The sequence below is a fragment of the Arthrobacter sp. CJL-S3 genome (assembly GCF_056711635.1).
Window position 1 is genome coordinate 564338 of record NZ_CM160046.1, and the last position, 115343, is coordinate 679680.

A 115343-nucleotide genomic window follows, 5' to 3' on the forward strand; every position below is an offset into this window, starting at 1 on the left:
CGGCCTTACTGCTTCCTCGCAGTGCGACTGGATGATCCGGTGCGGTGTAACTTTTCCGTAAGACCTACTTTTCTGTACTTTCAACCGCCTTTCTAGATGAAAAGAGTGGAAAGAAATGCACTTCTTCGCGTATTCTCAATAAATGCACCCCGCCAGCTGGAATCGTCCCGCCTCCGCCGCCTCACCCGCCGTCCCGGAGGTGGACGTCATCAGCATGGGCCGCCGCGTCCGACACCTCCGCAAGGCCGCCGGACTCACACTCGATGACCTGAGCGCCACGGTGGGAACCGCCCCCAGCCAGCTGAGCCTGATCGAGAACGGCAAACGCGAGCCCAAGCTCGGATTGCTCCAGCAACTCGCGGCGGCGCTGGGCGTCAGCATCGACGAACTGCTGGGCGCGGAGCCGCCCAACCGGCGCGCGGCTCTGGAGATTGAGCTGGAGCGCTACCAGCGCAGCCCCATCTACGAATCCCTCAAGCTGCCCAAGATCCGCATCAGCTCACGGCTCCCGATGGATGTGCTGGAGTCCATGGTGGGGCTGCAGCACGAGCTGGAACGCCGGCTCAACGAGCAGATCGCGACGCCGGAAGAGGCCCGCCGCGCGAACGGGGAACTGCGCGCCATGATGCGCGAGCGGAACAACTACTTCCCGGAATACGAGGCCGAAGCGCAGAAGGTGCTGGCCTCCGTCGGGCACACGAGCGGCCCGCTGTCCCATCACGTCATCGCCGACATCGCCGGGCACCTCGGGTTCACCCTCCACCATGTGGGCGACCTGCCGCACTCCACCCGTTCGGTGACCGACCTTAAGAACCGCCGGATTTATCTCACGCAGAACGCGCGCAGCGACCACGACCCGCGTTCGGTGCTCCTGCAGGCACTGGGCCACTACGTGCTGGGGCACCAGACCCCCACCAACTACGGCGACTTCCTGATGCAGCGGGTGGCCACCAACTACTTTGCCGCCGCGCTCCTGCTGCCGGAGCAGGCCACCGTGGAGTTCCTGCAGAAAGCCAAGCAGGCCAAGGAGATCGCGGTGGAGGACATCCGGGACGCCTTCGCCGTGTCCTATGAAACCGCCGCGCACCGCTTCACCAACCTCGCCACCCAGCACCTGGACCTGCGGACGCACTTCCAGAAAACCCACAAGAGCGGCATCATCTACAAGGCCTACGAGAACGACGGCGTGACGTTCCCGCAGGACCATACCGGCGCCATCGAGGGCCAGCCGTCCTGCAAGAACTGGACCTCCCGGGTGGTCTTCGACGTCCCGGACAAGTTCTCCGCGTACAACCAGTACACCGACACCCCGGCCGGGACCTTCTGGTGCACGGCCCGGACCGAGCGCTCCGCCAACGGCGAGTTCTCGCTTTCCGTCGGTGTCCCGTACGCCCAGGTGAAGTGGTTCCGCGGCCGGGACACCACGGAGCGGTCCAAGTCGACCTGCCCGGACGAAAGCTGCTGCCGGCGCCCGCCGGCGGCCCTGACCTCGGAATGGGCGGGCAACGCCTGGCCGTCGGCGCGGGCGCATTCGCACCTGCTCGCCGCGATGCCGCCCGGCGCCTTCCCCGGCGTGGACGAGACCGAGGTCTACAGCTTCCTGCAGGCCCACTCCGGCAGCTGACCCGACGGCCCCCTCCCGTCCTGCGGTTCTTGGCGCGACGCTCCCGCAGATTCCGCCGCCAGTGCTGCACGGCGCGGACAAACGGCGTCAAATCGTGACCCGGGCGTGGTCGCTCTTTTGCCGGCCCGCTGGTTGACTGGCCCCAGGCGGATCCCCGCCATCTCTCGCTGTTGTGCGGGCCTTGGGGGCGCGATGAAGCAGAAGTCTTGGGCGCGGTGTGTTGCCGCCGCGGCGGCCGTGGCGCTGGCCTTGGCAGCCTGTTCCGCCTCGCCGCCGGCGCTGCTGAAGGCCGACGGCGTCGCACGCCTTGCGGCGGACCGGTCCGACTACCCGGCGGAGCTGGCCCAGCTCAGGGCGTCGGCGCGGACGCTGGGCGCCGCGCTCCTGGCCGACGGCGGGGATGCCGGCAACGGCAACGTGGTGGCGTCCCCGGGCAGCCTGCTGGTCGCTCTGGCCATGCTGCGGGCAGGCGCGTCCGGGGAGACGGCTGCCGAGATGGACGGCGCCCTTGGCCTGCCCGCGGCGCACCGCGACGAAGCCATGAACGCGCTGCTGGCCTCCCTGGACGCTTTCGACGGCGACCCCGGCTCGGTGGTCGAAAAGAATCCTCCGCGCCGGCCGGTCCTGCACAGCGCAAACGGCCTGTTTGTGGACAAGAGCGTGCCCACCGGCGACGGCTATCTGCAATCCCTGGCGCAGTACTTCGGGGCGGGCGTATACCCGGTGGAGTTCCAGGATGAGGACGTCACCAAGCCTGCGATCGACGCTTGGGTGAACCAGAACACCGGCGGACGAATCAAGAAGGCGCCCGCGAAGTACAGCCGCGAGAACACCTTCAGCCTGCTCAACGCGGTGTACTTCGCTGCGGCCTGGAAGGTCCCCTTTGAACCGGCCGACACCTCCGAGCTTCCCTTCGCGACAGCCGGCGGGCAGGCTACGGTCCCCACCATGTCGGCCGTGCAGGACCTTGCCTTCGCCCAGGGCGCGGGCTGGCACGCCGTGGAGCTGCCCTATGCGGAGGGCTTCGTGATGCGCCTGGTGCTGCCCGGGCCCGGGAAGTCCTGGCCCGGGGCGCAGGACCTTGCCGACGTTGCCCGGAGCCTTGAATCGGCCGCCCCGTCGTCGACGCAGCTGTTCCTGCCGAGGTGGGACCAGAAGAGCGACTTTGAGCTGCGCAGGGTCTTCACCGCCCTGGGGCTGCGGGAAATGCTCCACACCACGACCGGCTTTGACTCAATCCAGCCCGGCCTCGAGATCCGACAGGCGGGGCAGTCCGCCAACATCACAGTGGCGGAGAAGGGCACAATTGCCGCTGCCGTGACCCAGATCAACGCCCGGGCGGTAAGCGGCGTGGCTCCGCTGAACGTGGTCCGCTTCGACCGGCCGTTCCAGTACGAGATCGTGCACGTCGAGACCGGGCTGCCGCTGTTCATGGGCAGGGTGTCCGACCCCCGCTCATCATGAGACGCTCCGTCTGATTCTGCAGCCAAAAACCGGACGCCCCCTCAGCACTTGAGGGGGCGTCCGGTCCGGAGCTGCCACAAGTGAGGGAGCGGCGTGGCTGGGTACGGCTAGCGCGGGCCGCCCTGCCAGAGCGCGTCGAACGGCGCTCCCGAGGCGACCCGGTTGCGGATCCCGGCGGTCACAAAGGCCTTGCCTGTCCGGGCCGCGTCCAGCGGCGTCGCACCCTTGGCCAGCTCGGCCGTCACGGCCGCGGCCAGCGAGCAGCCGGCACCGGAGACTGCCACTTCGCCCACCTTCGGGGCGGACAGCACTTCCAGCGTCTCGCCGTCGTAGTAGACGTCGACGGCATCGGGTCCGGCCAGGCGCACCCCGCCCTTGGCGAGCACCGCGGCGCCGCTGAGCTCGTGGATCCGGACGGCGGCGGCCTTGAGCGATTCAAGGTCGGTGATTTCCAGGCCGGAGAGGGACTCGGCCTCGAAGTGGTTCGGCGTGACAAACGTCGCCAGCGGCAGGATCTGAGCCTTGAGGGCCTGGTCCGTGTCCAGCGCGTGGCCCGGCTCCTGGCCCTTGCAGATCAGCACCGGATCCAGCACCACGTTCGTGAACGCAGCGCCGGCCAGCGCCGCGGCGACCGTCGAAATCGTCGCCGGGCTGCCCAGCATGCCGATCTTCACGGTATCCAGCGCGGACGGCGCGCCGGACGCGGCACCGTAGGCCGCCGTCGTCGCCTCGAGCTGGTCGGCGATGACCTGCTGATCGATCGGAACGAAGCGGTGGTTCCAGTTGTCCTGCGGATCGAAGGACACGATGCACGTCAGGTTGGCGATGCCGAAGACGCCGAGTTCCTGGAAGGTCTTCAGGTCAGCCTGCGCGCCGGCGCCGCCGGTCGCCTCGGAGCCGGCGATGGTCAGGGCAACGGCGGGGGAGGCCGCGGCGGCGTCGGAGGCGGTATCGGAAACAGCCGGGGCGGCGGAGTTGAGGGCGGTGGAAGTCATGGACCTATCCTGCCATTCCGGGAAAACCCGCCGCATTGTGCGAATGACCAATATGGACACAACCCGGGTGTCCCGGATCACCGGGAATAGGGTGGCGGACGGTGTTGCCTCCTGCGGCGCCGGATCCAGGAAGGTTCATTGATGAGCACCCAACTGTCCGAATCGGCGCAGACGAGAAGAGCCGTCAGCAATATTCTGAAAGGCTCTGCCGGCAACCTCGTCGAGTGGTACGACCTCTACGTTTACACAGTCTTCGCGGCATATTTCCAGTCGCATTTCTTCAATTCCGAGGACGAGCTCCAGGCGGGCCTGGAGGCTATGGCCGTCTTCTCGACGTCGTTCCTGATGCGCCCGGTTGGTGCCTGGTTCTTCGGCCGCTATGCCGACCGCAAGGGACGCAAGGCGGCCCTGACGCTCAGCGTGACGATCATGTCCGCCGGTTCGTTCGCGATCGCCATCCTGCCGACGACCCAGCAGATCGGCGTCTGGGCACTGATTCTGCTGATCGTGGTGCGGCTGGTCCAGGGCTTCTCCGTGGGCGGTGAATACGGCACCAGCGCCACCTACATGTCCGAGGCCGCCACGTCCAAGCGCCGCGGATTCTTCTCCAGCTTCCAGTACGTCACCCTGATCGGCGGCCAGATGCTGGCCCTGCTGGTGCTCGTCATCCTGCAGAACACCATGGACAAGGGCGCCCTGACCGAGTGGGGCTGGCGTATCCCGTTCGCGATCGGCGGCGTGGCCGCGCTCGTGGTCCTGTGGCTGCGGCGCTCGATGGAAGAAACCGTGTCCGCCGAGCAGGTTGAGGCCGCCAAGGTTCCGGCCGTGGCCGGCGTTGCGCAGCCGGGCACCATGAAGCTGCTGTTCACCGAGCACTGGAAGCCGCTGCTGATCTGCATCGGCGTCACCCTCGGCGGCACCGTTGCGTTCTACACGTACACCAACTTCATCCTGAAGTTCATGAACGATACGTCCGGGATCGCCAAGACCGACACCTCCGTGATCAACTTCTGGGCGCTGTTCATCTTCATGCTGCTTCAGCCGGTCTACGGCATCATCTCGGACAAGGTCGGGCGCCGGCCGCTGCTGCTCTGGTTCGGCATCACCGGAGTCCTGTTCACCTGGCCGCTGCTCTCCACCCTGGCCGGCACCAAGGATCCGTTAACCGCATTCCTGCTCATGATGGGCGGCCTGCTGATCGTCGGCGGCTACACCTCGATCAACGCCCTCGTGAAGGCCGAGCTGTTCCCGGCTTCCATCCGCGCCCTCGGCGTCGGCCTCGGCTACGCCATCGCGAACTCGCTGTTCGGCGGAACGGTTCCGCTGCTGGGTGCGGCGTTCCAGAAGGCCGAGCGAGTGGACCTGTTCTTCACCTACGTCACCGTGGCCATTGCCATCTCGCTGTTGGTCTACATTTTCGCGCTGAAGAACAAGAAGTCCACACACCTGGACCACGAACAGGGACACGCATGGGAGCCCACGGCGGCCCCGGCGGTGTCCGGCGACGGCCGCAAGGATGACGACAAAGACCTCGTCGACGCCTCGCGCCGCTAGCTTTTCCGGGCCGCCGAACGGGCGGTGAGTACGACGACGGCGGGTTGCCGGCTCCGGGGCTTTGGTCCGGTAGCCGGCGGCCCGCCGTCGTCGTTCACGGGGTTGCCGGGCCGGTCTCCGGAAGGGGGCGGTTGGCGACGCGGAAGGCCGTGGACCGGTCGGACGAAGGGCGGTAGGCGACGAGGTGGGCCAGTGCGGCGACACCCAGCGCGATCCCGGTCATTTCCAGGGATTCTTCAACGAGCGTGAGCAGGAAGAACTGCCAGGGCAGGGTGTCGCCCTGGACGAATAGTCCGGACAGGGTTTCGACCCCGACGCCACCTGCCACAAAAATGATCCCGGCGGCCAGCAGGCCTGCCCGGGAGCTCCGGGGCAGGCCGAGGACCATCCGCAGCAGAGAAAGCCCGATGAGGCCGGCAATGAGAATCCCGGGGATGACCCAGGTGAAGCCCAGCTGCAGCGGAAGGTACCTGCCCAGCTCGCTGCCAATCACATCGAGGCGCTCGTGCAGTTCCAGGGTCTCGTCGATGGAAAAGACCATGCAGACAGCGCAGAACAGCGCCCAGGAGCCGCGGTGCCGGGAGGCCCGGCGGGCGAAATAGCCGGCCAGGATTCCCGCGGTTATCCAGAGCCCGGCGCTGAACCAGGTCGGCAGATTGATTTCGCGCCCGACGTCGAAAAAGTAGAACCAGAACCGGACGGTTTCGACGGACTCCGGGGATGCCCATTGCGTGGCCAACGCCAGCGAGCCGCTGAACAGGACCAAAAGGACCACCGGAATCATCAGATAGGTGAAAGACCGCCACAGGCTGATTCTCCGCCAGGCCGTGGCTTCCGCCGGACCGGCCGGTCCGTCGGCGCTGCCCTCGGAGGCGACGGTCGTGACCAGACCATCACTGTGCCGGGAGGAACCGCTGTCCTTGAAGGAATCGGAAGCCATGCCGAAATTCTAGCGGGGCGGCGTGCCTGCGGCCGGGAGGCAGGCCCCCGCGGTCCGCAACTCCCACCACAGCCCCGGGCAACGGGTGAGAGAATGGTGGACGGTTCCGCAGCCAGTTCTCCGGACCCGTCCAGTGCTAATACAGCCGGCTGCCCAGCGTGGTCCTCCCCGAGGACCCGGGCGCCGAGCGAACCACTATGAATGGAACACCCATGACTTCCGCCCAGACGTTCCCGGCCCCGGCGCCGCCCAAGTTCGCCTCAATAGGTTCCTCCTACTTCGGCATCCTGCTGGCCGTCATGGCCGTGGTGCTGATTCTGTCCAACATCGGGGCGTCGAAGGGCGTGGCGATCGGCCCGGTCATCACCGACGGCGGCTTCTTCCTCTTCCCGCTGGCGTACATCCTCGGGGACGTCATCAGCGAGGTCTACGGCTTCAGGGTGGCCCGCAAGGCCATCATCACCGCCTTCGCGCTGTCCGTCTTTGCGTCGCTCTGCTACTGGATCATCATCGCCTTGCCGGGCTTCGACGACGACTTCGGTGCCGCCAAGCAGGCCGCGCTGGAAGGCGCGCTCGGCCCGGTTCCGCAGATTGTGCTGGCCTCCCTGCTGGCGTTCCTGGCCGGGCAGACCATCAACGCGTGGATCCTCGTGAAGATGAAGGCACGCACGGGGGAGAAGTCCCTCTGGGCGCGCATCATGGGCTCCTCGGTCGCCGGCGAGTTCGTGGACACCCTGATCTTCTGCAGCATCGCCGCCTCCGTGATCGGCATTACCGACGTCGGCACGTTCGTGAACTACGTCGTCGTGGGCTTCCTCTACAAGACCCTCGTGGAGTTCCTCTTCGTCCCGGTCACCGCGGCCGCGATCGGCTGGATCAAGAAGCGCGAGCCGAGCTACGGGGCGTAGGGCTTCGCCGGGTCCCGCCGGCCGCGGCCGCGGCCGGCCGTTCGGCCGGCGGCGGTCCAGTCAGCCGGAGACCCGGGCTGTGGTGCCGCGGACGATGAGGGCCGGCTCAATCAGCTTGCGCTCGGGCTCGAGGGCGGGGTCCTGGATCCGGGCCAGCAGCGTGTGGGCGACATCGACGCCGACGAGGTCGCTGCGGTTGTCCACGGACGACATGTCCAGGTACCGCGACTTGGCCAGCTGGGAGTTGTCGTAGCCGATCACGGAGAGGTCCGCCGGGACGGACAGGCCTCGTGCCTTGGCGGCGGCGAGGGCGCCCAGGGCCATGGTGTCATTGGCCGCGAACAGGGCTGTGGTGTCGGTGTGGTGGTCGAGAATCCAGCAGGCGGCCGCGTAGCCGTCCTCCTCGGAGGTCCCCTGGGATTCGCCGGCAATCCGGACCTCGACGCCGGCCTCCGCGATGCGGCTGCGGAACCCTTCGCGCCGGTGGGCGGCGGCGCCGCCGGAGCCGGAGAGGTGCCCGATCCGAGTGTGGCCAAGCTCCAGCAGGTGGCCCGCAGCCAAGCGGCCGCCCTCGTCGTCGTCATTCGTGATGAGGCTTGCCCCGGCGGGGACCCCGCCCCGCCAGCCCGCGACGACGGCGGGAACCCACGTTCCGGCCATCATCGACTCACTAGGCTCGGCGGCGATCACGAGGCCCTCCACGTGCATGGACAGCAGGCCGTCCGTGGCCTCCGTGATGCGGTTCTCGCCCGGGCGCGAATCCGCGAGGGTGACCTGGTAGCCGTGGGGGGAGAGCGCGGACTCCAGGCCGCGAAGCAGGTCCACGAACCAGAGGTTCCGGAAGTCGTCAATGACCAGCCCGATGCTTTTGGTCTGGCTGCTGGCGAGTGTCGTGGCCGCGCGGCTGGGCCGGTAACCGAGCTCCGACATGGCCGCCCGGACTGCGGCCCGGCGCTTCTCGCTGACCTTCGAAGGGTTCTGCAGCACCAGCGACACCAGCGACGGGGAGACGCCGGCGCTCTTGGCGACGTCGTAGATCGTCGGGCGCCGGGTTCGGGAGGGGTTCAGCGTCATCTGCAGAGCCTTTCATGTCTCATCCGAGGATAACCGGCCAACCATTGACAGGACATATTCACATAGCTACGCTTTTGTTCAGCGCCAGTTTTTGTAGCGCTCCAATTTTAGCGGACCGGGCCGGTGGCCTGGCCGAATTTCAAAGGAGAAATCGATGGCTGACAGTTTAGGAGTCGCCGTAATCGGCGCCGGCATGGCAGGCAAGGCCCACGCTGCCGCATACCGCACGGCGTCGGCACTCTACAGCCCGGTCCTTCCGCCCATCCGGCTGGTTTCCATCGGCGATGTGAACGCCGAGTTCGGCTCCCTGGCGGCGAAGCGTTTTGGTTACGAACGCAATGACACCTCATGGCAGGCGATCGCCGAGGCCGAGGACATCGATGTCGTCAGCGTCGTGATCGCCAACTCCCTCCACCGGGAAGTCGTGGAAGGACTGCTGGCGGCCGGGAAGCACGTGCTGTGTGAAAAGCCGCTCAGCGACTCAATCGAGGACGCCCGTGCCATGGCGGTGGCCGCCAACAACGCGAGCTCAATCGCCCGCATCGGGTTCACCTTCCGCCGCACGCCGGGCATCGCCTACATCCGCGACCTCATCCGGTCCGGTGTCCTGGGCAACGTCCTCCACTTCAGCGGGCGCTACTGGACCGACTACGGGTTCAGCCCCTCAGCCCCCATGAGCTGGCGCTACAAGGGCGGCCCCGGCTCGGGCGCGCTGGCCGACGTCGGAAGCCACCTGACGTACGTCGCCGAATTCCTCTGCGGCGACATCAAGTCCATCAGTGGAGGCCGACTCAGCACCGTGATCGGCAAGCGCCCACTGCCGCTCGGCGCCGTCATGGGCCATGACCACGCCGCGGTCAGCGACACCTTCGAGACCGTCGAAAACGACGACTACGCCGTCTTCTCCGCCGAATTCGAGAATGGTGCCGGCGGCTTCGAGGTCTCGCGCGTCGCGGCCGGGCACGCCAACAGCCTCATCTTCGAGGTCTTCTGCGAGAACGGCGCCGCGAGGTTCGACCAGCGCCGCCCCGCGGAGATCGAACTGTTCCTCAACGACGGACCGGCCAATGAAAACGGCTACCGCCAGGTCATCCTCGGCCCCGGACATCCCTACATCGCCGGTGGCCTGGCCATGGACGCGCCCAGCGTCGGCTTCGGCCAGAACGACGCCTTCGGCTACCAGGCCCGCGCATTCCTCGAGGAAGTCGCCGGCCTCAGCGAGGAATCCTCGCTGCCGCGCTGCGCCACCTTCGACGAGGGCGTGCGCAACATGGAACTCCTCGGTGCGGTCACCGAATCGGCGCTCAACAACGGAAAGAAAGTCACGCTATGAAACTCGGTGTCTACAACGCCATCCTCCACGACCGGCCCCTTCCCGAGGCCCTCAAGGTCATTGCCGACCTGGGGCTGACCGGCATCGAAATCAACACGGGAGGATTCCTGCCGGCCGTCCACGTCCCCAACATGGACCAGATCCTTGAAAGCGACGCGGCCCGCGATGACTACCTCGCCCTCTTCGAAGGGACCGGGGTCTCGATCGCCGGCCTGAACTGCAACGGCAACCCGCTGCACCCCAAGCGTGAGATCGGCGAGAAGCATGCCGAGGACATCCGCCGCTCCATCCGGCTGGCGCAGCGGCTGGGACAGGACCGCGTGGTGACCATGTCCGGCCTGCCCGGCGGGGAGCCCGGAGCCACCACGGTCAACTGGGTCGTCAACGCCTGGAACTCGGCGGCCCTGGACGTGCTCGACTACCAGTGGGGCATCGCGGCCGACTTCTGGAAGGAAACCGACCGGCTCGCGGCCGACCACGGTGTGAAGGTGGCCCTCGAGCTGCACCCGCAGAACGTCGTGTTCAACACCGCCGATGTCCGCAAGCTCATCGAGCTCACCGGCGCGACCCACGTCGGCGTCGAGCTGGACGCCTCGCACCTCTTCTGGCAGCAGATGGATCCGGTCGCGGTGATCCGTGAACTCGGCCCGCTGGTCTTCCAGGCGGCGGCAAAGGACGTGCGCATTAACACCGGGAACGCCGCGCTCTACGGTGTCCTCGACAACAGCTTCCGCCGGCTCTCCCCAGAGGAAAACCGCACCAATCTCGGCGGCGACGAATGGGCGAACGAATGGCCCAAGGACTCGGCGTGGGACTTCGTGGCCCTAGGGCGCGGGCACGACACCGCGTACTGGACCGAGTTCCTGCGCGCGCTGTACGAGGTGGACCCGGACATGCTCGTCAACATCGAGCACGAGGACGTGTCCCTGGGCCGGATCGAGGGCCTGCAGGTGGCGGCCAAGGTCCTGCGCGACGCCGACGCGGCGCTCTCGGCATCGCTGCACCTCACGAACTGACCGCGAGTGCGAATCGGAATTGTCGGCTACGGAGCCGGCGGCAGGTACTTCCATGCCCCCTTCATCGAGGCGGCCGACGGCGTCGAACTCGCCGGAGTAGTAGCCCGTTCGCCGGACAAGCGCGCGGCGGCCGCCGCGGATTATCCCGGCCTTCCGGTCTACGGGAGCCTGGCGGAGATGCTCGACGCCGGGGTGGACGCCGTCACCATCACGACGCCCCTGCACACACGCCGCGAACTGGTGCTCGAGGCCGTCGCGGCCGGCGTCCACGTCGTGGCGGACAAACCGTTCGCCCCCGATGCCGCCTCTGCCCGGGAGCTTGCCGACGCCGCCCAACGGGCGGGCGTGGTCCTGAACGTCTACCACAACCGCCGCCGCGACGCGGATATCCTCACCCTCGCCGGGGTCATCGCCTCGGGTGACTTCGGGGAGGTGTGGCGGGTTCACTCGATCATGGACCAGGACGGTGCCGCCACCCTTGAGACCGGTGCCGCGGGCGGACTCCTGCGCGACCTGGGCAGCCACCTCGTGGATCAGATGCTGTGGCTGTTGGGCCCGGCAACCCACGTCTACGGGACCCTCGACTGGACCGACCGATTCGGCGCGACCACGGACTGCGGCTTTTTCGTGACCCTGACCCACGAGTCCGGAGTCGTCTCGACGGTTTCGGCCAGCAAACTCAACCACTCCACCACGCGTGAACTGCGCGCCTACGGCAGCAATGGCAGCTACCTTGCCTCGGGCGCCGACGTCCAGGCCGAGGCCCTGGCCGCCGGCCGCCGCCCGGCCTTGGAGCCGGACACCTGGGGGATCGACGTGCCAGAAAACTGGGGGACCCTGGCGGTACCCGGCGGCCGCTCCCAGGTCGCCTCCAAACAGGGCAACTACGCCGGGTTCTACACCGAGTTCGCCCGGGCGGTCCGCGCCGGGGGACCCGGACCCGTGCCGGCCGCCGAAGGCGTGCGGACCTTGGAGGTCCTCGACGCCGCCCGGCGCAGCGCGCTGGAGAACAGGGTCGTGGAGCTGGGTAGCGCCCGGGCGGCGTGAGGTCCTAGGAGTAGTACTGCCCCAGGGTCTCGGCCTTGAACTCGAAGAAGTTGCCGGCCTCGATGGCGAGACGGGCGTCGTCGACCATTTTCACCACGAAGCGCTCGTTGTGGATCGAGATCAGTGTGGCGGAGACCATTTCCTTGGCCTTGAACAGGTGGTGGATGTAGGCCCGGGAGTAGTTCAGGCAGGCGTAGCAGTCGCAGCCTTCCTGCAGCGGGCCGAAGTCGCGCTTGTACATGGCGCCGGAGAGGTTGTACCGGCCGGTGGGGTGATAGAACGCCGAATTCCTGGCGACCCGGGTCGGGGAGACACAGTCGAAGGTGTCCGCGCCGTTCTCGATCGCGGTGAAGATGTCGTCCGGCTCGGAGATGCCGAGGAGGTGCCGGGGCTTGTTCTCCGGCAGTTCCTCGTTGCACCAGCGCACAATCGTGCCCAGATTCTCCTTCTCCAGTGCCCCGCCGATGCCGAAGCCGTCGAAGTTCATCGCACCGAGGTCGCGGCAGGCCTTGCGGCGCAGATCCTCGTACTGGGCGCCCTGGATGACCCCGAAGAGCGCCTGGTAGGGCTTGCCGGCACGCTCGGACGTGAGCCGGAAGTGTTCGGTGATGCAGCGCTCGGCCCAGCGCCGGGTGCGCTCCAGGGATTCCTCCTGGTAGCCGCGGGAGTTCTGCAGGGTGGTGAGCTCGTCGAACGCGAACATGATGTCCGCGCCGATCTGATGCTGGACGTTCATGGAGATTTCGGGGCTGAAACGGTGCCGGTCGCCGTTGAGGTGGCTCTTGAACCACACGCCTTCCTCGTCCACATGGGCCAGGCGTTCCTTGCCGGGGGCGACGGCGTCGTCGGGTCCGGAATTGTCGACCGACTTCATGTCGATGACCTTCTTGAACCCCGAACCCAGGCTCATCACCTGGAACCCGCCGGAGTCCGTGAACGTGGGCCCGTGCCAGTTCATAAAGGCACCCAGCCCCCCGGCCTCATCCAGGATGTCCGCGCCCGGCTGCAGGTACAGGTGGTAGGCGTTGGCCAGCACGGCCTGGGCACCCAGCTCGGCGACCGACTCCGGGAGAACCGACTTCACCGTGGCCTTGGTGCCGACCGCGATGAACGCCGGGGTCTGGATCTCGCCGTGCGGCGTGGTGATGGTGCCGGTCCGGCCGAGGAACTCCCCGCCGTTCGCGCTGACCTGGGCCGCCGACGGCGAGCAGCTTTCGGTCAGGCGTTTGCCCACGCGGAAGGAAAACTCCGACTGCTGGGCCGGCAGGAGCGGTGGCACGGGTGTTTCAGGATTGGCTGGCACCGTTCAAGTGTGCCAGCTAACAGCCGTCAACCCTTAGTGCAGCGGATCGGATGTGGGGTAGTTCTCAGCCCGCCACTTGTCCCAGTAGTTGCGGATGGACTCCAGCTGGTGCGCCCCGAGGTCATACGTGGAGACGATGACCAGGGCTCCGCCCTGGGGACGGATGTCCTTGATGACCGGCTGGTCCGCCACGATCACCAGGCCCTCACCGTGTTCCGCGTAGTGGTGGACCGTGAGCCCCACCTGGTGGTTGCTGCGGAACCAGACCTTGCCGGAGACTTCCTCACCCGTGGCCAGGGTGAGCGAGTACGGCTCGCCGGGCTTGGGGATGTCGGACAGGCCCAGCTTCTCGATCGCGGACCCTTCATTCCCGGGGACAGAGAAGAAGAAGGTCCGGCGCTTGCCGTGCGGATGCCGTTCGAGGGCGAAACGGAGCTGCTGGATGAAGGTCAGCCAGCCCTGCGTGATGTCCTCGTCCCAAGCGGCCCACTCGGAATTGTGGTCCACCGCGGCCCGCGTGACACTGACTTCCGTGCCGCCCGGGACCGGTTTCAAGGTGAACACGTCCCCGCCGTCGACCACCAGGGACGTGTGGTCGGCGCCTTCGATGACATTGGGGCTGAAGTAGATCGCATTGATCTCGGCCGCCTGGTCGTCGGCTTCCCAGCCGTGCCACTGGGCTACCTTGGCGGGCTCGCGCAGCATCGTCCAAACCTGCTGCGCGTCAGAGTTGATCACAACGCTCAGATTGTTCGTCATGGGGTGAATCTACAACGCCCGGCCGGAAGGGGGTAGGGGGAAAATGCCTCAGGAACGGACGGACTCGAGTTCGTTGCCGATCCGGCGGTCCAGCTCCGGGGCGCCGATGGTTTCCGAGCCGCCGTGGGCGCGCAGGAAGAGCAGCGCCTCGAGCCGCAGGAGCCGCCACTCGCGTTCCGCATCCGGGTTCGAGTTGTCCATCGAGCGGAAGATTTCCTTGTCGTACAGGTTCGGTTCGTTGAGCGAGCGCTGGCGGACCTTGGCGTTGATCCGGGCCTTGAACGGGTCCGTTTCCATGGCATCGGGGGCGCGCAGGAACTTCTCGTAGACAGCGGCGCGTTCCTCCTGGCCGAGCTGGCGGCAGATGTAGCTGGACAGGGCGAGGGAGGCCTCCACCGAAGCCCATCGGCCGCGGTTGCCGTCGAAGGGCAGCACATTGAGCAGATCCGCGACGGCGAGGGCGCTTTCGGCGTCCTTGAGGATGATGAAAAGCTCCTGCGCGAGGTCGCTGAGGTCCTTGAGGCAGCTGCCGGACTTCGTGTTGATGCCCTTGGCCAGCCGTTCACTGAGCAGCAGCACCCCCGCCGAATTCGGGTGGGCCTCGGCCACAGCCTGCACCACGGACTCCGGCGTGCCCTCAAGGGCCGGGATCAGCGCCAGGTCCTCTTCGCTGGGGCCGCTCGCCACCGGCGGAACGGGCGGCAGCGGAGGAACTACGACGGCGGGCGCGGCGGCTTCCCCGGCCCGGCCCTGCCCGCCCGCGTCGCCCTGGACGCCGGCCGGGAGGCTGCCGGCGACACTGTCCTGGCCGCCGGCCGCATCGGTGGCCGCAACGGCAGCCGGTTCGTGGGACGGCAGCGGGGAGCCGGCATCCGCGAGGGTGGGTTCCTCAGTACCGGCGGCGGCGCCGGCGATCAGGACGGTGGAGGACGCCGCGATCCGGAGTCCGCCGCCTCCCGTGAGGGTCGCCAGGACCATGGCAGGGGTGCCGAAATCGTCGGTTTCGACGTCAACGCGCAGGATTTCGGCGGAGCGGTTGCCGTCGGGCAAGAGCAGATGATCGCCGCTCTGCAGAAATCCAGCCTGCTGTTCGATGTAGTTCGGGGCGGCCGGGGGGTGGGTCATTGCAGTCCTTAAATTCTTTTGCGGTCCGCCCAACAGTCTACAAAGGCGCGCGCCGGAAGTCGGGGACGCAGCCGCCGTCGGTCAGTTCCCGACGCCGGCGAAGGCCAGCGCCTGGCGGATCAGGGCGCCGCGGCCGCCGCTGAATTCCAGCTGGACATCCGAGCTCATGACTTCCTGCGGGGTCATCCAGGTCAGTTCCAGCGCGTCCTGCCGCGGCGAGCAGTCGCCGGTGACCGGGATGATGTACGCCAGGGCGACGGCGTGCTGGCGGTCGTCGGTGAATCCGGTGTGGGATGGGGACGGGAAGTATTCGGCCACCGTGAACGGCACCGGGCTGATCGGCAGCTGGGGGAAGGCCAGCGGGCCGAGGTCCTTCTCCATGTGGCGCAGCAGGGCCGCGCGGATGGTCTCGCGGTACAGGACCCGGCCGGACACCAGGGAGCGGACCATCGTGCCGTCCTCGTCGGCCTGCAGGAGCGTGCCCACCTCGTTCACAAACCCGAGCGGATCCAGCCGGACCGGGACGGCCTCGACGTAGACCATGGGCAGCCGTCCGCGCGCCTCGAACAAATCTTCGTCGGAGAGCCAGCCGGGGTTCGGGTCAGGAGTGCGAACGTTCATGGTTAAGTTCTACCCCATCCCTGCGGCTGGGGCGTGGTCCCACTCACCCCGCGGACGGCGCCGCGGAAATCCAGAGTGGCGGGTGGGCGGCGGTGCCGTCGGCATCGGGGTTGGCCACGTGCAGGGTGGGGATGGCGGCTTCCTCGATGACGGCGGCCTCGTTCCCGGCCTCGTTCAGACGCTCGCGGAGTGCGGCCAGGTCGCCGGCGTATTCGAAGCCCAGACCGGCAATCCCGGTTCCGGAGCCTGCTCCGACCATCAGGATCCCGCCGTTCTTCGCCATGAAGGCCTCGGATTCGGCGGTGTTCATGTCGGCGTTGCCGCCGCCTCCGCTGCCCGGCAGCGGGCGGGGCTGGGCGCCGATGTCTCGCAGGGTCCGGGCCGCCGCCACGGCGTCCTCGGAGAACCAGACCCCGACGACGGCGATGCCCGGGTCCGCTTCCGCCGATCCGCCCCAGCTGCCGTCCGTGGCGCGGGTGGCCGGGTCGGCGAGGAAGCTGAAGCCGTCCGCGGCCGTGATGCGGCAGGACTGGCCGTGCTCCGCGTCGAAGAGTTCCGCGGTGGTGCCACCTTCTGCCGCCCCGGCCTCCTTGGTCCGCCGCGCGAATTCCTTCAGGTCGCCGACCTCGACGCCGAGGGATGTGGTGCCGTCCTGGGCCGAGCCCTGCTCGACAAAATGGAGGGCGAGCCGGCCGAGCCGGCGTCGAACTCCCGCCAGGTGGGCTCGTCGACGGTCTTGACCATGCCAAGTCCGGTGAGCAGCCGCTCCCATTCATCAAGGCGGGAGGTGAAGTGGATCGGGCGGACACGCAGCATCTTTGCTCCTCAGGGTCGTGACGGTTTTCGGCTCTCAGGGATATAGTCCCACCAAATCGGTGTCCGTGGTCAGTGCGGAGCAGAATGGTGCCATGGCTGGTGAACTTGAGGAACTGCTGGTGAAGGATGCCGCCGAGTGGCGCGCGTGGCTGGAGCGCCACCATGCGGAGAGCCCCGGTGTGTGGCTGGTGCTGCACAAGAAAGGCGGCTCGGTGACGGAGCTGGACTACGAGGCCGCCCTGCAGGAGGCCCTGTGCTTCGGCTGGATCGACGGCCAGGGCCGGCGGCGCGATGAGGCGAGCTCGTTCCAGCGGATGACCCGCCGGGGCCCGAAGAGTATGTGGTCGGCCCGGAATGTGGAGCGGATCGGTCGCCTCGAGGCCGCCGGGAGGATGGCGCCTGCCGGCCGCGCCGCCGTCGAGAGCGCCAAGGCGGACGGCCGCTGGGAAGCCGCGTACTCCGGCGCGGCGACGGCGGAAGTGCCCGAGGACCTGGCCGCGGCCATCGCCGCAGAGCCCCGGGCGCAGGCGATGTTCGATGTCCTGACGTCGGTGAACAGGTTCGCCCTGATTTACCGGACCAACGCCGTCAAGCAGGCCGCCACGAGGGCCCGGAAGATCGCGGGATTCGTCGAGATGCTCGCCCGTTACGAAACGCCCTACCCGCAGAACAAGCGGCCGCCGGCCCCCTGACCGGCCAGGCCCCTGCCCTCCGGTCTGTCCTTAGAACCCGACGCCCATGGCCTGGGCAACCACCACGGCGGACGCCGAGGACCACGCCTGAGGATGGCACGACGCCGGATAGGGCACCGCGAGGCCGGACTCCTCGGCACTAATGCCGGCGAACAGTTCGGGGAGGCGGTGTCCGAAGGAGCCGGACGCGGCCAGCAGGCCCTCGGCGATGGTCCGGGCTTCGGCGAGGAATCCCTCGGCGACCAGCCCCCGGACCGCGATCGCGGTGTCGTGGCTCCAGACCGAACCGCAGTGGTAGCTGAACGGCCAGAAACCGGCGGCGCGCCGGGAAAGCGTGTGCACCCCGTAACCGGAGAACAGCTCGGGGCTGAGCAGCCGGTCCGCCACCAGCCGGGCCTCCGATGCGTCCAGGATTCCGGTGCCGAGCAGGTGCCCCATGTTGGAACCCGGGATGTCCAGCGGCTCGCCGTGCCCGTCGAGGGCCATCGCGGGGAAGGGGCCGTCGTCGTCCTCGACCCAGAAGCGCTCGCGGAAGTTCTGTTGCAGCACCTCGGCAAAGTCCCGCAGCGCCTGGGCGCCGGGCTCGCCGTAGGCGTCAAAGAGATCGGCGGTGTCCACGGCGGCCTGGTAGGCGTAGCCCTGCACCTCGGAGAGCGCGATCGGGCCGTCGGCCTGCCGGCCGTCGCGGAACTGCATGGCGTCCCCGGAGTCCTTCCAGCCCTGGTTGCTGAGCCCGTGGCCGGTGGCGTCCTGGTAGCTGAGGAACCCGCCGTTCGTGGTTCCGAGCGCACCGGCGGCGCCCATCAGCCATTCCACCGCCCGGGCCGCATTGGGCAGCAGCGAACGGACCGCGGCGTCGTCCAGGCCGGCCTGGCCGAGCTCCGCCAGCAGGCACAGCCACAGCGGGGTGGAATCCACGGCGCCGTAGTAGACCGGGGGCAGGCGCAGGCCCTGGCTCTCCAGGACGAGTTCCTTGGCCCGGAGTTCGTGCAGGATCTTGCCGGGTTCCTCGGCGGCACCCGGATCGTTCTTCGTGCCCTGGAACGCCGCCAGGGCGCGCAGTGTGCCGGCGGCGAGCCCGGCATCGAGCGGCAGGAGCAGGCGTGCGGCCCAGAGTGAATCGCGGCCGAACAGGGTGAAGTACCAGGGCGCCCCGGCGGCGGCGAACGGCGCGTCCGGCAGGGCCCGGGTGGCCAGGCGGAGGCCGGCGAGCTCGTCGAGCGCATTGTCCAGCAGCAGGCCCAGGGCGCCGGACGGTTCGGCGCGGACCCGGCGCGAGGCGGGCGGCGGGGCTGCCACCACGGCGTCCTCGCTGTCGGCCAGGACGGCCTGCCATTCCACCTCGAACGGGCGGCCGCGTCCTGCCTTGCCGCGCCAGAGGAGCCGTTCGCCGGACACGACGCTGCCGGGGGCGGCGACGGTCAGGGTCCGGGCGCCGTCGCGCCAGCGCAGCGTGGAATCGTCCGCGGAGAACGGTGCGGAGGGCTCCCGGAAGCGGCTGAGCCGGATGGCTGCCATGTCGGTGAAGTCCGCGGCGAGCTGGATTTCAATTTCCACGTCGAGCGCCTCGAGGGAGGTGCTCAGCTGGAGGGAGTGCCGGACGACGCCGGGCGTGACCGTCCAGGTCTGGAGAAGTTCGACGGCGGGGTCCTCGGTGGGTCCCGGGATGCCGCGGACCAGACCCCGCACGCGCATTACACCGCCGGCCTCGGCCTCCACCGTGGCGGGCTCCGGTTCCAGGCCGTTCACCCGCACCTCGGCCCGGGACAGCATCCGGGTGTCCCCGTGCAGCAGGCCGGTGAACCAGCCGCCGCCCGCGGCGCCGGAGGAGCCGGCGGCGTCGGCGGCGTCGGCGGAGCCGTGGCCGCTGGCGAGCCGCCCGTCGGCGTCGAGCCACAGCTGGGTGGGGGCGGCAACGGAGCAGTGCTGGCGGTGGAGCGCTGGCTGAACAGTCATGCGCCCCACCCTATGCCGGGAGCCGGACCGGCTCAACGACGGGCCGGCCCGCGGCGGTTACGCCGGGGGCAGGTCTTCCATCGGGAAGGCCACCGCTTCGCCGACGACACGGAGGCACAGTTCGGTGCCCGGGCGGGCGATCGAGGCGTTCCAGTGCCGGATGGTGATGATTTCGCCGCCGCCGGGGTAGCGGTGATCCGCCACGGCCCCTTCGGCGAGGACCGGAGGGACGGCGAGCTTGAGCCGCACGGTGGTTTCGGGCCCGAAGTAATCGGTGTCCACCACAACGCCGCGGATGGGCCCGTCCTCGGCGATCCGGATCTGTTCCGGCCGGAGCATGAGCTGGACCCGCCCCTGCGCCGGGGGCCGGCGCACCGGGATGCCGCCCAGGGAACAGGTGGCGAGGGAGCCTTCCATCCAGGCGTCGAGGATGACGGCGTCGCCCAGGAATTCCGCGGTGGCGCGGTCCGCGGGGCGCGTGTAGACGATGAACGGGTTGCCGATCTGCGCGAGCCGTCCGCCGCGCATCACCGCGACCTGGTCCGCAAACGACAGCGCCTCGCCCTGGTCATGGGTGACCAGGATGGTGGTGACACCGGCGTCCTGGAGGACCTTGCCCACCGCGCGGCGGGTCGCCACGCGCAGGCCCGCGTCCAGGGCGGAGAACGGCTCGTCCAGCAGCATCAGTTCCGGCTCGCGGGCGAGGGCGCGGGCGAGGGCCACCCGCTGCTGCTGCCCGCCGGAGAGCTCGTGCGGGCGCCGCTTGGCCATGGCGGCGTCCAGGGAAACCATCTCCAGCAGCTCCGCGACGCGGGCCTTCACGCCGCGGTGCCCGCCGGGGAGCTTGCCGGCGTCGAGGCCGAAGGAGATGTTCTGCCCGACGCTCAAATGCGGGAACAGCGCGCCGTCCTGCGCCACATAACCCACGTGGCGCTTGTGCGCGGGCACCCAGACGCCGTCGCCGGCCACCTTGGCGCCGTTGAGCAGGATGCTGCCGGTGTCCGGGTGCTCAAACCCGGCGATCAGCCGCAGCAGCGTGGTCTTGCCGGAACCGGAGGGCCCCACGATCGCGGTTGTGCCGCCTTTGGCCACCGACAGGTTGACACCCATGAGGACGGCCTGCGAGCCGAAGTTCTTGGTGACGGCGTTGATTTCCAGGTGGTTGTTGGTGCTGGTGGCCACGGAGGCGGCGACCCGCGGTTGCGGGAGCCGGGAAGGGCTGTACTGGGTCACTGTCCCGCTGCTTTCTTGGACTGCTGGAAGAGGAGGTAGGTCATCGGCGCCGAAATCAGGATCATGAGCAGGGCGTACGGGGCGGCGCCGGCGTAGTCGATTTCGCTGCTTTTGCTCCAGAACTCGGTGGCGAGCGTGGTGGTGCCGTTGGGGGAGAGCAGCAGCGTCGCGGTCAGTTCGTTCACGATTGCCAGGAACACCAGCGCGGCGCCGCCCGCGGCGGCCGGGGCGGTGAGCCGCAGGGTGACCCGGAGGAAGGCCAGCAGCGGCGGCTTGCCGAGCGCCTGGGCGGCCTCGTCGAGTTCCTTCGGCGCCTGGGACAGGCCGGAACGGATGTTGACCAGGGCGCGCGGCAGGAACAGCAGCACGTAGGCCGCGATCAGCAGCGCGGAGGTCTGGTAGAGGCTGGGTGCCGCCTTGATGCTGACGGTCACGAAGGCCAGGCCCACCACGATGCCGGGCATGGAGCTGGTGATGTAGTTGGACAGCTCCAGGGCCTTGCTGAACCAGCTGGGGTGCCGCACGGCCAGGTACGCCATCGGGAACGCCACGACGGTGGTGGCCAGGGCGCCGGCGAGGCCGTACACCAGGGTCTGCAGCAGGGCCGGCAGGAACTCGTCGGCGGCCCAGATGTCCGGGCCGCCGGCGATGATCCAGCGCAGCACGAAGGTCAGCGGCAGACCGAAGGCCAGCGCCGTGAGCGCGGTGAGGAACAGCTGGGCCGGGAGCTGGTAGGCGTGCAGCGGAAGGCGCAGGGCGCGGGCCTGGGCGCCGGAGCCGATCTTGGCGTACCGGGCGCTGCCGCGGCTGCGCACCTCAACCAGCAGCAGGATCAGGCACAGGAACACGAGCACACTGGCCAGCATGTTCCCGGCGGTGCCGTTGAAGGTGGACTGGTACTGCACCATGATCGCGGTGGTGAAGGTGTCGAACCGGATCATCGCGAAGGCGCCGTATTCGGCCAGCAGGTGCAGGGAGACGAGCAGCGCCCCGCCGGTCATCGCGACGCGCAGCTGCGGCAGCACCACACGGAAGAAGGTGCGCCACGAGCCGAGGCCCAGGGACGCGGCGGACTGCTCGATGGCAGGGTCCAGCCGGCTGAGCGTGGCGGCGGCGGGGATGTAGACGAGCGGGAAATAGGACAGCGTGGCGATCAGCACGCCGGACCACAGGCCCTCGAGCGACGGGACCGCGGAGACCCAGGCGTAGCTGTTGACGAAGGCGGGGATGGCCAGCGGGGCCGCGAGCAGCACGGCCCACCATTTGTGCCCCCTGAGCTGGGTGCGTTCCACCAGCCAGGCGCCGCCCACACCGAGGATCAGGCACAGCGGCACGGTGGCCAGCATCAGCAGCACGGTGTTGAGCAGCAGCTCGCCGACGCGGGCCCGGAAGATCAGGTCCACGGCGGTGTCCCAGCCGGTGGCGGCCGTCATGACGATGACGTAGCCCAGCGGTATCAGTGCGAACAGGGCGATCAGGACCGCCAGCACGGAAACAATGGAAACGCCGAAAGGCGGGCGGGGGCGCTTGCCCCTGCCCGCCGTCGTCGTGCCCCCGGGTGTTCCGGGAGCCGCCAGCTTGGTTGTCACGTGGTTAGAGCAGTCCTGCCTTGGTCATCAGCTCGGAGACCTTCTCGGAATTCAGCTTGGCCGGGTCCACCGTCGGTGCCTGAAGTTCCGCCAGCGGGACGAGCTTTTCGTTGGCCGGGACGTCGGAGGCGATGGCGTACTCGAAGGAGGTGCCCTTCTGCAGGACTTCCTGGCCCTTCTTGCCGGTGATGAACTTGACGAAGGCCTGGGCCGCCGCCGCGTTCTTCGAGGAATTCAGCACGCCGCCGCCGGAGACGGACACGAACGCGCCCGGGTCCTGGTTCTTGAAGTAGTACGGGGTGACGTTCTTGGAGTTCTCGCCGGTCTTGGCCTGGTCGCCGTAGTAGTAGTAGTGGTAGATCAGGGCGGCGTCGACCTCACCGGCGTTGACGGCCTTCATGGCCGTGCTGTTGCCCTTGTAGGCCTTGGAGTTCGCCTTCATGCCCTGGAGCCATTCCTCGGTGGCGGCTTCGCCCTTGAGTTCCAGCAGGGCGGAGACGATCGCCTGGAAGTCGGCACCGGACGGCGAGGCCGCCCACTTGCCCTGCCACTCCGGCTTGGCCAGGTCCAGCATGGACGTGGGCAGCTGGTCTTCGGTCAGCTTGGTCTTGTCATACACCAGCACGGTGGAGCGGGCCGCGATGCCGGTCCATTTGTTGGTGGAGGGACGGAATTCGGCAGGCACCTGGTCGATGGTGGCCTTGTCGACCTCGGCGAAGAGGCCGGCGTTTTCCACCTGGGCCATGGCCGGGGAGTTTTCGGTGAGGAAGACATCGGCCGGGGAAGCCTGGCCTTCCTGGATGATCTGGTTGGACATCTCGGTGTCCGAGCCCTGCCGCATGGTGACCTTGACGCCGGTTTCCGCGGTGAACGCGTCCACCCATTCCTTGGTCAGGGACTCGTGCTGGGCGTTGTAGACCGTGATCTCACCGGAGATCTTCCCGTCAGCGGCGGCGCTGCTGCTGGGGGCGGTGGAGGCGCCGGAGCCGCAGGCGGCCAGGCCGAGAGTGGCGGTGGCGGCAAGTGCGATACCTGCCAGCGCGTTCTTGCGGATCTTCATGGGGCTGCTTTCTGGAGGAAGGTCGTAGGAACCCTAGCCCCCTGTGAGCGGGGGAAGTTAGGGCATGCTCACTACGAAAAACTGTAGGTTAGCCAAACCTAAGCAACCAAGCTGAGGGCGTCTTAAGTGATGAGGATCACATCAATTACGAAACTATTGCGTGACTTAATTCCCGGCGGCGATGGCGGCGGCGGCTTCCAGTACCATCCAGGCCTGCAGCTGGGTGGAGAGTTCGACGGCGGCGCCCGCCGGGTAGGTCTGCGCCGCCGGCAGCTCGGGGCGGGCGGAGAACACGATCCGGCCGCCGTTGCGGGCGAGCGGGTCCCCGGCCGGCAGCAGGCGGCGGCCCTCCCAGAAGGCGTCGGCCGTGTTGGTGACGAGCGCCGCGGCCGTCGCCCGGGTCGCGGCCGGGAGCCGCTGGTCGACCGCGGCGAGGGCCAGGTACCGGGCGAGGATGCCGGTGAACAGGCCGCCGTCGCCGCTGCCCTCGCAGCGCAGCACCGAGGCGCCGCGTCCCGCCGGGGGTCCGGGGAGGGTGAGGCTGCGCGCCACCGACGCCACGAGGGAGGCGGCGCGGGCCAGGTTGGCTGCGCCGCCGAGCTCCAGCAGTGCGCCCAGGACCGGGCCCTGGTTATAGGTGTAGATGGCGCTTTCCAGCAGCACGTCGCCGCCCGGGGTGATCCGCAGGCCGTCCCGGTACAGGCCCTGTTCGGGGTCGAAAAGCCGGGCGTCCAGCCAGTCCAGCAGGGCCTGCGCCCTGGCCGCCTCGCCGGTGCGCGCGTAGTAGAGGGCCACCGGTGCCGTGGCCGGCGTGTTCTTGAAATCCCGTTTCTTGCTCCAGAAGGTGCCGCCCCCGAGGTCGTCCGTGGACGCGGAATGGAACTGCAGGGTCAGGCTCTGCAGGACCCTGGCATTGCGGCGGCGTCCGGCCTTGGTGCGGCTGTCCCTGGCGAGGTGCTCCAGCCGCAGCGTGGACAGCGCCAGCCAGGCCATGTCGTCGTAGTAGTTGTTGACGACGGTGAGGAAGTTGCGGAGCCGGATCCCGGTGACCAGCCGGGAGGCGAGCCGGCCGGCGCTGGGCCGGTCCGCGCCGTCGAACCGCGCCCCGGGCCGCCCGCCCGTGCCGAGTTCGCGGCGCCCGGTGTCCACCAGGCAGTCCACGTAGTGCGCCTGCCACCAGTAGTGCCAGGGCCGGGCCAGGTTCTTGAGCCGGCCCGAGGGCCGGACGATCGCGGCGATGTGGGTTCCCGGCAGGAAGAAGAGCCGCTGCCCGAACAGCCTGGTCACCGAGCGGGCCGCTTCATTGGCCCGGAAAGACCGGTCGGGGGAGGTGGAAATGTCGGCCGGGGTCATGGGCCCAGCCTAGTAGCGGCAGGGTGAAGGTGCGGAAAGCCCGCATTCCAGTTAACATTCACTAACTAATGTTCGCGGTAAATGCGTGACGCTGCCCACAGTGTCGCGGCGGGCTCGGGTTCCACATCAAGGAGGATGCATGGACATCAAAGGTACTGTTGCGCTGATTACGGGCGGGGCCTCCGGTCTGGGTGCCGCGACGGCGCGTCGCCTGTTCGACGCCGGCGCCTCGGTGGTCCTGGTGGACCTGCCGGGCTCCGCCGGCGCCGCCTTCGCCGCCGAGCTGAACGCCCGGGGCAACGAGGGTGCGGCCCCCGAGGCCGGCAGCCCGATGCGGCCCGGGAACCGGGCGGTCTTCGTGCCCGCCGACGTCACCAGCGAGGAAGAGATTCAGGCCGCCGTCGACGCCGCCGTCGCCCTCGGTCCGCTGCGGATCGTGGTCAACTGTGCCGGCATCGCCACGCCCGGGAAGGTGCTGGGCCGGGAGGGCGTGCTGCCGCTGGAGAGCTTCAACCGCGTCATCCAGATCAACCTCGTGGGCACATTCAACGTCATCCGCCTGGCGGCGGCCGCGATGGCGGCCACCGAGCCGGCCGTGACCGAGCTCGGCGGGCCGGAGCGGGGCGTCATCATCAACACCGCCTCCGTCGCCGCGTTCGACGGCCAGATCGGCCAGCCGGCCTATGCCGCCTCCAAGGGTGCGGTGCACGCGATGACACTGCCGATCGCCCGCGAACTGGCGCGCTCGCTGGTCCGGGTGGTCACCATCGCGCCGGGCATCTTCGAGACGCCCATGATGGCCGGGCTGCCGCAGGAAGCCCAGGACTCCCTCGGCCAGCAGGTGCCGCACCCGTCCCGGCTGGGCCGGCCGGCCGAGTACGCACACCTCGCCGCGCACATCGTGGAGAACGCCATGCTCAACGGCGAGACCATCCGCCTCGACGGCGCCATTCGGATGGGGCCGAAATGATGCCCGCCGGGATCGCCACTTCGCCCGCCCCCGCTGAATCGGTCGCGGGGCTGCCGACCGCCGATTTCTTCGACTTCGAGTCGATGCTCAACGCCGGTGAGCAGGCAAAGCTGGCAGAACTGCGGGTGTTCCTGGCCCGCGAGGTGGCTCCCTTCGCCGGCGAGTGGTGGAACAAGGCCGAGTTCCCCGCGCACATCCTGCCCAAGCTCGCGGCCCTGGAGCTCAGCGCCCCGGCCCAGCGCGGCTACAGCAACCTGTTTGCCGGGCTGGTCATTGCCGAGATGACCCGGGTGGACACCTCGCTGGCGACGTTCTTCCTGGTCCACCACGACCTCTTCGTCGAATCGCTCTACGGCTTCGGCTCCGAGGAGCAAAAGGCGCGCCTGCTCGAGGACGCCGCCAGCCTCCGGACCACCGGCGCGTTCGCGCTGACCGAACCCGAGCACGGCTCCGACGTGGCCGGGGGCATGGAGACCGTCGCCCGGCGCGTTCCCGGCGGGGCGCCCGACGGCGGCGACAGCTGGGTGCTCAACGGCGCCAAGCGCTGGATCGGCAACGGGACGTTCTGCGACTACATGCTGGTGTGGGCACGCGACGAGGCCGACGGCGGCATCCGCGGCTTCATCGTGGACGCCACCCTGCCCGGGGTGAGCCGGAGCCGGATCGAGAACAAGATCGCGCTGCGCACGGTGCAGAACGCGGACATCGTCTTCAAGGACGTGCAGGTGGCCGAGTCCGACCGCTTCGCCGGGATCAACAGCTTCGAGGACACCAACGAACTGCTGCGCGGCTCGCGGATCATGGTCGCCTGGCAGGGTGTGGGCCAGCAGCTGGCGGCGTTCGACGTCGCCCGGCAGTACGCCGTCGAACGCCGGCAGTTCGGGCGGCCGCTGGCGAAATTCCAGCTGGTCCAGCAGCAGCTGGTCACGATGCTCGGCAACGCCGTGGCGAGCATGGGCATGATGGTCCGGATCGCGCAGCTGCAGGACCAAGGCGCCGCGGACATGGCGCAGGTGGCGCTGGCGAAGTCCTACGTCAGCGCCCGGATGCGGGAGACCGTGGGGATGGGCCGGTCCCTGCTGGGCGGCAACGGCATCGTCACCGACTATCGGATGGCCAAGATCTTCGCCGACGCGGAGGCGATCTACACCTACGAGGGCTCGTTCGAGATCAACACGCTGATCGTGGGCCGGGCCGTGACCGGGGTGTCCGCGATCGTCTAGACGAGATCTAGAACAGTGCGGGCTCTTTCTCGCCCGCCTCGATCCGGTAGTCCAGGCTGTTGTTTTTCACCGGCATGGGGCAGGTGCCGTACGGGGTGAAGGCGCTCGGGTAGTTGATCGCCCGGTTGAAGTCCAGGACCACGGTGCGGTTTCCCTGCGGGTCGACGCGCGGCCGGGCCGTGGAGACCTTCCGCCACTCGTCGGTTGATTCTCCGTTGGTCTCGTCATGGAACGTGACCGTCAGCGCGCCGAGCTTTTCCTCTTCGGCCTGCAGGTGGAACTCGTGGTCCTTGCCGGGGAGCCGGAACACCAGTTCGCCGACGGAGCGGTGGACCCCGTCGACCAGCGGGTTGGCGGTGCCGATCGGGACGTCCACCGGCTCCGGATAGGGGTGGAAGGTGGCCTCGATCACCAGATCCGGCCGGTAGTCAAAGGTGGGAACGCCGTCGAACTCCGTGAACACCGGCGACTCCGAATCCCGGGTGCGCACCGCGTACTTGTCGGCGCGCCTGGCGAGTTCCGCCACGACCCGCCGGCCGTCCGCGCCGCCGTACTGGACCCACAGCAGCGACTCCTCATTGGCCAGCGCCGCGCTGATCGTGCCGTCCACGGGCTCGCCGGTCTTCACGAGGGTCAGTCCCTCGGCCGCCGCGGCGGTGAGGAACGCCGTTGTGCCGTCCGTGGACCAGAGTCCGGGGACGAGTTCCACCTCAGCCGGCCGGTCCTCCAGCCACTGGAAGGAGGTTAGGGTCAGCCAGCCGTACTCGCTGGCCAGGGCCGTGTTGCGGCTGTTCCGGAAGCGCTGCCAGCGGGCGAGCTGGGCGTCGGGGTCGGGTTTCATGGTGTTCACGGGTTCCTCCCGAGGTATCAGTGCAACTGGCTGGCAGCAGGGGCCGTTTTGAGCCTCCAGAACGGCTCCTGCTGCGAGTCAGTTGGGGGTTGTCGGAGTTCTGAGGCTTGCGGACACAAGTTGTGCCGCGGTGTGGCGCGCGGCGGTGGCCGCCGCCGGATCGGCGTCGAGCACACCGCTGGCCAGGCCGCCGTCGAGGACCAGGGTCAGGCTGCGGGCGAGCTGGTCAGGATCCGGGGCGCCGGCCCGGACGGCCAGGTCCCGGATCCAGGCCCTGATGTGCTCCTTGTGCGCCACCGTCCGTGCGTGGACGCGGGTTCCGGAGGCGGACTCGGCGGCGGCATTGATGAAGGCGCAGCCGCGGTAGCCATCGCGGCGGCAGGCGCTGGCCAGGGCGTCGAACAGCCCCACCAACTGGGCCGCGGGATCGGGTCCTGCGGCTTCCGCCGCAGCGTGGAGCTGCCCGGTCCAGACCCCGTCGACCTTCTCCAGGTAGGCCAGGATCAGGTCATCCTTGGCCGGGAAGTACTTGTAGAACGTGGCCTTCGCGACGCCGGACTCGGCGATGATCGTATCGATGCCGGCGGCCCGAAGCCCCTGGGCGTAGAAAAGCCGGAAGGCCGTGGCCAGGATCTTGTCCCTGGCCTGCCCGGCCGGCGTGCGGACGGCCTGTGGTGCGGCGGCTGCTGGCGGCGTCATGGCTCCATGGTACCCAGACAAGTCTGTCTAGGGCAGACAACATCTGTCAGCTAAGCGACTGGTGCTGGGATTAGATGCTGCACGGCATCCTTGCCGTAGACAGGTCTGTCTGATAGCGTCGGGGCCAGATCTAGACAAACCTGTCTACTGCGCCCATCCAGAACTGAGGACGTCATGAAAATTGCTGTACTGGGAACCGGATCCGTTGGCCCCACGATTGCCGCGGCACTGTCCGCGCTCGGGCATGACGTCGTGATCGGCACGCGGGATCCGAAGGCTACGCTGGCCCGGACCGAGCCCGGCGCGACGGGCGGCCCGGCCTTTGCCGCCTGGCACGCGGCGCACAGCCGGGTCGAGGTCGCCACGTTCGCCGACGCCGCGGCCCGCGCGGAGCTGGTCGTCAACGCCACCAACGGCGCGGGTTCCCTTGAGGCGCTCACCGCGGCGGGGGCGGCAAACCTTGCCGGCAAGGTGATCATGGATGTTGCGAACCCGCTGGACTTCTCCCGCGGGTTTCCGCCGTCGCTGAACCCGGTGAACACCGACAGCCTCGGGGAGCAGATCCAGCGGGCCTTCCCGGAGGCCCGGGTGATCAAGACCCTTAACACGATGACCGCCAGCGTCATGGTGGATCCGGCGAGTGTGGCCGGGGGCGACCACTCGGTCTTCCTCTCCGGCAACGACGCGGCGGCCAAGGAGGCCGTGAGCGGGCTGCTTAAGGGGTTCGGGCACCGGGACATCATCGACCTGGGCGACATCACCACCGCCCGCGGCGCGGAAATGGTGCTGCCGATCTGGGTACGGCTCTGGGGCGCGCTGGGCACGGGAGCGTTCAACTTCAAAATCGCCCGGTAGGGAAGCGGACACTATCTGAGACGGATTCCCCGGCGGCCGTGGCTGCGGGTAGCATCTTGAGGAAGAAAGTAACCCGGCTCACAGTATCCAGCGCAGTGTACGAGCCAAGTCTCTCGAAAGATTGTCTCCATGGCTGACACTGCAACGAATCCCGGCACCGATCTCGCCTCCGAACTGCGCGCGGACGTCCGCCGGGTCTCCACCCTCCTTGGCGAATCCCTGGTCCGCCAGCACGGGCCCGAGCTCCTGGCCTTGGTGGAGCAGGTGCGCCTGCTGACCAAGGAGTCCAAGGAAGCCGCCCGCGGCGGCGCGGATGCCACCGGGCCGTGGAGCTCGTACGACGTCGTCGCCCAGGTCCGGGAACTGCTCGGCTCCCTGCCCCTGGAGCAGGCGACCGACCTGGTCCGCGCCTTCGCGTTCTACTTCCACCTGGCCAACGCCGCCGAGCAGGTGCACCGGGTCCGCGGGCTGCGCACCCGGCAGGAAAAGGACGGCTGGCTGGCCAAGGCTGTCACCGACATCGCCGGCCAGGCCGGCCCCTCGGTGCTGCAGGAGGTCGTGAACGAACTCGACGTCCGTCCCATCTTCACCGCGCACCCCACCGAGGCCTCCCGCCGCTCCGTGCTGGACAAGGTCCGTCGGCTCTCCGACATCCTCGCCGAGAGCACCGCGGAGGGCACGACCGCACGGCGCCGCCAGGACCGCCAGCTCGCCGAGGTGATCGACCAGATGTGGCAGACGGACGAACTCCGCCAGGTCCGGCCCACCCCGGTGGACGAGGCCCGCAACGCGATCTACTACCTCACCGGCATCCTCGGCGACGCCATGCCGGAGATGCTTTCGGACCTCTCCGAACTGCTCGCCGAACATGGTGTGAGCCTTCCCGTAGAGAAGGCGCCGGTCCGATTCGGCTCCTGGATCGGCGGCGACCGGGACGGCAACCCCAACGTCACCGCGGCCGTCACCCGCGAAATCCTGCAGATCCAGAACCAGCACGCCATCCGGATCAGCATCGGCCTGATCGACGGGCTGATCTCCATCCTGTCCAACTCGACCGCGCTCGCCGGGGCGGACCAGGAGCTGCTGGACTCGATCGACGTCGACCTCAAGAACCTCCCGGGCCTGGACCGCCGCGTCCTGGAACTGAACGCCCAGGAGCCGTACCGGCTCAAACTCACGTGCATCAAGGCCAAGCTGCTCAACACGGGCCTGCGCGTCGCCGCCGGGTCGACGCACGAACCGGGCCGCGACTACTCCGCCACCGCGGAGCTCCTCGCCGAGCTGGGCCTGCTGGAGCGCTCGCTGCGCAACCACCACGCCGCGCTCGCCGCCGACGGCGCCCTGGCCCGGGTCCGGCGCGCCATCGCCTCCTTTGGCCTGCACCTCGCCACCCTCGACATCCGCGAACACGCCGACCACCACCACGACGCCGTCGGGCAGCTGATGGACCGCCTCGGCGGCCCCGGCGTCCGGTACGCGGAACTCAGCCGTTCCGAGCGGCTCGAGGTGCTCGGGTCCGAGCTCGCCTCCCGCCGCCCGCTGTCCGGCCACCCGATCAAGCTCGACGGCGTCGCCGACGGCACGTACGACGTCTTCCGCGAGATCCGGCGGGCCCTGCGCACCTACGGCCCGGACGTGATCGAGACGTACATCATCTCGATGACCCGCGGCGCGGACGACGTCCTGGCAGCGGCGGTGCTGGCCCGCGAGGCCGGCCTGGTCAGCCTCTTCGGCGCGGCCCCGTATGCCCGGATCGGCTTTGCCCCGCTCCTGGAAACCGTGGAGGAGCTGCGCGCCTCGGCCGAGATCGTGGACCAGCTGCTCTCCGATTCCTCGTACCGCGAGCTGGTCCGGCTGCGCGGCGACGTCCAGGAAATCATGCTCGGATACTCGGATTCCAACAAGGAATCCGGCGTGATGACCAGCCAGTGGGAGATCCACAAGACCCAGCGCAAACTCCGGGACATCGCGGCCAAGCACGGGGTCCGGGTGCGCCTGTTCCACGGCCGCGGCGGGTCCGTGGGACGCGGCGGCGGGCCGACGTACGACGCCATCATGGCCCAGCCGAACGGGGTCTTGGAAGGCGAGATCAAGTTCACCGAGCAGGGTGAGGTCATCTCGGACAAGTACTCGCTGCCCGAACTCGCCCGCGAAAACCTGGAGCTCTCGCTTGCTGCGGTCATGCAGGGCTCCGCGCTGCACCGCACACCGCGCACCTCGGAGGACCAGCGCGAACGCTACGGCCACGTGATGGATACCATCTCCGATGCCGCGTTCGCCCGGTACCGGACGCTGATCGATGACCCGGACCTGCCGGCCTACTTCATGGCGTCTACCCCGGTGGAACAGCTGGGGTCCCTCAACATCGGTTCCCGGCCGTCCAAGCGGCCCGATTCCGGCGCGGGCCTCGAGGGCCTGCGGGCCATCCCGTGGGTGTTCGGCTGGACGCAGTCCCGGCAGATCGTCCCGGGCTGGTTCGGCGTCGGCTCCGGGCTCAAGGCCGCCCGGGAGGCCGGCCACTCGGCCCAGCTGGTGGAGATGATGGAGGGCTGGCAGTTCTTCCGCTCGGTGCTCTCCAACGTGGAAATGACGCTGGCGAAGACGGACATGGACATCGCCGGCTACTACGTCTCCACCCTGGTCCCGGAGGAACTCCACCACCTGTTCCGCACCATCCGGGCCGAATATGAGCTGACCGTGTCCGAGATTCAGAACCTGACCGGCGAGGACCTGCTGCTCGACGCGCAGCCCACCCTGAAGCGATCCCTGGAGATCCGGGACCAGTACCTCGATCCGATCAGCTACCTTCAGGTGGAGCTGCTGCGCCGGATCCGTTCCGACGCCGCCGCGGGGAGCATGCCCAACGGCGAGATCGACGAGCGGCTCCAGCGCGCCATGCTGATCACGGTCAACGGCGTGGCGGCGGGGCTGCGCAACACCGGCTAAAAAGGGTGCGGGGGGCCAGCGGCCGGTCCCGCTAGGGTTGTTCCATGCCGTCGTTCCAGACCAGACTGAAGATCACCGGGCTCAAGCCGGGCAACCCGCCGGAGTCCGTGATGGCCGCTGCCGTCGAAGCCCTGGAGACGCGGCACCACGTCGAGGCGAACCAGTTGGACCTCGCCGGCGGGGTTCCGCAACTGAACCTGCGGTTCCTGGTCGAGCCCACCTCGTACAGCAGTGAGAACCGCCAGGCGCTCGAATCGGCCGCGATGATGCGCGACGCCGTCGAACGCGTGGCGGTGACCGGCCATCTGATGGTGCTCCGCCGCAACCGCGGCCGCTGGGCGCCCGTCTAGCCGGGTTCCGCCAGCGTCAGAAGTCGAGTTCCTCGTCGGGTCCGTCCACGACGGGGGAGCGGTTGCCGCGCCTGCGCGTGACGATCACGCCCAGGATGACTCCGACCAGGACCCCGACGCCGACCCCGATCAGGGAGCTCGCCCAGAACGGCAGCCCAGTAGCGGCTCCGGTGACATAGCCGAGACCGACCGACCAGACGGCCCAGAGGAGGCCGCCGAGAGCCGCGCACAGGCTGAATCCCCGGGTGGAGACGTTGGCGATGCCGGCAGCGGCAGTTGTCGCCAGCCGTCCGCCCGGGATGAAGCGGATTCCGATGATCGCCCCGTAGGTGGTGGACCGGCCGGCTTTCGCAATGGCGGTGTGCACGGCCTGATGGAACGACCGGCCCCACCGCCAGCGGTCCAGGACATGGCTCAGGCGCCGCTTGAAGAGCTGGAACACCAGGATGTCTCCCAGCCAGGACGCTGCCGCGGCCAGGAGCACCACCAGGAAAGCGTTGGCGCGCCCGACGGCGGACAGGGCGCCGCCGGTGATGACCACCATTTCGGAGGGGAGGGGCGGGAAGAGGGCATCGCCCATAACAACCGGGATGATCCAGAAATAGATCGCGTCCCCCCAGCCGTCTGCGCTGCCGAAGTCCATGGGCACAAGTTACAGCATTTCCGGGCTGCCGCCGTCCGTGGCGGCGGGCTTAGCTTCCTCCGGCCGCTTAGCGGGCTTCGCTGAGCTCCAGCCCGCTGCGGTACTCCACCGGCTTGCCGGTGATCGGGTCGGCGAACCGGATCCCGCGCGCGAGCAGCTGGAGCGGTTTCGAGTAATCGTCCGGCGCCTTGTCCAGCAGCTCAGGGTAGAAGGCATCGTTGACGATCCCCAGTCCCAGGGAGGCCATGTGCACGCGGAGCTGGTGGGTCTTGCCCGAGTGCGGCTCGAGCCGGTACAGCGCACGGCGACCGGCGGCGCCGTCGTCCGCGGCACCCGAGACCTGCCCGGCGGGAGGCGCCGCGAGGGGGCCGTCAAAGGTCTGCAGCCGTTCGATCCGGGTTTCGGCATTGGGTTCGCCGTCGATCACCTCGGCGAGCAGGTAGCTGCGGGACTTCGTCATCCGGTTCCGGACCACCACGGGGAAGTCGACGGCGGCGTGCCCGGGCGCGGGCCGGGCCGCGGCCACACACTCGTATTCCTTCTGGACCTGGCGCTTTTCGAAGAGCACCTGGTATTTGCCCCGGGTCTCCGGATTCGTGGAGAGCAGCAGGATCCCGGCGGTCATGCGGTCCAGCCGGTGCATGGGAATGAGGTCGGGCAGGCCCAGCTGGTTCCGGAGCCGCACCAGCGCGGACTCCTGGATGTACGTGCCGCCCGGGGTGGTGGGCAGGAAGTGCGGCTTGTCCACCACAAGGAGGTGGTCGTCCTGGTGCAGGATGTTCAGTTCCACCGGGATCCGGACCTCCGGCGGCAGGGTGCGGTAGTACCAGATGAAGGTGTGGTTCCGCAGCGGGGTGGCGCGGTCCAGGGCGATGCCGGCCTCGCCCACGATCTCGCCGGCGTCGAAGCGGTCCTCGATGCCCTGGGGGTCGATATGGCCCCAGCGGTGCATCATGTAGTCCATTGCAGTGTCCCAGGGCCCCTCGTCCGGGAGGCGGAGGCGGGTCGCGTTGACGCCGTCGCGCACGGGCAGGGGGGATTGCATCACCGGTCCATTCTACTTTGCCGGCCCCGCCCCGCCGTTCGCGGGCCGCCGCCGGCGGCCCGGAACGCACCCCTCTTCCGACGGTTAAAAAGTTCTTGACAAATAAAACTGTCGGTTGCGACACTGGAAGCATGTTGGACATCGAAGTGATCGAAGACCCGGCCGCGGCGGAGGCCTCGCTGGACCCGATCCGGACCCGCATCCTGCTGGAACTCGCCGAACCCGGCTCGGCCACGCAGCTCGCCGCGAAGGTGGGCCTGCCGCGCCAGAAGGTCAACTACCACCTCAAGGCCCTGGAACGCCACGGGCTGGTGGAACTCGTGGCGGAGCGTCGCAAAGGCAACGTCACGGAGCGCATCCTGCAGGCGAGCGCCGCCTCGTACCTGATTTCCCCGGCGGCGCTGGCCTCCGTGGCCCCGGACCCGCACCGGTTCTCCGACCGCTTTTCGGCCTTCTGGCTGCTGGCGCTCGCCAGCCGCATGGTCCAGGAGATGGGCCAGCTCATCACCGGCGCCGTCGCGGCCAAACAGCGCCTCGCCACCTTTGCCATCGACGGCGAGATCACCTTCCGCACCGCCGCGGACCGGGCCGCCTTCGCCGAGGAGCTGGGCGTCGCGGTGACCCGGCTCGTGGACAAATACCACGACGGCGGACCGGGGGCCCCGGCGGAGCGCGCCACCGCGGGCGGCGGACGCAAGCACCGCCTCGTCGTCGCGCTTCACCCAACACTGAAAACGGCACCACCCAAAAACCCATCAGCTAACACACACCCATCAGCTAAGGAGCAGGACAATGACTGACAAGCGCAACTTCGAAATCGTCGTTGACACGGAACTGCCCGCCACCCCGGAGCGCGTCTGGGAGGCGGTCACGAAGAACGAGGCCGGCTGGATGTTCCCAACCGACGAGTGGCCGGCCGTGCGGCCCGTCGAGGACTACCCCCGCCACCTGGTGTCGCGGATGGAGGGTCCGGACGGCTGGTTCAACCAGCTGGAGCACGTGCTGGAACCGCTGGACGGCGGCCGCGCCCGGCTGCACTACGTCCACAGCGGCATCTTCACCGAGAACTGGGACCAGCAGTACGACGGCGCCAGCAAGCACACCGAGTTTTACCTGCACACTCTCGGCCAGTACCTGAAGTACTTTGACGGCAAGCCGGTGGTGTTCACGGACATCCAGGCACCCGCCGCCTCGGCGGCGCCGGACGGCTTCGTGCGGCTCAAGAAGGCCCTGGGCGTGGAGGGCTCGGAGCCCGGCAGTGCCGTGGAGCTGGAGCTCGACGGCGTCGGCCGGCTCGCGGGGGAGGTGGACTTCGCCAACGAGAACTTCCTCGGCCTGCGCACCGCGGACACGCTGTACCGGTTCTTCGGCCGCAATGCCTTCGGCGCCACGGTCGGCATGACCGTCCACGATTTCAGCGGCGGCGGGGATTCCGAATCCACGGCGAAGGCTTGGCGCGGGTTCCTTGAGAAGGTCTACGCATAGTTCGTCCACCCCTTCTGGCGGCCGGCGGCCTGCTCGGCGGGACCGGAAATCCCGGGCGATACGCAATCGTGCTGGCGACCCGAGGCCTGCTCGGCGACATCGGAAATCCCGGGCGACACGCCAAGGTCCTGGCGACGCCGGAGTAAGGGCGCGCCAGGACTTGTGCGCATCGTGGAGTGGTTTCCGCGTCGCCGGGCCGCACCAGGGCAGGCGCTGCGGCCCTTGAGCGGCCCGGCGGCGACGGGTGTCAGGCGATGGCTGCCGCGGGCGGGGCTCCGAGGCTGCGCCGCAGCTGCGGGGACGCCTCCAGCTTGTCCTGGGCGGACCGCAGCGCCGCCACTGCGGTCTCGAGCTGCTCTGGAGGGAGCGTAAACGGCACCCGGAGATAGTGCTCGAAGGCGCCGCCCGTGCCGAAGCGGGGTCCGGCCGCCAGCCGGATGCCGAAGTCCGGGGCCACCACAGCGAGGGCTGTGCTCATCGGGGCCGGGAGGCGGCACCACACCGACAAGCCGCCGTCGGGCCGTTCGCTCTGCCAGCCCGCCAGCCGTCCGGCGATGAGCTCCAGCAGCGCGTCCCGGTTGTCCCGCAGGGAGGCCAGGCGGGCCGGGAGCGGTTCGGCGAGTGCGTTGACCAGATGGGCCGCCGCGAGCTGTTCCACCACCGGGCCGCCCAAGTCCATGGTGGTGCGCGCGGCGGCGAACCGCTGGATCAGGGGCTCCTCGGCCCGGATCCAGCCGGTCCGCAGCCCGGCCCAGTGCGACTTGCTCAGCGAGCCGATGGAGACGACGGCGGGGCTGAAGGCGGCCAGCGGCGTGGAAGTGACGCCGTCGAGGTTCAGCTCCCGGAGCGTCTCGTCCACAACGAGGACGGTGCCGGCTGCGGCGGCGGCACGGACCAGCCGCCGCCGCTGGGAATCCGGCATCAGCCGCCCGGTGGGGTTGTGGAAGTCCGGAACGACGTAGGCCATGGCGGGCCGCTGCTGCCTCAGAGCGGTCTCGATCGCCTCCAGATCCCAGCCCGGACGGGAGCCGGAGGCCGTCCCGGACCGGGCGTGCGGGGCGGCGGCGGGCATGGCCACCGGCACCAGCCGGCAGCCCGCGGCCCGGATGGCGTCGAGCGCATTCGGGTAGCTCGGATGCTCCACCAGGACCTTGTCGGACCGGCCGGCCAGGGTGCGGAGCACGATGTTCAGCGCGTGCTGCGCGCCGGACGTCACGAGGATCTGCCGCGCGGTGGTGTGCACCCCGGCCGCGGAATAGTGCCTGGCGATGGCCTCCCTCAGCGGGATCACTCCGAGCGCGTCATAGCCGAAGCCAGGTAGCAGCGCCGGCAGTTCGGTCAGCGCGGAGGCGAATGCCCGGTGCACCACCTCGCCGCTGGCCGGCAGCGAGGCATAGGCGAGGTCGAGGATTCCGTCCGGAACGGCCAGACCGGGAGCTCCGCTGAGATGCGCCCCGCTGCCGCCGTTGCGGCCGCCCGGCGGACCGGACTGCGGGATGCACGTCCGGCCGCGGCTGCCCTGGCCGCTGCTGAGGAAGCCCTGCTCGCGCAGCAGGGAGTACGCGGCGGTGACGGTGGTGCGGCTGATGCCGAGCGTCGCGGCCAGGGCCCGTTCGCTGGGCAGCGCGACATCCAGCGGCACCCGGCCGTCGAGGACCAGCAGGCGGACGACGTCGGCGAGCTCCCGGTAGGCGGGGGCCGCGCCGAGGTTCCACTCGCCGAGCAATCGGGCGAGCGAACTGGGGTTCAGGGATCCGGACATAGAGCCAGTATTTCAAACTGGCTATGGAATGCAATGCCAGTTGTCCGGGAGGATGGGGTGCATGATGACCCGCAGGCTCCTTCAGCTCCTTATCGGCCTCGCCATGTACGGCATATCCCTGGCGATGTTTATCCGCGCCGGCCTCGGGCTGGACCCGTGGGACGTGTTCCACCAGGGCCTCGCGGTCAAGACCGGGCTGAGCATCGGCACGGTTGTGGTGATCGTGAGTTTCTTGGTGCTGCTCCTCTGGATTCCGCTGCGGCAGTGGCCCGGCTTCGGCACCCTGTGCAATGCCGTGCTGGTGGGCGTCTTCGCCGACGTCGGGCTGGCGCTGATCCCGGAGTTCTCCCACCTCGGGGGGCAGGCCGGCATGCTCGCGGGCGCCATCGTGCTCAACGGGATCGCCTCCGCCTGCTATATCGGTGCGCGGCTGGGTCCCGGTGCGCGGGACGGCCTGATGACCGGACTCGCCCGCCGGACCGGCTGGTCGGTCCGGACGTCCCGGACCGGCATAGAGATTGTGGTCCTCGCCGCGGGCTGGCTGCTCGGCGGCTCCGTGGGCATCGGGACCGTGCTCTACGCCCTGGCCATCGGCCCGCTGGTGCAGCTCCTGCTGCCGCGGTTCACCGTGCCGGAGTTGAAGGAGTCCGCGCTGCCGGCGGCGGCAGCCGATCCCGCGGTCGCCGCACCTTAGGCCGCCGCGGCACGCCGCGGAGTGGACCTAAGCCGGACCGGTTCCCGGCAGCGGCTGGCACGTCGGGCACCAGTAGATGTCCCGCTCTTCGGTGCCGGCGGCTTTGGCGAGGACTCCGCGCCGCACCGGCGTCCGGCACTTCAGGCACGGCTGGTTTTCGCGCCGGTAGACCCAGTAACCGGGCAGCCCGGAGCTCCGGCCGACCACCGCGCCGCGCTGATTCAGGACCGTGGTCCGGCGCCCGGCCCCCAGGTTGGCCTCCAGCAGCACCTTGGCGTCGGTGAGCATGGCCGCCACGTCGGGCACCGCCGAGACGGGTGCCGCCGGGTGCACGCCGGAGAGGAAGCAGGCCTCGCAGCGGTAGATGTTGCCGATCCCGGCGAGGTTCCGCTGGTCCAGCAGTGCGACGCCGATCGGGACCTCCGGCGCGGCGCGGATCCGCCGCTCCGCCTCGGCCAGGTCCCAGTCCGGACCCAGCAGGTCGGGACCGAGGTGGCCGACGACGGAATCCTCCTCGGAGGTGCGCACCACCTCAAGGATGCCCAGCGAGAACCCGACGGCGTCTGCCGCCGCGGTGCGCAGCACGCAGCGCGCGGTGAACCCCGGCTTCCGCCAGCGGCCGCCCGGCGGGTAGACCTGCCACGTCCCTTCCATCTTGAGGTGGGAATGGATCGTCAGCCGGTCCGGTACCGCCGGGCCGCCGCCGTCCCGGGCCGGGCCCTCGAGCCGCATGAGCAGGTGTTTGCCCCGGGGGACCACCTCGGTCACGGTCCAGCCGCCCAGTTTGAGGGTGGCAAAGCGCGGCACCCGGAAGTCGGAGGAGATGAGCTGCTGGCCCGCCAGCGCGGCATGCAACTGGGCGGCGGCGCGGAACACCGAATCGCCCTCAGGCACGGATCCTCAGTCCCTTCGGTGTGGAGTAGGCCCCGGCGTGGGCGAGGGCGGCGGCGATGGGCGTGTCGAGAATGCCGTGGCCGTTGACTTTTTCCATGATGAGTTTGTCCACCGCGCCCCGGGTGACCACGCCGACCAGGGCGGCGCCGGCCGCGGCCAGGACCTCGGCGTCCTCGCTGAAGGCCAGCAGGGTCTTGCCGCCGCGTTCCACATAGAGGGCCAGGGCGCCGTCGACCAGCACCACCAGGGCGCCGGCCTTCCTGCCCGGCCGGTGGCCGGTTCCGGCTTCGACGTTCAGGGCAGGCCAGGGAAGGGCGGCGCCGTAGGGGTTCGCGGGGTCCGTCGCGGCCAGCGCCAGGGCCACGGGTTCGGGTTTGTGGAGCTGGGTGTCCTCGGCGTAGGAGCGCAGCCTGTCCACGGTCGCGGGGACGGCGAACTGTGCCGCGCCCAGGTGCTCGATGAAGTAGCCGCGGCGGCACCGTCCGGCTTCCTCCAGCCGCGCCAGGACCTTGTACATCAGTCCGAAGCCGCCCAGGATGTTCTCGGCCATGACCGACCCGCGGGTGACCACGCCGTACCGGTCGAGCAGGAGCTCCGCGGTGGCCCGGGCGTGGATGGTGGCATCGAGTTCGGGGGCGGGCAACGCGGACCAGCGGCCGGCGGCCAGCGGCGGAGTGGCCGCCGCGCCGCTCGCGGAACCGTACCGGCCCCCGGTGAGCCCGGGGGATCCGAGCAGACCGGTCCCGTGGGCGCGGCCCAACCTGCTCAACCGGGGGGCCCGGGCCCGCGGGGCGCGGGCGACCTGCCGGTGCGCGGTGTGGCCGCCGGCAATCATGGCCCGGACCGGGGCGAAGGTATCGCCCGTGATCCGGCCCGCCCAGGCGAGGTCCCAGAGCGCGGAGACGACGTCCTGGTCGCTGAGCACCGAGTCCATGCCGCCGGCGACGTCCGTCAGCTGCCGGAAGAAGTAGCCGCCGCCGTTGTTGCGCAGGTGGTCCAGCAGCCGCTGCTGCGCGTCGCCGGGCTCGAATTCGATGGCCGGGTTCAGGGTCAGCTCGGCCGAATCGGCCAGGTGCAGGCTGACCCAGCCGTCGTTGCCGGGGAGCGCGCCGGCGCCGGACCAGAGCACCTCACCGGCGGCCATCAGCTCATCCAGCATGGCCGGCTGGTAATCGGACACCCGGCTGGCGAGGACCAGCGGTTCCCATGCGGAGGCCGGAATAGGCACACCGGACAACTGGTCGACCGCCGTGATGATCCCGTCCAGTCCCCGCAGCGCGGACTGCCCGCGCTTGCCCGGGACCCGGACGTTCTGCCAGGCCGGCAGGAAGCGGCCGTACGCGGCGGCATCCACGGGCTCAACCTCGGCGCGCAGTGCGGCGAGCGAGCGGCGGCGGAGCTTGCGCAGGACTTCGGCATCACACCATTCACTGACGCCCGCCAGCGACGGGGCCGCGGGCGCGGCGGTGGCCTGGGTCCCGGCGGCGCTGGAGCCCGCGTCGCCGTCGTCGGCTCGGGGGGCGAGCGCCGGGGCCGGGGGTGCGGCGTGCGGGCGGAACTCGCCTTCCACCACCCGTCCGTCCGCGGCGAGCCGCTTCAGCGCGGTGCCGACGACGGCGACACCGAGTCCCAGCCGGGCGGCGGCCTCCGCGGAGGTGAACGGCCCGTGGGTGCGGGCATAGCGCGAGACGAGGTCGCCCAGGGGATCAGCGACCGGTTCGATGAAGGCCAGCGGCACACCCATCGGCAGCGGGACGCCGAGGGCGTCGCGCAGGCGGGCGGCGTCCTCCACCGCGGCGTAGCGCTCGGCGCCGCCGATGTTGACCTTGATGGCGCGGTTGGCGCGCTGGAGCGCCACCAGATGTGTCGTGGCATCGGCGACGGGGGCCATGCTCTCGACCGCCGGCTCCGATTCGGGAGCCCCGGCAAGCCCGGCCTCAGGGCCAAGCGCTGCCTCCGGGCCGGACTCAGCCGCCGCCGTAGGTTCAGCTCCTGCGGCAAGCCCGGCCGCCGGACCCGGCTCAGCCGCCGGGCCGGGCCCGGCCGCCGGTTCGAGCCGGGCGGCGACGTCCTCCGGGGTCAGCGGGCCCAGCAGGCGCAGCAGGTCCGCGACACCCTCCAGCCCGCGCACTTTCCGGTCCGGGGCGAGCCGCTGCAGCTCCCGCTCGGTGGCGTCGATGACCTTGGCGTCGAGCAGTTCGCGCAGCTCGACGCGGCCGAGGAGCTCATTGAGCAGGGTCGAATCCAGCGCCAACGCGGCGGCCCGGCGCTCGGCGAGGGGCGAATCGCCCTCGTAGAGGAACTGCGCGACGTAGCCGAAGAGCAGGGACTTGGCGAACGGGGAGGGCTGCTGGGTGGTGGTCTGCAGGATCCGCAGCTCGCGGCGCTCGATGGACGCGGCGATGTCCTTCAGGGCCGGAAGGTCGTAGACATCCTGCAGACATTCACGGACCGTCTCGAGGACGATCGGGAAGGTGGGGTACTTCCGCGCGACGTCCAGCAGCTGGGCGGAACGCTGCCGCTGCTGCCACAGGGGCTGCCGTTTGCCCGGGTTCTGCCGGGGGAGCAGCAGGGCCCGGGCGGCGCACTCACGGAAACGGGAGGCGAAGAGGGCGCTGCCGCCGACCTCCGCCGTCACGATCTGTTCGAGTTCCTCCGGGTCGAACAGGAACAGTTCAGCCCCGGGTGGCTCGTCCTCCATCATGGGCACGCGCAGCACAATGCCGTCGTCGGCGGCCATCGCGGAGCCGTCCATCCCGTAGCGCTGGTGCAGCCGCTGCCCGACGGCGAGGGCCCACGGCGCGTGCACCGGCATGCCGAACGGGCTGTGCAGCACCACCCGCCAGTCGCCGAGTTCGTCGTGGAAGCGTTCCACCACCAGGGTGGTGTCGCTGGGGACCACCTCGGTCGCCAGCTTCTGCTCGGCGAGGTACTGGATCAGGTTGTTGGCGGCGAAATCGTCCAGGCCGCTGGCCTTGCAACGTTCCGTGGCCGGCCCGACGTCGGACGCGGACAGTTCGCGCACGAAGGCGCCCAGGGCGCGGCCGAGGTCCACCGGGCGGCCGAGGGAGTCGCCCTTCCAGAACGGAAGTTTCCCCGGCTGGCCGAACGCGGGGGTGACCAGGACCCGGTCATGGGTGATGTCCTCGATCTTCCAGCTCGTGGCACCGAGGGCGAACACGTCACCGACCCGGGATTCGTAGACCATTTCCTCGTCGAGTTCGCCGACCCGGCGGCCGCCCTTGGCTGCCGCGGCGGCCGGACTCGCCGCCCGGCCGTCGCCGCTGGCGGAGCCCGGGGACCCGGAAGAGCCGGTCCCTTCCGTCTCGGTGCCGATGATGTAGACGCCGAAGAGCCCGCGGTCCGGGATGGTGCCGCCGGAGGTGACCGCCAGCCGCTGGGCGCCGGGGCGGCCCTCGATGGTGCCCGCGTTGCGGTCCCAGATGATCCGGGGCCGCAGTTCGGCGAATTCGTCGGAGGGGTAGCGGCCGGCGAGCAGGTCCAGGGTGGCCTCGAAGGCGGAGCGGGGGAGGGAGGCGAACGGCGCCGACCGGCGCACCGTGGAGAACCATTCCTCCACATCGATGGACCCCAGCGCCGTGGCGGCGACGGTCTGCTGGGCCAGGATGTCCAGCGGGTTCGCCGGGACGTAGAGCCGTTCGATCTTGCCGGCGAGCATCCGTTCCACGGTGATGGTGGTGTGCACCAGGTCGGCGCGGTGCTTGGGGAACAGGACGCCCTGGGAGACCTCGCCGACCTGGTGACCGGCGCGGCCCACCCGCTGCAGCCCGCTGGCCACCGACGGTGGGGATTCCACCTGCACCACCAGGTCCACGGCTCCCATGTCGATGCCCAGTTCCAGGGAGGACGTGGCCACGACGCAGCGCAGCCGGCCGGATTTCAGGTCGTCCTCGATCAGGGCCCGCTGGTCCTTGGAGACCGAACCGTGGTGGGCCCGGGCCAGGACCGGATCGGCCCCGGCGGTGCTGCCGGCCTGGGCCATCATGTGCGCCGGTGTCGCGGTGGAGGTCGGTACCGCGGCGGGGGCCGGCACGGCGGCGGAGGCCGGCACGGCGGGGGAGGCCGGCACGGCGGGGGTGCCGCCGGCCGGTGCTCCCGCCGGGACGGGCGCGAAGCCGGGTGCCCCGGCGCCGAACCCGTCCGGGCCGCCGCCTGCGGCCATCAGCTGCCGCTCGACGTAGATCTCGTTGAGCCGAGCGGTCAGGCGTTCGGCGAGCCGGCGGGAATTGGCGAACACGATGGTGGACTGGTTGGCCAGCACCAGGTCCACAATCTTCTCCTCCACGTGCGGCCAGATCGACGCCTGCGGCTGCAGCCCGGACGCCGGCCCGGAGTCGAACGCTCCGGCCGCGCCCTGCAGGTCGGACATGTCCTCCACCGGGACGGAGACCGTCAGGTCCCAGGACTTCTTCGAGGGCGGGGCCACGATTTCCACCGGCGCGGAGCCGGCGAGGAACTGCGCCACCAGCTCCTTGGGCTCCACGGTGGCCGAGAGCCCGATCCGCTGGGCGGGTTTCGGGAGCAGGGCGTCGAGGCGTTCCAGGGACACGGCCAGATGGGCGCCGCGTTTGGTGCCCGCGACGGCGTGGACCTCGTCGACGATGATGGTGTCCACCTCGCTCAACGTCTCCCGCGCCTTGGAGGTGAGCATCAGGAAGAGCGACTCGGGCGTGGTGATGAGGATGTCCGGCGGGTGGCTCAGCAGCGCGCGGCGGTCCGACGCCGGCGTGTCACCGGACCGGACGCCCACGGTGATCAGCGGGGCGGGCAGGTCCAGGCGTTTGGCGGTCTGGGTGATGCCGATCAGCGGGGCGCGCAGATTGCGTTCGACGTCGACGCCGAGCGCCTTGAGCGGCGAGATGTACAGGACCCTGGTCTTGCGTTTCGGCGCCCTGCGCCGGGTGCCCTTCGCGGTGTCCAGGCCGGGCAGTTCCGCGGGTTCGGCGGGGGCTGAGACGAGCAGCCGGTCGAGCGCCCAGAGGAAGGCCGCGAGCGTTTTGCCGGAGCCGGTGGGGGCGACCACGAGCGCGTGCGCGCCGGAGGAAATCGCGTTCCAGGCACCGTTCTGGGCGGGGGTGGGCGCAGCGAACGCACCCAGGAACCAATCCCGGGTCGGCCGGCTGAACCGGTCCATGGCCTCGGCCGCAAGTGTGCCGCCGGCGAGCTCCTGCCCCTTCATTCCTCCATCATGCCTTAACCCGCCGACAGGAAATGGCGGGCGGCAATCCGGGCGACGGTGCCCCGTCGAGGTGATACTTCGCGCCCATGTTTCGGACGGGCATCGCCGCGAAATCTCACCTCGGCGGCAGCGGGGCTACGGTGCCCCTTCGAGGTGATACTTCCCGCCCATGTTTCGGACGGGCATCGGCGCGAAATCTCACCTCGGCGGCCGCGGGACTACTGGGCCTGGAAAACGCCGATGGTGAGCAGCCGGGTTTCGGCGTCGCTGCAGGCGTCCCGGGGCTGGGCGATGAACAGCGAGGCCGTGTCTTCGGGCGGGTAGACGCGGAACCCTGCGGCGGGGGCGATTGTGCAGTCGGGGTGGTTGGCAGCCTGGCTGTAACGCAGGGTGGCGGCACCAGCCTGTCCCGGCGCGAGCAGGACGTCGGCTGCCGGTGTGGACTCGTCGCGGACAGCCGCGGCGCCGATCGGGGCGCCGTTGGCGTCGGCGGTGAGGGAGACGCCGGCGAAGCCCTTGAGCAGGCACGGCTCGGTGCCGGAGTTCGTCAGGATCAGCGTCATGTAGACGCTGCCGGCGGCGCCGCCGCCGGTGGAATCGATGGTGCCCGTCAGGCCGGCGGCCTTGCACAGTCCGGGGCCGGCGGGCGTGGACGCCGCCGGCGCCGGCGCGGGGGCCGAGGAGGCCGTGGTTGCGAGGGCGGTGGCGGGCTGGCTGGCGGAGCTGGCGGGCGAGGACGCCGGGGTGCTGGAGGTCTGGGCCTGCGGCGTTCCGGTGCCGCAGCCGGCAAGGAGGAGCGCTGCCGCGGCTGCCGCCGTCGTGAATGCCAGTCTTGTGTTGGTTCGCTGAGCCGTCATGGCACAACCTTCACGTCCGTTGTGGCCTGAGTCAACGACGCCACGACGGCGGGGCCGGATTGATGCCCGGATTGTGATTTCCGGGCATCAATCGAGGTCAGCTACTCCTTGGGCCTTGAGGTGGGCCCGGACGTGGGTGCCGAAACGCGGACCGGCGCGGGCTTGTTGCCCCGGCCGCGGGCCAGGGCGAGGCCGCCGAGGGCGAGGCCGCCGACGCCGGCCACCAGCCCGGCCCAACTGCGGGCCTGGGCGCCGTCGTCGCTCACCGCAGCGGCCTGGACGGTCTCCGCGGTGGTATCCGGCGCGCTGGCGGCATGGGCGCCGTGCCCGTCGGCCGCAGCGGCCGCCGTGACCGTCACGGACGGCGCCGGGGCCTTGAGGGAGTGCGGGTCCTGACCCTCGGCCGGGAGCTCGGACCAGTCGGTCTGACCGACCTCGCAGTTCTGCAGAGTCGGGAAGTACAGGGTCTTCCCCGCGACGTCCGGCAGTTTCACCGAGAGCACCAGGGCATCGCGGAGGGCGGGTTCCAGCGGCGCCTTGGCCGTGTAGACGATCTGGCTGGTCCGCTTGGTGATGGAGGTCCCGTCCGCGAGTTTCTTCGGTTCGGCCAGCTGTTCCGTCACTTTCGCGGCGGTCCAGTTGGGGTTGACCGTGGGCTGCGCATCGTTGAGTTCGGCGGGAAGAGTGATGGTCACCTTCGTGGTGCCGGACTCCTCGCAGCCGTGCGGGATGCCGAAGGTCAGCAGGGCGTAGGAGTTCGCGGTGGTCTTGTCCGGGGTGACACCGACGTGCGCCGAGGCGCCGGTGATCCCGGCGAGCATCAGGGCCGCGGTGCCGCCGGCCGCGGCGGTGGCGGTGAGGGTGCGGCGCAGGAGGGAAGTGGATGAAGTTTTCACAGGGGTTGCCTTTCAGGCGTGCGCTGCCCAGTGGCGGGCGCACAAAAGTGGGGTGGCGCGGCGGCGGGGCCGATGGTCCGAGCCCACGGTGGGGCACAGGAGGTCAGGGCCCAGGGGGCCGCGGCCGGGAAGGAGTCAGGAAGGGACGACGGCGGCGGGCGGCCCGCGGCGGCAATCGCGCCGGAGATTCCGCCACGGCAGCGGCACGGACTCCGCCGGCCAGATGGTGGCTGCCGGCACCGCGACGGCGTCGGGCGTCACGGGGGCTGGGAGCCGGAGCAGCGGGCGCAGCCACGCCGCCATTGCCCACAGGGCAGCCTCGCCCCGGGCGAGGAGGACGGCGCAGAGGAGCGTTGCCACGGCGTGGCCGGCCAGCATCAGCAGGGAATGTCCGGGATCCAGTCCCGACGCCGCGAGCGGGCTCTCAAGACCGGCCGCGAACGGAACCGGCCCGGCATGGTGAGCGAGGTCGCCTGCCGGTCCGGACAGGGCGCCGGCCGGGGCGGGGGTAAGAGCGGGGGCGCTGAAGGCGGTGAAGGCCTCGTGCAGCACCAGTTGTCCCGCGCCGAGCAGCCCGGCCAGGGCCGGGAAGTTCAGTTTCAGGCGGGTGGCGGTGGTCGAAGCCAGCCCGGTCAGTGCCAGCAGGGCCAGCAGGATGCCGGGGGATGGCAGTTGTCCGCCGGCGAGCGTGTGTGCGCCCGCGGCGAGGGACAGGACGGTCAGTCCCACCATGGCCGAGCGGACGGCGTGGAAGGGTGCTCTGGCGGCTGTGCGCACGGAACACTCCCTTCACCCGCGGCGGTCATGGTTGCTCCCGCGGACGCGCTACCGGCTGCGGGCTGTCCCCTGATTCTACCGGCGAGTTCTACCGGGCTGCGAAAACCGTCCCGGAAGGCGTCAGTCTGTCTCGGGACCCGAGCAGAAGTGGCAGTCGTCCGGGCACGGTGCGTCGGCCGGGAAGTCCCCAAGACCGTCGCCGGTTCGTACGTCGGGCCAAAGTCCGGGGGCGCCGTTGGCCCTATCCTGCTGCAAAGTCACGTGGTGTCCTGAACGTCATTGGTGCGGAACGCTGATGGACCTTAGCTAACCGTGCGCGGGGGGCGCCGCTCAATGGACCAATTGACGGCGACGCCGGGTCCGTCTTGTGCAGGCGTCCAGCGGGCGCTCGGGACTCCAGCGGCCCGGTGGCCCGGCCGCGCGTCGTCTGGCGGCGGAGGACTGCCCGGACGAAGAGACACCCCGGTCCGTGGACCGGGGTGTCTCCGCCGACGAGGTGTCAGTTCACCGCGTCAGCTGGCAGTGCAAGTTGACCGCGTCAGCTGGCTGCCGCGCCGGCGGGGGCCGCCGCGCCGGCGAGCCGGAGCCAGGTGTCCACCACGGTGTCGGGGTTCAGCGAGACGGAGTCAATGCCCTCGTCGACCAGCCATTCGGCGAAGTCCGCGTGGTCGCTGGGCCCCTGGCCGCAGATGCCCACATACTTGCCGCGCGCCTTGCAGGCCTTGATGGCCATGCTCAGGAGCTTCTTGACGGCGGGGTCGCGCTCGTCGAAGCTGTTCGCGACGATGGCGGAGTCCCGGTCCAGGCCCAGGGTCAGCTGGGTCATGTCGTTGGAGCCGATCGAGAACCCGTCGAAGTAGTCCAGGAACTCGTCGGCCAGCAGCGCGTTGGACGGCAGTTCGCACATCATGATGACCTCGAGGCCGTTTTCGCCGCGGCGCAGTCCGTTCTCGGCGAGCAGGTCGATGACGCCGCTGGCCTCGTCCAGGGTGCGCACGAACGGGATCATCAGCTTGACGTTGGTCAGGCCCATCTCGTTGCGGACGAAGGACAGGGCCTCGCACTCCAGGTCGAAGCAGTCCCGGAAGGAGGGCTCCAGGTACCGGGAGGCGCCGCGGAAGCCGATCATCGGGTTCTCTTCGTGCGGCTCGTAGGCGGGCCCGCCGATGAGGTTGGCGTACTCGTTGGACTTGAAGTCGGACATCCGCACGATCACCGGCTCCGGCGCGAACGCCGCGGCGATGGTCGCCACGCCTTCGGCCAGGCGCTTGATGTAGTAGTCGCGCGGGCTGGCGTAGGCGGCGATCCGCTCCCGGATTTCCGCGATGACGTCGTCCGGCTGCTCGTCCAGGTTCAGCAGCGCCTTGGGGTGGATGCCGATCTGCCGGTTGATGATGAATTCCAGCCGGGCCAGGCCCACGCCGTGGTTGGGCAGCTGCGCGAACGTGAAGGCCTGCTCGGGGGTGCCGACGTTCATCATGACCTTGACCGGGGCCTCGGGCAGCTGGGTGATTTCGGTTTCCTCGACGCTGAAGTCCAGGAGGCCCTCGTAGATGACGCCGGTTTCGCCGTCGGCGCAGGAGACGGTCACCTCGAGTCCGTCGGAGAGCACGTCGGTGGCGGCACCGGTGCCGACGACGGCGGGAATCCCGAGTTCCCGGGCGATGATCGCCGCGTGGCAGGTGCGTCCGCCGCGGTTGGTCACAATGGCGGAGGCGCGCTTCATGATCGGTTCCCAGTCCGGGTCGGTCATGTCCGCGACGAGGACGTCGCCGGTCTTGAACGCGGCCATCTGGTCAATCGAAGTAAGGATGCGGACCTTGCCGGCGCCGATGCGCTGGCCGATAGCGCGGCCCTCGACCAGAACTTTGCCGGAGCCGTTGAGGCGGAACCGGCTCAGGCTGCCGGAGGCCCTGCGGGACTGCACGGTCTCCGGGCGGGCCTGCAGAATGTACAGGCCGCCGTCGATCCCGTCCTTGCCCCATTCGATGTCCATCGGGCGTCCGTAGTGGTTCTCGATGGCGACGGCGTGGCGGGCGAGCTGCTCGACGTCGTCGTCGTCAAGGCTGAAGCGGTTCCGCAGGGAGGCCTCCACCGGCACGAAGTCAATGGTGTGGCCGATTTCGCGGTTGCTGGTGTAGGTCATCTGGAGCGCTTTTTCGCCGAGTCCGCGCTTGAGGATGGCCGGGCGGCCGGCCTCCAGGGCGGGCTTGTAGACGTAGAACTCATCCGGGTTGACGGCGCCCTGGACGACGGCCTCGCCGAGGCCGTAGGAGGAAGTCACGAAAACGGCGTCCTGGAACCCGGATTCGGTGTCCATGGTGAACATAACGCCGGAGGCGCCGACGTCGGAACGGACCATGCGCTGGACGCCCGCCGAGAGCGCCACTTCGGCGTGCTCGAACTTGTGGTGCACCCGGTAGGCAATGGCCCGGTCATTGTAGAGGGACGCGAAGACGTCCTTGATGGCCACCAGGATGTTCTCGATCCCGCGGACATTCAGGAAGGTTTCCTGCTGCCCGGCGAAGGAGGCATCGGGGAGGTCCTCCGCCGTGGCGCTGGAACGCACGGCCCAGGAGAGGTCCTCCGAGCCGCCGTGCTTCTCCACCAGCGTCTGGTAGGAGGCGCGGATCTGCGCTTCGAAGTCCGGCAGGAAGGGCGTCTCGCGCATCAGCGCGCGGATTTCCTTGCCCGCGGCCGCCAGGGCCGTGACATCGTCGGTGTCCAGGCCGACCAGCCGGTCGGCGATCTTCTGGTCCAGGCCGGAATCGGCCAGGAAGGTGCGGTAGGCGTCGGCCGTCGTGGCGAAGCCGTCGGGCACCTGGACGCCGGCAGAAGTCAGGTTCTGCACCATCTCGCCGAGGGAGGCGTTTTTGCCTCCCACCCGGTCCAGGTCCTTGAGACCGAGTTCTGAGAACCACAGGATGTCTGTCGTCATGGTTGCTGCTCCTTTGCAGATGGTGGCATGGGGTATCGCTGCCCCGCGTGGGGCGATCGCCGGTTGATGGGCGCAAGTCCTGTCCACAGTGACAGGTCTAGGCCGGTGTTTCCACATGATGTGGTCCACGCAACACTTGTGGACCCGGCGACCTAGTGCTTGAGGTTCATTTTTTGGAGGATGGTGGCGGCCATTTCCTCCACGGAGACGCTGGCCGAGTTGAGGTAGGGGATCCCGTGGGACACGTACAGCCGCTCGGCGCTGCGCAGCTCAAAGCCGCACTGCCTGAGCGACGCGTAGGGCGAGCCCCGGCGGCGTTCGGTGCGGACCTGGCTCAGGCGCAGGGGATTGGTGGTGAGGCCGAAACACTTTGAAACAAACGGCCGCAGCGGCCTGGGGAGCCCTTCGCGTTCAAAGTCCTCGTCCACCAGCGGGAAGTTCGCGGCGAAGATGCCGTGCTGCAGCGCCAGGTACATCGTGGTGGGGGTTTTGCCGCAGCGGGAGGGGGCCACCAGGATGACCTGGGCCTTTTCGAGCGCGCGCAGGCTCTGGCCGTCGTCGTGCTCCATGGCGTATTCGACGGCGGCCATCCGGGACTGGTAGCGGGCGGCGTTGCCCAGTCCGTGGGCGCGGCCCGGTTCCCCGCTGGCCTCGGTTCCCAGAGCCCGTTCCAACAGCCCGACGTGGGTTCCAATGAGGTCAACGATGATCCCGTCGCAGGTGCCCAGGGTCTGGCGGATGTCGCTGCCGACGGCGGTGGAGAAGACGATCGGCTGCAGGCCGGTGGCGGCCCGGTGGTCGATCACCTTGACCACGGCCCGGGCCTGGTCGGCGGTGGTGATGAAGGGGATCGTGATGCGGTCAAACTCGGTCGCGGGGAACTGCGTCAGCAGGGTGTTGCCGAGCGTTTCAGCGGTGATGCCCGTACTGTCCGAAAGGAAGTAGACCGGGCGGGGAGCGTCATTGGTCATAAACGCATTGTGCACCAGTGCGGACCCCGGGTTCTTCCATGACGCACCCGCCAAGCGCCCCGCACGGCTCGGGCAGCGGGGAGTAGGCTGTGTCCCACGTCACCAAAGGAGCCCAAATGAGCTACAAATACCGGACCGTCAAAGTCCGCGGCACGGACCTGGTCGGAACCATTGCCCGCAGGCACGGCGGTGCGCCCGAAATCTACGAAACCTCGAAAGACCCGAGCACGTCCGTCGTTCCCGTGTTCTTTCCGGAAACCGGGGAGATCCGCTTTTTCGACCGGACGGTGCTGGAGGACGTGGTGAGCCCGGCGGGTTAAGCGCTGCCGCGAATTTCCCAGGAGCGGGCACAGAATTCGAAAAACGTCGATGCATAAACCACTAGGGCCGAATTTTCAAGTCAAATGAGCCCTATTGCCCGCTAAAGCTAAGGCGTTTAGTCTTGCGTTGGGATCTGGCCCGGGCATCTTTCTGGGGAGAGACCATTTCGGTGTTCCGATCGAGTTGGATTCCGCAAAGGCTGGCTCCATGGTCTCAAAACGATGGAGCCAGCTGCAGGAATCTTCGGGCCCGGGCGGGACCTTTATCGGAACCCTTCGATGGGGAGCTGCGCGCCGTCCCCGCCGCACTCGCATCGGTCGTCACTCGTCCAGGCGTTGCCGCGAGGGCATGACACTCATGCGGGACTGCACCACTCCAGGCCCTGCTGTGGACGGTCGCTGTTGGGGCACTGGGAGTCACTGCACTTGGCCGGGACCGTTATAAATTTCTTCGCCCGGTCACCCAATGAGGTGGATTCCACTTTTCGGTTGATTGTCTTGGCGCCGCAGTGGTCGCACGTCCATGCATCTGGCATTGTTCCCCCGGTCCTAATTAGAGGCAGCTGCCCCGGATTGAAAGCTTAGGGTCGCCATGCCTGCTAGGGAATGGCTGGGAGCGGGTAATCCCATAAAACTGCAGAACCCGCCGTCGTGAAGATAGTGCGCGAGGTGCGGGAAACCGAACATTTCCAAAATGGCAACCGAAAATTCGAGGCAACTACAACTGCTTCCAGGCGCCAGACGGACCCGGAATACGTCGAGGCAAGATCACCCAGCCCCGCCGGCGGGCGTGGCGGGGAGGGAGGGCCCGAATTGGCTGGGCGTAGGGTGGAAGGTAGACGAAAGGAAGACTTCATGAAGAAAATCCTCATGGTACTGACCAGCGTTTCCGAGATCGGCGACACCGGAGAGAAGACCGGCTACAACGTGGCCGAAGCTGCACATCCGTGGAAGGTCTTCAAGGATTCCGGGCATTTCGTCGACTTCGCCTCCATCCAGGGCGGCCAGCCCCCGCGCGACGTGGTGGACACGGAAGATCCCATCCAGGTCGCCTTCACGGAGGACGAGACCACGCGCGCCGGTCTTTACAACACTGCCCGCGTCGACGTCGTTGACCCCGACCAGTACGACGCCGTCTACCTCGTGGGCGGCCACGGCACGATGTGGGACTTCCCGGACAGCGAAGGCTTGCAAAATCTCGTGGCCAGCGTCTACAACGCCGGCGGCTTGGTGGGCGCGGTCTGCCACGGACCGGCCGGCCTGCTCAACGTGGAATTGGCAAACGGGTTCCGCCTCGTCGAGGGCCGGAAGGTGGCCGCCTTCACCAACGACGAGGAGGTTGCCGCAGGGAAGGACAAGGTCATCCCGTTCTTCCTGGCAGACCGGCTTGAGGAACAGGGCGCCACCCACGTCTTCGCTGATGTCTTTGAGGAGAAGGTCGTGGTTGACGAGCGGCTGGTCACCGGCCAGAACCCGGCCTCAGCCGCCGGTGTGGCCAAGGAGATGGAGAAGCTCTTCGCACAGGTCATTCACCAGGAAAAAGCCGAGGAACAGCACGACACGGAGGCTCTGCGCGCCGAGAAGGACGCCGAGAAAAACGCCAAGAAGGCTGCCGCGGAAGCCGAGCACTAACACCAACAGCGCACTGAAGCTGGCGGCCACCCCGACGACGGGGCGGCCGCCAGTTCTCGTCTGTGCGCCGCAGCCACACTGTCACTCTTGCCTAGAAGCGCCCGCGTCCGCGCCTGCAGCCTGCAACCAGGCGGTGAGGACCCCGCAGGCGAGCTCGAGGTTTCCCATCTGGCAGTGCTGGTCGGCCTGCTCGGCTCGGGTAAACATGCGCGTCGTGACGCTGCGGGCGGCCGTGAGCGCTTGGGTCTGCGCTCGGGTCAGTGCCGGCGGTTGGAAGGCGTCGTGCTCGCCGCACATCAGCAGCACATCCTGGTTCACCTGGCCGCTGTCCAGATGCTCAGCGTTCATGCCCAGGAACCACTCGGCGGCGTCGGCCGGATCGTCGCTGTCGAGCATATAGAGGACCTGGTTGACCACAACGCGCAGGGTCGGGAACAGCCGGGCACGGGTGCGCACGCTCCAGCGCATGAAGCGCCGGTGCCGCACCATCATGCGGACCGGGCCGCGCAGCGCGGGTGGGAGCCTGTGAAGCCAGTCGTACACCGGCGGCCAAGCCACGACACTGTGGATGCGAGGCTCGCGTCCTGCGGCACGCAACGCCCAGTACCCACCCATCGAGATGCCGACCAGGGCGGCCCGATCGAGGCGGAAGTGGTCCAACACCGCCCCGACCGGCTTTTCCCAGTCGTGGTCGAAGGTGAGTCCGTTCAACGTCCGCGCCCCACCCTGTCCCGGGCCCTCGAAGGCGATCACGTCGAAACCGGCGGCAGCGATGCGCTGACAGACGGGGAAGAACTCTTCGATCAGGGAGTCGAACCCGCCGTGCAGCAGCACCGTGTCGCGGGTTGGTGTCCCGGCCGCCGGCAGTGAATAGGCCGGCAGTGCCGCGCCGGCATAGGGGATCTCGTGACGGGTGAAGGCAGTATCGGCGAATGCGGTGTCGAAGAGCTCCCGATAGCGGCGGTAGCGATTCGATTTCTCCGCCGACTGTGGCGGTGTGAAGAATTCTGCGATCCTCGCATAACCCGCCGCCTGCCGCGGCCGGGCCTCGGCGGCCGCCCGGCTCGATAAGGCCTCGAACACGGTGACACAGTCCGCCGTCGACCGTACGTGTGCCGCGGCGTCGACTAGCTCATGGCGGTCGGCGAAGCCCAGCGCATATGCCCGGTTGAGTTGGTAGTTGATGAAGTCCCGCCGATGGAACCGTTCGAACCCCACCGGCAGAGCCACAAGCTCGCGAGCGCCCATATCGCCAGCGTACTCCCGGAGTGGCGGGCGCAGTTTCGGGGCGAAACAAAACCCCACTTCCCTTGGTTTATAAGGGAAGCAGGGAGTGCTTCAGCCTTTACACCTATGAACCAGTCTCAACTGACGCACAAGGTGACCTTTTCTCGGAGGCCGATGCCGCCGTCGTCGTCGGTTACCGACGCCAGGACAACATCACTGACGCGACCCTGATTGCCTACCGCGGCTTCTACGAGGACCCGGCCACCAGCAGGGAAGACATCTTTTACTACGTTTACGGTCTGCTGCAGCCTTCGGGCCGAGTGCAACGACAGCCGGTCAGGGGTCCAGGCCACGGAAGAGACGGTGCCCTTGTGTCAGGCGGTGATAAGCGGCAGGCCGCGAAGCAAACCCTGAAGGGCTAGGACGTTGCGTGGAATGAACTCAGCCACCGTCAGCCCGACAACGTCGGCGGCGCCTGCCACATCCGCGACGACGCGCTGGACCTGTGCCCGGCGCAAACCATCGGGGACCATCCCCAAACCAAGGACTGCCTCATTGCTGTCCACGCTGTCAACGTCCAAATGGATGGCGACCTTGCTCGCTCCGGTAGCGGCCAGCCACTGCAGAAGCGGTTCGCTCGTCGTCCGCAGGTCTCCCGGGCTGAACGCGTGCAGGCCCCAGGCGTCGATATTCGCGTAGGCGTCCTCAAACCACGAGTGCAGTCCGGCCAGCGCAACCCGGGCCGGATCGATTGTCGCCGGGAGCATGCTGACGATGCCTTGGTCACCGTGACCGGTCAGAGTCGTCACGGCCATGGCGTGATACCCGTCGTACGCGGTGTTGGGCGTGTCGACGTCGGGGTGGGAGTCGATCCACACGACCGCGAGGTCCCTCCCGTACTTATTCGCGAGCGCGGCGAACGGCGCCACACTGACAGAGCAGTCGCCTCCGAGGGTGAGGACGCGGTCCACGTCGTGCCGCCCCAGGGCCTCCAGGGCAGCGGCCAGGGAGGCAATGATCGCGGACCGCGACTCGATACCGTCCGTGGACCCCTCATCCGGGTTTCCTCCGTCGACCGGGACGATCTCGGTTGGCCCGCTATGCGCGGGCAGGATGGCTTCGAGGACGCGGTTACCGACGGTGTAGGCCCGGCGGGCCTCCTCGATGGGAACCTCGGGCAGCAACAGGGACACCACGTCCCGGCCGGCACCTTGCCACTGCGGCCATACCAGGCGGAGGGTGCGTGCACTGTTCATCGGGTCCGGCTCGGTGTCGGGCGTATCCATGGGAGTCCCCTTCCCAGCGCTTCAGTGACTTTTGACACAGGAATTCGAAAACAATCGTACTCCCCATTCGTTGCAGAATCGACGGTCCCGATCGAGAGGAGACGAATCGAGAGGAGACGAAGTATGCATCCACAGTCGTCCTGACCGCCGTGACCTGCGCTCCGACTGGATCGGCTCAGCCGGACATAGGCTGCTTCGCGCCGGCGATCCGAGAGCCATCGAGTTATGGCTTGTTCGCCGTTGTCTTCTGAGCGGTTGCCCTGGCGCCAGCTGTAATCCAGGAAATGAGCCCCTCCATGCGGCCAGGGTTACTTGGGGGACTGGCTGGTGCTGGTGCTGGTGCCGGTCCTGGCAGCGGCAGAGAACAGAGCTCCGCGAGGATTTCGTTACCGCTGCGTTACTGCGGGGCGAGTCTTGGGCAAAGCAAAACCCCCACTTCCCTTTGTTTACAAAGGGAAGCAGGGGCTTTCTCATTCGCGGTGACGGTGGGATTTGAACCCACGTTGGCTTTCACCAAACAACATTTCGAGTGTTGCACCTTCGGCCGCTCGGACACGTCACCAACCTGACTAGGGTACCGGAGCAAAGCACTCATCCACAAAACGGCGGCTCCAGGGCCCCGAACGCCACGAAGGGCAGACCGCGAGCCGCGGCGCGCCGGGGCCGCCGGCACTTCCCCGCGAATGGGCAGGGGACTAGATTCGTCAGCAAGATGACTAACGCAGACCAACAGCCAGCACAGCACGCCACAGCCACCGCATACTGGACCGTCGGCCCCGGGAAGGGGGAGCTCCGGCGCGGGGACGTACCCGCTCCCGGTCCCGGCGAGGCGCTCGTCCGCACCCTGTTTTCGGGCATCAGCAAGGGCACCGAACTCGTCGTGCACAACGCCCGCGTCCCGGAATGCGTGGCCGAGCAAATGGCCGCCCCGAACCAGGAAGGCTCCTTCCCGTCCCCGGTGAAGTTCGGCTACCTCTCCGTCGGCGTCGTCGAGGACGGCCCGGCGGACTGGCTGGGCAAGACCGTCTTCTGCCTCTACCCGCACCAGGACCGCTACGTCGTTCCGGTGGAAAAACTCACCGTGGTTCCGGACGATGTGCCTGCCCGCCGCGCCGTGCTGACCGGCACCGTCGAGACCGCGGTCAACGGGGTCTGGGAGGCCGGGCCCCGCCTCGGCGACCGCGTCGCCGTCATCGGCGCCGGCCTCGTCGGCGGCATGGTGGCCAAGCTGCTGGGCACCTTCCCGCTCGGGCGGCTGCAGCTGGTCGATGTCGACCCGGCCAAGCGGGCGTTCGCCGAAACTCTCGGCGTCGAGTTCAGCCACCCCGACGACGCCCTACCGGACTGCGACATCGTGATCCACTGCTCGGCGTCGGAGGCTGGCCTGGAGCGCGCCCTGCAGCTCGCGGGCGACGACGGCGAGGTCATCGAAATGTCCTGGTACGCCGACCGCAAAGTCACCGTGCCGCTCGGCGAAGACTTCCACGCCCGCCGGCTGTCCATCCGCGCCAGCCAGGTCGGCGTCGTGGCCCGCGCGCGCCGCCACCGGCGCACGAACGCCGACCGGCTCCGGCTCGCCGTCTCCCTGCTGAGCGATCCCGCGTTCGACGTGTTCCTCACCGGGTCGTCCCCCCTTGCCGAGCTGCCCGACGTCGTGCAGCGGCTCTCCGACGGCGCGCTGGACGCGCTCTGCCACGTCATCGAGTACCCGGCCAGTGCAGGCGCTGTCCGTGCAGACCCCGCCCGTGCAGACCCTGTCCGTAATGTCACCGCCACCGAATCCGCCCCCACAGAAGCCACGAGGTAAATCCGTGTTCAGCCTGACCGTCCGCCGCAACTTCATGATCGCCCACAGCCTCCCGCGCCCCGTCTTCGGCCCGGCCCAAGGCATGCACGGCGCCACCTTCGTCACAGAGGTCACCTTCCGCCGCCGGACCCTGAACGACGACGCGATCGTCCTGGACATCGGCGAGGCCGGCGAGGTGCTGGACGCCATCCTCGAGGGCCTGAACTTCAAGAACCTCGACGAGCACCCGGACTTCGTCGGCAAACTCAGCACCACCGAGGCCCTGGCCCAGTACGTCGCCGACGCCGTGGCGGCGAAGATCCGCACCGGCGCGGACGGCCGCGCGCTGGCGGGACTGGACGTCACGCTGCGCGAAACCCCCGATGCGTGGGCCAGCTACTCGCTCGACTTCGAGGCCAGTTAGGAGTCCGGTGCCAGCCAGGAAGACCGTGCAGCCGGACGGGCTCCGTGTCCGGCTGGTGGTGCCGGGCAATGTGCGCCACAACTCGGGCGGCAACGTCTACAACGCCTCCCTCGCCCGGGAGCTGGCCTTGCTGGGCGTGGATGTGGACATCTGCCGGCTCGACGGCGGCTGGCCGGTGGGCAGCCCGGAGGACCGGCGGCGGTTGGCGACCATCCTGTGCGACGGCGACGGCGACGGCGACGGCCACAGCGACGGCACCAACGACCATGACGCCGACGCCGACGCCGACGACGCAGCCGTCGCCGCCGCACAGCGCCAGGTCACTCTCGTCGACGGGCTCCTCGCCTGCGGCGCGCCCGAGGAAATGGCGGCCGCCGCGGCCGCCGGCCGGCCCGCCTGGATCCTGCTCCACATGCCGCTGGACGACACCGGGCACGGCGAAGCCGCGCTGGAGCGACGGGCGTTGCGGGCCGCCGCCGAGGTGATCTGCACCAGCACCTCGGCTGCGGCCGGGATCCGGGCCAGGCACGGGCTGGACGGTGTCAAAACCGCCCTGCCCGGCAGCGACGCCGCCGCCCTGGCCGCCGGGTCGGAGCCGCCGCACCTCCTGGCCGTGGCGGCCCTGCTGCCGAACAAGGACCAGTCCCTGCTTCTCGCGGCCCTCTCGGCCCTGACGGACCTGCCGTGGACCGCCTCCCTGGTCGGGTCCGACACCGCGGATCCGGCCTACGCCGCACGACTCCGGGACACGGTGGACCGGCTGGGGCTGCAGGACCGCGTCAGAATCCCGGGGGAGCTGCGGGGCTCGGCGCTGGAGGCGGAATGGGCCGCGGCCGACCTCAGCCTGCTCATCTCGCAGGCCGAAACCTTCGGGCTCGTGGTGACGGAGTCGCTTGCTCGGGGCGTGCCGGTGGTGGTCCGGGCCGGCACCGGCGCCGTGGAGGCACTCGCATTCGGCGGCGCGGCACTCCTCCCGGGAACCGCCGTCGCCCTCGGCACGGATCCGGCGCCCCTCTCGGAGGTGCTGCGGCGCTGGCTGTCCGAACCCGGCCTCCGCACCCGCTGGCGGGCGGCGGCTGTTGCGGCGCGGGACCGCCTGCCCGGCTGGGACGCCACGGCACGCGCCGTGCTGGCGGCCCTGGACCCGCAGCGCCCCGGCCCGGATCACGTGGACCCGGAGCGGTCCGCCCCGCAGCCGCCTGCCGCGCAGCCGCCGGCTGCCCCACAGGAAAAGCCGACCGCAGAAGATTCCCCTGCCGCGCAAGCTGGTGGACAATGACCCCATGACGCCGCAGCCCCTGACCACGCAGCCCCTGACAGCGAACGCGCCGCCGGCCCGGAGCCTCACCCGGGAGCGGCTCCGCGCCTGGGCCTGGCACAAACAGGGCCTGGACGGTTCGCTGGCCGGCTGCACCTCGGAGCAGGTGTTCGCCCGGGCCGGCTGGGCCCGCTCCATCGGCGGCGCCAACCCCTACCTCACGCTCTTCGCACGCGCCGGAATCCGCCGCGAACAGGTGGACACCGACGTCCTGGCACGCCGGATCCTCGAACTCCCGACGGCGCGCGGCTGCACCTACGTTCTGGGCCGGGACGACTTCGGCTGGGCGCTGCGGCTCGGGCTGGACGCCGCCGAGGCGACGTTCAAAGTGGTGGGCAGGCTCGGCGTGGACCGCGGCGAAATCACGCTCCTGGAGGAGCAAGTGCTGCACACGCTCGCCGAGGCCGGCGTCCCGATGGACCCGCGGCAGCTCAAGGAGGAACTCGGCGAATCCGTGCGGAACCTCGGCGAAGAAGGCAAGAAGAAGGGCGCCACCACCACGCTGCCCACGGCCTTGGGCATCCTGCAGTCCCAGGGGCGGATCCGCCGGGTCCCGGCCAACGGCCGGCTCGACCAGCAGCGCTACGCCTACGAACTGTGGAACCTGCCGCCCAGCCCCCTCGACGACGACCAGGCCCGCACCGAACTGGTCCGCCGCTACTTGGGCTGGACCGGCGGGGCCACGTTCAAACAGTCGCAGTGGTTCACGGGTTTCACCGTGGCGCAGAGCAAGGCGGCGCTGGCCGCCGTCGGCGCGGTGGAGGTTCTCACCGCCGCCGGGGAGACGCTGTGGATGCTGCCCGACGACGTCGAACAACTCGCCGCCTTCCAGGAGCCGGAGGAGGAGCAGATCCAACTGCTCGCCGGAACGGACTCCCTCGCGCTGCTGCGGCGCAATGCCGCCGATCTGCTGGCTGAAGAGGACCGGCACACGAATACGCTGGGCTCGCTGGCGCTGCAGGCGGACCTCCCGGACCATCCCATCGTCGACCGGGGCCGGATCATCGGGCTGTGGCAGTACGATCCCGGCCAGGAGCGGATCGTGCCCTGGGTGTTCCACGGCCCCACACCGGCCGTGACCCGGCGGATCGCCGAGGTCGAGGACTGGATCCGCGAGGACCTGGGTGACTTCCGCGCCTTCAGCCTCGACTCACCGGCCACCCGGCAGAAGCGGATCGACAACCTGGCGGCCGCCGCAACAGGCTCCGCCGCCGTCAGCTAGCGCCGGAAGCCGCAGGCACGGGGGAGCGGCGGTGGCCAGGGCTCAGACGCCGCGGTGGGCGGCGAAGAAGTCCTGCAGCAGCGCCGCGCACTCCTGCTCCCTGACGCCGCCGTACACTTCCACCCAGTGGTTGAGCCGGCGCTCGCGGAGGATGTCGAACACGGAGCCGGCAGCCCCGGCCTTCTCGTCCCAGGCGCCGAACACCACCCGCGGGATCCGGGCCAGCACGACCGCCCCGGCGCACATGGCGCAGGGCTCCAGGGTGACCACCAGGGTGCAGTCGGCCAGCCGCCAGCCGTCCCCGGCGCTCCCGTCCCGGGCGCTGAGTTCCTGCAGCCGCGCCGCGGCCTCGCGGATGGCCACCATCTCGGCGTGCGCCGTCGGGTCCCCGAGGGCCTCCCGCTCGTTGCGGCCGCTGCCGAGCACGGCGCCGTCGGGTCCGATGACGACGGCGCCGATCGGCACGTCCGCCGTGGTCAGCGCGGCACGCGCCTCGGCGAGGGCAAGACCCATCCATTCGGCATGGCGGGGCTCGGGGGAAGTCATGGCTCAATGATAGTTTCGATGCTAAGCAAGCTGTGCAGCAAAGCTGCCGACGACAACAAGCGGGAGATATTGTGAACACCGGGTCGGAGAGCTGGATAACGCATCGTTGGGGAAAATGGGTGGTGCCCTACGCCGCGCTGTGGGCCACCATGCTCATCGGCGGCGTCGTGGTGCTCGTCCTGGCGCTGCTGAGCGCCGAGGTTTATGACGACGTCGTTGACGACGCCGGGCTGGCGAACCTGGACAAGCCCACCCTGGGGATGATGGAACAGCTCCGCAGTCCCGGCCTCGATTCGTTCGTGACGGGGTTCACCAACATCGGGGGCGGGATCGGGATGCCCATTCTGGGCAGCCTCCTCACCGCGTGGCTCATCTGGAGCAGCCGGACCTGGCGGCCGCTGATTTTGATCGGGGGTGCCGCAGCCGTCTCCGTGACCGCGACCTCGCTGGGCAAGACACTGATCGGCAGGACCCGCCCGGACCACTCCGACGCCGTCCCGCCCTACGAATCCTCGCCGTCGTTTCCGAGCGGCCACACGCTCAACACCACGGTGGTGATCGGGCTCGTGGTCTACCTCGCGTGCCTGCAGGTCCACAGCACCGTCGCCCGGGTCAGCCTGATAGTGGCCGGCGGTGCCTTCATCTTCGCGATGGGCATGAGCAGGGTCTATCTGGGCCACCACTGGATGACCGACGTGATCATCGGGTGGGTACTGGGCCTGGCCTGGGTCGGGATCGTCATTCTGGCGCACCGGCTGTTCCACGTGATCCGGCACCGGGAACATGCCGGCCCCGCGCCCACGTTCGACCACCCGGCGCACCTGCACGACGGAGCCGCCGGCGGGAGTGCTCCGGAGGACAAGGACGACGTCGGCGCCCGCGGTCCCACGGGCGGGCCCCCGGCCGCCGGGTGATAGTTTTGACCCATGCGCACTCTCGTTGTGGACCACCCGCTGGTCGCCCATAAGCTCACCGTTCTGCGGGACAAGAACACCCCGTCGCCGGTTTTCCGCCAGCTCACCGAGGAACTCGTCACGCTCCTGGCGTACGAGGCCACCCGCGAAGTGCGCACCGAGCCGGTGACCATCGAGACGCCGGTCAGCACCACCATCGGCACCGCCTTCACCAAGCCCACCCCGCTGGTGGTTCCCATCCTCCGGGCCGGGCTCGGCATGCTCGAGGGCATGACCAAGCTGGTCCCCACGGCCGAGGTCGGGTTCCTGGGCATGGCCCGCGATGAAGAGACCCTGGACATCATCACCTACGCGGAGCGTCTGCCGGAGGACCTCACCGACCGCCAGATCTTCGTCCTGGACCCCATGCTGGCCACCGGCGGCACGCTGCGCGAGGCGATCAAGTTCCTCTTCAAGCGCGGCGCGTCCGACGTCACCTGCATCTGCCTGCTGGCCGCCCCGGAAGGCCTCGCGAAGCTGGAAGAAGAGCTCGCGGACGCCAATGTGACGATCGTGCTCGCCTCGATCGACGAGAAGCTCAACGAGAAGTCCTACATCGTGCCGGGCCTGGGCGACGCGGGCGACCGCCTCTACGGCGTGGCCGGCTGACCCAGCCGCCCGGCGTCGGGCCTGGCCCCTTGGCCGCTTCCTCGCCCCTGAGCCTTCGCAAGGGAGCCTGGCCTACCGGAATGCACTGCCCGGTACTAGCCTGAGCCCCATGGATTGGAAACTAGAACTCGTTTTTGTTCCCGTGTCCGATGTGGACCGCGCGAAGGATTTCTACGTCAACAAGGTGGGCTTCAATGCCGACTTCGACGAGCGGCCCACGGACGGCATCCGGTTCGTCCAGCTGACCCCGCCGGGCTCCGGCTGCTCGATCGCCATCGGCGAGGGCCTCTCGGACGCCCCGCCGGGCACCGCCCCCAGCCTGCAGCTCGTGGTCAGCGACATCCAGGCGGCCCACCGGCAGCTCAAGGACCGCGGCGTGGACGTCAGCGACGTCGACGTGCAGGACTGGGGGCATTTTGTTTACTTCGCCGACCCCGACGGCAACAAATGGGCCGTGCAGTACATCCCGAACCGTCCCAACGGCTAGGCAGCTGGCTGCCTCTGCCGAGTGTTTAGTACCAGTTGTTGGCGTAGTGGAAGTTCAGGGCGCCGCACGGTGAGCCGTAACGATCCTGGATGTACTGCAGTCCCCAGTTGATCTGGGTCCGGTAGTTTGTCCGGTAGTCCGCGCCCGCGCTGGCCATCTTCTCGGCCGGCAGCGACTGGACGACGCCGTAGGCCCCGCTGCTCGGGTTCGTGGCGGTCGTCTCCCAGTCCGATTCCTTGGTCCAGAGCTTCATCAGGCACGGCATCTGGCTCTGGGCCCAGCCATAGGAGCCCAGCTGGCCGGCCGCGTACGCCTGGGCGCCGGCAGGATCATCGATGGCAACGGGGGCCGGTGCAGGTGCCGGTGCCGGGGCAGGTTCCGGAGCGGGGGCCGGGGCCGGGGCAGCGGGCGGCGCCGGCGCCGGGGCTTCGGCAGGTGCCACCGCGGCCGGCGGGGCCGGAGCGTCGGTGCGGGTGACGGCCTGGTTTTCGACCCGGACGCGTTCAAAATCAAGGTGCGTCAGCGGATCCGCTGTGGCGGCTGCCTGCGTGGAACTGCCCGCGTCGGCATTGCGGGCGGCCGTCTCGGACGCCTGGCCGGCCGCGCCGGCCCCCACGAGCACCGCGCAGGCGGCGACAACAACGGCCGCCCGGCGGCCGGTCGAGCCGGCGTGGTGGGCAAGCCGGGCCAGGGCTGATGCGGGCTTCAGCCGGCTCGCCGCGGTGACGCGACAGCTTGGAGCTGGTGGAGTTTGCGGTGCCGTCAGGGCGCGTTTGTACCTTGGATTCAGTCATGAATGCCTCTCAACGCCTGCGGAGTTAGCTGTCGGGTTCGGGTGAGGTCACCCGGCCGCACGGAAACTCACGTGTCGGCTTCACCCCAAGGGCGTGCAGAAAATGCCCGGGAACTCTGGGTCCCCCGCCTCTGCCTGTCCAGCGGAATCCGGGAGGCGGCAGAGCTTGGCGTACATCCGGATATGCGGCCCTAGTGATGGCCGCACTCTAAAAACCGTACAGGAGTTGGGAGTCTAAGTCACATTTTGGTAACAGGAATCACGACGGCGGCGGGGCGGCTTGCGCCCTGACCAGCGTCGACATTGATTCGTCAGGCCGTGGGCGGAGCCTCCGGCAGCCGGACGGTGAACTCGGTCCGGCCGGGCATCGAGGTCACACTGACGGTCCCGCCATGGGCCTCGACAATCGACTGCACGATCGACAGTCCCAGCCCGCTGGTTCCCTCGGCGGAAGCGCTCGTCGCGGGGGCAGTGGTAGTAGCGACTCCGGCGGCCGACTCGGCCGACTCGGGCGGCCGCGGCGGGTGCAGCGGACGTCGCGGCAGGGACCCCCTGCCGGTTGCCGGCGTCGTGAGGGCCACCGGATTCTTGCGGGAAGCGTCCGCGCGCGTGAAGCGTGCAAAGACCCGGTCCACGAACCCGGGGGCAATCCCGGGGCCGTTGTCCGTTACGGTCACCACGGCATATCCGTCCGCGGACCGCTTGACCCCGGTCACCACCGTTGTGCCGGGACCCGTGTGTTTGCGCGCGTTGGAGAGCAGGTTCGCCAGCACCTGATGCAGTTGGGTCGCGTCACCGCGGACCACTACAGGCTCTTCCGGGAGCTCCAGGTGCCAGACCCGGTCCGGGGCCATGACCTTCTCGTCGCTGACCGTCTCGATGGCCAGCTGGGTGAGGTCCACCTCGCTGAGCTTGAGCGGCTGGCCCTCATCCAGCCGGGCGAGCAGGAGCAGGTCCTCCACCAGGGTGGTCATGCGTTCGGACTGGCTCTGCACCCGAGCCAGGGACTTCTGGCCGTCAGGGGTGAAGTGTTCGGTCATCCGCATCAGTTCTGTGTAGCCGCGGATGGCGGTCAGGGGGGTGCGCAGTTCATGCGAGGCATCCGCGACGAACTGGCGGACCTTCATCTCGCTCTTCTGCCGGGCCTCCAGTGCATTGGAGACGTTGTCCAGCATCATGTTCAGGGCATGGCCGACACTTCCCACCTCAGTGCCCGGATGCGCTGCGGACGCCGGCACGCGCACGGCAAGTCCCACCTCTCCGGCGTCGAGCGGCAGCCGGGAGACCTGCGTCGCCACCTCAGAGAGCTGATCGAGCGGCTTCATGGTCCTGCGGATCAGCGCCGTCCCGGCCAGCCCGATGACCAGGAGCCCGCCCGTGGACACGAGCACCATGGTCCAGACCATGGTGGCCAGCGTGTTCTGCTTCTCGGCGAGCGGCAGGCCGGTCACGATCACGTCGCCGTCCGGGGTCTTGGCGGCCACGAGCCGGTAGTCCCCGGCGGACAAGGTCCGGTCCACCGGCAGGTTCCACGGGCTAAGCTCCAGGAGCACCTCGTCGTCGTCGTCGGTGAGGGATTCCCGGGTGGCGTCCTCGGAGAGGAACCCGGCGCTGCGGACCGAGTCGTCATCGATTCGCGCGGTCAGGGTGCCGATGGCCTGTCCCCGCGCCTCCAGGGGATCGGAACGGCCGGAGCGGCCAAAGTCGCGGGCGCGGACCGCTGCCTGTTCCAGCTGGGTGTCGAGCTGTTTGGTCAGGAAGAAGTCCATTGAGGCATAGCTGACGACACCGACGGCCCCGCAGATCGCAACCAGCAGGGCCATGGCGACAAGGACGAGCCGGGTGCGCAGGTGCCAGGTGGACGGGTTACGCCAGTTGAGCCCGGAGGGGCGGCTCTTGGCGGGGCGTTCGGGCACGGATCAGTCCGCCGGTTTCAGGACGTAGCCGGCGCCGCGCACCGTGTGGATCATGGGCGGGTGGTTGGCATCAACCTTCTTGCGGAGGTAGGAAATGTAGAGCTCCACGATGTTGGCCTGCCCGCCGAAGTCGTAGTCCCAGACCCGGTCCAGGATCTGGGCCTTGCTGACGACCCGTTTCGGGTTCTCCATGAGGTAGCGCAGCAGCTCGAACTGGGTGGCCGTGAGGTGCAGTTCCTCGCTGGCGCGCCGGACCTCCCTGGTGTCGATGTTCAGGACGAGGTCCCCGACGACGAGTTCGGCGGTGTCCATCGCAGCCACTCCGGACCGCTGGACCAGCCGGTGCAGCCGCAGCAGCACCTCCTCTATGCTGAAGGGCTTGGTCACGTAGTCATCCCCGCCCGCTGCCAGCCCGGTAATGCGGTCCTGGACGGCGTCCTTTGCTGTCAGGAACAGGGCCGGTACCTCCGGCGCGAAGGCGCGGATCCTGCTGAGCAGCTCAACGCCGTCGAAGCCGGGAAGCATCACATCGAGCACTAGCACGTCGGGGCGGAACTCCTTGGCAAGTTTCACCGCTTCGGGGCCGTCAGCGGCGACGGCAACGGACCATCCCGCCATGCGCAGCCCCATGCTCATGAGCTCGGAGAGGCTGGGTTCGTCGTCCACGACCAGGGCGCGGATGGGGGAGCCATCCGGATGGGTGAGCTGGGGGAGATTATTGGTCATGGAGTGCGAAGTGGCCATGGGACAACTCTCCGATCTGCCGGTTAAGTGCGGCTTTGGGGATCCTGTGCGGCGCCTGTGAATCCCAGCCTAGCGAGCCGGACATCCCGGGGACTGCCGGCGGGCCGCGCATTTTTTCTTGGCCGGGGGTGACCACTCTGTGGAACTCTGGACTTCCAATGCTAAGTAGGCGAAGGGTTTTCGCGTTTCGGCTTACAGTGAATGATTCTGGGCATTCGGCGGTCCAGGTCGAATTAAGTGCGGCGATGGGGGTTAAAGCGGCGCCCGTTGACCAGAACGATTGTTATTTTATTGACGGCGGAGAATTGTGATCTGCACTACATTCCCGCGTTCTGTCTCATATCGTGGACTTTCGCGTCCATTGTTACTTGCAAGTTTTCATTGTTACGTTGCACACTTCAATTGTGAACAAGAACTCAACAGCACCTGCAGCCGCAGTTTTTTGGATCAGCGCACCCGCTGGTACCGAGAAGCACTGTTGTCGAATGCACGCCTAACTTTTACACCCCAAAGGTTTCTAGGCATTCGCCCCCAGCCCAGCGTCGGGCGCCCTCCCCAAGTTTTCATAGCGGGATATGTAGCATTCGAGCCGCGATGACGGCCATTCACATTGAGGTAAGCAATCCATGTCAGTTGCATCCGGATACGTCCACATCTCCGTCCGTAACGCCAGCAAGGCCGGCCAGGCCTCCGGTATCCGCCAGGGCTTCGGCGGCCGGGCATCCTTCGCCCCCGCAGGATCCGGCACCAGCTTCCCCGCCCCGGGCTATGCCCCGCAGGGCTACAACCCCAACTCCTACGGACAGCTCCGCGCCGTTCCGCCGGCACCGGCCACGGCCCCGACACCTGTGATTGCTCCGGGCGACGGCAGCGCCGTCCGTCCCGTCCCGAACGACAACGTCGCCCGCGGTTTCGTCCTCTACATGGGGATCGACGAGGAAACCGCCGCGGCGGCCGGGACCTCCATTGCCAAGCTTGCCCAGGAAATCCGGACCTACGCCCAGTCGCTGGTTTCCGGCGCCGAAAGCTACGCTGCCGTCGCCGTCGCCCCGGCCAGCGCCCCGGGCTCCGCGCTCGACGTCGTCCGTTCCACCTTTGGTGACCCCACTGTCGGCGCCCGCCAGCGGTCCGAGACCGCCCGCCTGCAGCAGCCGCAGGACCCGCGTCCTTCCGGAGTGCTGATCGATCTGGCCCGCCGCGAGGTGGCGCTCGACGGCGAATCCCTGAACCTCACGTTCAAGGAGTTCGAACTGCTCAACTACCTCGTCGAGAACGGCACCCGCACCGTGGGCCGCGACGAGCTGCTCGAGGGCCTGTGGCGCAACGCCGAAGAGGTGCCCAACGAGCGGACCATCGACGTGCACATCCGCCGCCTGCGCTCCAAGCTCGGCCGCCTCGCCAACACCGTGCGCACGGTCCGCGGCCAGGGCTACCGTTTCTACGAGCACCCGGAGGTTGTTGTCTGGGCCGCTCCGGAATACTCGATCTAGGTTTCGCCTGCGCAAAGCGCCCGTCCCTGAACCGGGGCGGGCGCTTTGCTGTCTCCGGAAGTGAAGCGGCTTTCCGCCGTGCCTTAGCGTTCGCTGGCTCCCTTGACCTCGCAAGCTCGGACAAGGAATCCGGCCAGCTCTCTTCCTCCTTCGTTCCTCAGTCGGCGATGCGGCACTACGCGGAAAGCCGCTTCGCTTCCGGGGCCCTGCGGCGGCTGTTGGACCCTGTTGTGTTTCGTCCCTTCGGCGTAGTCTCGGACCCGTTGAGCCGACTATTGGGAGGAAGACATGTCTGTTGCACGGATTACTACCCTGAGCGCGAACTCCAAGACCTCGTTTGATGCTGCCATCAAGGAGGGCATCGAACGGGCGAATAGGACCCTGCGCAATGTCACGGGCGCGTGGGTGAAGGAACAGAAGGTTGAAATCAGCGACGGCACGGTCGTGGCCTGGCACGTCGTGCTGGAAGTGACCTTTGTCCTTGACGACTGAGCGGCTGCCGGTGGGATGCGTGCTCCGGGATCAGCCGCCGCATTAGGATTGATCCATGAGCGCGCATCACATCAAACGGCTGGTGATTATGCGGCATGCCAAGTCGGACTGGCCCGGCGGCGTCGCGGACCATGACCGGCCGCTCGAAGAGCGCGGCCACCGCGATGCGCCGCAGGCCGGAAAATGGCTGTTGAAGCATGACGTGGTCCCCGATTTCATCCTCTGCTCCAGCGCCCTGCGCACCCGGCAGACGTGCACGTGGGTGTGCAGCGAACTCGGCGACAAGGCCCCGACGCCGAAACTCGAGGACGGGCTCTACGCGGCCTCGGCGAAGCGGATGCTGACCGTCATCAACCACGTCCCGGACACCGTGACCACCCTCATGGTGATCTCGCACATGCCCGGGGTGCAGGACCTCGCCATGCACCTTGCCTCCCGCGATTCCAATCACGACGCCTACATGGACGCCGCCACACGGTGGCCCACGAGCGCGCTGACCGTCATGGAGACGGAGAAGTCCTGGGACGAACTCGACGGCCAGGACGCGAGGCTCACGCACTTCAAGGTTCCCCGGGGCAAATAGCGCTGGGCAAGGCGCGCCCTGCCCATTTTCCGGATGCATGGTCATGCACGTGATTCTGCGGTTTACTGATGCTGTTTACTCGTGGACTTATGGCGATCGAGAGAAAAGGCGGAATCATCGTGGACTCAGGACAGCTCATAGGGATCATCATCGGCGTCGTTGTGGTGATCGCGATCGTCGTGGTGGTGACCATGCTCAGCCGCAAGCGCAAGGTGGAGGCGGACCGCAACAAGGCGGTTGAAATGCGTGAACAGGCCAGGACCGAAGAGATCGGCGCCAGGGAGCGCGAGGCGCAGGCTGCCCGGGCCGAAGCGGACGCCAAGCAGGCAGAGGTCGAAGCCGAACGACTCAGGGAGGAAGCCAGCGCACGGCAGCAGGAGGCCGAGAAGGTCCGCGCCGGCGCCCAGGAACAGCTGCGGAAGGCTGACGAACTGGACCCCGACGTCGTCACCACCGAACGCGATGCCCAGAGCCGGGACCAGACGCCCCGGGAAACCACCGGCACCGAGGAGCTGCGCCGGGACCGCAGTGACCGGAACCCTTCCACCGCTGGACAGACCGCCACTCCGGGCGGCACCACGGGCGGCAGCCAGGCCCCCGGCAGTCAGGTTCCCCCGGAGACTGCACCCCGCGAACCGGGCCGCACCGACGAGCCCCGCGGTGACAACCCCCGGAACCTCTGACCATTCACAAGCCACTTAATCTCCGGCACACAGGCCGGATCCGGCCCGGCGTCCGGCCGGACCCGGCATAGTGGCAGGGTGAACCCTCGTCATTCCGCCCTGGCCCTGCTCGTCGCTGTCCTGTGGGGCGTCAACTTCGTCGCGATCGACCTTGGCCTGCACCCGGACGGAGCGGAGATGCCGCCGCTGCTGTTCGTGGCCATGCGGTTTACCCTGGTGGTCCTTCCCTGCATCTTCTTCATCCGCAAGCCCGAGGTGAGCTGGAAGGCGATCATCGGCGTCGGGCTGTTCATGAGCGCCGGACAGTTCGGCCTCCTGTACCTGGCCATGGCGCTGGGCATGCCCGCGGGCCTGGCCTCGCTGGTCCTGCAGGCGCAGGTGCTGCTGACCGTGCTTCTGGCCGCCGGTTTCCTCGGCGAACGGCCGAGCCGGCGGCAGTTCGCCGGTGTGGTGCTGGGCGTGGCCGGCCTCGCCGTGGTGGCCGTCGGCCGCAGCCTCGTCGCCCCGGTGCTGCCGCTGATGATCGTGCTCGCCGCGGCGCTGTCCTGGGCCGCCGGCAACATCGTGGCCCGCAAGGCGAAGGCGGCATCCGGACTGGGACTCGTGGTGTGGTCAGGGGCTGTGGTGCCGCTGCCCCTGCTGGGGCTGTCCCTGCTGGTGGACGGGCCCGCGGCGGTGTCGACCGCCCTGCTGGACGTCCAGCCCGTCACCCTGGTGAGCGCCCTCTACACGGCCGTCTTCGGTTCCCTGGTGGGCTACGGCATCTGGAACAGGCTGCTGGGGCTGTACCCGTCCTCCGCGGTGGTGCCGTTCACCTTGCTGGTTCCGGTGGTCGGGATGACGACGGCGTGGCTCGTTCTGGGCGAGGTGCCGACTCCGGCCGAGGTAACCGGCGGGCTTCTGCTGCTCGCCGGCGTGGCGACAGCGGTGCTGCGTCCGTGGAAGTTCCGGCGGCGGGATTCGCGTCCGCGCGCTCAGCGGCGGGGCGAGGTCCTCGCCGGGGGCCGCCCGGAGGATGCGGCAGGGGACTTGGCGGGGGACTTGGCTGCGGCGGTCCCCCCGGCGGAGGACGCCGGCCTCTTGAGGCCGGAGGATGCCGCCCGCGGGGCAGGAACCCGGGCCGACTGAGGCTTGGCGGTCTGCGCCTTCGTTCCGGCCGCGGACCTGGGCGCCGGACGCGGCGTGGCGGTCCGGGACGGTGCGGTCCTGGACGGCGCGGTCCGGGACGGTGCGCGCCGGGCGGGCGCCGGCCGGGATGCCGGACCCCTCGCGCCCGACGCCGGTCGCCGCCGGGGCGCATGTCCAACGCCGCGCGGACGCCGGCCCCGGCCCGGCAGGACGGACCCGGCCACCAGCAGCAGCAGCGTGGCGGCGCCGGCCGCGGCGGCGAGGTAAAAGTAAAGGTCCGGGTGCTCGGAATCCACCGGGGTGGACATCGCGTCCGGATCGGCGTTGAAGGCCAGCCCCCACTGCCGCAGGAACGCGATGCTGAAGGCAATAAACAGGATGCTCCCGATCCCGCTGGCGGCCAGGGTCCGGTGCCGGCGGCGGATAATCACCTCGGAGACGCAGGCGATGTAGGCTGCAGCGCAGGCCGCCAGGAACCACAGGAACACCGTTTCGTGCAGGGTGATGCCGGCCAGCGCCAACAGCGCCAGCGCGGCGAAAAACGCGGCAATGGCAATCTTGGTGTTGTTACCCATGTGGCCCATGTGGTTAATCATCCCCGAGAGGGACTACTTCCTGACGTAGCCGCGCATGGACGCCATGATCGCGGTGACACTCTGCTCGCGGGTCCGCTCCGGGTTGTAGGTCTGCCGGTCCAGGCCCACGACAAAGCAGGCGCCGAAGATGGCCGTCTCCAGGCTGCCCCGGGACACCGCCGGATCCACCGGGTAGGCGGCGGCCACCGCATCGATCGCCGCGCGGACCACGGTGAGCAGCCGTTCCCGGAGCTCGGTGAAGGTGTCCTGCCACTCGCTGGGGGTCCGCCAGTTCTCGCTGACCCACAGCCGGGCAAAGGACGGGTACTCGTCCATGAAGTCCATGGCCTGGCCGATCATCTCGTCCATTGCCGCCAGCGGGTCGGCCGAATCGTCCCGGACGCTCAGCAGGCGGGCCAGGAGGATATCCACCCCGTGGCGCAGCAGCTGGGCGATCAGGTCCGACTTGCTGCCGAAGTTGTAGTAGACGGTGCCCTTGGAGACCCCGGCCGCCGCCGCGATCTCATCGACGGTCACCCCGGCCACTCCGCGTTCGCCAATCAGGTCCATCGAGGCCTCGAACAGCTTCTGCCTGGTCGCATTGGTGCGGGCCGGCCGGAGCTTCTTCGCGGTCCCCGTGCCGTCCGCGGGACCCGGCGGCGCCGCCGCGCCGCCGGAAGACGCCGTGCTGCTGTCCGTGCGGCTGCTCATACGGTGATCTCCGGTTTCAGGGTCTTCAGGGTCCAGTACTTGTGCTTCCGGACAGCCAGGGTGGACAGGGCTGTCCCCAGCAAAGTGTAGCCAAGCAGCCCCAGCATCGTGGGCAGGATGACGGCCAGGTCAGCGCCGTAGATCAGGTGCCGCATGCCGTTGACGACGTACCCCATCGGCAGCAGCTGGTGCACCACGTGGAGCGGCTGGGGCGTGGTCTGCCAGGGGAAGGTGCCCCCCGAGGAGACCAGCTGCAGCACCAGCAGGATGAGCACCACGAGCTTGCCGGGGGAGCCGAGCAGCGCCACGACGCCCTGGATGATCGCGCTGAACGCCATCGCGGCAGCCAGCATCAGGAACCACATCAGCCAGGGGTGGGCGGGGCTGAGGCCCAGCCCCACATCGACCACAAGGGTCAGCAGGCTCGCCTGGACAGCCGAGACCGCCAGGAAGGGAAGCCAGCCGCCGACGGCGATTTTCCACGCCGGGGCGTTCGACGCAAGAGCCCGCTGGGTGACCGGCCGCATCGCCTGGATCAGCATAAAGACGCCGATCCACAGGGCCAGGGTGAGGAAGAACGGTGCGAGGCCCGCGCCGTAGGAGCCGGCCTTGGCCTGCGAGACGTTGCTGACGGCGACCGGATCGGCCATCACCTTGGCGAGGCTGTCCTTCTGGCTGTCGTTGGGGTGGGGGACCTGGCCGGCGCCCCCGGCGAGTTCGGCCGCAAGGGTCCCGGCGCCGTCGGAGGCCGTGGCCGCCCCGCTTTCCAGCTGCGCCGCGCCGCCGTCGAGCTTTTCCGCGCCCTCGGCGAGCTTCGCGGCACCGTCCAGGGCGCCCTGCTGCCCGGCGGCGAGGGTGGCGGCGCCGGCGGCCAGTTGGTCCGCCCCGGTGGACGCCTGGGTGATGGCGCCGCCGAGCGCGGGAGTGGCCGCCGCCAGCTTCTCCGCCCCCGCACTGACGGCAGCGGACCCGTCCGCGAGCTGCTGGATTTGCGCTGCCGCGGCCGTGAGCGTCGCCGCGGGCCCCGCGGATGCCGGCGGCCCCGCGGATGCCGGCGGGGCCGGGTGGGCATCGAAGTCCGCGAGGATCGTCTCCGCCTGGGCCGGGCTGAGGACCCCCGCGGCGACGAGCCGGCTGTTGGACGCGGCCACCCGGCTGCGCTCTGCCTGGGCGGCTGCCTGGGCGGCTGCTTTTTCGGAGGCGGCCAGCTGGCCGGCCAGGCCCTGGACCTTGGTCCCGAGCGCGGCGTTGCCGGCCGCCACCCGGGCGGCGCCGTCCGCGAGGGCCCGGGAATCGGCGGGCAGCGTGGCGGTCTTGTCCTCGAGCTGGGACAGTCCGCCGCTGAGCTGGGCTGCCCCCGTGCTGAGGGTGGTGGCGCCGTCCCGGAGCTTGAGCTGGCCGGCTTGGAGCTCGGCGGTGCCGGTCTTGAGTTCGCCCGTGCCCCGGTGGAGGGCGACGGCCCCGTCGTGCAGGCCGGCGACGCCGCCGGCGAGCTGTCCGGCGCCGTCGGAGGCCTTGAGCATCTGGGAGTGGATGGTCCCGAAGCCGGTGAGGAGCTGGTTGGCGGTTTCCTCCCCGACCTCGGTGGCCACCGTGGTGTGCACGGCGGTGGTGAGCTTGTCCACTATGGTGCTCAGCAGGTAGTTGTTCGCGTCGTTGGTGGTGACGTTGAGCATGGCCTGGTTGGCGGCGTCGAAGCTGCCGGGGGAGACCAGGTTCGCCGAGAAGTCCCGGGGGATCTTTAGGGCAAAGGCGTACTTGCCGCTGCTCACACCGAGGTCCGCCTCCTCCGGCCCGGCGACGGTCTGCCAGTTGAAGACGCGCCCGTCCGTGAGGCTCTCGGCGACCTTCCGGCCGGCCTCGAGCCGGGTGCCGTCGGCCGACGTGGCACCGGTGTCCTCCACGACCAGGGCCGCATCGATCTGGTTCAGGTTTCCGTAGGGATCCCAGTTGGCGTAGAGGTAGACGGCGCCATAGAGCAGTGGCACCATGGTCAGCGCCAGGATGGTGAGTTTCGGCAGCAGGCCGCCGGTCATGCGCTTGAGTTCGGAGCGGGCCAGCCGCAGCACAGTCACCGTGCGTCCTCCAGTTCGAGGGTGCCGGACAGTTCGAGCGTGCCGGATGCGGCAGCGACGTCCAGGGAAGGGGCCCCGGCGGCAGCGGTACCCGCATTGCCGATCGCGGCGGCCGGACCGGTCCAGCTGCCGGGGACGCGCATGACGGTGGCGACGACGGCGAGCGGGCGTCCGGCGTCGTAGGCCAGCTCCTCCAGCCGCGGCAGCCACTCCTCCGGATCTCCGTGGCGGTCCGGGGAGTCCACCACGAGCAGATCGGTGTGCGGGTTCGCCAGCGCCAGGGCCGTGAGCAGCCCGATCCTTCGGGCCGGAGGCAGCTGCTCGGTCCACAGCCCGGCGATGTCCTCGAAGCGGTTGACCTTCAGCCAGGACTTGCTGAGCAGTGACCCGCGGTAACGGCGCGGCACCAGGGCCAGGTCCTCCGTGACGAGGTCGCGCACGCTGAGGTGCTGCTCGGGTTCGTTCACCCCGGGGGAGTCCACCACGGCGCTCGCCTGCCGCAGGGTCCTGATCCGGGCGCCGCCGTCCCACTCCGCGCCGTCCCAGTCGAAGTGGCCGCCGGAGGGCTTGAGCCGTCCGGTCAAGGCCAGGGCCAGGGCGGTGCGCTGGTCCTGGCGGGGGCCGGAAACCAGCAGGAGTTCGCCGCGCCGGACCTGAAGGGACGTGGCCGGCAGCAGCACGTCCCGTCTGCCGTTCACGGAGAGTTGTTGCACGCGGAGCAAGGGGAGCCTTTCGCAGAAGAATGTCTACGCCAAGGCTAACTAAACTGACCGGTCAGTTCAAATAAGAGGGGGTGAATGTGACCAGACAGTCGGAACCCGGCCGGGCGGCTCCGCCGAGGTCAGACTTCGCGCCCATGTCAGGGCACAACATCGGCGCGAAGTGACACCTCGGCGGCCATCGGCGCGGGCGACACCTCGGCGGCTCAGAGGCCGTATTCCTCGAGCAGCCGCAGCCAGACCTCGCTGATCGTGGGGTAGGCCGGCACGGCGTGCCACAGCCGGTCCAGCGGGACTTCACCGACGACGGCAATCGTCGCGGCGTGCAGCAGCTCGGCCACATCGGGGCCGGCAAAGGTGGCGCCCAGCAGCACCTTCCGGTCCTCGTCGACCACCAGCTGCGCCCAGCCCTCGTACCGTTCGGCGTGCAGCGAGGATCCGGCCACCTGGATGGGCAGTTCCACGGAGGAGACGCTGAAGCCGTCCCGTTCCGCCTGCTGCACGGTCCGCCCCACGCTGGCCAGTTCCGGATCGGTGAACACCACGTTGGGCACCGCATGGTCGTCCGCGGTCCGGGCGTACCGGCTCCACGGCGCGGCCTCGCCGCCGAGCTCGCCCCTGGCCCGGGCGGCGATGGCGTCGCCCGTGGCCCGCGCACCGTACTTGCCCTGATGGGTCAGCATGACCCTCCCGGCGGCGTCCCCGGCGGCGTACAGCCACGGCTCGACGTCGTTCCCGGTGCCGCCCGATACCAGGCCGGTGGTGTCCGTGCTGAGCCGAAGTTCCCTGCCGTCCGCGGCGGCGAGCCCGACGCTCTCCAGGCCGAGCCCTTCGAGGGCGGGATGCCGTCCGGTGGTGACCAGGAGCTTGTCCGCCGTCACGGCGTCGCCGCCCGCCAGCTCGAGGGTGAGGGAGCCGTCGTCGTTCTCGCGGATGCTGTCGGTTCCGGTGTGCAGGTGGAGGCTGACGCCGTCCGCCCGCAGCCCGGCGGCGACCAGCGCGGCTGCCTCTTCCGGGAAGGCGCCCAGCAGGCCGCGGCGTGCCACCAGGGTTACCGAGGCGCCCAGCCGGGCGAAGGCCTGGGCGAGTTCGACGCCGGCGACGCCGCCGCCCAGCACCGCCAGCCGGCGCGGGATCTCGTGCGCGGAGGTCGCCTCCCGGGTGGTCCAGTAGTCCACGTCGGACAAGCCTTCAACGGGCGGCACCGTGGGCGAGGACCCGGTGGCCACCACGACGGCGTGCCGTGCCGAGAGCGCGTAGCTGTTGCCGTCCAGCCCCGCGACTTCAACCTTCCGGGTGTCCGTGATCCAGCCGTGCCCGCGGATCAGCTCGATGCCGGTGTCTTGGAGCCACTTGACCTGGCCGTCGTCCTGCCAGTTGGACGTGAAGTAGTCGCGGCGTTTCAGGACGGCGGCTGTGTTCAGGGTCCGGGTGACGGCCTCCGCGGCGCCGGGCACGGTCTGGGCGCCGTGAAGGGCGGTGCCGGGGCGCAGCAGCGCCTTGGAGGGCATGCAGGCCCAGTAGGAACATTCGCCGCCCACCAGTTCGGCCTCTATGAGCACGGCGGTCAGCCCGCCCTGTACGACGCGGTCCGCGACGTTTTCGCCGACAGCGCCGGCGCCGATCACGATGACATCGAATTCCCGTTCAAGCTGTGCCGTCATGGCAGAAGCCTACGCCCGGCGCCGGTCCGGAGGCCTTCACCAACACCCTTTGCAGGACGTGGGACCACCGCTACTGTTGGGAGCATATTTGGGGGAGGGCAGGGCCATGACAGACAGCAACGTGACCGCCGGCGGCGCGAGCCGGGCCGAAGGCACTGGGACGGGCAGCCCCCGCAGCCTGGGCGGGGCAGGCGTGACCGGTGCCGGGCCCGTGCCGCCGGCAAGGTTCAGCGCGCAAGCCAGGCTCAGGGCCTTGCAGGCGGACATTATGGAACTGATCCTGGAGCGTGAGCTGGATGCCGGGGATCCGCTGCCGACCGAACACGAGCTCTCCGCCGCGCTGGGCGTTGGCCGGAACACCCTGCGGGAATCGCTGAAGGTGCTCCAGGCCCTAGGCGTGATTGAAATCCGCCACGGCTTCGGCATGTTCGTGGCGCCGAGCAATTTTGACGCCCTCACGGACGGCCTCACGTTCCGCGGCCGGTTGTCGCTGCGCCATCACGGGCAGGAGGCCCTGCAGTTGGTGGACGTCCGGCAGGCCCTCGAGGCCGGGCTGATTGCGGCCGCCATGGACCTGATGACCCCGGAGCACCTGACGGCGGTCGAGGAAGCCGTGCTCCGGATGGAGGAGCTGGCCGGCGCCGGCGCGAACTTTGTCGAAGCGGACGCTGATTTTCACCGCCGGCTGTTCGAACCGCTCAACAACGCGCTGCTGGTCAATCTGCTCGGTGTCTTCTGGCAGGTGTACCGGCGGCTCCACGTGGAGCTGGGCGGAGCCGAGGACGCCGATCTCCTCGAATCAGCGGCGCTGCACCGGGGGATCTACGACGCCGTCTCGACCGGCGACAAGGTCCTCGCGGCGCAGCGGCTCAACGGCCACTTCGATGGCATCCGGCTCCGGATCAGCCAGGCCGTCGCCCCGTAGCGGCCCGGGGGCGTCCCGCCAACCCCTATCCCGCGTCCCGCCGTCGGGCGTTAAACAAATGATCCGCACCGGCGGACCGGTGCGGATCATTTTCTCTGTGCGCCCAAAGGGATTCGAACCCCTGACCTTCTGTTCCGTAGACAGACGCTCTATCCAGCTGAGCTATGGGCGCATCTTCTGTTCTTGGAGCTTCTCGCTCCCCGAACCTCGAATTACTTTACGCGAGGAGGGGCCGTAGTGACAAATCGAAACGGGTGTAATCTACCCGACTAGACCGGTCTACGTGACCTTGGTCACAAAATAGGGCCACTTCGTACTGTCTCTTCCTTGAATTTCTGCGGATTTTGATTTCCGGGCGCCCGGACATCCCACATCTTGCCCCGATTTCGGGGGGTGATCTAGCCCTACATTTAGGACACACGACTGAACCCGAGGAAGGGAACCGTAATGGGAGATCTGGCGCGACTGCCTTTGCTTGAAAAAGCACCCACCACACATGCCGGCCTGCTGGCATGGGTTGAAGAGGTAGCTGAACTGACCCAGCCGGACCGGATCCATTGGGTCGACGGCTCCGAAGAAGAGAACACCCGGCTCACGGATGAACTCGTCGCCGCGGGCACGCTGACCCGCCTGAACGAGGAGCTGTTCCCCAAGTCTTTCGCGGCATTCTCCGACCCCGCCGATGTGGCCCGCGTCGAGGAGCAGACCTTCATCTGCTCCGAGAAGGAACGCGATGCCGGCTTCACGAACAACTGGATGGCTCCGGCGGAGATGAAGGAGAAGCTGCGCGGCCTGTTCCGCGGCTCCATGCGCGGCCGCACCCTGTACGTCATCCCGTTCGTCATGGGCCACCTTGACGCCGAGGATCCCAAATTTGGCGTGGAGATTACGGACAGCGCCTACGTTGTCGCCTCCATGCGCATCATGGCCACGATCGGCACCGAAGTCCTGGACAAGATCACCGCCACCAACGCCTTCTTCGTCCCCGCCCTGCACTCCCTGGGCGCACCGCTGGCTCCCGGCCAGGCCGACGTCGTCTGGCCCTGCAACCCGGACAAGTGGATCGTGCACTTCCCCGAAGAGCGCTCCATCTGGTCCTTCGGTTCCGGTTACGGCGGCAACGCCCTGCTGGGCAAGAAGTGCTACGCCCTGCGCATCGCGTCCGTCATGGCCCGGGACGAGGGCTGGCTCGCGGAGCACATGCTCATCCTGAAGCTGACCTCCCCGGAGAAGAAGAACTACTACATCTCCGCTGCCTTCCCGTCGGCCTGCGGCAAGACCAACCTCGCCCTGTTGGACCCGACCATCGAGGGCTGGAAGGTCGAAACCCTCGGCGACGACATCACCTGGATGCGGATCGGCAAGGAAGGCGAACTGCGCGCCACGAACCCCGAAGCCGGCCTGTTCGGTGTCGCCCCGGGCACCGGCTGGGGCACCAACCCCAACGCCATGCGCGCCATCGCCAAGGGCCACAGCATCTTCACCAACGTCGCCCTCACGGACGACGGCGGCGTCTGGTGGGAGGGCATGACCGACGAGGTCCCGGCGCACCTGACCGACTGGCAGGGCAACTCCTGGACTCCTGATTCGGATCAGCCCGCAGCCCACCCGAACTCCCGCTTCTGCACCCCGATCTCGCAGGTCGACATGCTGGCCGAGGAATACTTCAACCCGGACGGCGTGGAGCTCTCCGCGATCCTCTTTGGCGGCCGCCGCAAGACGACGGTTCCGCTGGTCACGCAGGCCCGCAGCTGGACCAATGGCATCTTCATGGGCTCCACGCTCTCCTCCGAAACCACGGCTGCTGCCGCCGGCCAGGTCGGCGTGCTGCGCCGCGACCCGATGGCCATGCTGCCGTTCATCGGGTACGACGCGGGCGACTACCTGAAGCACTGGATCAGTGTTTCCGGCAAGGCCAACCCGGAACGCCTGCCGCACATCTTCCTGGTCAACTGGTTCCGGCGCACGGCCGACGGCGACTTCGCCTGGCCCGGCTTCGGCGACAACGCACGGGTCCTGAAGTGGGCCATCGAGCGCATCGAAGGCAAGGCGGACGCCGTCGAGACCCCCATCGGTTTCGTGCCGGCCGGGCACTCGCTGGACCTTACCGGCCTGGACCTGACGCACGCCCACGTGGAAGACGCCGTCCGCGTGGACCGCGAGGAGTGGGATACCGAGCTCGCTTCCATCGAGGAGTGGTACGCCAAGTTCGGTGACTCCCTGCCCGATGCCCTGCGCGCAGAGCTTGAGGGCCTGAAGGAACGCATGGCCGAGCACTAACAGCCGGCAGACCCCCGGCTGGGCATCACGGCGGCCCCGCACCTTGCGAAAGGTGCGGGGCCGCCGTCGTCGGATCACGCCAACCTGTGCGGAGCGCCTCACAGGCCCGCGCGGGGCGCGCGCGGGCCGCGGGCGGGCAGATCAGGGCGCTTGGCGGGCCCGTGTGCGCCCTGATCTGCCCGCCGGGCGGGCTGCGAAGTGCTTTCCCCGGCGTGGGTTCTTTCCACGGGCCGGCCGTGGGGGACTTAGGTCCCTAGACCGCAGCCGGCGGGGCCCCTAGGCTCAAACGCATTCATCAGCCGGGCCGTCCGCCGACTGGAGAGGGTGCTGGGGTCATTCCACGCGTGCGCTGCCGTGCCCCCGACCTGCTCGCCGCATGCGAGCGCACAGGAGCCCACCATGCTTGTCACCGACGACATCCACGCCCTGTCCACGGCCGTCAGCGGCCCGGTCGCCTTGCCGGACAGCCCCGAATTCGAGGCCGAGACGCGCGCCTTCAACGCCGCCACAGTCCACCGGCCCGACGTCGTCCTGGGGGCCGAGAACGCACAGGACGTCGCAGCCGGGGTGAAATGGGCGGCAGAACGCCGGCTCCCGGTGGCGGTCCAGTCCACCGGGCACGGCGCTGACTCGGTGGTGGAGGGTGGCCTGCTCATCAACACGCGGCGCCTGCAGGAGCTGCAGATCGATCCAGTCGAGCGCACCGCACGCGTCGGGGCGGGCGTGAAGTGGCGCAGCGTCCTGGAAGCGAGTGTGCCGCTCGGGCTGATCGGACTGCACGGCTCAAGCACCGACGTCGGCGTCGTGGGCTACACCCTCGGCGGCGGGCTGCCCGTGCTGGGCCGCGCCCACGGGTTTGCGGCGGACCATGTCCGCAGCATGGAGGTCGTGACTGCCGACGGCGCGCTGCGGCGGATCAACGCCGAGGCCGAAGCCGAGCTGTTCGCGCTGATGTGCGGAGGAAAGGGCAATTTCGGGATCGTCACCGCACTTGAGTTCAATCTTTTCCCCTTGGGGGATTTCTACGGCGGCGCGATCTTTTATCCCGGGGTGGATGCAGACCGCATTCTGGCGGCGTTCCGCGAGTGGCTGCCCACGCTTCCTGACGAAGCGTCCCCCTCGATCTCCTTGATGCGCCTTCCGGACATGGAATTCGTTCCTCCGCCGCTCCGGAACCAGTTCGTGGTGCACCTGCGCTTCGCGTTCCCCGGGACCCGTGAGGACGGCGATGCACTGCTTGCCCCAATGCGGGCGGTCTCGCGGCCGCTGATGGACACGGCCGGGCCCATGAGCTACCTCGACGTTGACCAGATCCACATGGACCCGGCGGATCCGCTCCCGTTCACCGCCGGCGGGGCGCTCCTGAAGGATTTCGGGGAAGAGACGGTGGCAGATCTGCTCGAGCTGGCGGGCGAGGACTCGGGCTGTCCGCTGATCATGATCGAAGTCCGCCCGCTCGGAGGGGCGCTGGCCAAGGGCCGTGCCCTGGCGGACGCCGTGTCCGGGCGGGATGCCGCGTTCCTTCTGTTCCTTGTCGGGATCAACGTACAGCCCGTGGCCGAAGCGTCCATCGCATCCATCCGCGAGATCCTGGCCGCGTTGGCGCCCCACTCAACCGGATATACGCTAGTCAATTTTCATGGCGAACCGGGCGATGAGGCCGACCGGGCGAGGGCCTGGTCGCCCGCCGTCTACGAGCGGATGCGGGCCGCAAAGGCCAGCTACGACCCGGGCAACCTCCTGCGCTTCGGCCACACGATCACCGGAGTGCCGTCCGCGACCTGACACCCTGTGCTTCTGTCACGCGATCACCGGAGTGCCCTCGTCGACCTGACACCCTGGGCGGGTCGTTCCCGCACACGACACGACGGCGGCCCCGCACCTGCGAAAGGTGCGGGGCCGCCGTCGAACCCTCATCGACTGTCCCCACCGGCTCCCTTGCCTCACAAGTTCGGCCAGGGAACCCTGCCGGAGTGGGCCCACCGGAACGGCCCTTTTCACCCCTCAAAAGGGCCGTTGCGGAGCAATCGATGAGGAGGAGGTTAGCTGGCGAGCCAGATGTCCGGGCCGAAGACCTCGTAGTGGATCTTCGTGGCCGGGATGCCGGCGTTGATGGCCTCGTTGCGGATGCTCTTCATGAACGGCAGCGGACCGCACAGGTAGAGCGAGGCGTTGGCCGGGAGGTCCACTTCGCGCAGTGACATAAAGCCCTCCTTGGTTCCGGCGACCGGCTGCTCGAGCCAGAGCTGGAGGTCGGCGCCGTCGAGGCGCTCGACGTCGTCCGTCATCTGGGAGCGCAGCGCCCAGGACTCCAGATCGCTTTCCGCGTGCAGGACCAGGACCTGGCGGTCCGTGCCTGCGTCGGCCAGGGAGCGCAGGATGGACGCGGTCGGTGTGCAGCCGATGCCGGCGGAGGCCAGGATAACCGGGCCGTCGCCTTCCTTGAGGGTGATTTCACCGTAGGGGTTGGAGATCTCGAGGACGTCGCCCACCTGGACGGTGTCGTGCAGCACGGGGGAGACCTCGCCGCCGTCGTCCTTCTTGGTGGTGAAGCTGCGGCTCGTGCCGGCGTCGCCGGAGAGCGAGTACTGGCGGACCTGGCGCAGTCCGTCCGGAACGGTGACCTTGACGCTCACGTACTGGCCCGGGAGGGCGGGGGTGACGGGGGTGTCGTCGGCCGGTTCCAGGGTGAAGGTGATCGAGCCGGTGCCGGCGGGGGTCTTGGCGGCGACCCGCCACGGGCTCCACATCACGCTGTTGGCCTGGGCGGCGTAGAGGCCCTTCTCGAGCTTGATCAGCGCGTCCGCCATGAGCCAGTAGACCTCGGTCCAGGCTTCGGCGATTTCGGGGGTGATGACCTCGGCCAGGTCCTCGGCGATGGCGGCGAAGAGGTGCTCGTAGACCACCTGGTACTGCGGTTCGGTGATGCCGAGGGAGGTGTGGCGGTGGGCGATGCGGGCGAGCACGGTCTCCGGCAGGGTTCCGGGGTTGTTCACCAGGTGCGTGGCGAAAGCGGCGATGCTTCCGGCCAGGGCCTGCTGCTGGTTGCCGTTGCGCTGGTTGGAGCGGCTGAAGAGCCCGTCCAGCAGTTCCGGGTGCGCCGCGAAGAGGCGGGCGTAAAACTTGGGGGTGATTTCACCGATCCGGGAACCGACCAGCGGGAGGGTGGCCTCGATGACCGGGAAGGACTTGTCCGAGAGCATGTTGACTCCTGAGATAGTGGCCCGGGTCTGCACCGGACCGTCGAAAATACCTGTATTTGAAATGCAAGTATTTGTACCTCAGTTCTACAGGGCGTAGAAAGCATCTTCAAATCGGCGGGATTCCCGGGCGTGGCGTGGTGGCGTGTCGGGTTGGAGGACGCGGCGTGGGCGGCGCCGTTTGGACACGGCGGCTCGGCCGCGGTGCTTCGGCGGCGCAGGGCTGCGGCTTAGAGGCCGGGGCGCAGGCCGATCGCCTGGAAGACCGGCGCCATCTGCCGGGACGTTGGCAGGGATGCGACGACAAGGTCGTCCAGTTCGCGGTAAAAAGCCTCGCGGGCCCGGGAGAGGGCGCCGCGGAGGCGGCATTCGTTGATGAGCGGACATGCCCCGCCGTTGGCGACGCAGTCGGCCGGGTCGAGGCGGGTGTCCAGCCGGCGCAGCAGCTGGCCCACGGTGGCGGCGCGGCCGGCGCTGCTGAGCCGGGAGCCGCCGTGCCGGCCGCGTTCGACGTCGATCATTCCCAGCTCGCGCAGCTTCGCCATCGCCTTGCTGACATGGTTGTACGGCGTCGCGACGGCGTCGGCGATGCTCTGCGTGGTGAGCAGGGCGCCGTCGGGGGCGGCTGCGAGCACCATCATGGCGCGCAGGCTCACATCCGCGAAGGCGTTGATCTTCATAACACCAGCTTACGGGCGGTCTAGTCCACCCAGACGCCGGGCTCGTTCGTATCCGCCGAGAGCTCGCCGAATTCCAGCTCACGGGTTGCGGGGTTTGCGGCGTACGGCAGGACCGCGGCGAAGAGGGAGCCGTCCCGGTGTTCCGCGGCCACATGGATCGCGTCCGAGGCTTCCTCCAGCAGGGTGATGTCACACACGACGGCGGCGGCGCGGAACTCGTCCCGGTGCTGGCGCAGCAGTTCCGTGAGGTCACTGATCATCGAGTCCGCGTCGAAATCCGCGTCCGTTCCCTCGGCCGCGTCGGCGGGGGTGACGGCCACCAGCCGGACCTCGCCGTCGTTCTCGACCACTAGGGCGAAGGGCAGGAACCCGCCGTTGCGCTCCAGCTGCTCCTGCGCGGCGCCGACTCCGGTGCCGAGCAGGTTCTCCAGATCGGTGGCGCTGGACTCCGGGACGCTGCCGCGCCAGGACCCGGCGGTCTCAGCGGCGGGCTCAGCAGCGGTTTCGGCAGCAGCCGCAGCAGCGGTTTCCGTGGCGGGGGCCGCCGGCCGTTCCGACACGGTGCTAGCCCCGGACCAGTGCCAGGACGCGGTCGCGGACACGCTCCATGGTGGCCCGGTCCGTGGCCTCGACGTTCAGGCGGAGGAACGGCTCGGTGTTGGAGGGCCGCAGGTTGAACCAGTAGCTGCCGTCCGTGGCGATGAACGTGCTGCCGTCCAGGTAGTCCACCTCGACGTCCTCGGCATGGAAGTCGTGCCGGACCCGTTCCACGGCGCCGGCCTTGTCTTCGATTTCCGAGTTGATCTCACCGGAGGACATGTACGGCTCGTATTCGCGGCCGAGCTCGGACAGCGGGCCGTCCTGCTCGCCAAGGGCGGCCAGGACGTGCATGGCGGCGAGCATGCCGGTGTCTGCGTTCCAGAAGTCGCGGAAGTAGAAGTGGGCGGAGTGTTCGCCGCCGAAGATGGCGCCCTCTGCGGCCATCACGGCTTTGATGAAGGAGTGGCCCACCCGGGTGCGCACGGCCCGGCCGCCGTGGCGTTCCACCAGCTCGGGGACGGCGCGGGAGGTCAGCAGGTTGTGGATGACGGTGGGGTTGGCCTCGCCGAGGCCCTGCGCGCGGCCAATCTCGCGGCGGGCCACCATGCCGGTGATCGCGGAGGGCGAGACGGGTTCGCCCTTTTCGTCGATGACGAAGCAGCGGTCGGCGTCGCCGTCGAACGCCAGCCCGATGTCCGCCCCGTGCTCGACGACGGCGGCCTGCAGGTCGCGCAGGTTCTCCGGTTCCAGCGGGTTGGCGGGGTGGTTCGGGAAGGAGCCGTCGAGCTCGAAGTACAGCGGGATGATCTCGAGGGGGAGCTTGGGCAGCAGGGCGTCGCCGAGCACGGCGGGGGTGGTGAGGCCGGCCATGCCGTTGCCGGCGTCCACGACGACCTTCAGCGGGCGGGTGCCGCGGAGGTCCACGAGGCTGCGGAGGTACTCGGAGTAGCCCTTCAGGACATCGTGCACGCCGATCAGGCCGCGCACGGGGGCGGCGGGGATGGACCCGGCGTTGAGGTATTCCTCGGCGCGGGCCTGGATTTCCTTGAGCCCGGATTCGGAGGAGATCGGCTCGGCGCCGGCCTTGGCCATCTTGATGCCGTTGTACTCCGCCGGGTTGTGGCTGGCGGTGAAGGTGGCGCCGGCCGCGTTGAGCGAGCCGCAGGCGTAGTAGAGCTCATCGGTGGAGATGAGGTCGAGCAGTTGGACGTTGGCGCCGCGCCGGGCGGCACCGTTGGCAAAGGCCTTGCTGAACTCGGGCGAGGACGGGCGCATGTCGCCGCCCACCAGCACCGTCTTGCCCTCCAGCGCCAGGACGTCGACGAATGCCGCGCCCACCGCCTCGACGATTTCGGCGGTGATTGATTCGCCGACAATGCCGCGCACGTCGTAGGCCTTGAAGGAGGCCGAGAGGTCAAAAGTCTTTGTCTGGTCCATAGTCACGCGTCTTATCTTACGTTGACGGCCGAATCTTACGTGGACCGCCGGACCGTGCCGTGACGGGCGGCCGCGGGGCTTCCCGGCGCCGGACCGCGGGCGGATCCGCTGTGATTGTCCACATAGCGGCGCCCCCGGCTTCGCTGCTGTCGGAGGGGGCTGGGATACTGAGGCAATGGCCAATAACCAGAACGCTGCAGTCCTGTCCGCTTCCGCCGACCCCGCCGGAGGCGCCGGTTCCGCCGGGAGCGCCGCGGGCGCCGGGACCCGGGAGCAGGCCCAGGAAGTGCTGCGCGAGCTGGTCGGGCACCCGGCCGCGGAGTTCCACGACGGCCAGTTTGAAGCCATCGAGGCCCTCGTCGACGGCGGCCGCCGGGCCCTCGTCGTGCAGCGCACCGGCTGGGGAAAGTCGGCGGTGTACTTCGTCTCGTCCCTGCTGCTCCGGCGCCGCGGCGCCGGGCCCACCCTGATCGTCTCCCCGCTGCTGGCCCTCATGCGTGACCAGGTCGCCGCCGCGGCGCGGGCCGGGGTCCGGGCCGTGGCCATCAACTCCGCCAACCAGCTGGAATGGGACACCGTCCGCGAGCAGCTCGCGGCCGATGAGGTCGACGTCCTGCTGGTCTCGCCTGAGCGGCTCACCAATCCCTCGTTCCGGGAGAACCAGCTCCCCGAGCTGATCCGCCGCACCGGGCTGCTGGTCATCGATGAGGCCCACTGCATCTCGGACTGGGGCCATGACTTCCGTCCCGACTACCGGCGCATCGCGGACCTGATCACCCAGCTGCCGGAGTCGGTTCCGGTGCTGGCCACCACCGCCACCGCCAACTCCCGGGTGGTCCACGACATCGAGGAGCAGCTCGGCGCCGGCGTGCTGACTATCCGCGGCGCCCTAGGCCGTGAATCGCTGCGGCTTGGCGTGCTGAGGCTGCCGGATTCCCGTGACCGGCTCGGCTGGCTGCTCACGCACCTGAAAGACCTGCCCGGCAGCGGCATCATCTACACCCTGACGGTCTCCGCCGCCGAGGACACCGCACGGCTCCTCGCCGAAGCCGGGCACGAGGTGCTCGCCTACACCGGACGGACGGACCCCGCCGACCGGGAACGCGCCGAGCAGCTGCTCAAGGACAACCAGGTCAAGGCCCTCGTGGCCACATCCGCCCTCGGCATGGGCTTTGACAAGCCGGATCTCGGGTTCGTTGTGCACCTCGGGGCGCCGTCCTCGCCCGTGGCGTACTACCAGCAGGTCGGCCGTGCCGGCCGCGGGGCCGCCAACGCCGACGTGCTGCTGCTGCCCGGGTCCGAGGACCGGGACATCTGGCAGTACTTCGCCACCGCGTCCATGCCGTCGGAGGAGAAGGCCGGAGCGGTGCTGACCGCCCTCGCCGAGGCGGGGGCCGCCGTGTCCACGGTCGCGCTGGAGGCCCGCGTGGATCTGCGCCGGACCCCGCTGGAGCTGCTCTTGAAGGTGCTGGCGGTCGACGGCGCCGTGGAGCGGGTGGGCGGCGGCTGGCGCTCCACCGGCCAGCCGTGGACCTACGACGCCGAACGGTACGGCCGGATCGCGGAGGCCCGGGTGGACGAGCAGGACTCCATGGTGATCTACCAGGACACCGCCGGCTGCCGGATGGAATACATCACCTCGGTCCTGGACGACGAGACCGCCCGCGCCTGCGGCCGCTGCGACAACTGCGCCGGACAGTGGTTTCCGGCGGACATTGCCGCCGCGGCCACCGAAGCCGCGGGCCAGACGCTGAGCCGCGCCGGTGTCCCGCTGGAACCCCGACTGCAGTGGCCCGCCGGCATGGACCGGCTGGGCGTGCCCGTCAAGGGCAAGATCAAGCCGGAGGAAAGCGTCGCGGCCGGCCGTGCGCTGGCCCGGCTGACGGACCTGGGCTGGGGCGGCGCCCTGCGCGAGGCCTTCGCCGCCGGAGCCCCCGACCGCTCCGTGGACCCCGGCATGCTGCAGGCCTGCGTCCAGGTGCTGCGCGAGTGGGGCGCCGGTGACCCCCGCACGCCCGGCTGGAGCGGGGCCGGCCGCGCCGCCATCATCAGCGTTCCGTCCCGCGGCAAGCCCGCCCTGGTGGACTCGCTGGCCCGGGGCATCTCGGAGATCGGCCGGATCCCCTACCTGGGGCAGCTGCAGCTTGAACACGGCGGACCGACCGGCGGGCGGGGCGGCAACAGCGCCTACCGGCTTGCCGGGGTCTGGGACCGCCTCGTGGTGGGGCCGGAACTGGAAGCGGCCCTGGCCGGGATCCAGGGCCAGAGCGTGATGCTGATCGACGACCTGGTCGACAGCCGCTGGACCGTGACCGTCGCCGGCCGGGCCCTCAGGCTCGCCGGCGCCAGCGCGGTCCTGCCGCTGGTGCTTGGCCAGACCGGCTGACCTCGGCCCCGGCGTGGCGGGGCAGCGTCAGGCTGTCCAGGGTGCTCAGGAGCATGACCGCGGCCAGCACCAGGAACGCCGCCCGGTACGGTGCCGCCGGATCCCCGGCGCCCGCCCCCGCCCCGCCCAGCAGCGGGCCGCCGGCCTCGTACACCCGGATCAGCAGGGCCCCGATGGCGATCCCGGCCGCCGTCGCGAGCTGCACGAGGGTGGCGGACACGGCGTTGGCGGAGGGCAGTTGGCCGGGAACGACGTCGGCGTACTGCACCGAGGCATAGGCCGAGAAACCGATGGACCGGAAGGCGCCGCTGGCCACGAGCAACGCGAAGATCAGCGGCTCCGGGGTGCCGGCGTCGAGCAGGGCGCACAGCGCGAAGGTCGCCGCCGAGGCCAGCGACGCGAAGACCAGCACCGGCTTGAAGCCGAAGCGCCGGATCAGCGGGGTCGTGGCGGGCTTGATCCCGATATTGCCCACAAACACCGCCGCGACGAGGACGCCGGCGCGCAGCGGATCCCAGCCGAAGCCGTTCTGGAACATCAGCGGCAGCAGGAAGGGCACGGCGCTGATGGTGAGGCGGTAGATGAAGCCGCCGGTCGCCGTGGCGCGGAACGTCCGGGCGGAAAAGACCCCGAGGTCGAACAGGGGGGAGCGGGCCCGCCGCATCCACCAGGCCGCGGTGGCCAGGAACAGCAGCCCGGCAGTGATGCTGACGGCTGCCAGGCCCCCGGCCTCGCGGCCGCCGGCCAGCTCCAGGCCCACCACGACGGACCCCACGCCCAGCGTCGTGAGGGCCAGCCCCAGCCAGTCCAGGTGCCGTGTCCGGTCACCCGCGGTGGCCGGGACCAGCCGCAGCGCCGCGAGGAACGCCGCGAGCCCCAGCGGGAGGTTGATCAGGAAGATCCAGTGCCAGGACAGGAACGTGGTGAGCGCCCCTCCCACCAGCGGGGCGAGGACCGGCGCCAAGAGCCCCGGCCACACCAGGTAGGCCGTGGCGCGGAGCAGGTCCTTCTTGGCTGTCCCGCGGAGCACCACGAGGGTGCCCACCGGGACCATCATGGCGCCCCCCGCGCCCTGCAGCACCCGGCTCAGGGTCAGCATGGTCAGGTCCTGGCTGAGCGCGCACAGCAGCGAGGCCACCGTGAACGTCGCAATGGCCAGGCAGAACACCCGCCGCGCCCCGAAACGTTCGGCCAGCCAGCCGCTGAGCGGGATCCCCATCGCCACCGTCAGGAGGTAGGCGGTCATGGTGATGCTGACGTCCGCCGAGGGCACGGAGAAGTCCGCCGCGATGCTGGGGATTGCGGTGGTCAGGACGGTGCCGTCCAGGAACTCCATAAAGAATGTCGCGGCGACGAGCAGGGCCAGGCGTGGACTCCACTGCTCCGCCGCTGTGCCGGCGGGCGGCGCGGGCTGGCTCATGCACGGACCGCCGCGGCGCCAGGTTCAGCCCTGCGGGGCACGGCCGGAGCCCCGCGGGCCGGAGCCCGGCGTGCCGGACTCCAGAGACCCGGACTCCAGGGACCCGGACTCCAGCACCGCCATGGCCGCGTTGTGCCCGCCGATGGCGCTGACGGCACCGCCGCGCCGGGCCCCGGAGCCGCAGAGCAGCAGCTGCGGGTCATCCGTTGCGACGCCCCAGCGCTGCGCCGGGGTCTCCAGCGGTGCGTCGTCCTCGACGAAGGGCCAGTCCAAGCCCCCGTGGAAGATGTTGCCCCGCGGCATGCCGACCGCGCGTTCAATGTCCAGGGTGGTCTTGGTTTCAATGCAGGGCTGCCCGTCCGGACCGGAGAGCAGCAGCTCCTCGATGGGTTCGGCCAGGACCGAGTTCAGGGACTTCAGGACCGCGGCCTGCAGTTCCGCCCGGCGCCGGTCATTGTTCTCCGCCGTGATCAGCCGGTCCGGGACGTGCAGGCCGAACACGGTGAGGGTCTGCGCCCCGGAGGCCTGCAGTTCCGGGGACAGGATGCTGGGGTCCGTAAGGGAATGGCAGTAGATCTCGCAGGGCAGCGGGTCCGGGACGGTTCCGGCCGCGGCGGCGAGGTAGGCGGCGTCGAGCTGCGACCAGGTCTCGTTGATGTGGAAGGTCCCGCCGAAGGCCGCTTCCGGGCTGACGTCCGGGTCCAGCAGCCGGGGGAGCCGTTTCAGCAGCAGGTTCACCTTGACCTGGGCGCCCTCCCGGAGATGGTTCGGGTTCCGGGTGGAGTGCGGGGTTGTGCCGTCGGCAGCTCCGGAGCTCCTGAGCCGGTCCAGCACCACCGGGGCCACGTTGGCGAGGACCCAGGACGCGGTGGCCGTGTGCTCTGCCCCGTCGTGCCGGTAGCTGACCACACCGCCCGGGCGGACGGCGGTGACCTCCGCGGACGTCAGAACGGTCGCCCCGGCCTCACGGGCGGAGCGTTCCAGTTCCCCGGACACCGCGCCCATCCCGCCCACGGGAACGTCCCAGTCGCCCGTCCCGCCGCCGACCAGGTGGTACAGGAAACAGATGTTCTGCTGCAGATCCTCGTCCCCGGCCCGGGCGAAGGTGCCGATCAGGGCGTCGGTCAGCACCACGCCGCGGACCAGGTCGTGCTGCAGCGACCGGGCGATGGAATCCCCGAGGGGCCGTTCGATCATGGCATCCCACGCCTCCGCCGCCCCGGCCCCGGCCGCGAGGGCCCGGGCCTCGGAACGGGTCGGCAGCGGTGATGTCATGGTCGGCCAGAGCGCCTCGGTGAGGCGGCGGCAGCCGGCGTAGAACTCTGTGAAGGCACGGAATTCTCCGGCGGGAGCCCCGACGGCGGCAAAGGACGCCGCGGTGGCCGCGGCATCGCCGTTGTCGATCAGCAGGGCACTGCCGCCGCCGCGCGGGTCCGGGGTGTAGGACGAATACCGGCGCCGGGCCAGCCGGATGCGCAGGCCCAGGTCGTCGATGACCTGCTGCGGGAGCAGGCTCACGAGGTAGGAATACCGCGAGAGGCGCGCGTCGACGCCGTCGAACGCCTGGGCGGACACCGCGGCACCGCCGGGGTGTTCCAGCTTCTCCAGCAGCAGGACCTTCCGGCCGGCTTTGGACAAATACGCGGCCGCGGCCAGGCCGTTGTGGCCGCCGCCTACGATGATCGCGTCAAACGCGCTGTTGCTCGACATGGGCTAATCCTGCCATCCAGGCGGCGGGAAGGCGTCCGGTGTCCGGCACCCGGACGCGCCCGGGAACGCAAAAGGCCCCGGTCCAGGGACCGGGGCCAAACGCGGAGACGGGGGGATTTGAACCCCCGGTGGAGTTGTGCCCCACACTTCATTAGCAGTGAAGCCCATTCGGCCGCTCTGGCACGTCTCCAATTGCTATTAACTAGCCAACCAAGGATACGCAGAAGGTGCCATGCAGTGCAAAACGAGCACCGCGGAGCCACTTCCGGCCCATGTCGGGCCTGCGCATGGGCGCGGAGTGGCCCCGCGCTGCTCTCCGGGGGGACTGCTCAGGCGCCGCGGCCGGCCAGGGCCTGCCAGAGGAAGTGCTGGCTGCGGCTCTGCAGCGCCGCGGCCTGCCGGTTGTCCGACGCGCCGGCGTGGCCGCCTTCCAGTGCCTCGTGGAACCAGACGTTGGGGATGCCCATCGCCTGCATCCGGGCGGCCATCTTCCGCGCCTGGACCGGGCCCACGCGGTCATCCGAGGTGGCCGTCCAGATAAACGTCTCCGGGTAGTCCACCCCGTCTTTGAGCAGATGGTACGGGGAGAACGTCTTGATGAAGTCCCACTGTTCGGGGACGTCCGGATCGCCGTATTCGGCAATCCAGGAGTACCCGGCGGACAGCTTGGAGTAGCGGCGCATGTCGAGCAGCGGCACCCCGCAGGAGACCGCCCCGAAGAGCTGCGGATACGTGGTGAGCATGTTCCCCACCAGCAGCCCGCCGTTGGATCCGCCGGCACAGCCGAGCCGCTCGCGGGAGGTCACGCCGCGGGAGATCAGGTCTGCGGCCACGGCGGCGAAATCCTCGTAGGCCCGGTGCCGCTTCTCCTGCAGCGCCGCGCGGTGCCACGAGGGGCCGTATTCGCCGCCGCCGCGGATGTTGGCCACGACGTAGACGCCGCCGCGGGTGTGCGGGGCATCCCCCTGGTGCCCGGCGGATTCCCGGGTGCGGCGTTCCAGCCAGGCGCGGCCGACCGCGCCGCTGTAGGCGGGGGTCCGGGAGATCTCGAAGCCGCCGTAGCCCGACAGCTGTGTCGGGTTCTGGCCGTCCAGCACGAGGTCCCTGGACGCCACCTGGAAATACGGCACGCGGGTGCCGTCCTTGGACACGGCGAAGTGCTGCTGGACCTCGTAGGCGTCTTCGTTGAAGAACGACGGCGAGGTCCGGATCACTTCGTGGGTGCTGTCCACGCCGCCCCGGGCGGTGCGCTTAAGCGTGCCGCGGGTGAGGGTGCTGGGGGTGGTGAATCCGGTGGCCACGAGCCAGAAGTCGTTCCCTGCACCGGGAGCCTCCTCGTCCGCTACCGGTGCGGCGCCGTCGGTACCGTCGTCGTCCGTGTCGTCGTCCGTGCCGCGGGCGTCGTCCTCGTCGTCGACGGCGTAGGCGTTGACGTCGTGCAGCGGCGGGCAGGCATCCAGCACGGTGGAGCCCCAGGCGGTGTCCGTCCCGGGCACCTGCGGATCGAGGACCCGGATCTCCGAGGAGACGTCGCGGAGCAGGTTCAGCAGCAGGAAGTCCCGCGTCCAGCTCCAGGACTGCAGGGACGTGTGCTCGTCCGGGGCGAACAGCACGGACAGTTCCCGGCTGCCGGCCAGGAATTCCTCGAAGCCGGCGGCGAGCAGCGATCCTGCCGGGTGGGTCGTTGCGCCGACGGTCCAGTCCTTTTGCGGCCGGAACAGCAGCCAGTCGCGGTGCGAGCTGAGGTTGACGTCCACGGGGACGTCGAGCTGGACCCACCGGCCGTCGCGCAGCACCGAGGTGGTCCGCTCGAAGAAGCTGATCCAGTCCACGGCAAAGGTCCGCTCGAACCCCGGGGTGGAGTCGTGCGCCACGAGGGCCATCATGTGGTCCTCGGGGATTTCGAACAGCCGTTCCGCCGCGGCCAGGATTCCGCCGCGGCGCAGCTTGACGCCGGTCCGGGCGTAGGAGGACGTGGTGGCGGGCAGCCCCTCGGCGGTGGAGGAGACCAGCAGCGTGTCGGCGTCCAGCCAGGAGGCGTTGCCCTTCGCGGTCGGCAGGTCGAAGCCGCCGGCGGCCGGATCCACGAAGCTGCGGGACTCGACGTCGAACTCCCGGTAGCGGTTCGCGTCGCCGCCGTCGGGGGAGAGCGCCAGCAGCACCCGCCGGTGCGGTGCACCCGCGGCCGGGCGCAGGAAGCTGGCGCCGTGGAAGACCCACTCCTCGCCCTCCGCCGCGGCCAGCGCGTCCACATCGAGCAGGACGTCCCACTCCGGAGCGCCGCCGCGGTAGCTGTCCCAGCTGGTCCGGCGCCACAGGCCCTTCGGGTTGTCCCGGTCCTTCCAGAAGTTGTAGTACCAGTCGCCGTGCTTGCCCACCATGGCGATCCGGTCCGTGGAGTCGAGCACCTCCAGGATGCTGGACTCCAGCGCGGCGTAGTCCGCGTCCTCCAGCAGCTCCTCGGTCCGGGCGTTCTGCTCCCGGACCCAGGCCAGCGGTTCCTCGCCGTAGATCTCCTCGAGCCAGATGTTCTCGTCAACGGGTTCGGGCGCGGTGCTCCCGGCGGTGCCCGCGGCAGCGCTCTTGGTGCCCTCGGCGGGACGGTCGGACTCGGGCGGGGGAGCAGCTTCGGCGGTGGTCATTTTTCCATCCAAGCAACATCGGCGCGCCAGTAGCAAGTCAAGCCGAAGCGCCGCCGAACCCGTGCCGGGGAGACTAGGCGGGTCGGGGCCGTGTGCCGGTAGCGGATACGCTGGATGCCGTGGGCATATCGCAGAGCATCCGGACGGCACTGATTGGCGCCGGCCCCCGGGGCACAAGCGCGCTGGAGCGGCTGCTGGCCAACTGGGCGCCCGCCGGACCGGACGCCACCTTGCACATTGATGTCATCGACCCCTATCCCGCGGGGCCCGGACACGTCTGGCAGCCCGGGCAGTCCCGGCTGTACCTGATGAACACGCAGTCGTTCTATCCCACCGTTATCCCCGAGGACCCCGACCTTGCACGGCCGCTCGCCGGCAACACCTTCGACCGCTGGCGTGAACTGCAGCAGGACCAGCCCCACACCTCCCTCACCGCCGAGGACCGCGCCGAGCTCTCCGGGCTGGGGTCCGCGGACTTCCCCAGCCGGGCCCTGTACGGGCGCTACCTGCGCTTCACGCTGGAAGAGCTGCTGTCCCGCCTCCCGGCCGGCGCCACGGTGGACTTCCACAACACGACGGCGACCTCCGTCCGCCACGCCGCCGCGCCCGGGCCGGGCGACGACGGCCGCGTGCGGTTCGACGTCGGACTGGCCGACGGCGCGGTGCTCACCGTCGATTCGGTGGTCCTGGCCCTCGGCCACCTGGAATCGCGGCTCAACCCCGAACAGCGCGACCTCAAGGCGGCGGCGGAGGAGCTCGGGCTGCTGTACCTGCCTCCCGCGGCCCCGGCGGACGTCGACTGGTCGCTGGTGCCGGCAGTCAAGCCGGTGCTGGTGCGCGGCATGGGCCTGAATTTCTTCGATGCGATGGGCCAGCTGACCGAAGGTCGCGGCGGACGGTTCCTGCCCGGCGAGAACGGCGGACTCAGCTACCTTCCCTCCGGCCGCGAACCGCTCATCATCGCGGCCTCCCGGCGCGGCACCCCGTACCGGGCCAAGGCGACCCTCGCCGGCTATTACCCCGAGGCCGTGACGCTGCGGTACTGCACCGAAAGCGCCGTGGCGAAATTCGCGGAGGCGGGCATCCGGCCTGCCTTCGACCATGACCTCTGGCCCCTCCTGCACCGCGACGCCCTCTGGGCCTACTACTCGACGCTCGCGCGCTCGCAGCCCGGGGCCGTCCTGACGGAACCGAAGGAGTTCCTGAAGGCGCTGGAGGAGGCCCTGCATCCGCACGCGCACTCCGCCGCGAAATGGGACGACCTGGTCGACGAGGTGCTGGAAATCCACGTCCGTCCCGCCCACCGGCTTAACCTGCTGGGACTGGCGGCACCGCTGGCCGGGAGATCGTTCGCCACCCGCGCGGAACTCGACAACGCCGTCGTCGAGTATCTGCTCGACGACGCCCGGCGTTCCGCCCTGGGCGAGGACGACCCGGTGAAGATGACCATCGGCGCCCTGCACCACGGCCGGGCCGTGCTGAAGACCGCCGTCGCGGACGGCGGGATCACCGATGAATCGTGGGTGGCGGGCCTGCGCGGCTGGTTCGAGTCCTTTGTCGAAGGCCTGGCCAGCGGTCCGCCGGCGCTGCGGTCCGAACAGCTCGCCGCCCTGGTCAGTGCCGGCGTCGTCCGGTTCGTCGGCCCGGACCCGAAGTTCGGCGTGGACCGCAAGGCGGGGACCTTCACGGCGGTCTCGCCCTGGGTGGGAAACAGCGCGGAGGACGCCCCCGGGGAAGTCGTGCAGGCCGTGGCCATGGTCGAGGCGCTGGCGCCGGCCAACAAGGTCCCGGTCAACAAGTCGCCGCTGCTGGAACAGCTGCTCGCCGAAGGCCTGGTCCGCCCGCGGCTCATGATGACGGTGGAGGGGACGCCGGTGCCGACGTCCGGGCTCGACGTGGCGCAGCACCCTTACCGGCCGCTGGGCGCCAATGGCTCGGTGACCGAGGGCCTGTACGTGCTGGGACTGCAGCTCTCCGCCGTGCAGTGGGGAACCGCCATCGCGGCCGAGGCGCGGCAGAAGAGCGGGCCGGTGTACCGCAGCGGCCAGCGCACCCTGCGGGACGCCGACGAGATTGCCCGGGCCATCCTCGGACGGTAGCTGAATGCAGCCCGCGCCCGCCTGAAAAATGGGCATGCCCCCCGTCCGGGTGGCCGAAACGTGCCCGAAAAACGGGCATGCCCCCGTTAGCGTGCCCAATAAATGAGCATGCCCCCCGTCCGCGTCCACGAAAAATGAGCATGCCCTCCGTCCGGGCCGAGCACTGGACATATGGGCTATATGTCCAGTGCTGCGGCCCGGGGGAGGGCATGCTCACTGGTGCGGGGGTGCGGGGCTAGCTAGCCCTTGAGGCAGTGGCGGTAGGCGGCCATTGCCTTGCCGTGGGCCGCCTGGCCCACGATGTCCGCGGACCGCTTCGGCTTGACCGGGGCGGTGCACGTCGGCGGGACCGGAACGCTGGCCGCGACCAGGACGGCCGTCCTCACCACGGTTCCGGACTCGACGGCGGTGAGCACCAGGGTGCCCGTGCCGGGCGCGGCGCCGGCGGGAACCGACACCTGAACCGTGGCGGCGCCGGCGGAAACCGGAACCGTGCCCAGCGCGGTGACGGTGCCGTCGGCATCCGTGAACTCGGCGCGCAGCGAGGTGTTCACCGGGCTGCCCAGCGAGGTGAGGTCCAGTTTGGAGATGGCCAGGGTGATGGCTTCCCCGTCCTTGACCTCGGCGGCCGTGGTGTTCACCACGGCAACGGAGCGGCGGGCGAAGTCCGGCGAGACCGGGCTTTGGGCCTGCAGGTACCTGATCCACGCGTCGCGGTCGACGAGTCCGGAGTCCTTGGTGTTGGTGCCGGACGTGAAGATGCGGAAGTTGTCGCCGCCGGTTGCCAGGAAGCTGAACGTTCCGATCCGGTAGGACTGCGCCGGGTCGATCAGCGCGCCGTTGACCCGGATCGAGGTGATCCGGTCACCGGCGGCGCGGGCGGCGTCGTAGGTGTAGTTGACGTTCTGGGACAGGCCGAGCTGCTGGTAGGCGCGGCTGGGAACCGTACCGTCCGGGTTGGTCTGCCACTGCTGTTCCAGGAGCGTCTTGAACTGCGCGCCGGTCAGCGAGGTGGTCCACAGGTTGTTCACGAACGGCAGGACCGCGTTGGCCTCGGCGTAGGTGATGGTCCCGTCCGGCGCGTAGTACAGCTCGTTGCGCAGGCCGCCCGGGTTGACGACGCCGATCTCGGCGCCGCCCAGTTCCGGGGCCCTGAGCGAATCCACCAGGGAATCCGCGACCAGGTTGCCCAGGGTGGACTCGCTGGCACGGTCATCGCGGGTTGCCGGGGTGGTGCCGGTGGCCGGGGTGAATGCGGTGGTGATATCCGCGGTCACCGAGCCGACCGGCTGGTTGCCGACCACGGCCGCGTCGGCCAGGGCCTTCTCAACGATGGTTTTGACGGCGGCGACGCGCGGGTAGTTGGCCACGAGGTCGGCCGCCGGCTGGTCGGCGGAGGTGGTGCGCTTGACGTTGCCGGCCGTGTAGCCGGTGACCGCCATGGTTGCCGTGTCGATGGTCAGGCGGATCTGGCCGATGAACTCGCCGTAGTTGCCGGTCTGGACGATCGGGCGGGTCTTGCCCTCAGCGCCGGGAACCGGGGCATCCCACGCGTACTGCTTGTGGGTGTGGCCGTTGAAGATCGCGGCGACATCCGGGGTGACCTCGGTGACCATCCTGGCGAAGGGGCCGCCGGCGGCGACTTCCTGCTCCAGGGTGGAGCCTTCGGGGACGCCGGACCCGGCGCCGTCGTGGTTTTCCACGATGATCACATCGGCCAGGTTGTCCGCCTTGATCTTCGCGGCGACGCGGTTGATGGCGTCAACGGGGTCGCCGAACTCAAGGTCGGCGATGCCGGCAGGGGTGACGAGCGACGGCGTTTCCTGGGTGACCGTGCCGATCACGGCAACCCTGACGCCGTTCATGTCCAGCACGGTGTACTCCGGCAGGACCGGTTCGGTGGTGCCCTTCCGGTAGACGTTGGCGCCCAGGTAGGGGAACTTGGCGTTGCTGCCGCCCGCGATGATGCGGTCGCGCAGGTCGGCCCAGCCGCCGTCGAACTCGTGGTTGCCCACGGCGGAAGTCCGCAGTTCCAGGGCGTTCAGCACGTCGATGGTCGGCTGGTCCTTGGCAACGGCCGAGGCGAACAGCGAGGCGCCGATGTTGTCGCCGGCGGAGAGGAATGCCGTGGCGCCGGGGGCAGCCGCGGCGCGCAGCTTCTCGATGGTTCCCGCAAAGAACACGGTGTTGGAATCGATCCGGCCGTGGAAGTCGTTGATGCCCAGGAAGTTCAGCTCAACGCTGGCGGGAGTGGAGGGAAGGTCGAGGCCCACGACCACCGGATCGTGGTCGCTGGCCCGGAACTGGTCCGGAGCGTAGTAGTCGGTCACGTTGTTGTTGTACCGGCTGTACTCCAGGGCCACGGACTCCACGGAGTTGATGTTCCAGATGTCGGCGCCCGTGACGATGGCGTCGGCGCCCGGCGAGGCGAGGATGTGATCCAGCGAGCCCACCAGGCCACCGAAGAGGTAGGAGTGCTTGGCGGAACCATCGGCGTTCTTGGCTTTTTCGTCCTGGTTGACGTACCCCGCGGCCGTGAAGACGTTGATCGGGTCTTCCTTGGCGTAGGCGTTGAAGTCGCCGATCAGGAAGACCTTGTCGGTGCCCTTGGCGGTCTGCAGCTCGTTGGAAAACGCGAGGAGGGACTGGGCCTGCGCGGTGCGGGCGAGGTTCGAGGCGCCCTGGCCCTTGTCGGTGTCCTCCGGGGTGGCGGCTGAGCCCTTGGACTTGAAGTGGTTGGCGATTGCGATGAACGTCTTGTCATCGGCGGCGCCGACCGGCTTGAAGACCTGCGCCAGCGGTTTGCGGGCGTTAGCGAAAGCGACGGTGTCGTTGTGGATGATGGATTCGCCCACCGGCTCCGCTGCGGACTTCTTGAAGATGAAGGCGGTGCGGATCATGTCCTCGTCGGCCAGCGGGGGTGCGTTGGCGGGAGTGCGGACGTAGTCCCAGATCCCCGGCGTGGCGATGTTCAGGGCATCGACCAGCTTGGCCAGGGCGTCGTCACGGTTCTTGCCGAACTGTGCTGAGTTCTCGATTTCCATGAGGGACACGACGTCGGCGCCGGACTTGGTGATGGCGGCGACGATCTTGTCCTGCTGGCGCTGGAGGTTTGCGGCGTTGGCCGCGCCGCGGGCGTCGCAGCCGCCGCGGACGGTGATCGGGTTGCCGGCGCGGTCCGTGTAGTACGTGCATCCGGTGAGCTGGTCACCCGTGGTGGGGAAGTAGTTGAGCACGTTGAACGAGGCGATCTTGAGGTTGCCTCCCACTGCCGCCGGGGCCTCCGTGCGGGTGGTCGCGCCGAAGCTGACGGGCTGGACGGTCTCCGCGTTGGCGGGGGTCAGGTGGGTCAGCGGCTGGAACTTCCAGGAGCCGTTCGCGAAGCTGAGCACCACGTTGGTCTTGAAGTTCACCGGTGCGCCCACGCGGACGGGGTCGGCCGTGGTCAGGTACGGCAACTCCAGGGCCTTGGTGCCGGCGTCCTTGAGGAAGTTGGTCGTGGCGCCGTCGTCGAGCTTGATGCCGCGGGCGGCATTGGCAGCGACGGTGGCGGTGTATTCGGCGGAGCCGTAGGGCGCGACGGCGGTGGGCTGCTCCAGCGGGGTGGTGCCTCCGGCCAGGCCGATTTCGCCGTACTGGTTCAGCGAGTAGTTGTCAGTGACCGTGACCGGTCCCTGCGGGGTCAGCAGCATGCCTTCGAGCGCTTCGCGGAAGGCCTCTTCGGCCGGAAGGGCGAAGCCGGTGGCCTTGACCTCGGGGGCGGCCTCGGTGAGCGTCTTCAGATCCGCAGCGGCGGAAACCGTCACCTGGGTCATGCCGAAGTATTCGCTGACCGAGCCGGTCACCTCGACGTAGTCGCCGATCTGCACGGAGCCGGCCGTGGCGGCCGAGAAGACGAAGAGGGCGTCCGACGCCGAGTGGTTGGCCGGAGTGAGGTCGCCACCGGAACCGGGGGTCTGGATGTAGTAGCCGGCGAAGCCGCCGGTGGGGAAGGTCGCGGTGACCTTGCCGCGGGTGACGACCGAGGTCCCGACGAGTGGGCTCGCGACGCCGTCGCCCTGGATTTCGGCGATGGTCCTGGTTGCCGGGGGAGTGACCGGACCGGGATCGACCGGGGGATCGACCGGGGCGGCTGCACCGTTCGGGGCCTTGGGGGTGATCGTGGCGTTGAGGCTGAAATCGGCGGAGTTGTTGTTGCTGTCAACGCCGTTGCTGCGGTTGAGGCTCTTGACGTCACCGGTGCCGGCCGGGGCCTTGGCTGCCGCGGTTTCGAAGGTCAGTGAAGTGCCGTAGCCGAGGAGGTCAGCCACGTTGGCCGGTTCGACGACGGAGCCGGTGGCGAGGTCCGCTACCGCCGTCGTCTGCTTGGCCAGCACGATGGTTCCGCCTGCAACGGCAGGATTGAAACCGCCTGAGGAGGCGTCAGCGGCGGGCAGGTCCAGCCCGACCGTGCCGTTGCTCCCGCCCTTGAGCAGATAGTGGCCCTTGGCCGCGATCGTGCCGGTGAGGGGAACGACAGTGCTCGGGAGACCGGTACCGGGCGCGTTGCGGTACTGGAGGGACCAGCCGTCCAGCGGGACCGGGGCGTCGGAGGTGTTGTACAGCTCGACGAACTTGTTCTTGAAGGCGGCTCCGGCGCTGCCGCCGCTGAGGTACGCCTCGTTGATGATCACTGGCGAGCTGCCAGCCGCTGCCGGGGAGGTGCCCACGGCGAACGCCGGCACGGCCGCCAGCGGGGCTGCGATGAGCCCCGCCGACAGCGCCGTGCCCAGCGCGGTCTTCCAAGGTATGTGTTTCATCCGCTCTAACTCTCATTAGGTGCCCGGGTAAGGGCTGGGTGGAAGGTGCCCGCGTGATGCCGCGGACCGCCGGCCGCTGCTCCTGGTCAAGCAGGTCCCGGCACATCAAAACAGGGGTGAATGAACACGATGTGTCGTGCATGTGCATTCGGCGAGACGTCCCCCAGCGGAACGCGTCACAGCCGTCACGGGCCACCGACGGTGCGCCCCAGCGACGGAGTTGGTGAAGCTTCTGACCTGCGTCAGTTTGGGCAGGCCCGGCGCCGAGGCGGCGGGCATGGCAAAAAGAATACCGGCCAGTAACCGCCTTTGAGGCGGCTGGCCGGTATTCCCGGGGGCAGTTTTACGGAAGGATTTCCCGAAGTTTTTCCTCAGTTGATCCTGTGGTCATTGGGACACTCAGGTGCCCTCCGGCCGGGCATCAGCACCGGGCTGCGCGGTTTCCGCAATGACCTTGAACATGGCGCCGGTGGGGTCGGCCAGGGTGGCCAGCCGCCCGAACGGGCTGTCCTCCGGCCCGTCGATCACCCGGGCGCCCATGGAGACGGCCTTCTCGACGGCGGCATCCGCGTCCGCAACCGCGAAGTAGACCTGCCAGTTGGAAGGGACCTCGGCAGGGAGGTAGCCGGCGGCGTCCATGATCCCGGCTTTGGCGGCATCTCCGGCGCCCAGGGTGGTGTACCGGAAATCCGGGGTGTCACTCATAACGTCGGTGTCCCAACCGAACACGTCCTGGTAGAACTTCACCGCGGTGCCGTAGTCCTTGGTGTGGAGTTCGTGCCAGGCAGGCGTGCCCGGTTCGGCCGCGAGCCCGTAGCCCTTCATCTCACCGGGCTGCCACACGCCGATGGATGCCCCGGTTGCATCGGCGATCATCGCCATGCGGCCCTGGTCAGGAACGTCCATGGGCTCCAAATGGACCTGTCCGCCGTGCCGGGCCGCAGCTTGCGTAGTGGCTACCGCGTCATCCGAGCGCAGGTACGTGCTCCACATGTCCGGCATTCCCGCCGTGGCCTCATCCTTTTGCATCATGCCGGCAACGGGCTTGCCGTCCTTCGCCGCCATGATGTACCCGCCGTACTTCTCCTGGTCGCCCGTCTCGAACGTCCAGCCAAACAGCTCCCCGTAGAAGGCCTTGGCTTTTCCGGTGTCGGAGGTCATCAGATCGATCCAGCATGGCGCGCCGTTGGTGTGGTCCGGTGTAGGCATGGTGGGCTCCTTCTCTGCTCTGCGGCCCCGGGTCGTGCTGGCAGGCCGACGGATTCATACGGGTGGTGAAGACACAGAGAGACTATTCCCGGGCACCGACGGTTTCAATGGTTCCGCGGCTCCCGCCACCGGCCCTGGGTCCCGGGCCGTGAGGTGTCCGGCGGTGCCCCGTGGGCAGATCAGGGCGCATTCGCTGCCCGCATCCGCCCTGATCTGCCCACGCCTGGCGACGCGCACCCGTCCGCGCTGCCCGCATCCGCCCTGATCTGCCCACGCCCGGGGACGCGCACCCGTCCGCGCTGCCCGCATCCGCCCTGATCTGCCCACGCCCGGGGACGCGCACCCGTCCGCGCTGCGCCTCCGCCCTGATCTGCCCACGCCCGGGGACGCGCACCCGTCCGCGCTGCGCACCCGGCTGCCAGCACAGGCCAGCACCTACCCGCACGCGCCGCCACCTCCGGCGCGCCGATGCCATCCGACCGGGTCCACCCACCCCCGCCGGGGCTGTGGATAACCCGACGCGGCCCGCGCCGCGTTGTGGCCTAATGGGCCCATGGCAACAGCGAAACCGCTGCCGGAGGAACTGGCGGCACGGTCCTTCACTATCAATGAGGGCCGGCTGAGCGGCATTTCCCCGTGGCGGGCCAAGGCGAAGGACATCCATGTGCCGAGCCGCGGTATCCGTGTGCCGGTCGGACCGCAGCAGTCGTTGCTGGAAAGGGTGCGGCCATACACGGAACTGGGGACGCCCGACACTGTCAGCTACTACTCCGCGGCCGCCGTCCATGCCTTCAAGCTTCCGGGCAGCCGGGCGGACGGACGTTCCACGACAAGGTCAGGCCTGCTGCACCTGACCAGGGCGGGGTCCGCCGCTCCCCGCCGGAAGGGCGTCGTCGGCCACCGCGCCATGCTGGAGCCCGCCGATATTGTCATCTTGCATGGCGTCCCGGTCACCTCAATTTCCCGGACCCTGCTGGACCTCGCCGGGACGGGTGCGCTGACGCTCGAGGACCTCGTTGTCATCGCGGACGACCTCGTCTGCGAGCATTTGCGCTACCAGCACCCGCGGACCGCGCGCATGACGTTGGAGGAGCTTCAGCGCTATGCCGGGAGCCGCCGCCCGGTGCCGGGTCTTCGCCTGCTGAGGAAGTCGCTCGGGCTGGCCCGTGTGGGCGTCGACTCGCCCCCGGAAACCAGGCTCCGCCTGCTCTTTGGCCGCTCCGGGCTACCGGCGTTCGAGCCGAACTACGTGCTGCTGGATGAACAGGGCACTCCGCTGTGGATCGACCTGGCCTGCCCTGAGTTCCGACTCGCGGTGGAGTACGACGGCGGCCATCACCTGACGCCTGAGCAGCAGCTCGCCGATGCTATGCGTAACGAACGCACCGTCGGCGCGGGCTGGCGGCAGCTGGTAATCAACAAACTCGACGTCAGGAACGGCGACGACTGGGTGCTGACGCGGGTGCGACAGGCCCTCCGGGCTCAAGGATGGCCCGGATAGTCACGCCCAGCGGATGATCACCCATCGCTCCGGATCCGCGGCTCGGTCGCACCGCGCGGGCATATCGGGGCGTATCCGCGCTGCGCATCCGCCCTGATCTGCCCACGGCCGGGCAAATCAAGCCCCCCGGGTGATCACCCATCGCTCCGGATCCGCCGCTCGGGCAGATTGGGGCGCATCCGTGCCCCGTATCCGCCCTGATCTGCCCACTGCCCGGCCCCGTGCCCCCGTCCGCGCTGCGCATCCGCCCTGATCTGCCCACTGCCCGGCCACGTGCCCCGGTCCGCGCTGCGCATCCGCCCTGATCTGCCCACTGCCCGGCCACGTGCCCCGGTCCGCGCTGCGCATCCGCCCTTATCTGCCCACTGCCCGGCCCCGTGCCCCGGTCCGCGCTGCGCATCCGCCCTGATCTGCCCACTGCCCGGCCACGTGCCCCGGTCGGCGCTGCGCATCCGCCCTGATCTGCCCGCTGCCCGGCCGCGTGCCCCGGTCCGCGCTGCGCATCCGCCCTGATCTGCCCGCTGCCCGGCCACGTGCCCCGGTCCGCGCTGCGCATCCGCCCTGATCTGCCCACTGCCCGGCCACGTGCCCGCATCCGTGCCCCGCCCGCGTCCGCTCGCACCGCCCGCCGGGCCGGCACGCAAAAATGCCCCCGGTTCCGCCGAAAGAGCGGAACCAGGGGCATTATTCGCGGAAGGTAAGAGATTCGAACTCTTGGTACGGGGTTACCGCACACTGGTTTTCAAGACCAGCTCCATCGGCCGCTCGGACAACCTTCCCTAACGAGTAGTGTTTCATAGGCAGTCGGCAAGCAACAAAAAACGCGGTCGCGCTCGCGGACACGGATAACTCCCGCGCCTACTCTGGGAGAATGCTCTTCGGGTGTGGTGTGCCGCAAGCGCATCCCTGCAATGAGCTGCAGCAAGTTGAGTTACGAATCGGGAGTTGTCCATGAAGGCCGTCTACATTTCAGAGCCGGGCGGACCCGAGGCCCTGGTGGTCCGAGAGGTCCCGTCCCCCGTGCCCGGCACCGGCGAGGTGCTGATCGACGTCGTCGCCGCGGGGCTCAACCGCGCCGACGTCCAGCAGCGCAAGGGCCACTACCCGCCCCCGCCAGGGGCCTCGGACATTCCCGGTCTGGAAGTCTCGGGCCGGATCGCCGGCTTCGGTCCCGGCGTTGCCAAGCCGTTCTCCGTGGGGGACAAGGTCGTCGCCCTGCTGGCCGGCGGCGGCTACGCCCAGCAGGTGGCTGTTCCGGCCGGGCAGGTCCTGAGGGTCCCCGACGGCATCGACCTCGTCACCGCCGCATCCTTGCCGGAAGTCGCGGCGACGGTGTATTCCAACCTGATCATGACGGCGCAGCTGCAGCCGGGCGAGACTGTCCTCATCCACGGGGCAACCGGCGGCATCGGCACGATGGCCATCCAGCTCGCGAAGGCCTTCGGCGCCGTCGTCGCCACCACGGCAGGAACGGCGGAGAAGGTCGGCACTGCCAAGGCTTTCCTTGGTGCCGACATTGCCATCAACTATGCCGAGGAGGACTTCCCGGAGAGCCTGCGTGCGCAGAACGGGGGCAAGGGCGCCGATGTCATCCTCGACGTCGTCGGGGCCAAGTACCTCACGCGGAACGTGGATGCGCTCGCGGACTACGGCCGGCTGGTGGTGATCGGGCTGCAGGGCGGGACCAAGGGTGAACTGGACCTGGGCAAGCTGCTGAGCAAGCGCGCCGCGATCATCGCGACGGCGCTGCGCCCGCGGCCGGTGGAGGAGAAGGCCGTGATCATGGACGCGGTCCGCGACGCGGTCTGGCCGCTGCTGACCGACGGTAGGATCCGGCCGCTGGTGGCAAAGACCTTCCCGCTGGAGCAGGTTGTGGCCGCGCACCGGTACTTCGACTCCGGTGACCATGTGGGAAAGATCCTGCTGGTTCTCTAGGAGATATTCCAGTTATGGCATATCCCGAATTGCTTCGGCGTTGCGAATGACTGTAGTGTAATTCCATACGCGGTATACACGCGTCTTGGGGCGCGTGTATGCTTCGTCCCGCTACCCTCCGGGAGCATCATGTCCATCCGTCACAGCCTCCTGGCCCTCCTGCAGGACCGGCCACGCTACGGTTACCAGCTGCGGATCGAATTCGAGGACCGCACCGGATCTACCTGGCCCCTCAACATCGGGCAGGTTTACACCACCCTCGATCGCCTGGAGCGCGACGGCCTTGTCCGCAAGGAAGGCGCCGACGGCGAGGGCCACGTCGTCTACACCATCACCCCCGAGGGGCGCGCCGAAGTCCGCACTTGGTTCACCTCACCGGTTCCGCGGACCAGCCCTCCCCGGAACGAACTGGCCATCAAGCTCGCCCTCGGGCTGACGCTGCCCGGCGTCGACGTCGGCGCCGCCATCCATGCCCAGCGTGCCGTGTCCATCCGCGCCCTGCAGGACTACACCAAGGCCCGCCGCGATATGGCATCCCAGCACCGGTCCACGGACACCGCCCGGCTGCTGGTGCTGGATTCGCTGATCTTCCAGACCGAGGCCGAGGTGCGGTGGCTTGACCTTTGCGAGGCCAGGCTCATGCAGCTGGCCGGCCCGTCGTCCTGAATCCGCCCGTACTCTGATACCTGCGGGTAACATCCGGCGGTAACAGCCCCGCCGTTCGGCGCGTTAGCCTGACCGTTCGCCGCGTCCGCGGGGCCGTCTAGCGCAAAGCCGTATCCAGGGCTCGCCGTCGTTGGTAGGGTGCCTTGGGGCACATCTGTCGAGTGGATTTGCCCGGTTGGGTTTCTCAAGGAGGAGACATGGGCACAATGCCAGATGGCACGTCAAAGAACTTACTGGTCGACGACGGCATAACGCCGGACCCGGCCCTGCCGCCCACAGCTGTGGACGAGTCCGTGCGCGAGGCCGAAGAGCGCAAATGGACGCCGACCAAGATCGCAATCTGGGCGGCAATCTCCCTGCTGGGCGCCGTGGCATGGTTCATGCTCGCGATTGTCCGCGGTGAAACGGTCAACGCCATCTGGTTCGTGTTCGCAGCCGTGTGTACGTACCTGATCGGCTACCGCTTCTACTCCAAGGTGATCGAGCGCTACCTGCTCAAGCCCAACGACCGCCGGGCCACCCCCGCGGAGTACAAGGCCGACGGCAAGGACTATGTCCGTACGGACCGCAACGTCCTGTTCGGCCACCACTTCGCCGCCATCGCCGGCGCCGGGCCCCTCGTGGGCCCGATCCTCGCAGCCCAGATGGGCTACCTCCCCGGCACCATCTGGATCATCATCGGCGTCGTGTTCGCCGGAGCAGTCCAGGACTACGTCGTGATGTTCTTCTCGATGCGCCGCGGCGGACGCTCCTTGGGCCAGATGGCCCGCGAAGAACTCGGCGTCATCGGCGGAACCGCCGCGCTGGTCGCCACCCTCCTGATCATGGTAATCATCGTCGCCATCCTGGCCCTCGTCGTCGTCAACGCCCTGGCCGAGAGCCCGTGGGGTGTCTTCTCCGTCGGCCTGACCATCCCGATCGCCCTCTTCATGGGCATCTACCTGCGCTTCATCCGCCCCGGCAGAATCATGGAAGTCTCGCTGATCGGCTTCGTGCTGCTCATGGCCGCCATCATCGGCGGCGGTATGGTCGCCGCGACCGAATGGGGCGACGCGCTCTTCACGCTCGACAAGGTCACCCTCGCCTGGGCCCTCATCATCTACGGCTTTATCGCCGCCATCCTGCCGGTCTGGCTCCTCCTGGCGCCGCGTGACTACCTCTCCACCTTCATGAAGATCGGCGTCATCGTGATGCTGGCACTGGCCGTCATCGTGGTCCGCCCGGAAATCAGCGTCCCGGCCTTCAGCGAATTCGCCAGCCGCGACAACGGTCCCGTCTTCCCGGGCGCCCTGTTCCCGTTCCTCTTCGTCACGATCGCCTGCGGTGCGCTCTCGGGATTCCACGCCCTGATCGCCTCCGGCACCACACCGAAGCTGATCGAAAAGGAACGCCAGACCCGGTACATCGGGTACGGCGGCATGCTGATGGAGTCCTTCGTGGCCGTCATGGCCCTCGTCGCGGCGATCTCCATTGACCGCGGGCTGTACTTCGCCATGAACTCCCCGGCAGCGCTCACCGGCGGCACCGTGGAAACCGCGGCCGCCTGGGTCAACAGCCTCGGACTGTCCGGCGTCAATATCAGCCCGAATATGCTGGCCGAAACGGCCGCCAACGTCGGCGAGGAAAGCATCGTATCCCGCACCGGCGGCGCCCCGACCCTGGCCGTGGGCCTTGCCCACATCATGCAGCAGTTCATCGGCGGCACCGCCATGATGAGCTTCTGGTACCACTTCGCTATCATGTTCGAGGCGCTGTTCATCCTCACCGCGGTCGACGCCGGCACGCGCGTTGCCCGCTTCATGCTGCAGGACTCGATCGGCAACTTCGTGCCGAAGTTCAAGGAGCACTCCTGGCGTCCCGGCGCCTGGCTTTGCACCGCCGTCATGGTCGGTGCCTGGGGCGCCGTGCTGCTGATGGGCGTCACGGACCCGCTGGGCGGCATCAATACGCTGTTCCCGCTGTTCGGCATCGCAAACCAGCTGCTGGCGGCCATTGCACTGTCCGTCTGCCTTGCCATCGCGGCGAAGAAGGGCTCTTTCAAGTTCATCTGGATCGTGGCGCTCCCGCTGGCCTTCGCGGCCGTCGTGACCATCACGGCCAGCTACCAGAAGATCTTCTCTTCCACTCCGGCAGTCGGCTATTTCGCCAACAACGCCGCCTTCTCCAAGGCACTCGAGGAGGGCAAGACCTCCTTCGGCACGGCCAAGACGGTCCCGGCGATGGAAGCCGTGATCCGCAACACCGCGATCCAGGGCTGGCTCTCGGTCATCTTCGTGGTGCTCAGCATCATTGTCATCACGACGGCCCTGATTGCCACGTCCAAGGCGTTCCGCAACGCCAAGGCGGGCCTGGCCACCACCGGCAACGAGGATCCGGCGCTGCCGTCGCGTGTCTTCGCCCCGGCCGGCCCGGTTCCCACGGAATCCGAGCGGGAGCTCATGGCCCAGTGGAACCAGCTGCCGGCGGACAAACGGACCGAGAAGTCCGCCCACCACTAATGCGGAGGCACAGATGAACGCTGTAGTTGCAGGCTTCCGGGGCTTCGCCCGGTACCTGGGCGGTGTCATGGGTGCGGATGCGTACACGAAGTACCTGACGCACCATGCCGAAGCCGGCCACGGCACCCAGCCGATGACCGAGCGGGAGTTCTGGCGGGACCAGACGGACCGTCAGGACGCCAACCCCCAGGGCCGGTGCTGCTGACCGGTTTTGGCTGATCGGCGCCGCCGCTTCCTCAGGGCGCCACCGGGCACACTAGTGCCCGGTGGCGCCCTTTGCCGTTCGTTGCCCGGTTTGTTGCGCCTTGTGTTGCGCTGTTCATTGGGTATGGGTGGGACCGGCGGCTGCCCCGCGCCGCGGCCCGGGCTCGTGAGAGTATGAAGCCATGAGCGATCCGCACGACACTCAGCCCGGCGGCGGGACCCCCATTGAGGGCGCTACCCTGGACCCCCGGCCGGCCGGCGACGACGGAAAAGTGGCCCGGGCGCAGCCGCTGGAGCCCGGACAGCCCGGGGGACTGCGGGGCCAGGGACAACCCGTCCAGCCCGGGGCGCCCGCAGGGGGACGTCCCAAGACCAGCCAGCTCCAGGACCTCGTTGACGAACCCGCGAAGGTAATGCGGATCGGCACCATGATGAAACAGCTCCTGGACGAAGTGAAGTCCGCCCCGCTTGACGACGCGGCGCGGGTCCGGCTGGCAGAAATCCATGAACGCTCCATCAAGGAACTGGAAGACGGCCTCGCGCCGGAACTGGTCGAGGAGCTGGAGCGCATCACCCTTCCGTTCCCCGCGGAAGGAACTCCCTCGGACGCGGAACTGCGGATTGCCCAGGCCCAGCTCGTCGGCTGGCTGGAGGGCCTCTTCCACGGCATCCAGACCGCCCTCGCGGCCCAGCATGCGGCCCGGGACCACGCCGTGGCGCAGGCACAGCTCCGTCAGTTGCCGCCCGGAACGGTGATTGCGCCCGGAGTCGTTATCGGCGAGAACGGGGAACCCCAACGCGCCGCGGCGCCCAGGCCCGGCGCGGATCACCCGCAGCCTGCCGTCCCCGCGGACCCGGACCACGGTCCCGGCCAGTACTTGTAAGGCACCCTTGGGATTCTTCAGCGCCGCCCGGCAGGGGCGGAAAGACGACGCCGAACTCGGCAAGGGCCTCTGGCGCCGCGCCCATGACCGGTTCGCCCGCGGCCTCGACCGCTACCACCAGGTTCTCGCCGGGGTGGAGGACGATGCCCTCTATGACGAACTCCTGGAGATCGCCAACGAACTCACGGCGCTCTCCGGGCGGGTCCGGCAGATCTGCGTGGAGGCGCAGCGGCGTTCACCCAGTGAGGGACTCGACATTCCCGGGAGCCTGGCCGGAGTCCACCGCGCACTGTCCACCGCCGGCAACTCGCTGGCGACGACGGCCGAGGCAGCCGCGATGCTGCGGCTCGCCGTGGGCCCCGTCCCGGCCGGTGCGGTGTCGGTGCGGCGCCGCGCCGAATCGGTGCTGGAACAGGTCAACGACGCCGAACGCCGGCTCGCGGAGGCGGCCGCCACCGGCTGAGGGTTCCGAACTGACCCTGGCAAGGGCGGGAAATTCCCGGTTAAGCGCCTAGCTTAGCTGCGCCCTTTAAGCTGGCGGTATGCCGGGGACGTTGGCAGGATGGCGGAATGACTTTTTCACCGGTACTGACTTTCAATGATGGCAACACCATTCCCCAGCTTGGCTACGGAGTGTGGCAGGTTGAAGACGACGTCGCCGAGAAGGTGGTCGTCCAGGCCTTCGAAGCGGGCTTCCGCCACATCGACACCGCCAAGATCTACGGCAACGAAGCAGGCGTGGGCCGGGCGATCGAGCGCTCAGGCCTCAAGCCCGAGGAAATCTTCATCACCACCAAGCTGTGGAACGCGGACCAGGGCTACGAGTCCACGCTGAAGGCCTTCGAGGAATCCATGGACCGCCTCGGCCTGAAGACCCTGGACATGTACCTGATCCACTGGATGCAGCCCAAGCAGGACAAGTACGTGGACACCTGGAAGGCACTCATCGAGCTGCAGAAGCAGGGCCGCGTCAAGACCATTGGTGTCTCCAACTTCACCAAGGAGGGTCTGCAGCGCCTGATCGACGAGACCGGCGTTGTGCCGGCCATCAACCAGATCGAACTGCACCCCTTCTTCAACCAGTCCGAGCTGCGTGAATTCAACGCCTCCAAGGGCGTCCTCACTCAGGCCTGGTCGCCGCTGGGCCAGGGCGGCGAGTTGCTGGAGAGCGCCATCATCGGCCAGATCGCGGCCAAGCATGACGCCACGCCGGCGCAGGTTGTCATCGCCTGGCACCTTGCCATCGGCAACGTCGTCATCCCCAAGTCCGTGACCGAATCCCGCATCCGCGAGAACTTCGCCGCGCTGGACATCAGCCTGGATGAGACCGATGTGCAGGCCATCAACGGCATGGACAACTCGGCCGAGGGCGCCGGCCGCATCGGTGCCGACCCGGCAGTCTCCGACTTCGCCTAAGGCCTACCCGCTTGGCTGAGCAAGCCAGCGGTTCGGCCGGCCGGAGGTTGAGGCGACGGGTCCACCGGCGCCACGGCAGGGCCCTCACCCGACAGGTGGGGGCCTTTGTCGTGGCCGGCAGTCGTTTTAGGGCGGGTGACGTAGTCTTTTGGTCCCAATGCAGCGGCACGGAGTCGATGACGGCCCGACCGTCCCTCCCAGTTGCTAAGGGCGGATGTTCTGATTCATCCGGAAAACGTTGTCCGGGTCCCATGCGCGCTTGAGTCCGAGCAACCGCTCGTACTTCCCGTCGCCGTAGATCGCCCGCGAGTCCCCGCGCGATTCGGCGACGTCGTTGACGTAGCGGCCTCTGGCGGCGAACGGCCCGACCTCCGCCATTCCTGCCCGGGCCCACTCACGGCACGGCCCGTCGAGCGCCGGATCGTCCCACTGGATCTCGGCGCCCATCCAGTAGGCCGCTGCGCGGCCCGTGAACGCGGTCGCGTCCTCCGGAACCTCTGCGATCGCCCGGCCCCACGACCAGAAACCGAACTCGCCGCTGGCTCCCTCAGGAATCCCGTGGGCGTGCTGGACCGCCACATCGACGAGCTCCTCGGGCAGGCTGCGGAGGAAAGCGCTCTTCATGTAGAAGCGGTGGCCCCACGCCGAGGACACGTCTGCGAGGCGCTGTGCTACCAGGTGGGGTTTCGGCTCGATCGACCCGGCAACCGGCGGTCCGAACCCACGCAAGCGTGCGAGATCCCGCTCGGCCTCGCGGGGCTGCCCACAGTGCAATACGGACACAGCGGCTATCGGCCGGCCCCCGATGCCTGCCGGGAAGGCCTCCGCCGGGAGCGCCAGGCGGATGTAGAAGCCGAGCCACAGCTCGTCCGGGCCCGTCTCGGCGATCTCGGTGAAGAGCTGCGCGAGCTCGCCGGCGCGCTCGATCGGGTGGACGACGGTCCCGTGCGTGATGGGATGATCAAGCGGGTGGAGGGCGTATTCGAACGACGTGGCAACGCCGAAGTTTGCGCCGGCGCCACGGACACCCCAGAAGAGCTCGGGGTTCTCGTCCGACGAGGCGCGAACGATCCCGCCGTCGGCCGTCACGAGGTCCACCGCACGGAGGTTGTCAATCGTTAGCCCGAACTTCCGCTGCAGGCGGCCCATCCCGCCGCCAAGCGTGAGACCGCCGACGCCGGTGTGGGAGACCACGCCGACCGGGCATACGAGGCCGACGGCCTGTGCCGCGTTGTCCAGCTCTGAGAGCAGCGCGCCGCCGGCGCAGACAGCTGTGCGGCGTTCGGGATCGATGGTCGCGCCGCGCATTCGCGAGAGGTCGATGACGATACCGTCGTCGCAGGTAGAGAATCCGGGGATGCTGTGGCCGCCGCCGCGCACGGCGACGACAAGTTCCTGTTCGCGCGCGAATCGGAGGGCCGCCACGATGTCGGCCGTTCCGTTCGGCAGGACGACGAGGCCCGGCCGGCGGTCGACCAGACCGTTCCAGACCGCACGGGCAACGTCGTACTTCGGTTCGCCCGGCCTGATCACCTCGCCGCCGAAGCTATCCGCAAAAGCCCTCACGGTGCGGGTGCCCAACATGGCTTCATGGTAGGGCCGGAGTGCGGAGGTTTCCAGAGGACAACGGTCCGGCACTTATGGGGGATTGAGGAGCAAGCAGCTGCCTGACCGGCGGGTCCTCACACGACCTCAATCAATCTCCCGGGCAGTATTACTAGGCGGCCCTGCGGCCTTCCTGCACCGGCACCGCGTCAATGATGGCCCAGCCGTGCTCGTCGGCCACCCGGCGGCTGGCGAAGCGTTCGGCGTCGGAAACGTCGTCGAAGGTCTCGGTGCGGATGCGGCCGCAGTCCGTGTCCAGGTACGTGACTTCAAAGTACTGGTTGGTTTCCATGCATTAAGTGTGGCGCCGGCCCCCGACACTTTCCGGTCATCAGTGCGGTGTGTTGCCCAGCCGCAGCACCCGTTCCCGGGCAAGGTCCTCGGTGCGCCGCGTCTTCGCCGCCGCCCGGGCCGCCTGCTGCGCCCGGGCGGCGGCCAGTTCCCGCCGTTTCCTGGCAGCCTTGAGCTCCTGCTCGCGCTCGGAGAGCTGTTCCCGCAGCGTATCCACCGCGTCGGCGAGGGCTGCGGCCAGTGCCGTGGACTCGGCCAGCTCCTCCTCTTGCTGCCGGGCCTCCTGCGCGGCCGTTGCGGCGGCATCTTCGGCATCCTTGAGCAGCGCCCGGGCCCGTTCCAGCGCGGAGGGTGTGGACCGCCGAGGTTCCTGCCGGACAGCGCGCAACCGGGGCTTCTCCGCCGCTTTCCCGGCCGTGGTCCCGATCCCGGCCGCGGTCCCGATCCGGGCTGCGGTCCCGGTCCGGGCCGCGGTCCCGGCCCGCACCGCCTCGCCGGCTGAACCGGCGGGGACCGGTTCAGCCTCCGCGGGAAGCGCCAGGCCGGGCAGCGCGACGGCGCCTGACAGGTCCACCACGTCCACGCCGTCGGCGGACAGCCCCCGGAGCAGGCGGCCGGACTGCACGGCGGCCGCGGCCCCCGCATCCGCTGTCGCCGCGCGCAGGGTCGCTTCGACCTCCGCCGCGATCGCACGGCTGATCTTCCGGCCCTGCTGCTCGGCGACCTCCCTCGCTGCCCTGACTGCGCTGGCCAGCAATTGACGCCGTTCTTGTCCCAGACGCCTCAGTTCCGGGGCGTCGAGAGAAGACTGCGCCGCGCGCATCGACGTCCCCAGCCCGGCGAGTTCCCGGAGGGTTTCCGGCCGGCGGGCAGCGAGCATGTTCACCGTCCACGCCGCCACGGACGGCTTGGGCAGGGACCGCACCTCCGCGGCGAGGGTCCGCCCCTCCTTCGCGGCAGCCGCGTCCTTGGCCGCAGCTGTCCGTGCGGCGACAAAATCGTCGAACGGGAGGGCATAGAGCCGTGCCGCAACGTCCGCCAGCCCCTGCTCTCCCATGCAAGAATCATAGAAGCCTGCCCGTGGATACGACGCCGCCACCGGGCGGTTCTCACGCAGAGAGGCACACATGATCGAAATAGCTGGCCTCCCGGCCCACATCCTGCTCATCCATGCCGTCGTCGTGCTGGCTCCGATCGCCGGTCTGGCCGCGATTGCCTACGCTTCCGCGCCCCGCTGGCGCGGGTACCTGGCCTGGCCGCTGGGAGTGTTGTCCCTGGGTCTGGTTCCGTTGTCCCTCCTGACCGCAGAGGCCGGGGAGCAGCTGGAGAAGGCCCGCCCCTCGTCTGCTCTGGTCCGGGAACATGCGGAACAGGGGGACGTACTCAAGGCCGTTTCCGTGGTGTTCTTCGTGGTTGTGGCGGCGGCGCTGATCGTGAGCCACGAGCCCATCGGACGGCGTTTCGCCTTTCTGGGCCCTCTGCGCACCAACCGTGCCCTCCGGCTGACCCTGCTGGTCGTCGCAGCGGCAGCCGGCGCTTTCTTCGTCTACCAGAGCGTCATCACCGGCCATTCCGGTGCGGCTTCCGTCTGGGCCCGTTGAGCGAACCATCACGCGGCGCCGGTCCCGGCACCACGGGGCACGGACCGTCCATCCCGGCCTCCGCCGCGGGCGCCTCCGCCGGGGCCCTCCCGTGGCACCTCCGCCGTGCCCTCGAGGCCCTGGACACGCTCGAGGTCAGCCCGGAGACAGGGCTGGACTCGGACGAAGCGGGTCGGCGCCTGGCGCTCTACGGCGCCAATGAACTCCGTTCCGCACCGCCGGTGCCGCTGTGGCGGAAGATCCTGCGGCAGTTCCAGGACCCGCTGATCTACCTGCTGCTGGCCGCCATCGCCATCTCGGTTGTTGCCTGGGCGGTGGAAGGTGCCGCCGGTGTGCCGGTTGACGCCCTCGTCATCGGGGCCGTGGTCCTGTTCAACGGCGTCCTGGGCTTCGTGCAGGAAAACAAGGCCGAGAGCGCCGTCGCGGCGCTTCGGCTGATGACCGCAGCGAACTCCACGGTGCTGCGGGACGGCCAACTAAAGACCGTGCCGTCCGCGGAACTGGTGCGCGGTGACATCCTGGTTCTCAACGAAGGGGACTCCGTCGGTGCCGACGCCCGGCTGATCACGGCAAGTTCCCTGGGCGTTGCCGAGTCCTCGCTGACCGGCGAAAGCGCCCCCGTCTTCAAGAACCCCAGGGTCCTCAGCGGCGACGTCCCCCTCGGAGACCGGCTGAACATGGTGTACAAGGGGACGGCCGTGGCGCAGGGCGTGGGCCGGGCCGTGGTGACCGGAACCGCGATGGACACCGAGGTCGGCGCGATCGCGGGAATGCTGGCCGCCGCCGAGGACGCCCCCACCCCGCTGCAGCGCGAAATCGCCGGCGTCAGCAAGCTGCTCGGCATCACCGTGATCGCGATCGCCGTCGTCGTAATGGGCACCATCATCATCGTCAACGGGGTGTCGACGCTGAGCGGGCTCGTCACCGTCCTGTTGCTCGGGGTCTCGCTTGCGGTGGCCGCGGTGCCGGAGGGTCTGCCCGCCATCCTCTCCGTGGTGCTCGCCATCGGCGTCCAGAACATGGCCAAACGCAACGCCGTGGTCAAGGAGCTGCACTCGGTGGAAACCCTTGGCTCCGCTTCGGTCATTGCCTCGGACAAGACCGGAACGCTAACCCGCAACGAGATGACCATCTGCAGGATCATCACCGCCTCCGGCCAGGTCGAGCTCACCGGTGTCGGGTACCGGCCGGAGGGCAGTGTGCTCCACCACGGCCACGAAGTCCGTGATCCGGCGCTGCTCCAGGAGGCACACATGGTGCTGGCCGGGGGCTCCTTCGCCAACAACGCGCAGCTGCTGGAGCGCGGCGGCGAATGGGAGATCCAGGGCGACCCGACGGAAGCGGCGTTCCTTGTCGCGGCCCGCAAGCTTGAAGGGGTCACGGACAGGACCGGGGAGTTCGAGCGCCTTGGCGAAATTCCCTTCACCTCCGAGCGGAAACTGATGTCCGCGCTGGCCCGCCACCGCGAGGCCGACACGTTGTCCCTCGTCACCAAGGGCGCCCCGGACGTCCTGC

Annotated in this window: 93 protein-coding genes, 4 tRNA genes and 1 riboswitch (1 of these 98 cut by a window edge); of the genes, 46 read left to right on the forward strand and 51 right to left on the reverse strand. The window is 69.0% G+C overall.

What is annotated here, in order from left to right; translation table 11 throughout:
* Positions 1-142 precede the first annotated feature (142 nt).
* Complete coding sequence (locus AC06G6_RS02695; RefSeq protein WP_307461973.1) at positions 143-1624, forward strand: helix-turn-helix transcriptional regulator; 1482 nt, start codon at positions 143-145, stop codon at positions 1622-1624.
* A 192-nt stretch (positions 1625-1816) separates the two neighbouring features.
* Positions 1817-3088, forward strand: coding sequence for a serpin family protein (locus AC06G6_RS02700; protein WP_479826104.1), 1272 nt, complete (start codon positions 1817-1819; stop codon positions 3086-3088).
* 107 nt (positions 3089-3195) lie between these two features.
* Here AC06G6_RS02700 and AC06G6_RS02705 read toward each other — a convergent pair whose 3' ends face one another.
* Positions 3196-4083, reverse strand: a complete 888-nt coding sequence (locus tag AC06G6_RS02705) for a hydroxymethylpyrimidine/phosphomethylpyrimidine kinase (RefSeq protein ID WP_479826106.1) — start codon at positions 4081-4083, stop codon at positions 3196-3198.
* A gap of 141 nt (positions 4084-4224) precedes the next feature.
* Here AC06G6_RS02705 and AC06G6_RS02710 point away from each other — a divergent pair, with 141 nt between their 5' ends.
* Positions 4225-5637, forward strand: coding sequence for an MFS transporter (locus tag AC06G6_RS02710; protein WP_479826108.1), 1413 nt, complete (start codon positions 4225-4227; stop codon positions 5635-5637).
* A gap of 94 nt (positions 5638-5731) precedes the next feature.
* Here AC06G6_RS02710 and AC06G6_RS02715 read toward each other — a convergent pair whose 3' ends face one another.
* On the reverse strand, positions 5732-6577 hold the full coding sequence (locus AC06G6_RS02715; protein ID WP_479826110.1) for a hypothetical protein: 846 nt from the start codon (positions 6575-6577) through the stop codon (positions 5732-5734).
* 212 nt (positions 6578-6789) lie between these two features.
* On the opposite strand from AC06G6_RS02715, the gene AC06G6_RS02720 reads away from it, so the two are divergent.
* Positions 6790-7485, forward strand: coding sequence for a queuosine precursor transporter (locus AC06G6_RS02720; protein ID WP_479826112.1), 696 nt, complete (start codon positions 6790-6792; stop codon positions 7483-7485).
* A 60-nt stretch (positions 7486-7545) separates the two neighbouring features.
* Here the strand turns inward: AC06G6_RS02720 and AC06G6_RS02725 are convergent, their stop codons facing one another.
* Positions 7546-8559 (reverse strand): LacI family DNA-binding transcriptional regulator, encoded by a 1014-nt coding sequence (locus AC06G6_RS02725; protein WP_479826114.1) that lies wholly within the window; start codon positions 8557-8559, stop codon positions 7546-7548.
* Between the two features lie 154 nt (positions 8560-8713).
* Between AC06G6_RS02725 and AC06G6_RS02730 the strand changes: the two genes are divergently transcribed.
* Genes AC06G6_RS02730 through AC06G6_RS02740 form a run of 3 tightly spaced genes read left to right on the forward strand, consistent with a single transcriptional unit; the run spans position 8714 to position 11955 of the window.
* Entirely contained in the window at positions 8714-9892 is a 1179-nt protein-coding gene (locus AC06G6_RS02730) for a Gfo/Idh/MocA family protein (RefSeq protein ID WP_479826116.1), read from the forward strand.
* Positions 9889-10908, forward strand: coding sequence for a sugar phosphate isomerase/epimerase family protein (locus AC06G6_RS02735; protein WP_479826118.1), 1020 nt, complete (start codon positions 9889-9891; stop codon positions 10906-10908). Before AC06G6_RS02730 ends, AC06G6_RS02735 begins: the two co-directional genes overlap by 4 nt.
* Before the next feature lie 6 nt (positions 10909-10914).
* Positions 10915-11955, forward strand: a complete 1041-nt coding sequence (locus tag AC06G6_RS02740) for a Gfo/Idh/MocA family protein (protein ID WP_479826120.1) — start codon at positions 10915-10917, stop codon at positions 11953-11955.
* Between the two features lie 4 nt (positions 11956-11959).
* Here AC06G6_RS02740 and tgt read toward each other — a convergent pair whose 3' ends face one another.
* From tgt to AC06G6_RS02765, 5 genes are all read right to left on the reverse strand, one after another.
* Complete coding sequence (gene tgt, locus AC06G6_RS02745) at positions 11960-13258, reverse strand: tRNA guanosine(34) transglycosylase Tgt (RefSeq protein ID WP_479826122.1); 1299 nt, start codon at positions 13256-13258, stop codon at positions 11960-11962.
* A 33-nt stretch (positions 13259-13291) separates the two neighbouring features.
* Entirely contained in the window at positions 13292-14017 is a 726-nt protein-coding gene (locus tag AC06G6_RS02750; RefSeq protein ID WP_479826124.1) for an SRPBCC family protein, read from the reverse strand.
* A gap of 48 nt (positions 14018-14065) precedes the next feature.
* On the reverse strand, positions 14066-15142 hold the full coding sequence (locus AC06G6_RS02755; protein WP_479826126.1) for a DUF6707 family protein: 1077 nt from the start codon (positions 15140-15142) through the stop codon (positions 14066-14068).
* Positions 15143-15223: 81 nt separating this feature from the next.
* Entirely contained in the window at positions 15224-15763 is a 540-nt protein-coding gene (locus AC06G6_RS02760; protein WP_282378028.1) for an NUDIX hydrolase family protein, read from the reverse strand.
* Between the two features lie 43 nt (positions 15764-15806).
* Positions 15807-16535 (reverse strand): VOC family protein, encoded by a 729-nt coding sequence (locus AC06G6_RS02765; protein WP_479826128.1) that lies wholly within the window; start codon positions 16533-16535, stop codon positions 15807-15809.
* 136 nt (positions 16536-16671) lie between these two features.
* Between AC06G6_RS02765 and AC06G6_RS02770 the strand changes: the two genes are divergently transcribed.
* Positions 16672-17271, forward strand: coding sequence for a YdeI/OmpD-associated family protein (locus tag AC06G6_RS02770; RefSeq protein ID WP_479826130.1), 600 nt, complete (start codon positions 16672-16674; stop codon positions 17269-17271).
* A gap of 30 nt (positions 17272-17301) precedes the next feature.
* Here AC06G6_RS02770 and AC06G6_RS02775 read toward each other — a convergent pair whose 3' ends face one another.
* The 5 genes from AC06G6_RS02775 to AC06G6_RS02795 form a co-directional block, all read right to left on the reverse strand.
* Positions 17302-19227 (reverse strand): glycogen debranching N-terminal domain-containing protein, encoded by a 1926-nt coding sequence (locus tag AC06G6_RS02775; RefSeq protein ID WP_479826132.1) that lies wholly within the window; start codon positions 19225-19227, stop codon positions 17302-17304.
* A gap of 57 nt (positions 19228-19284) precedes the next feature.
* Positions 19285-20460, reverse strand: a complete 1176-nt coding sequence (locus tag AC06G6_RS02780) for an ABC transporter ATP-binding protein (RefSeq protein WP_479826134.1) — start codon at positions 20458-20460, stop codon at positions 19285-19287.
* The gene (locus AC06G6_RS02785) at positions 20457-22049 is read right to left on the reverse strand and encodes an ABC transporter permease (RefSeq protein ID WP_479826136.1); all 1593 of its coding nucleotides are present in this window, start codon (positions 22047-22049) and stop codon (positions 20457-20459) included. The genes AC06G6_RS02780 and AC06G6_RS02785 overlap by 4 nt, the downstream gene beginning before the upstream one ends.
* Before the next feature lie 4 nt (positions 22050-22053).
* Positions 22054-23109 (reverse strand): iron ABC transporter substrate-binding protein, encoded by a 1056-nt coding sequence (locus AC06G6_RS02790; RefSeq protein WP_479826138.1) that lies wholly within the window; start codon positions 23107-23109, stop codon positions 22054-22056.
* A gap of 165 nt (positions 23110-23274) precedes the next feature.
* Positions 23275-24462 (reverse strand): glycoside hydrolase family 76 protein, encoded by a 1188-nt coding sequence (locus AC06G6_RS02795; RefSeq protein ID WP_479826140.1) that lies wholly within the window; start codon positions 24460-24462, stop codon positions 23275-23277.
* Between the two features lie 139 nt (positions 24463-24601).
* On the opposite strand from AC06G6_RS02795, the gene AC06G6_RS02800 reads away from it, so the two are divergent.
* Together AC06G6_RS02800 and AC06G6_RS02805 are read left to right on the forward strand one after the other, a co-directional pair.
* Positions 24602-25432 (forward strand): SDR family NAD(P)-dependent oxidoreductase, encoded by an 831-nt coding sequence (locus AC06G6_RS02800; protein WP_479826142.1) that lies wholly within the window; start codon positions 24602-24604, stop codon positions 25430-25432.
* Positions 25429-26655, forward strand: a complete 1227-nt coding sequence (locus AC06G6_RS02805) for an acyl-CoA dehydrogenase family protein (protein ID WP_479826144.1) — start codon at positions 25429-25431, stop codon at positions 26653-26655. The genes AC06G6_RS02800 and AC06G6_RS02805 overlap by 4 nt, the downstream gene beginning before the upstream one ends.
* 7 nt (positions 26656-26662) lie before the next feature.
* Here AC06G6_RS02805 and AC06G6_RS02810 read toward each other — a convergent pair whose 3' ends face one another.
* Together AC06G6_RS02810 and AC06G6_RS02815 are read right to left on the reverse strand one after the other, a co-directional pair.
* Positions 26663-27496, reverse strand: a complete 834-nt coding sequence (locus AC06G6_RS02810; RefSeq protein WP_479828515.1) for a DUF1684 domain-containing protein — start codon at positions 27494-27496, stop codon at positions 26663-26665.
* An 87-nt stretch (positions 27497-27583) separates the two neighbouring features.
* Positions 27584-28204: a TetR/AcrR family transcriptional regulator gene (locus AC06G6_RS02815; RefSeq protein WP_479826146.1), complete on the reverse strand. Its 621-nt coding sequence runs from the start codon at positions 28202-28204 to the stop codon at positions 27584-27586.
* A gap of 174 nt (positions 28205-28378) precedes the next feature.
* On the opposite strand from AC06G6_RS02815, the gene AC06G6_RS02820 reads away from it, so the two are divergent.
* The 3 genes from AC06G6_RS02820 to AC06G6_RS02830 all read left to right on the forward strand — a co-directional run bounded on the left by AC06G6_RS02820 (position 28379) and on the right by AC06G6_RS02830 (position 32355).
* Positions 28379-29059: an NADPH-dependent F420 reductase gene (locus AC06G6_RS02820; RefSeq protein WP_479826149.1), complete on the forward strand. Its 681-nt coding sequence runs from the start codon at positions 28379-28381 to the stop codon at positions 29057-29059.
* A gap of 129 nt (positions 29060-29188) precedes the next feature.
* Positions 29189-32005, forward strand: a complete 2817-nt coding sequence (ppc, locus tag AC06G6_RS02825) for a phosphoenolpyruvate carboxylase (protein ID WP_479826152.1) — start codon at positions 29189-29191, stop codon at positions 32003-32005.
* A 44-nt stretch (positions 32006-32049) separates the two neighbouring features.
* Positions 32050-32355: a hypothetical protein gene (locus AC06G6_RS02830; protein WP_307462120.1), complete on the forward strand. Its 306-nt coding sequence runs from the start codon at positions 32050-32052 to the stop codon at positions 32353-32355.
* A 16-nt stretch (positions 32356-32371) separates the two neighbouring features.
* Here the strand turns inward: AC06G6_RS02830 and AC06G6_RS02835 are convergent, their stop codons facing one another.
* Together AC06G6_RS02835 and AC06G6_RS02840 are read right to left on the reverse strand one after the other, a co-directional pair.
* Complete coding sequence (locus AC06G6_RS02835) at positions 32372-32998, reverse strand: DedA family protein (protein ID WP_479826155.1); 627 nt, start codon at positions 32996-32998, stop codon at positions 32372-32374.
* Between the two features lie 67 nt (positions 32999-33065).
* Complete coding sequence (locus AC06G6_RS02840; protein ID WP_479828516.1) at positions 33066-34043, reverse strand: RluA family pseudouridine synthase; 978 nt, start codon at positions 34041-34043, stop codon at positions 33066-33068.
* Positions 34044-34174: 131 nt separating this feature from the next.
* On the opposite strand from AC06G6_RS02840, the gene AC06G6_RS02845 reads away from it, so the two are divergent.
* On the forward strand, positions 34175-34843 hold the full coding sequence (locus AC06G6_RS02845; protein WP_479826157.1) for a helix-turn-helix domain-containing protein: 669 nt from the start codon (positions 34175-34177) through the stop codon (positions 34841-34843).
* The gene (locus AC06G6_RS02850) at positions 34836-35528 is read left to right on the forward strand and encodes an SRPBCC family protein (RefSeq protein ID WP_479826159.1); all 693 of its coding nucleotides are present in this window, start codon (positions 34836-34838) and stop codon (positions 35526-35528) included. Before AC06G6_RS02845 ends, AC06G6_RS02850 begins: the two co-directional genes overlap by 8 nt.
* A gap of 247 nt (positions 35529-35775) precedes the next feature.
* Here the strand turns inward: AC06G6_RS02850 and yczR are convergent, their stop codons facing one another.
* Positions 35776-37290, reverse strand: coding sequence for a MocR-like transcription factor YczR (gene yczR / locus AC06G6_RS02855; protein ID WP_479826162.1), 1515 nt, complete (start codon positions 37288-37290; stop codon positions 35776-35778).
* Between the two features lie 61 nt (positions 37291-37351).
* Between yczR and yczE the strand changes: the two genes are divergently transcribed.
* Positions 37352-37984 (forward strand): membrane protein YczE, encoded by a 633-nt coding sequence (gene yczE, locus AC06G6_RS02860; RefSeq protein WP_479826164.1) that lies wholly within the window; start codon positions 37352-37354, stop codon positions 37982-37984.
* A 27-nt stretch (positions 37985-38011) separates the two neighbouring features.
* Here yczE and AC06G6_RS02865 read toward each other — a convergent pair whose 3' ends face one another.
* The 7 genes from AC06G6_RS02865 to AC06G6_RS02895 all read right to left on the reverse strand — a co-directional run bounded on the left by AC06G6_RS02865 (position 38012) and on the right by AC06G6_RS02895 (position 50517).
* Entirely contained in the window at positions 38012-38878 is an 867-nt protein-coding gene (locus tag AC06G6_RS02865; protein WP_479826166.1) for a DNA-formamidopyrimidine glycosylase family protein, read from the reverse strand.
* A complete protein-coding gene (locus tag AC06G6_RS02870; protein WP_479826169.1) occupies positions 38871-44078 on the reverse strand; it encodes an Lhr family helicase in 5208 nt (1735 codons plus the stop codon). The genes AC06G6_RS02865 and AC06G6_RS02870 overlap by 8 nt, the downstream gene beginning before the upstream one ends.
* Before the next feature lie 218 nt (positions 44079-44296).
* Positions 44297-44935 carry a DUF4232 domain-containing protein gene (locus AC06G6_RS02875; RefSeq protein WP_479826171.1) on the reverse strand — a complete coding sequence of 213 codons (639 nt, stop codon included), beginning with the start codon at positions 44933-44935 and terminating at the stop codon, positions 44297-44299.
* Positions 44936-45036: 101 nt separating this feature from the next.
* Positions 45037-45831, reverse strand: coding sequence for a YcnI family copper-binding membrane protein (locus tag AC06G6_RS02880; RefSeq protein WP_479826173.1), 795 nt, complete (start codon positions 45829-45831; stop codon positions 45037-45039).
* A 135-nt stretch (positions 45832-45966) separates the two neighbouring features.
* Complete coding sequence (locus AC06G6_RS02885; protein ID WP_479826176.1) at positions 45967-46608, reverse strand: hypothetical protein; 642 nt, start codon at positions 46606-46608, stop codon at positions 45967-45969.
* A gap of 538 nt (positions 46609-47146) precedes the next feature.
* Positions 47147-49546: a phosphoenolpyruvate synthase gene (gene ppsA / locus AC06G6_RS02890; protein WP_479826178.1), complete on the reverse strand. Its 2400-nt coding sequence runs from the start codon at positions 49544-49546 to the stop codon at positions 47147-47149.
* Positions 49547-49698: 152 nt separating this feature from the next.
* Complete coding sequence (locus AC06G6_RS02895; protein ID WP_282378892.1) at positions 49699-50517, reverse strand: pyruvate, water dikinase regulatory protein; 819 nt, start codon at positions 50515-50517, stop codon at positions 49699-49701.
* A 116-nt stretch (positions 50518-50633) separates the two neighbouring features.
* Between AC06G6_RS02895 and AC06G6_RS02900 the strand changes: the two genes are divergently transcribed.
* Positions 50634-50837 carry a hypothetical protein gene (locus AC06G6_RS02900; protein WP_307462152.1) on the forward strand — a complete coding sequence of 68 codons (204 nt, stop codon included), beginning with the start codon at positions 50634-50636 and terminating at the stop codon, positions 50835-50837.
* 855 nt (positions 50838-51692) lie between these two features.
* On the forward strand, positions 51693-52469 hold the full coding sequence (locus tag AC06G6_RS02905) for a type 1 glutamine amidotransferase domain-containing protein (protein ID WP_479826185.1): 777 nt from the start codon (positions 51693-51695) through the stop codon (positions 52467-52469).
* 81 nt (positions 52470-52550) lie between these two features.
* On the opposite strand, the gene AC06G6_RS02910 is transcribed toward AC06G6_RS02905, so the two are convergent.
* Positions 52551-53717: an alpha/beta hydrolase family protein gene (locus AC06G6_RS02910; protein ID WP_479826190.1), complete on the reverse strand. Its 1167-nt coding sequence runs from the start codon at positions 53715-53717 to the stop codon at positions 52551-52553.
* A gap of 20 nt (positions 53718-53737) precedes the next feature.
* Between AC06G6_RS02910 and AC06G6_RS02915 the strand changes: the two genes are divergently transcribed.
* Positions 53738-54118: a type ISP restriction/modification enzyme gene (locus AC06G6_RS02915; protein ID WP_479826193.1), complete on the forward strand. Its 381-nt coding sequence runs from the start codon at positions 53738-53740 to the stop codon at positions 54116-54118.
* Here the strand turns inward: AC06G6_RS02915 and AC06G6_RS02920 are convergent.
* Positions 54071-54982, reverse strand: a complete 912-nt coding sequence (locus AC06G6_RS02920; protein ID WP_479826196.1) for an arginase family protein — start codon at positions 54980-54982, stop codon at positions 54071-54073. The genes AC06G6_RS02915 and AC06G6_RS02920 overlap by 48 nt on opposite strands.
* A gap of 477 nt (positions 54983-55459) precedes the next feature.
* Positions 55460-55544: transfer RNA gene (locus AC06G6_RS02925), tRNA-Ser, on the reverse strand.
* 150 nt (positions 55545-55694) lie between these two features.
* Between AC06G6_RS02925 and AC06G6_RS02930 the strand changes: the two genes are divergently transcribed.
* Genes AC06G6_RS02930 through AC06G6_RS02945 form a run of 4 tightly spaced genes read left to right on the forward strand, consistent with a single transcriptional unit; the run spans position 55695 to position 59732 of the window.
* Entirely contained in the window at positions 55695-56789 is a 1095-nt protein-coding gene (locus AC06G6_RS02930; RefSeq protein ID WP_479826199.1) for a zinc-dependent alcohol dehydrogenase, read from the forward strand.
* Positions 56790-56793: 4 nt separating this feature from the next.
* Positions 56794-57192, forward strand: coding sequence for a 6-pyruvoyl trahydropterin synthase family protein (locus tag AC06G6_RS02935; RefSeq protein WP_479826202.1), 399 nt, complete (start codon positions 56794-56796; stop codon positions 57190-57192).
* A 7-nt stretch (positions 57193-57199) separates the two neighbouring features.
* Positions 57200-58471, forward strand: a complete 1272-nt coding sequence (locus AC06G6_RS02940) for a glycosyltransferase family 4 protein (RefSeq protein ID WP_479826204.1) — start codon at positions 57200-57202, stop codon at positions 58469-58471.
* A 4-nt stretch (positions 58472-58475) separates the two neighbouring features.
* A complete protein-coding gene (locus AC06G6_RS02945; protein ID WP_479826206.1) occupies positions 58476-59732 on the forward strand; it encodes a DNA glycosylase AlkZ-like family protein in 1257 nt (418 codons plus the stop codon).
* A gap of 42 nt (positions 59733-59774) precedes the next feature.
* Here the strand turns inward: AC06G6_RS02945 and AC06G6_RS02950 are convergent, their stop codons facing one another.
* Entirely contained in the window at positions 59775-60278 is a 504-nt protein-coding gene (locus tag AC06G6_RS02950) for a nucleoside deaminase (protein ID WP_479826208.1), read from the reverse strand.
* A 119-nt stretch (positions 60279-60397) separates the two neighbouring features.
* Between AC06G6_RS02950 and AC06G6_RS02955 the strand changes: the two genes are divergently transcribed.
* From AC06G6_RS02955 to AC06G6_RS02965, 3 genes are all read left to right on the forward strand, one after another.
* Complete coding sequence (locus tag AC06G6_RS02955) at positions 60398-61192, forward strand: phosphatase PAP2 family protein (protein WP_479826210.1); 795 nt, start codon at positions 60398-60400, stop codon at positions 61190-61192.
* 12 nt (positions 61193-61204) lie between these two features.
* Positions 61205-61840, forward strand: coding sequence for a uracil phosphoribosyltransferase (upp, locus tag AC06G6_RS02960; RefSeq protein ID WP_024366205.1), 636 nt, complete (start codon positions 61205-61207; stop codon positions 61838-61840).
* A gap of 109 nt (positions 61841-61949) precedes the next feature.
* A complete protein-coding gene (locus AC06G6_RS02965; RefSeq protein ID WP_479826212.1) occupies positions 61950-62327 on the forward strand; it encodes a glyoxalase superfamily protein in 378 nt (125 codons plus the stop codon).
* A 25-nt stretch (positions 62328-62352) separates the two neighbouring features.
* Here AC06G6_RS02965 and AC06G6_RS02970 read toward each other — a convergent pair whose 3' ends face one another.
* The 3 genes from AC06G6_RS02970 to AC06G6_RS02980 form a co-directional block, all read right to left on the reverse strand.
* A complete protein-coding gene (locus AC06G6_RS02970) occupies positions 62353-62943 on the reverse strand; it encodes an aggregation-promoting factor C-terminal-like domain-containing protein (RefSeq protein ID WP_479826214.1) in 591 nt (196 codons plus the stop codon).
* 179 nt (positions 62944-63122) lie between these two features.
* A riboswitch (cyclic di-AMP (ydaO/yuaA leader) is annotated at positions 63123-63275 on the reverse strand.
* A gap of 156 nt (positions 63276-63431) precedes the next feature.
* A complete protein-coding gene (locus AC06G6_RS02975) occupies positions 63432-65036 on the reverse strand; it encodes a sensor histidine kinase (RefSeq protein WP_479826216.1) in 1605 nt (534 codons plus the stop codon).
* A 3-nt stretch (positions 65037-65039) separates the two neighbouring features.
* Positions 65040-65780 (reverse strand): response regulator transcription factor, encoded by a 741-nt coding sequence (locus AC06G6_RS02980; protein ID WP_479826218.1) that lies wholly within the window; start codon positions 65778-65780, stop codon positions 65040-65042.
* Positions 65781-66406: 626 nt separating this feature from the next.
* On the opposite strand from AC06G6_RS02980, the gene AC06G6_RS02985 reads away from it, so the two are divergent.
* The 5 genes from AC06G6_RS02985 (at position 66407) to AC06G6_RS03005 (ending at position 70156) form a co-directional block, all read left to right on the forward strand.
* Positions 66407-67270 carry a winged helix-turn-helix domain-containing protein gene (locus AC06G6_RS02985; RefSeq protein WP_479826220.1) on the forward strand — a complete coding sequence of 288 codons (864 nt, stop codon included), beginning with the start codon at positions 66407-66409 and terminating at the stop codon, positions 67268-67270.
* A 288-nt stretch (positions 67271-67558) separates the two neighbouring features.
* Positions 67559-67762 carry a dodecin family protein gene (locus AC06G6_RS02990; RefSeq protein ID WP_479826222.1) on the forward strand — a complete coding sequence of 68 codons (204 nt, stop codon included), beginning with the start codon at positions 67559-67561 and terminating at the stop codon, positions 67760-67762.
* A gap of 55 nt (positions 67763-67817) precedes the next feature.
* The gene (locus tag AC06G6_RS02995) at positions 67818-68345 is read left to right on the forward strand and encodes a SixA phosphatase family protein (RefSeq protein ID WP_479826224.1); all 528 of its coding nucleotides are present in this window, start codon (positions 67818-67820) and stop codon (positions 68343-68345) included.
* An 89-nt stretch (positions 68346-68434) separates the two neighbouring features.
* Positions 68435-69028, forward strand: coding sequence for a hypothetical protein (locus tag AC06G6_RS03000; RefSeq protein ID WP_479826226.1), 594 nt, complete (start codon positions 68435-68437; stop codon positions 69026-69028).
* Positions 69029-69106: 78 nt separating this feature from the next.
* Complete coding sequence (locus AC06G6_RS03005; protein ID WP_479826228.1) at positions 69107-70156, forward strand: EamA family transporter; 1050 nt, start codon at positions 69107-69109, stop codon at positions 70154-70156.
* 608 nt (positions 70157-70764) lie between these two features.
* Here AC06G6_RS03005 and AC06G6_RS03010 read toward each other — a convergent pair.
* The 4 genes from AC06G6_RS03010 to AC06G6_RS03025 all read right to left on the reverse strand — a co-directional run bounded on the left by AC06G6_RS03010 (position 70765) and on the right by AC06G6_RS03025 (position 75900).
* A complete protein-coding gene (locus AC06G6_RS03010; protein ID WP_479826230.1) occupies positions 70765-71442 on the reverse strand; it encodes a TetR/AcrR family transcriptional regulator in 678 nt (225 codons plus the stop codon).
* Complete coding sequence (locus tag AC06G6_RS03015; protein ID WP_479826232.1) at positions 71439-73517, reverse strand: YhgE/Pip family protein; 2079 nt, start codon at positions 73515-73517, stop codon at positions 71439-71441. Before AC06G6_RS03015 ends, AC06G6_RS03010 begins: the two co-directional genes overlap by 4 nt.
* Positions 73514-74239 (reverse strand): ABC transporter ATP-binding protein, encoded by a 726-nt coding sequence (locus AC06G6_RS03020; RefSeq protein WP_479826234.1) that lies wholly within the window; start codon positions 74237-74239, stop codon positions 73514-73516. Before AC06G6_RS03020 ends, AC06G6_RS03015 begins: the two co-directional genes overlap by 4 nt.
* 203 nt (positions 74240-74442) lie before the next feature.
* On the reverse strand, positions 74443-75900 hold the full coding sequence (locus tag AC06G6_RS03025; protein WP_479826236.1) for a dihydrolipoyl dehydrogenase family protein: 1458 nt from the start codon (positions 75898-75900) through the stop codon (positions 74443-74445).
* 193 nt (positions 75901-76093) lie between these two features.
* On the opposite strand from AC06G6_RS03025, the gene AC06G6_RS03030 reads away from it, so the two are divergent.
* Positions 76094-76825, forward strand: coding sequence for a FadR/GntR family transcriptional regulator (locus tag AC06G6_RS03030; RefSeq protein WP_479828517.1), 732 nt, complete (start codon positions 76094-76096; stop codon positions 76823-76825).
* Between the two features lie 98 nt (positions 76826-76923).
* Here the strand turns inward: AC06G6_RS03030 and AC06G6_RS03035 are convergent.
* Positions 76924-76997, reverse strand: a tRNA-Arg gene (locus tag AC06G6_RS03035).
* A gap of 275 nt (positions 76998-77272) precedes the next feature.
* On the opposite strand from AC06G6_RS03035, the gene AC06G6_RS03040 reads away from it, so the two are divergent.
* Both AC06G6_RS03040 and AC06G6_RS03045 read left to right on the forward strand, forming a co-directional pair.
* On the forward strand, positions 77273-79105 hold the full coding sequence (locus AC06G6_RS03040; RefSeq protein WP_479826238.1) for a phosphoenolpyruvate carboxykinase (GTP): 1833 nt from the start codon (positions 77273-77275) through the stop codon (positions 79103-79105).
* Positions 79106-79504: 399 nt separating this feature from the next.
* Positions 79505-80890, forward strand: a complete 1386-nt coding sequence (locus tag AC06G6_RS03045; protein WP_479826240.1) for an FAD-binding oxidoreductase — start codon at positions 79505-79507, stop codon at positions 80888-80890.
* A gap of 257 nt (positions 80891-81147) precedes the next feature.
* On the opposite strand, the gene AC06G6_RS03050 is transcribed toward AC06G6_RS03045, so the two are convergent.
* From AC06G6_RS03050 to AC06G6_RS03065, 4 genes are all read right to left on the reverse strand, one after another.
* Positions 81148-82308, reverse strand: a complete 1161-nt coding sequence (locus AC06G6_RS03050; protein ID WP_479826242.1) for a globin domain-containing protein — start codon at positions 82306-82308, stop codon at positions 81148-81150.
* A 227-nt stretch (positions 82309-82535) separates the two neighbouring features.
* Entirely contained in the window at positions 82536-82985 is a 450-nt protein-coding gene (locus tag AC06G6_RS03055) for an RrF2 family transcriptional regulator (protein ID WP_479826244.1), read from the reverse strand.
* A gap of 20 nt (positions 82986-83005) precedes the next feature.
* On the reverse strand, positions 83006-83416 hold the full coding sequence (locus AC06G6_RS03060) for a hypothetical protein (RefSeq protein WP_479828518.1): 411 nt from the start codon (positions 83414-83416) through the stop codon (positions 83006-83008).
* A 133-nt stretch (positions 83417-83549) separates the two neighbouring features.
* Complete coding sequence (locus AC06G6_RS03065; protein ID WP_479826246.1) at positions 83550-84968, reverse strand: phosphomannomutase/phosphoglucomutase; 1419 nt, start codon at positions 84966-84968, stop codon at positions 83550-83552.
* 169 nt (positions 84969-85137) lie between these two features.
* Between AC06G6_RS03065 and AC06G6_RS03070 the strand changes: the two genes are divergently transcribed.
* Positions 85138-87348, forward strand: a complete 2211-nt coding sequence (locus AC06G6_RS03070; RefSeq protein WP_479826248.1) for a RecQ family ATP-dependent DNA helicase — start codon at positions 85138-85140, stop codon at positions 87346-87348.
* On the opposite strand, the gene AC06G6_RS03075 is transcribed toward AC06G6_RS03070, so the two are convergent.
* The 4 genes from AC06G6_RS03075 to AC06G6_RS03090 all read right to left on the reverse strand — a co-directional run bounded on the left by AC06G6_RS03075 (position 87293) and on the right by AC06G6_RS03090 (position 93120).
* Positions 87293-88768 (reverse strand): MFS transporter, encoded by a 1476-nt coding sequence (locus tag AC06G6_RS03075; RefSeq protein ID WP_479826250.1) that lies wholly within the window; start codon positions 88766-88768, stop codon positions 87293-87295. The genes AC06G6_RS03070 and AC06G6_RS03075 overlap by 56 nt on opposite strands.
* Before the next feature lie 24 nt (positions 88769-88792).
* Positions 88793-90478, reverse strand: a complete 1686-nt coding sequence (locus AC06G6_RS03080; protein WP_479826252.1) for a phytoene desaturase family protein — start codon at positions 90476-90478, stop codon at positions 88793-88795.
* A gap of 102 nt (positions 90479-90580) precedes the next feature.
* A tRNA-Ser gene (locus tag AC06G6_RS03085) sits at positions 90581-90668 on the reverse strand.
* 139 nt (positions 90669-90807) lie between these two features.
* Positions 90808-93120: a prolyl oligopeptidase family serine peptidase gene (locus tag AC06G6_RS03090; protein ID WP_479826254.1), complete on the reverse strand. Its 2313-nt coding sequence runs from the start codon at positions 93118-93120 to the stop codon at positions 90808-90810.
* 119 nt (positions 93121-93239) lie between these two features.
* Here AC06G6_RS03090 and AC06G6_RS03095 point away from each other — a divergent pair, with 119 nt between their 5' ends.
* Positions 93240-95219, forward strand: coding sequence for an FAD/NAD(P)-binding protein (locus AC06G6_RS03095; protein WP_479826256.1), 1980 nt, complete (start codon positions 93240-93242; stop codon positions 95217-95219).
* A 239-nt stretch (positions 95220-95458) separates the two neighbouring features.
* Here AC06G6_RS03095 and AC06G6_RS03100 read toward each other — a convergent pair whose 3' ends face one another.
* Both AC06G6_RS03100 and AC06G6_RS03105 read right to left on the reverse strand, forming a co-directional pair.
* A complete protein-coding gene (locus AC06G6_RS03100) occupies positions 95459-100018 on the reverse strand; it encodes an ExeM/NucH family extracellular endonuclease (protein WP_479826258.1) in 4560 nt (1519 codons plus the stop codon).
* 399 nt (positions 100019-100417) lie between these two features.
* Positions 100418-101227 (reverse strand): VOC family protein, encoded by an 810-nt coding sequence (locus AC06G6_RS03105; RefSeq protein ID WP_479826260.1) that lies wholly within the window; start codon positions 101225-101227, stop codon positions 100418-100420.
* Between the two features lie 553 nt (positions 101228-101780).
* On the opposite strand from AC06G6_RS03105, the gene AC06G6_RS03110 reads away from it, so the two are divergent.
* The gene (locus tag AC06G6_RS03110; RefSeq protein ID WP_479826263.1) at positions 101781-102728 is read left to right on the forward strand and encodes an endonuclease domain-containing protein; all 948 of its coding nucleotides are present in this window, start codon (positions 101781-101783) and stop codon (positions 102726-102728) included.
* A 691-nt stretch (positions 102729-103419) separates the two neighbouring features.
* Here AC06G6_RS03110 and AC06G6_RS03115 read toward each other — a convergent pair.
* A tRNA-Ser gene (locus AC06G6_RS03115) sits at positions 103420-103507 on the reverse strand.
* A gap of 172 nt (positions 103508-103679) precedes the next feature.
* Between AC06G6_RS03115 and AC06G6_RS03120 the strand changes: the two genes are divergently transcribed.
* The 7 genes from AC06G6_RS03120 to AC06G6_RS03150 all read left to right on the forward strand — a co-directional run bounded on the left by AC06G6_RS03120 (position 103680) and on the right by AC06G6_RS03150 (position 110331).
* Positions 103680-104663, forward strand: a complete 984-nt coding sequence (locus AC06G6_RS03120) for an NAD(P)H-quinone oxidoreductase (protein ID WP_479826266.1) — start codon at positions 103680-103682, stop codon at positions 104661-104663.
* A 129-nt stretch (positions 104664-104792) separates the two neighbouring features.
* Positions 104793-105329: a PadR family transcriptional regulator gene (locus tag AC06G6_RS03125; protein ID WP_479826269.1), complete on the forward strand. Its 537-nt coding sequence runs from the start codon at positions 104793-104795 to the stop codon at positions 105327-105329.
* A 197-nt stretch (positions 105330-105526) separates the two neighbouring features.
* A complete protein-coding gene (locus tag AC06G6_RS03130; protein ID WP_479826274.1) occupies positions 105527-107827 on the forward strand; it encodes a carbon starvation CstA family protein in 2301 nt (766 codons plus the stop codon).
* 13 nt (positions 107828-107840) lie between these two features.
* Positions 107841-108032: a YbdD/YjiX family protein gene (locus tag AC06G6_RS03135; protein ID WP_479826279.1), complete on the forward strand. Its 192-nt coding sequence runs from the start codon at positions 107841-107843 to the stop codon at positions 108030-108032.
* 181 nt (positions 108033-108213) lie between these two features.
* The gene (locus tag AC06G6_RS03140) at positions 108214-108915 is read left to right on the forward strand and encodes a bacterial proteasome activator family protein (protein WP_479826281.1); all 702 of its coding nucleotides are present in this window, start codon (positions 108214-108216) and stop codon (positions 108913-108915) included.
* A gap of 7 nt (positions 108916-108922) precedes the next feature.
* Positions 108923-109378 carry a hypothetical protein gene (locus tag AC06G6_RS03145; RefSeq protein ID WP_479826283.1) on the forward strand — a complete coding sequence of 152 codons (456 nt, stop codon included), beginning with the start codon at positions 108923-108925 and terminating at the stop codon, positions 109376-109378.
* Positions 109379-109485: 107 nt separating this feature from the next.
* Positions 109486-110331: an aldo/keto reductase gene (locus AC06G6_RS03150; protein WP_479826285.1), complete on the forward strand. Its 846-nt coding sequence runs from the start codon at positions 109486-109488 to the stop codon at positions 110329-110331.
* 204 nt (positions 110332-110535) lie between these two features.
* Here AC06G6_RS03150 and AC06G6_RS03155 read toward each other — a convergent pair whose 3' ends face one another.
* The 3 genes from AC06G6_RS03155 to AC06G6_RS03165 form a co-directional block, all read right to left on the reverse strand.
* Complete coding sequence (locus AC06G6_RS03155) at positions 110536-111897, reverse strand: FAD-binding oxidoreductase (RefSeq protein ID WP_479826287.1); 1362 nt, start codon at positions 111895-111897, stop codon at positions 110536-110538.
* A 151-nt stretch (positions 111898-112048) separates the two neighbouring features.
* Positions 112049-112228, reverse strand: a complete 180-nt coding sequence (locus AC06G6_RS03160) for a hypothetical protein (RefSeq protein ID WP_307462273.1) — start codon at positions 112226-112228, stop codon at positions 112049-112051.
* Positions 112229-112267: 39 nt separating this feature from the next.
* Complete coding sequence (locus AC06G6_RS03165) at positions 112268-113284, reverse strand: hypothetical protein (protein WP_479826289.1); 1017 nt, start codon at positions 113282-113284, stop codon at positions 112268-112270.
* A 70-nt stretch (positions 113285-113354) separates the two neighbouring features.
* On the opposite strand from AC06G6_RS03165, the gene AC06G6_RS03170 reads away from it, so the two are divergent.
* Positions 113355-113828, forward strand: a complete 474-nt coding sequence (locus tag AC06G6_RS03170; protein WP_479826291.1) for a hypothetical protein — start codon at positions 113355-113357, stop codon at positions 113826-113828.
* Positions 113825-115343, forward strand: the 5' portion of a protein-coding gene (locus tag AC06G6_RS03175; RefSeq protein WP_479826293.1) for a cation-translocating P-type ATPase. It continues 1376 nt past the right edge of the window; only the first 1519 of its 2895 coding nucleotides appear in the window; its start codon is at positions 113825-113827; its stop codon lies beyond the right edge, outside the window. Before AC06G6_RS03170 ends, AC06G6_RS03175 begins: the two co-directional genes overlap by 4 nt.

Coding starts and splice junctions, on each gene's coding strand:
- AC06G6_RS02695 (WP_307461973.1), top strand. CDS start 143: ATGCACCCCGCCAGCTGGAATCGTCCCGCCTCCGCCGCCTCACCCGCC.
- AC06G6_RS02700 (WP_479826104.1), top strand. CDS start 1,817: ATGAAGCAGAAGTCTTGGGCGCGGTGTGTTGCCGCCGCGGCGGCCGTG.
- AC06G6_RS02705 (WP_479826106.1), bottom strand. CDS start 4,083: ATGACTTCCACCGCCCTCAACTCCGCCGCCCCGGCTGTTTCCGATACC.
- AC06G6_RS02710 (WP_479826108.1), top strand. CDS start 4,225: ATGAGCACCCAACTGTCCGAATCGGCGCAGACGAGAAGAGCCGTCAGC.
- AC06G6_RS02715 (WP_479826110.1), bottom strand. CDS start 6,577: ATGGCTTCCGATTCCTTCAAGGACAGCGGTTCCTCCCGGCACAGTGAT.
- AC06G6_RS02720 (WP_479826112.1), top strand. CDS start 6,790: ATGACTTCCGCCCAGACGTTCCCGGCCCCGGCGCCGCCCAAGTTCGCC.
- AC06G6_RS02725 (WP_479826114.1), bottom strand. CDS start 8,559: ATGACGCTGAACCCCTCCCGAACCCGGCGCCCGACGATCTACGACGTC.
- AC06G6_RS02730 (WP_479826116.1), top strand. CDS start 8,714: ATGGCTGACAGTTTAGGAGTCGCCGTAATCGGCGCCGGCATGGCAGGC.
- AC06G6_RS02735 (WP_479826118.1), top strand. CDS start 9,889: ATGAAACTCGGTGTCTACAACGCCATCCTCCACGACCGGCCCCTTCCC.
- AC06G6_RS02750 (WP_479826124.1), bottom strand. CDS start 14,017: ATGACGAACAATCTGAGCGTTGTGATCAACTCTGACGCGCAGCAGGTT.
- AC06G6_RS02755 (WP_479826126.1), bottom strand. CDS start 15,142: ATGACCCACCCCCCGGCCGCCCCGAACTACATCGAACAGCAGGCTGGA.
- AC06G6_RS02760 (WP_282378028.1), bottom strand. CDS start 15,763: ATGAACGTTCGCACTCCTGACCCGAACCCCGGCTGGCTCTCCGACGAA.
- AC06G6_RS02765 (WP_479826128.1), bottom strand. CDS start 16,535: ATGGGAGCGGCTGCTCACCGGACTTGGCATGGTCAAGACCGTCGACGA.
- AC06G6_RS02770 (WP_479826130.1), top strand. CDS start 16,672: ATGGCTGGTGAACTTGAGGAACTGCTGGTGAAGGATGCCGCCGAGTGG.
- AC06G6_RS02775 (WP_479826132.1), bottom strand. CDS start 19,227: ATGACTGTTCAGCCAGCGCTCCACCGCCAGCACTGCTCCGTTGCCGCC.
- AC06G6_RS02790 (WP_479826138.1), bottom strand. CDS start 23,109: ATGAAGATCCGCAAGAACGCGCTGGCAGGTATCGCACTTGCCGCCACC.
- AC06G6_RS02795 (WP_479826140.1), bottom strand. CDS start 24,462: ATGACCCCGGCCGACATTTCCACCTCCCCCGACCGGTCTTTCCGGGCC.
- AC06G6_RS02800 (WP_479826142.1), top strand. CDS start 24,602: ATGGACATCAAAGGTACTGTTGCGCTGATTACGGGCGGGGCCTCCGGT.
- AC06G6_RS02805 (WP_479826144.1), top strand. CDS start 25,429: ATGATGCCCGCCGGGATCGCCACTTCGCCCGCCCCCGCTGAATCGGTC.
- AC06G6_RS02810 (WP_479828515.1), bottom strand. CDS start 27,496: ATGAAACCCGACCCCGACGCCCAGCTCGCCCGCTGGCAGCGCTTCCGG.
- AC06G6_RS02815 (WP_479826146.1), bottom strand. CDS start 28,204: ATGACGCCGCCAGCAGCCGCCGCACCACAGGCCGTCCGCACGCCGGCC.
- AC06G6_RS02820 (WP_479826149.1), top strand. CDS start 28,379: ATGAAAATTGCTGTACTGGGAACCGGATCCGTTGGCCCCACGATTGCC.
- ppc (WP_479826152.1), top strand. CDS start 29,189: ATGGCTGACACTGCAACGAATCCCGGCACCGATCTCGCCTCCGAACTG.
- AC06G6_RS02830 (WP_307462120.1), top strand. CDS start 32,050: ATGCCGTCGTTCCAGACCAGACTGAAGATCACCGGGCTCAAGCCGGGC.
- AC06G6_RS02835 (WP_479826155.1), bottom strand. CDS start 32,998: ATGGACTTCGGCAGCGCAGACGGCTGGGGGGACGCGATCTATTTCTGG.
- AC06G6_RS02840 (WP_479828516.1), bottom strand. CDS start 34,043: ATGCAATCCCCCCTGCCCGTGCGCGACGGCGTCAACGCGACCCGCCTC.
- AC06G6_RS02845 (WP_479826157.1), top strand. CDS start 34,175: ATGTTGGACATCGAAGTGATCGAAGACCCGGCCGCGGCGGAGGCCTCG.
- AC06G6_RS02850 (WP_479826159.1), top strand. CDS start 34,836: ATGACTGACAAGCGCAACTTCGAAATCGTCGTTGACACGGAACTGCCC.
- yczR (WP_479826162.1), bottom strand. CDS start 37,290: ATGTCCGGATCCCTGAACCCCAGTTCGCTCGCCCGATTGCTCGGCGAG.
- yczE (WP_479826164.1), top strand. CDS start 37,352: ATGATGACCCGCAGGCTCCTTCAGCTCCTTATCGGCCTCGCCATGTAC.
- AC06G6_RS02870 (WP_479826169.1), bottom strand. CDS start 44,078: ATGAAGGGGCAGGAGCTCGCCGGCGGCACACTTGCGGCCGAGGCCATG.
- AC06G6_RS02875 (WP_479826171.1), bottom strand. CDS start 44,935: ATGACGGCTCAGCGAACCAACACAAGACTGGCATTCACGACGGCGGCA.
- ppsA (WP_479826178.1), bottom strand. CDS start 49,546: ATGACGACAGACATCCTGTGGTTCTCAGAACTCGGTCTCAAGGACCTG.
- AC06G6_RS02895 (WP_282378892.1), bottom strand. CDS start 50,517: ATGACCAATGACGCTCCCCGCCCGGTCTACTTCCTTTCGGACAGTACG.
- AC06G6_RS02900 (WP_307462152.1), top strand. CDS start 50,634: ATGAGCTACAAATACCGGACCGTCAAAGTCCGCGGCACGGACCTGGTC.
- AC06G6_RS02905 (WP_479826185.1), top strand. CDS start 51,693: ATGAAGAAAATCCTCATGGTACTGACCAGCGTTTCCGAGATCGGCGAC.
- AC06G6_RS02910 (WP_479826190.1), bottom strand. CDS start 53,717: ATGGGCGCTCGCGAGCTTGTGGCTCTGCCGGTGGGGTTCGAACGGTTC.
- AC06G6_RS02920 (WP_479826196.1), bottom strand. CDS start 54,982: ATGGATACGCCCGACACCGAGCCGGACCCGATGAACAGTGCACGCACC.
- AC06G6_RS02930 (WP_479826199.1), top strand. CDS start 55,695: ATGACTAACGCAGACCAACAGCCAGCACAGCACGCCACAGCCACCGCA.
- AC06G6_RS02945 (WP_479826206.1), top strand. CDS start 58,476: ATGACGCCGCAGCCCCTGACCACGCAGCCCCTGACAGCGAACGCGCCG.
- AC06G6_RS02950 (WP_479826208.1), bottom strand. CDS start 60,278: ATGACTTCCCCCGAGCCCCGCCATGCCGAATGGATGGGTCTTGCCCTC.
- upp (WP_024366205.1), top strand. CDS start 61,205: ATGCGCACTCTCGTTGTGGACCACCCGCTGGTCGCCCATAAGCTCACC.
- AC06G6_RS02965 (WP_479826212.1), top strand. CDS start 61,950: ATGGATTGGAAACTAGAACTCGTTTTTGTTCCCGTGTCCGATGTGGAC.
- AC06G6_RS02980 (WP_479826218.1), bottom strand. CDS start 65,780: ATGGCCACTTCGCACTCCATGACCAATAATCTCCCCCAGCTCACCCAT.
- AC06G6_RS02985 (WP_479826220.1), top strand. CDS start 66,407: ATGTCAGTTGCATCCGGATACGTCCACATCTCCGTCCGTAACGCCAGC.
- AC06G6_RS02990 (WP_479826222.1), top strand. CDS start 67,559: ATGTCTGTTGCACGGATTACTACCCTGAGCGCGAACTCCAAGACCTCG.
- AC06G6_RS02995 (WP_479826224.1), top strand. CDS start 67,818: ATGAGCGCGCATCACATCAAACGGCTGGTGATTATGCGGCATGCCAAG.
- AC06G6_RS03000 (WP_479826226.1), top strand. CDS start 68,435: ATGGCGATCGAGAGAAAAGGCGGAATCATCGTGGACTCAGGACAGCTC.
- AC06G6_RS03010 (WP_479826230.1), bottom strand. CDS start 71,442: ATGAGCAGCCGCACGGACAGCAGCACGGCGTCTTCCGGCGGCGCGGCG.
- AC06G6_RS03025 (WP_479826236.1), bottom strand. CDS start 75,900: ATGACGGCACAGCTTGAACGGGAATTCGATGTCATCGTGATCGGCGCC.
- AC06G6_RS03040 (WP_479826238.1), top strand. CDS start 77,273: ATGGGAGATCTGGCGCGACTGCCTTTGCTTGAAAAAGCACCCACCACA.
- AC06G6_RS03045 (WP_479826240.1), top strand. CDS start 79,505: ATGCTTGTCACCGACGACATCCACGCCCTGTCCACGGCCGTCAGCGGC.
- AC06G6_RS03050 (WP_479826242.1), bottom strand. CDS start 82,308: ATGCTCTCGGACAAGTCCTTCCCGGTCATCGAGGCCACCCTCCCGCTG.
- AC06G6_RS03055 (WP_479826244.1), bottom strand. CDS start 82,985: ATGAAGATCAACGCCTTCGCGGATGTGAGCCTGCGCGCCATGATGGTG.
- AC06G6_RS03070 (WP_479826248.1), top strand. CDS start 85,138: ATGGCCAATAACCAGAACGCTGCAGTCCTGTCCGCTTCCGCCGACCCC.
- AC06G6_RS03075 (WP_479826250.1), bottom strand. CDS start 88,768: ATGAGCCAGCCCGCGCCGCCCGCCGGCACAGCGGCGGAGCAGTGGAGT.
- AC06G6_RS03080 (WP_479826252.1), bottom strand. CDS start 90,478: ATGTCGAGCAACAGCGCGTTTGACGCGATCATCGTAGGCGGCGGCCAC.
- AC06G6_RS03090 (WP_479826254.1), bottom strand. CDS start 93,120: ATGACCACCGCCGAAGCTGCTCCCCCGCCCGAGTCCGACCGTCCCGCC.
- AC06G6_RS03100 (WP_479826258.1), bottom strand. CDS start 100,018: ATGAAACACATACCTTGGAAGACCGCGCTGGGCACGGCGCTGTCGGCG.
- AC06G6_RS03105 (WP_479826260.1), bottom strand. CDS start 101,227: ATGCCTACACCGGACCACACCAACGGCGCGCCATGCTGGATCGATCTG.
- AC06G6_RS03110 (WP_479826263.1), top strand. CDS start 101,781: ATGGCAACAGCGAAACCGCTGCCGGAGGAACTGGCGGCACGGTCCTTC.
- AC06G6_RS03120 (WP_479826266.1), top strand. CDS start 103,680: ATGAAGGCCGTCTACATTTCAGAGCCGGGCGGACCCGAGGCCCTGGTG.
- AC06G6_RS03125 (WP_479826269.1), top strand. CDS start 104,793: ATGTCCATCCGTCACAGCCTCCTGGCCCTCCTGCAGGACCGGCCACGC.
- AC06G6_RS03130 (WP_479826274.1), top strand. CDS start 105,527: ATGGGCACAATGCCAGATGGCACGTCAAAGAACTTACTGGTCGACGAC.
- AC06G6_RS03135 (WP_479826279.1), top strand. CDS start 107,841: ATGAACGCTGTAGTTGCAGGCTTCCGGGGCTTCGCCCGGTACCTGGGC.
- AC06G6_RS03140 (WP_479826281.1), top strand. CDS start 108,214: ATGAGCGATCCGCACGACACTCAGCCCGGCGGCGGGACCCCCATTGAG.
- AC06G6_RS03150 (WP_479826285.1), top strand. CDS start 109,486: ATGACTTTTTCACCGGTACTGACTTTCAATGATGGCAACACCATTCCC.
- AC06G6_RS03160 (WP_307462273.1), bottom strand. CDS start 112,228: ATGGAAACCAACCAGTACTTTGAAGTCACGTACCTGGACACGGACTGC.
- AC06G6_RS03165 (WP_479826289.1), bottom strand. CDS start 113,284: ATGGGAGAGCAGGGGCTGGCGGACGTTGCGGCACGGCTCTATGCCCTC.
- AC06G6_RS03170 (WP_479826291.1), top strand. CDS start 113,355: ATGATCGAAATAGCTGGCCTCCCGGCCCACATCCTGCTCATCCATGCC.